Annotated in this window: 78 protein-coding genes and 2 pseudogenes (2 of these 80 only partly in view); 36 read left to right on the top strand and 44 right to left on the bottom strand. The window is 42.4% G+C overall.

The annotated features are described in order from the left end of the window. The 20 genes from VYM24_RS12385 to VYM24_RS12290 all read right to left on the bottom strand — a co-directional run. Positions 1 to 28, bottom strand: partial view of an acyl carrier protein gene (locus tag VYM24_RS12385; protein ID WP_022208038.1) — the beginning only. Its footprint begins 191 nt before the window's first position; 28 of the gene's 219 nt are visible here — the first part of the coding sequence; it begins with the start codon at positions 26 to 28; its stop codon lies off the left edge, out of view. A 21-nt stretch (positions 29 to 49) separates the two neighbouring features. Beyond that, positions 50 to 811 carry an SDR family NAD(P)-dependent oxidoreductase gene (locus tag VYM24_RS12380; RefSeq protein WP_330940157.1) on the bottom strand — a complete coding sequence of 254 codons (762 nt, stop codon included), beginning with the start codon at positions 809 to 811 and terminating at the stop codon, positions 50 to 52. Beyond that, entirely contained in the window at positions 808 to 1476 is a 669-nt protein-coding gene (locus VYM24_RS12375; RefSeq protein WP_330940156.1) for an SDR family oxidoreductase, read from the bottom strand. The genes VYM24_RS12380 and VYM24_RS12375 overlap by 4 nt, the downstream gene beginning before the upstream one ends. Before the next feature lie 8 nt (positions 1477 to 1484). Then, positions 1485 to 1727 (bottom strand): acyl carrier protein, encoded by a 243-nt coding sequence (locus tag VYM24_RS12370; RefSeq protein WP_330940155.1) that lies wholly within the window; start codon positions 1725 to 1727, stop codon positions 1485 to 1487. Positions 1728 to 1738: 11 nt separating this feature from the next. Further along, the gene (locus VYM24_RS12365; RefSeq protein ID WP_330940154.1) at positions 1739 to 2548 is read right to left on the bottom strand and encodes a GNAT family N-acetyltransferase; all 810 of its coding nucleotides are present in this window, start codon (positions 2546 to 2548) and stop codon (positions 1739 to 1741) included. Continuing rightward, positions 2535 to 4058, bottom strand: coding sequence for an amino acid adenylation domain-containing protein (locus VYM24_RS12360; RefSeq protein WP_224318859.1), 1524 nt, complete (start codon positions 4056 to 4058; stop codon positions 2535 to 2537). Before VYM24_RS12360 ends, VYM24_RS12365 begins: the two co-directional genes overlap by 14 nt. Continuing rightward, positions 4055 to 5167 (bottom strand): 3-oxoacyl-ACP synthase III family protein, encoded by a 1113-nt coding sequence (locus VYM24_RS12355; protein ID WP_330940153.1) that lies wholly within the window; start codon positions 5165 to 5167, stop codon positions 4055 to 4057. The genes VYM24_RS12360 and VYM24_RS12355 overlap by 4 nt, the downstream gene beginning before the upstream one ends. A 9-nt stretch (positions 5168 to 5176) precedes the next feature. Further along, positions 5177 to 5824 carry a hypothetical protein gene (locus VYM24_RS12350; RefSeq protein WP_330940152.1) on the bottom strand — a complete coding sequence of 216 codons (648 nt, stop codon included), beginning with the start codon at positions 5822 to 5824 and terminating at the stop codon, positions 5177 to 5179. Between the two features lie 2 nt (positions 5825 to 5826). Continuing rightward, entirely contained in the window at positions 5827 to 7083 is a 1257-nt protein-coding gene (locus VYM24_RS12345; RefSeq protein ID WP_330940151.1) for a glycosyltransferase family 4 protein, read from the bottom strand. Positions 7084 to 7239: 156 nt separating this feature from the next. Further along, positions 7240 to 8349: a DegT/DnrJ/EryC1/StrS family aminotransferase gene (locus VYM24_RS12340; protein ID WP_224318849.1), complete on the bottom strand. Its 1110-nt coding sequence runs from the start codon at positions 8347 to 8349 to the stop codon at positions 7240 to 7242. An 11-nt stretch (positions 8350 to 8360) separates the two neighbouring features. Beyond that, a complete protein-coding gene (locus VYM24_RS12335; protein WP_330940150.1) occupies positions 8361 to 8822 on the bottom strand; it encodes an acyltransferase in 462 nt (153 codons plus the stop codon). Next, positions 8797 to 9243 (bottom strand): sugar 3,4-ketoisomerase, encoded by a 447-nt coding sequence (locus tag VYM24_RS12330; protein WP_022208050.1) that lies wholly within the window; start codon positions 9241 to 9243, stop codon positions 8797 to 8799. The genes VYM24_RS12335 and VYM24_RS12330 overlap by 26 nt, the downstream gene beginning before the upstream one ends. Continuing rightward, positions 9230 to 9646 carry a sugar 3,4-ketoisomerase gene (locus tag VYM24_RS12325; RefSeq protein ID WP_224318843.1) on the bottom strand — a complete coding sequence of 139 codons (417 nt, stop codon included), beginning with the start codon at positions 9644 to 9646 and terminating at the stop codon, positions 9230 to 9232. The genes VYM24_RS12330 and VYM24_RS12325 overlap by 14 nt, the downstream gene beginning before the upstream one ends. Positions 9647 to 9767: 121 nt before the next feature. Further along, on the bottom strand, positions 9768 to 10973 hold the full coding sequence (locus VYM24_RS12320) for a glycosyltransferase (RefSeq protein ID WP_330940149.1): 1206 nt from the start codon (positions 10971 to 10973) through the stop codon (positions 9768 to 9770). Positions 10974 to 11137: 164 nt separating this feature from the next. Beyond that, positions 11138 to 12478, bottom strand: a complete 1341-nt coding sequence (locus tag VYM24_RS12315; protein WP_224318836.1) for a nucleotide sugar dehydrogenase — start codon at positions 12476 to 12478, stop codon at positions 11138 to 11140. Positions 12479 to 12530: 52 nt separating this feature from the next. Next, positions 12531 to 13823 carry a hypothetical protein gene (locus tag VYM24_RS12310; protein WP_224318833.1) on the bottom strand — a complete coding sequence of 431 codons (1293 nt, stop codon included), beginning with the start codon at positions 13821 to 13823 and terminating at the stop codon, positions 12531 to 12533. Between the two features lie 4 nt (positions 13824 to 13827). Then, complete coding sequence (locus VYM24_RS12305) at positions 13828 to 15108, bottom strand: lipopolysaccharide biosynthesis protein (RefSeq protein ID WP_224318831.1); 1281 nt, start codon at positions 15106 to 15108, stop codon at positions 13828 to 13830. A gap of 110 nt (positions 15109 to 15218) precedes the next feature. After that, complete coding sequence (locus VYM24_RS12300; RefSeq protein ID WP_224318829.1) at positions 15219 to 15659, bottom strand: UpxZ family transcription anti-terminator antagonist; 441 nt, start codon at positions 15657 to 15659, stop codon at positions 15219 to 15221. A 32-nt stretch (positions 15660 to 15691) separates the two neighbouring features. Further along, positions 15692 to 16249: a UpxY family transcription antiterminator gene (locus VYM24_RS12295; RefSeq protein ID WP_224318826.1), complete on the bottom strand. Its 558-nt coding sequence runs from the start codon at positions 16247 to 16249 to the stop codon at positions 15692 to 15694. A 1090-nt stretch (positions 16250 to 17339) separates the two neighbouring features. Continuing rightward, positions 17340 to 19496 carry a glycoside hydrolase family 97 protein gene (locus VYM24_RS12290; RefSeq protein WP_291554612.1) on the bottom strand — a complete coding sequence of 719 codons (2157 nt, stop codon included), beginning with the start codon at positions 19494 to 19496 and terminating at the stop codon, positions 17340 to 17342. A 224-nt stretch (positions 19497 to 19720) separates the two neighbouring features. Between VYM24_RS12290 and crcB the strand changes: the two genes are divergently transcribed. Continuing rightward, a complete protein-coding gene (gene crcB / locus VYM24_RS12285) occupies positions 19721 to 20092 on the top strand; it encodes a fluoride efflux transporter CrcB (protein WP_299087885.1) in 372 nt (123 codons plus the stop codon). 92 nt (positions 20093 to 20184) lie between these two features. Then, a complete protein-coding gene (gene eno / locus VYM24_RS12280; protein WP_007212838.1) occupies positions 20185 to 21465 on the top strand; it encodes a phosphopyruvate hydratase in 1281 nt (426 codons plus the stop codon). Between the two features lie 90 nt (positions 21466 to 21555). Here eno and bglX read toward each other — a convergent pair whose 3' ends face one another. From bglX to VYM24_RS12250, 6 genes are all read right to left on the bottom strand, one after another. Then, positions 21556 to 23808, bottom strand: a complete 2253-nt coding sequence (gene bglX, locus VYM24_RS12275) for a beta-glucosidase BglX (protein WP_330940148.1) — start codon at positions 23806 to 23808, stop codon at positions 21556 to 21558. 13 nt (positions 23809 to 23821) lie between these two features. After that, positions 23822 to 24943 (bottom strand): family 16 glycosylhydrolase, encoded by a 1122-nt coding sequence (locus VYM24_RS12270; RefSeq protein ID WP_291534765.1) that lies wholly within the window; start codon positions 24941 to 24943, stop codon positions 23822 to 23824. 67 nt (positions 24944 to 25010) lie between these two features. Next, positions 25011 to 27359 carry a hypothetical protein gene (locus VYM24_RS12265; RefSeq protein WP_291554604.1) on the bottom strand — a complete coding sequence of 783 codons (2349 nt, stop codon included), beginning with the start codon at positions 27357 to 27359 and terminating at the stop codon, positions 25011 to 25013. 20 nt (positions 27360 to 27379) lie between these two features. Further along, positions 27380 to 28897 (bottom strand): RagB/SusD family nutrient uptake outer membrane protein, encoded by a 1518-nt coding sequence (locus VYM24_RS12260; protein WP_330940147.1) that lies wholly within the window; start codon positions 28895 to 28897, stop codon positions 27380 to 27382. A gap of 26 nt (positions 28898 to 28923) precedes the next feature. After that, positions 28924 to 32067: a SusC/RagA family TonB-linked outer membrane protein gene (locus VYM24_RS12255; protein WP_291554600.1), complete on the bottom strand. Its 3144-nt coding sequence runs from the start codon at positions 32065 to 32067 to the stop codon at positions 28924 to 28926. Between the two features lie 310 nt (positions 32068 to 32377). Beyond that, positions 32378 to 34480, bottom strand: coding sequence for a DUF5686 family protein (locus VYM24_RS12250; RefSeq protein ID WP_330942246.1), 2103 nt, complete (start codon positions 34478 to 34480; stop codon positions 32378 to 32380). A 554-nt stretch (positions 34481 to 35034) separates the two neighbouring features. On the opposite strand from VYM24_RS12250, the gene VYM24_RS12245 reads away from it, so the two are divergent. The 3 genes from VYM24_RS12245 to VYM24_RS12235 all read left to right on the top strand — a co-directional run bounded on the left by VYM24_RS12245 (position 35035) and on the right by VYM24_RS12235 (position 40670). Next, entirely contained in the window at positions 35035 to 37224 is a 2190-nt protein-coding gene (locus tag VYM24_RS12245) for a glutamine synthetase III family protein (RefSeq protein WP_217716374.1), read from the top strand. 211 nt (positions 37225 to 37435) lie between these two features. Beyond that, on the top strand, positions 37436 to 38137 hold the full coding sequence (locus tag VYM24_RS12240) for a Crp/Fnr family transcriptional regulator (RefSeq protein WP_007212829.1): 702 nt from the start codon (positions 37436 to 37438) through the stop codon (positions 38135 to 38137). An 88-nt stretch (positions 38138 to 38225) separates the two neighbouring features. Continuing rightward, positions 38226 to 40670 (top strand): glycoside hydrolase family 20 protein, encoded by a 2445-nt coding sequence (locus tag VYM24_RS12235; RefSeq protein WP_330940146.1) that lies wholly within the window; start codon positions 38226 to 38228, stop codon positions 40668 to 40670. Positions 40671 to 40974: 304 nt separating this feature from the next. Here the strand turns inward: VYM24_RS12235 and trxB are convergent, their stop codons facing one another. From trxB to VYM24_RS12210, 5 genes and pseudogenes are all read right to left on the bottom strand, one after another. Continuing rightward, positions 40975 to 41922: a thioredoxin-disulfide reductase gene (gene trxB / locus VYM24_RS12230; protein ID WP_007212825.1), complete on the bottom strand. Its 948-nt coding sequence runs from the start codon at positions 41920 to 41922 to the stop codon at positions 40975 to 40977. Between the two features lie 103 nt (positions 41923 to 42025). Further along, on the bottom strand, positions 42026 to 42670 hold the full coding sequence (gene lolA1 / locus VYM24_RS12225; RefSeq protein WP_291555403.1) for an outer membrane lipoprotein periplasmic chaperone LolA1: 645 nt from the start codon (positions 42668 to 42670) through the stop codon (positions 42026 to 42028). 14 nt (positions 42671 to 42684) lie between these two features. Continuing rightward, the gene (locus VYM24_RS12220) at positions 42685 to 45177 is read right to left on the bottom strand and encodes a DNA translocase FtsK (RefSeq protein ID WP_299087905.1); all 2493 of its coding nucleotides are present in this window, start codon (positions 45175 to 45177) and stop codon (positions 42685 to 42687) included. A 134-nt stretch (positions 45178 to 45311) separates the two neighbouring features. Then, a pseudogene (locus VYM24_RS12215) lies at positions 45312 to 47059 on the bottom strand (DUF4091 domain-containing protein). Positions 47060 to 47249: 190 nt separating this feature from the next. After that, positions 47250 to 47864 (bottom strand): HU family DNA-binding protein, encoded by a 615-nt coding sequence (locus VYM24_RS12210; RefSeq protein WP_330940145.1) that lies wholly within the window; start codon positions 47862 to 47864, stop codon positions 47250 to 47252. A 701-nt stretch (positions 47865 to 48565) separates the two neighbouring features. Between VYM24_RS12210 and VYM24_RS12205 the strand changes: the two genes are divergently transcribed. From VYM24_RS12205 to VYM24_RS25395, 3 genes and pseudogenes are all read left to right on the top strand, one after another. After that, entirely contained in the window at positions 48566 to 48754 is a 189-nt protein-coding gene (locus VYM24_RS12205; RefSeq protein WP_330942245.1) for a hypothetical protein, read from the top strand. Positions 48755 to 48905: 151 nt separating this feature from the next. Next, complete coding sequence (locus VYM24_RS12200) at positions 48906 to 50177, top strand: ATP-binding protein (protein ID WP_330940144.1); 1272 nt, start codon at positions 48906 to 48908, stop codon at positions 50175 to 50177. An 18-nt stretch (positions 50178 to 50195) separates the two neighbouring features. Further along, positions 50196 to 50360: pseudogene (locus VYM24_RS25395) on the top strand (hypothetical protein); the annotation flags it as partial. Between the two features lie 5 nt (positions 50361 to 50365). Here the strand turns inward: VYM24_RS25395 and VYM24_RS12195 are convergent. Continuing rightward, positions 50366 to 50530, bottom strand: a complete 165-nt coding sequence (locus VYM24_RS12195) for a hypothetical protein (RefSeq protein ID WP_299087914.1) — start codon at positions 50528 to 50530, stop codon at positions 50366 to 50368. 144 nt (positions 50531 to 50674) lie between these two features. Here VYM24_RS12195 and VYM24_RS12190 point away from each other — a divergent pair, with 144 nt between their 5' ends. The 6 genes from VYM24_RS12190 (at position 50675) to VYM24_RS12165 (ending at position 56961) form a co-directional block, all read left to right on the top strand. Further along, complete coding sequence (locus VYM24_RS12190; protein ID WP_291554345.1) at positions 50675 to 51718, top strand: PDDEXK nuclease domain-containing protein; 1044 nt, start codon at positions 50675 to 50677, stop codon at positions 51716 to 51718. A gap of 69 nt (positions 51719 to 51787) precedes the next feature. Next, complete coding sequence (locus tag VYM24_RS12185) at positions 51788 to 52273, top strand: hypothetical protein (protein WP_291554347.1); 486 nt, start codon at positions 51788 to 51790, stop codon at positions 52271 to 52273. A 72-nt stretch (positions 52274 to 52345) separates the two neighbouring features. Next, a complete protein-coding gene (locus VYM24_RS12180; RefSeq protein WP_330940143.1) occupies positions 52346 to 54448 on the top strand; it encodes a BT4734/BF3469 family protein in 2103 nt (700 codons plus the stop codon). A 63-nt stretch (positions 54449 to 54511) separates the two neighbouring features. Continuing rightward, positions 54512 to 55102 carry a DUF5063 domain-containing protein gene (locus tag VYM24_RS12175; RefSeq protein ID WP_299087925.1) on the top strand — a complete coding sequence of 197 codons (591 nt, stop codon included), beginning with the start codon at positions 54512 to 54514 and terminating at the stop codon, positions 55100 to 55102. 11 nt (positions 55103 to 55113) lie between these two features. Beyond that, positions 55114 to 55761 (top strand): 3'-5' exonuclease, encoded by a 648-nt coding sequence (locus tag VYM24_RS12170; protein ID WP_330940142.1) that lies wholly within the window; start codon positions 55114 to 55116, stop codon positions 55759 to 55761. A gap of 18 nt (positions 55762 to 55779) precedes the next feature. Next, positions 55780 to 56961 carry a class I SAM-dependent rRNA methyltransferase gene (locus VYM24_RS12165; RefSeq protein ID WP_330940141.1) on the top strand — a complete coding sequence of 394 codons (1182 nt, stop codon included), beginning with the start codon at positions 55780 to 55782 and terminating at the stop codon, positions 56959 to 56961. A 33-nt stretch (positions 56962 to 56994) separates the two neighbouring features. On the opposite strand, the gene VYM24_RS12160 is transcribed toward VYM24_RS12165, so the two are convergent. The 3 genes from VYM24_RS12160 to VYM24_RS12150 form a co-directional block, all read right to left on the bottom strand. Continuing rightward, positions 56995 to 57318, bottom strand: coding sequence for a HigA family addiction module antitoxin (locus tag VYM24_RS12160; RefSeq protein ID WP_007215523.1), 324 nt, complete (start codon positions 57316 to 57318; stop codon positions 56995 to 56997). A gap of 7 nt (positions 57319 to 57325) precedes the next feature. Next, on the bottom strand, positions 57326 to 57646 hold the full coding sequence (locus tag VYM24_RS12155; RefSeq protein WP_029428706.1) for a type II toxin-antitoxin system RelE/ParE family toxin: 321 nt from the start codon (positions 57644 to 57646) through the stop codon (positions 57326 to 57328). 87 nt (positions 57647 to 57733) lie between these two features. Then, positions 57734 to 60553, bottom strand: a complete 2820-nt coding sequence (locus tag VYM24_RS12150) for a glycoside hydrolase family 2 protein (protein WP_330942244.1) — start codon at positions 60551 to 60553, stop codon at positions 57734 to 57736. Positions 60554 to 60902: 349 nt separating this feature from the next. Between VYM24_RS12150 and VYM24_RS12145 the strand changes: the two genes are divergently transcribed. Genes VYM24_RS12145 through VYM24_RS12115 form a run of 7 tightly spaced genes read left to right on the top strand, consistent with a single transcriptional unit; the run spans position 60903 to position 68876 of the window. Further along, on the top strand, positions 60903 to 62159 hold the full coding sequence (locus tag VYM24_RS12145) for a nucleoside permease (protein WP_291554357.1): 1257 nt from the start codon (positions 60903 to 60905) through the stop codon (positions 62157 to 62159). Between the two features lie 42 nt (positions 62160 to 62201). Continuing rightward, positions 62202 to 62792, top strand: a complete 591-nt coding sequence (locus VYM24_RS12140; protein ID WP_291554359.1) for a bifunctional nuclease family protein — start codon at positions 62202 to 62204, stop codon at positions 62790 to 62792. A 4-nt stretch (positions 62793 to 62796) separates the two neighbouring features. Then, on the top strand, positions 62797 to 63495 hold the full coding sequence (locus VYM24_RS12135) for a 16S rRNA (uracil(1498)-N(3))-methyltransferase (RefSeq protein ID WP_291554361.1): 699 nt from the start codon (positions 62797 to 62799) through the stop codon (positions 63493 to 63495). A gap of 24 nt (positions 63496 to 63519) precedes the next feature. After that, the gene (locus VYM24_RS12130; RefSeq protein WP_217715671.1) at positions 63520 to 65070 is read left to right on the top strand and encodes a DUF4836 family protein; all 1551 of its coding nucleotides are present in this window, start codon (positions 63520 to 63522) and stop codon (positions 65068 to 65070) included. 12 nt (positions 65071 to 65082) lie between these two features. Further along, complete coding sequence (locus VYM24_RS12125; protein ID WP_007215518.1) at positions 65083 to 65727, top strand: ATP-binding cassette domain-containing protein; 645 nt, start codon at positions 65083 to 65085, stop codon at positions 65725 to 65727. Positions 65728 to 65739: 12 nt separating this feature from the next. Then, positions 65740 to 66951, top strand: a complete 1212-nt coding sequence (locus tag VYM24_RS12120; protein ID WP_330940140.1) for an ABC transporter permease — start codon at positions 65740 to 65742, stop codon at positions 66949 to 66951. Positions 66952 to 66956: 5 nt separating this feature from the next. Next, positions 66957 to 68876 (top strand): biosynthetic peptidoglycan transglycosylase, encoded by a 1920-nt coding sequence (locus VYM24_RS12115; protein ID WP_425286602.1) that lies wholly within the window; start codon positions 66957 to 66959, stop codon positions 68874 to 68876. A 206-nt stretch (positions 68877 to 69082) separates the two neighbouring features. Here VYM24_RS12115 and VYM24_RS12110 read toward each other — a convergent pair whose 3' ends face one another. Next, positions 69083 to 73186, bottom strand: a complete 4104-nt coding sequence (locus VYM24_RS12110; protein ID WP_330940139.1) for a hybrid sensor histidine kinase/response regulator transcription factor — start codon at positions 73184 to 73186, stop codon at positions 69083 to 69085. A gap of 584 nt (positions 73187 to 73770) precedes the next feature. Between VYM24_RS12110 and VYM24_RS12105 the strand changes: the two genes are divergently transcribed. The 12 genes from VYM24_RS12105 (at position 73771) to VYM24_RS12050 (ending at position 99119) form a co-directional block, all read left to right on the top strand. Then, positions 73771 to 76923 (top strand): SusC/RagA family TonB-linked outer membrane protein, encoded by a 3153-nt coding sequence (locus tag VYM24_RS12105; protein WP_330940138.1) that lies wholly within the window; start codon positions 73771 to 73773, stop codon positions 76921 to 76923. Between the two features lie 21 nt (positions 76924 to 76944). Beyond that, positions 76945 to 78633, top strand: coding sequence for a RagB/SusD family nutrient uptake outer membrane protein (locus VYM24_RS12100; protein WP_291554371.1), 1689 nt, complete (start codon positions 76945 to 76947; stop codon positions 78631 to 78633). Positions 78634 to 78648: 15 nt separating this feature from the next. After that, complete coding sequence (locus tag VYM24_RS12095) at positions 78649 to 80052, top strand: glycan-binding surface protein (RefSeq protein WP_291554373.1); 1404 nt, start codon at positions 78649 to 78651, stop codon at positions 80050 to 80052. A 32-nt stretch (positions 80053 to 80084) separates the two neighbouring features. Further along, a complete protein-coding gene (locus VYM24_RS12090; protein ID WP_299087958.1) occupies positions 80085 to 82403 on the top strand; it encodes an endo-1,4-beta-xylanase in 2319 nt (772 codons plus the stop codon). A gap of 269 nt (positions 82404 to 82672) precedes the next feature. After that, positions 82673 to 84400 (top strand): GH35 family beta-galactosidase, encoded by a 1728-nt coding sequence (locus tag VYM24_RS12085; RefSeq protein WP_330940137.1) that lies wholly within the window; start codon positions 82673 to 82675, stop codon positions 84398 to 84400. A gap of 38 nt (positions 84401 to 84438) precedes the next feature. Continuing rightward, the gene (locus VYM24_RS12080; RefSeq protein ID WP_299087965.1) at positions 84439 to 86109 is read left to right on the top strand and encodes a sialate O-acetylesterase; all 1671 of its coding nucleotides are present in this window, start codon (positions 84439 to 84441) and stop codon (positions 86107 to 86109) included. A gap of 73 nt (positions 86110 to 86182) precedes the next feature. Further along, the gene (locus tag VYM24_RS12075) at positions 86183 to 87679 is read left to right on the top strand and encodes an MFS transporter (RefSeq protein WP_330940136.1); all 1497 of its coding nucleotides are present in this window, start codon (positions 86183 to 86185) and stop codon (positions 87677 to 87679) included. A gap of 274 nt (positions 87680 to 87953) precedes the next feature. After that, entirely contained in the window at positions 87954 to 90665 is a 2712-nt protein-coding gene (locus VYM24_RS12070; RefSeq protein WP_330940135.1) for an endo-1,4-beta-xylanase, read from the top strand. Between the two features lie 19 nt (positions 90666 to 90684). Next, positions 90685 to 91662, top strand: coding sequence for a glycoside hydrolase family 43 protein (locus VYM24_RS12065; RefSeq protein ID WP_299087971.1), 978 nt, complete (start codon positions 90685 to 90687; stop codon positions 91660 to 91662). 17 nt (positions 91663 to 91679) lie between these two features. After that, positions 91680 to 92660, top strand: coding sequence for a Gfo/Idh/MocA family protein (locus VYM24_RS12060; RefSeq protein ID WP_330940134.1), 981 nt, complete (start codon positions 91680 to 91682; stop codon positions 92658 to 92660). 21 nt (positions 92661 to 92681) lie between these two features. Beyond that, positions 92682 to 94757 (top strand): alpha-glucuronidase, encoded by a 2076-nt coding sequence (locus VYM24_RS12055; protein WP_330940133.1) that lies wholly within the window; start codon positions 92682 to 92684, stop codon positions 94755 to 94757. 261 nt (positions 94758 to 95018) lie between these two features. Next, positions 95019 to 99119: a hybrid sensor histidine kinase/response regulator transcription factor gene (locus tag VYM24_RS12050; RefSeq protein ID WP_330940132.1), complete on the top strand. Its 4101-nt coding sequence runs from the start codon at positions 95019 to 95021 to the stop codon at positions 99117 to 99119. A gap of 64 nt (positions 99120 to 99183) precedes the next feature. On the opposite strand, the gene VYM24_RS12045 is transcribed toward VYM24_RS12050, so the two are convergent. The 3 genes from VYM24_RS12045 to VYM24_RS12035 all read right to left on the bottom strand — a co-directional run bounded on the left by VYM24_RS12045 (position 99184) and on the right by VYM24_RS12035 (position 105436). Beyond that, positions 99184 to 102408: a glycosyl hydrolase family 95 catalytic domain-containing protein gene (locus VYM24_RS12045; RefSeq protein ID WP_330940131.1), complete on the bottom strand. Its 3225-nt coding sequence runs from the start codon at positions 102406 to 102408 to the stop codon at positions 99184 to 99186. Positions 102409 to 102443: 35 nt separating this feature from the next. Next, the gene (locus VYM24_RS12040) at positions 102444 to 103325 is read right to left on the bottom strand and encodes an alpha/beta hydrolase (protein ID WP_330942242.1); all 882 of its coding nucleotides are present in this window, start codon (positions 103323 to 103325) and stop codon (positions 102444 to 102446) included. 221 nt (positions 103326 to 103546) lie between these two features. Next, positions 103547 to 105436 (bottom strand): cellulase family glycosylhydrolase, encoded by a 1890-nt coding sequence (locus tag VYM24_RS12035; protein WP_330942241.1) that lies wholly within the window; start codon positions 105434 to 105436, stop codon positions 103547 to 103549. Between the two features lie 765 nt (positions 105437 to 106201). Here VYM24_RS12035 and VYM24_RS12030 point away from each other — a divergent pair. From VYM24_RS12030 to VYM24_RS12020, 3 genes are all read left to right on the top strand, one after another. Then, positions 106202 to 107086 (top strand): Rpn family recombination-promoting nuclease/putative transposase, encoded by an 885-nt coding sequence (locus VYM24_RS12030; RefSeq protein WP_291555181.1) that lies wholly within the window; start codon positions 106202 to 106204, stop codon positions 107084 to 107086. Between the two features lie 1118 nt (positions 107087 to 108204). Continuing rightward, positions 108205 to 108360: a hypothetical protein gene (locus VYM24_RS12025; RefSeq protein ID WP_291554214.1), complete on the top strand. Its 156-nt coding sequence runs from the start codon at positions 108205 to 108207 to the stop codon at positions 108358 to 108360. Beyond that, on the top strand, positions 108350 to 108691 hold the full coding sequence (locus VYM24_RS12020) for an addiction module toxin RelE (protein WP_330940130.1): 342 nt from the start codon (positions 108350 to 108352) through the stop codon (positions 108689 to 108691). The genes VYM24_RS12025 and VYM24_RS12020 overlap by 11 nt, the downstream gene beginning before the upstream one ends. 211 nt (positions 108692 to 108902) lie before the next feature. On the opposite strand, the gene VYM24_RS12015 is transcribed toward VYM24_RS12020, so the two are convergent. The 5 genes from VYM24_RS12015 to VYM24_RS11995 form a co-directional block, all read right to left on the bottom strand. Beyond that, entirely contained in the window at positions 108903 to 109316 is a 414-nt protein-coding gene (locus VYM24_RS12015; protein ID WP_291554217.1) for a hypothetical protein, read from the bottom strand. A gap of 79 nt (positions 109317 to 109395) precedes the next feature. Further along, on the bottom strand, positions 109396 to 111585 hold the full coding sequence (locus tag VYM24_RS12010; protein WP_330940129.1) for an endo-1,4-beta-xylanase: 2190 nt from the start codon (positions 111583 to 111585) through the stop codon (positions 109396 to 109398). A gap of 32 nt (positions 111586 to 111617) precedes the next feature. Further along, on the bottom strand, positions 111618 to 112640 hold the full coding sequence (locus VYM24_RS12005; protein WP_330940128.1) for a DUF5627 domain-containing protein: 1023 nt from the start codon (positions 112638 to 112640) through the stop codon (positions 111618 to 111620). 45 nt (positions 112641 to 112685) lie between these two features. Continuing rightward, a complete protein-coding gene (locus VYM24_RS12000; RefSeq protein ID WP_299096629.1) occupies positions 112686 to 114491 on the bottom strand; it encodes a RagB/SusD family nutrient uptake outer membrane protein in 1806 nt (601 codons plus the stop codon). Positions 114492 to 114535: 44 nt separating this feature from the next. Beyond that, positions 114536 to 115343, bottom strand: partial view of a SusC/RagA family TonB-linked outer membrane protein gene (locus tag VYM24_RS11995; RefSeq protein ID WP_330940127.1) — the 3' end only. It continues 2021 nt past the right edge of the window; only the last 808 of its 2829 coding nucleotides appear in the window; its start codon lies off the right edge, out of view; it ends in the stop codon at positions 114536 to 114538.

Raw genomic sequence — 115343 nt, 5'->3', positions numbered from 1 at the left:
GAACTGCAATTTTTTCTTCAATAGTCATTGTAAAAAAAAGATTTAATTATTATGATGATAATTTACCGCCATCAACACTAATGCAACTACCTGTAACCATTTTAGACAAGTCACTCATTAAATAAACCACTGTATTTGCAATGTCTTCGGGCTGACAAATGCCTAAATACTGTCGGTGTAGTATCTGTTTGTATTCCTCAGAATCCCCCCCATAATTTTCAGACATTCTTGCCATAGGAGTATCAGTAACACCAGGTGCAACTGTATTTATACGAATATTTTTAGGAGCTAATTCTTTTGCAATACAGCGAACAGCAGAATTCATAGCAGCCTTAGATGCACAATATGCAGTTTTCGTTGAATTTCCAAGAAAAGCACCAATTGCTGAAACGCCAACAACATTCATACCTTGTAAATTATATGCGTTACGAGTAGAAAAACATCTTATCATCTCTATGAATGAAAAAAAATTAACATTCATCACTTTCAGCATAAATTCGTATTTTGACAACTTTAAGGGACGCACTACACCAACTCCAACACAAAATACCAATCCGTCCACAGGACCATTCTCTTCAATAATGGAGTTTACACAAGGTTCAATAGTATGGATTGCCGAGAAGTCACATATATATGTTTTATTTCCTTCACCTTTGAGTTCTAGTAAAGTTCTATTGAGATTATTTTCATTGAGATCTAATAAAAGAATTCGAGCACCATAAGCATTAAGTGTTTTAGCTGTTGCAGCACCAATGCCACCAGCACCAGCCACAACAAAAGTCTTATTTGTAAAATCTATAGCACTATTCATAATATATATCCTCCATCTATTACTATTGATGTACCCGTAATCGTTTTAGTAGCATCACTAAGTAAAAAGGCGATTACATTTGCTACCTCTTCCGCTTTTGTCAACCCCAAAATCTGCTGCTGTACTAAACCGCCATTAATAGCACTAATACTCTGAATATGATTTTTTTCAAAATCAGCGTCAACTCCACCTTTTTGGACAGAATTCACTCGAATACCATCATTGGCAAATTCAACAGCCAAACACCTAACAGCTGCATCCAAAGCAGCTTTTGAAGAACAGAAAGCCATCTTTGCTTTCATAGCTTTGATGCTACTAATAGAGGACATTGCTACAATACTTGCTCCGTTTTCCATCCCTTTTGCTTTCTTGAGCGAACGTACGACCTCAATAAAAACATTGAAATTGTCATTCAAAATTTCATTCAAATTTCCAGGTTTAACAAATTGAAGTGGTTTAAAATCACTGTGTACAATAGCAAATACAACACCATCAAAGGCACCATTGGATTTTACGAGTTGTTTGATATATGACTCAATGTGTGCTGTATTTCTCTCTTCATACACTTCGACTTTCGCACCAAGTTCTTTGATCTGACGAAAAATTGCTTCGTCTAAAACATTTGAACCTCCAATAAGCAATATACGCTTATCAGTCAAATCCATTGGATTTATCATTTAGTATTTTTTTTAGGATTTTTCAAGTTCTGAATCAAATTCCAAATCGCTTCAACTGAATTGAAATTATCGGGAATTAGTTCATTAATACGAACTTGTACGCCAAATTCATCATCTAACTCAGATATAATAGACACGACATCCATTGAATCCAAAATTCCATCATCAATTAATAATGTTTCATTGTTGAAATCGACATCTGGTCGAACACGTTGCAATATTTCCAATAGTTTCTCCATAGTTCTATTATTTATTTTATTAATGATATTGTCGATTTAAAAGTATACTTAAATCCTTTCTTCTGATACATACTAACAGCTACAGTATTCTGATGTTGCACCCAAAGCATATAACGATGTTTCTCATTTTCCATATTATTTTCTATAAACGTATCAAGCAGAACTTGTCCTACGTGTCTACCTCTTCCTTCAGGAATAACTGCCACATGTGAAATACAAGCTGTTTTACCTGTAAAAGTCTGATGCAATGCCCCTAGAAATTCATCATTATCAATGCCATGCGCAATCCAAATAGCATTATTTATCAATAATTTTTCATACATATCAGAAGTTATATAATCGCCACTCAAAATATCAAATGAATCATTAAATAACTTACAAGCTTTTTCTATCTCCCATAAGTTTTTTGCAAATTCGACTTTCACCCCTTCTATTTTAATTGGTCTTTCCAAATCCTTATATACTCCTAAATACTGGTCTCTAATAAGATTAACCCTAAACCCTACCTTTTCAAGAAATTCTATTTCTTTCTGTGGAAAATAACTTTTTCCACGATATAAAATTTCAACCACTACATCTTTAAGTTCATTAAAATCTGGTTTTGCACTAAAATCATTGATATAATAATACATTCTAAATCCAGTATTTTTTTTCACAAAAAGAAAAGCATTATGCCTATCACAAACTTCAAAAAGTTCACCGTTATTTATCAAAGTCTCCGCTTCTCTTTGCAAATAATCGTTGGAAGCCCCTTCTTTACTTCGATATTGTTCAACTATCTCCACATATCGTTCAATAGTATTTATTTTATTGAGCATCATAATTCTTCTTCAACTCTATACGATCTATTTTACCATTCATATTATAAGGCAACACTCTCAAGTGAAAGACTTCATTAGGAAACATATATTTAGGGAGTTTATCTTTTATCAAATTAATAATGTCCAGTTCTTCACCTGAAACAGTTGTATAATAGAGAATAATGGAATCCTTTTCTTGATCAAAGATACAAGCAGCATTAGAAATATCTGCAATTGAATTAACAACGACTTCTATTTCTTCTAATTCAATGCGATGCCCCATATGTTTTATTTGAAAATCCTTACGTGACACAAATTCAATCTCTCCATGTTTGTTATATTTTACGATATCACCCGTACGGTAGATTTTATCATCATAAAAATTATGAAGCGGATTTTGGACAAATACCTCATGAGTTTTAATTTCGTTGTTATAATAACCAAGAGCTACACCGGTACCACGCACACATAACTCACCTATCTCATTCACTCCTACAAGCTTATCTTGATCATTGAACACCAGTACTTCCATATTATGACAAGCTTTACCAATAGGTATGTATTCATCGTCATCAAAATCACGATTCACTACATAATAGGTACAGTCAACAGTAATTTCGGTTGGTCCATACAAATTTACGTATTGAGCATTTGGTAATTTATGTATCCAAACTTTCAGTTGCTTTGCCGGCATTGCTTCACCTGCAAAAAATACACGTTTTATATATTTTGGAACACTATCATTTAGTATTTGGCTATTACCAACTAGCACTACAGCAGATGTAGCCCATAAGATAGTTGTAATCTTTCGTTCATTAAGGAACTTCACCAACAATTTTGTAAAAGTGAAATACTTCTTGGCTATAATGTTGAGCGTAGCACCCGACTTCAAACAAATATAAATATCCTTCACCGAACCGTCAAAATAGAATGGAGTTTGATTTCCAAGTGCATCAGTTTCATCAAATCCAAATGTTTCGACAAGCCACTCTGCAAGATCAATAGCACCACGGTGACTAATTACTACTCCTTTGGGAACTCCAGTCGAACCACTAGTAAAGATAGAATAGAGAGGATCAGTGTCTATCACTTTAGATCGAACATCTGCAATATACGCCTTGTCCACCTCATTATCTATCACCTCTGCATAATTGAAACGCACCCCTTTAAACTCAATCAAGTCAAGTATCTTATCATCAGCAACCGTAGTAGTGATAGCAGCTATCGGATTAAGCACATCATTGATGAGCTTTACACGCTGATCAGGCATCTTACAGTCGATAGGTACATAAAAATTGCCACTCTCCACTACGCCCATAAATCCCACAAGTCCTTCTATCCGACGATCGACAAATACTAGTACAGGTCTACGCATCTGCTTATCTGTAGCAATACCTAACGCTGTTCCAATGACTTCAGCTTGATATTTCCATTCGGCAAAAGTCAAAAAAGTCTTTTCATCAGCAATAGCTGTTTTATCAGGAAAGCGTTGTGCCATTGCATCGAGATAGGAAAGAATATTTGTTATCATTTCTTTTCGTATAATTGGTTAGGATTAGTAATAAGCCCTTCTTCAAAGATTTCATCATCCTCAAAAATTGGCAAAATATCGTCTGTATTTATTTCAAACGAAGTGGCACCCAAAGAAATGCCGATACCAAAACCACAAGTCATCACTTTGATAACTTTATGTTCATTGTTATTTCCATAGCGATCACAAAGCGACACGATAGCAGAAGCACCAGAGGTATTTCCATAACGATCAAGTGAGATAGGAATTTTATCAAAATCGATCCCGGATTTCTTTGCTATCTGCTTCAATATATAAAGATTAGCTTGATGAAAAGCAAAGCAATCATAACTATCAGATGTCGTTCCCGTTTGAGTAAAAAAATCCTTAATAAGACGAGGCACATCAAAAATCGTAAATGTAAACACTGAAGTGCCTTGAATGAAGCTATTCATCAATGTACGTTCATTTCCATCTTCGCACATTACAACTTTTTCATTCGCATGAAGGTTACGATAACCACCACCTGGAACAATCATATATCGATATCCCGAACCATCACTACGAAGCAATGCTGTTATTTCATCATATTCATTATCAGTCTTTTCCAGCAACATCACCGCACCAGCCTCGCCAAACAGCATAGCCGAACTTTTATCAGTTGGATAAACAGACTTCCCAGCTGTGTCACCAACAACAACCAGTGCTCTTTTTATGTCACTAGTGGTCATAATCGAAGCAATTGTCTGCATACCTACGACCAATGATGAACATCCTAAACTGATATCATAACAAACAGCTTCTTTAGGAATTCCTAAACGATATTGCAATACAAAAGCGGTAGAAGGGCGACGATAATCTGGACTATGTGATACAAACAACAATGCCCCAATCTCTTCAGAACTAATACCATTCTTTTTCAAAAGTTCTTTAGCCGCTCTATAACCAAGATCTGAACAAGTTTGATATTCAGAAGTACGGCGTGAGGCTCTTACACCCGTCATCGCCATAAACTTATCCACCTCTACATCACCAAACAAAGGCTTGTAGCTTTCTGCCTTAACTTCATTACTAGGAACGGCACATGCCACTCCTGCAACTTTAATATTCTTGAAATTAAAAAATGCCATATTAGACAATTATAAAACTAAACCATTATCTGATTTTAGCTGTTTTTTAAATAAAACCCTTTCTCTTCCATCTGGTAACACAATCTCTTCCACCACCTCTGACTTATCTATTTTTGTATAAAATTTATACACCTTCTTATTGAATTTATCCACTTCAAAAAACAATTCTCTATAACCTAAATTATAAATAATATTCTCCTTAACATGCCCCATTTCTATCGATTTTACCCCATCATCTTCATTCTTCAACCAACACCAATACTCTCCTCTAACGCCTTCATTATGTATAAATTTTATTTTATTTTTTTTATCCAATGACTTGTATCGATCAATAACTTCAATTATCAATCTAGGATGAAATATTAGACTTCCTAATGCCGAAAACCCAAGTCTAACAATATTTTTCTTTATTGTTAAAGCCTGATATTTCGCATCCAAAGTTGCACTGCTGAAACCAATAATATTTCTCTGACTATTTTCTGCACAAACGATAACTTCGTATGGATCATTAAGTATCACTTTATAATAAGATCGCAGAAAAGATTTTCCTAGTGATAAAAAAATTCCTTTTTGATATCTTTCTCTTACATTCCAATGCACATTCGCTATTTGTTTTGCATCAGAAGGTTTAGCTAGTCTGAATTTAATATTGCTCATTCTTATATACTATTAATGACATCAACCATTTTCTTCGCAAGAAATTTATAGTCAAACTCTTTAGCTGCCAACCTAGCTCTATCACACATTAACGCATATTCTCCTTCAGGCAAATCTAAAATTTTTAATATCTCTTCTGCATAATCAGCTGAAGAAGTATATTCCCTCGCAACACCAATACGATTTTTAGAAATAGGGCAATCATAAATATTAATATTACAAACGATTGGCTTACCTGCAGCCATATATTGGAACATTTTACTTGAGCTTATACCATTTTTCGCAAAATCAGATGACAGGTAATTTAATATATTTAGATAACTTTTGGATAGTACATATGGAACATATTTTGGATCTATCCACTTATCTTTAACAATAATATTAGATAGCTGATGTTCTTTACAATATGATATTATTTTCTCTCGTTCTGTACCATCCCCATAAATTAGAAATTTCACATCTTTTTTCTTATTTTCTAAGATTTCTGCAGCATAGACCAATTGCATTACATTATTCACGTGCCTTAATGAACCTAAATAAACAACTTTTTTATGGCAAGAACGTAAATCCGGATCATCAATGATAAATTGTTGCTTAAAATTTTCAAAATCTTCAAGATCAACCCCATTATTTATATAAAATACCTTTTTCAAATCAATAGGACCACCGTTGTCAACATCCCATCTTTTATTTTTAAGGTAGTCATAACAACCAGACCAAGAAAAAACAAGCGCATCTGATTTGGCACAATTATATTTTGATTGAGCAAATAACAACTTCACTATTGGGTTCCATTTAGAAATTAACCCAAAATCCACAAAATTATCAGGCCAAACATCTAGACTTTCCTTTATATATGAAACACCTCTTTTTTGGGCATATTTCAATAATGGGTTTGTCAAGAGAGGTCCTCCTGTCGCAATAATACAATCTGGACATTCAAAGTTATCCGCTAAATTCACCAATCTCTTAAAGAAAAGATAATCGCTCAATACTCTCCTTACTTTAGATGCCTTACTATACATTAACGTATTAATATGCACAAAATCAATCTTGCCATACTTTCGCCTCATATATTTTGAGTTATCTTCAATGATATTTAAATCCATGTTATGCATGACACTTGATCCAAATAATATCACCTTGTAATCAAATTCGGTCAAATAATAGGCAAACTTTATAGCACGCAGTCTGGATTCATATTGAGGCGGCATCGCATATTTATTTACAATCCAAATTGTTCTTATTTTGCTACTCATATAGAAATACTTATTAACAATCACTAGATGTACTTATATTCACAACGATAAGGAGTAGAAAATGAGGGTAAATCCCCCAATAAACAATATTTACATACAAATTTACTTACCAATATACCAGAATGATCCATATTGTATGCAATCATTTATACAAAGTTACTTTACTGAAAAATTATTAATCAACTTCACAACGTCCTTCACCTCCTCCATTGAAATCGTAGGTCCAATTGGTATACTCAGCTCATGTTCAGATATGTATTCCGTAATAGGAAGATTTAGGTTGGCCCACTCTTTGTAACATTCTTGTTTATGTGGAGGTATAGGGTAATGAATCACAGTCCCGACACCATTCCGCTCCAAATAGTCATGTAGTTCATCACGCTTTTCACACAATACAGGAAACAAGTGGAAGACATTACTTCCATAAGATAATGTATCCGGCAAAGAAACCAAGGGATGTTTAATGTTTTGAATATAATATTTAGCCACTTCTTTACGATATGTATTATCTTCAACAAGATATTTCAATTTCACATTCAGCACAGCTGCTTGAACCTCGTCAAGTCTACTATTACGTCCCCTATATTTGAATATATATTTTTTCTGTGAACCATAGTTAGCCAAAGTACGTACAGTGATGGCCAGTTCCAAATCATTAGTTGTCACAGCACCACCATCACCTAATGCACCTAAATTCTTTCCCGGATAAAAGCTATGTCCAGCAGCATCACCTAACGAACCTGTCATGCAACCATCAGCTGTCAAACAGCCATGCGCTTGAGCATTATCCTCTACTAACTTCAGATTATATTTTTTGCAAATATTGGCAATTTTCTCACTCCAAGCCAAACGACCATAGAGATGCACAAGAGCTATAGCTTTTGTACGAGAAGTTATAACTTCCTCTATCTTATCCTCATCAATCTCAAGCGTATTCAGTCTTGGCTCTACAAGAACAGGCTTCAAACCATTTTCTGTGATAGCAAGAATAGTTGCAATATAGGTATTTGCCGGTACAATAACCTCATCACCTGGTTGCATTACACCCATCTCAATGTATGCACGGAAAATCCAAATCAGTGCATCCAAGCCATTGGCACAACCAACTGTATATTGTACTCCAACAAATTGTGAGTAATTCTCCTCAAAGCGTTCGTTCTCCTTGCCTTGAAGGTACCAACCTCCGTTAACCACACGGCTTACAGCCTCATTTATCTCAGCTCCGTGAAGAGCGGTTACATCTTTTAATGAAAGAAAAGGTATCATTTTGTTTTTCTTTATTTATCAGCTATTTTTCTAAGAAATTTCGCTGGATTACCTACCCAAATTTCTCCGGCAGGCACATTCTTTGTCACCACACTGCCAGCACCAATCATGGCATCCTCACCAATGGTTATCCCTGGAAGTATCGTAGAACCAGCACCGATAGATGCACCCTTGCACACCTTTGTCTTAAGAAGAACCCAATCCGCATTCTTCGACTTTGGATACATATCATTGGTAAAAGTCGTATTAGCACCTACCATTACATTATCTTCCAACTCAATACCATCCCAAACTTGGACACCACACTTAATAGTAACATTATTACCAATCACCACATTATTCTCAATCAGACAATGAGAACAAATATTGCATTTTTCGCCAATCCTGGCCTCAGGAAATACTACGCAGTACTGCCAGATATTAGTAGAGGCCGGAACATTTTGATTCTTACAATCGCTTAACGGATGTATCATTACTAATCTCCCTAAATTCAAGAAATTCATCATAATTACGAATATAGTCTTCCTTTTTATATACATCAGAAGCCAAAACCATGCAAACAGCACCAGAAGAAAAATCATCCAAGTCACGCCATATACCGGGTTTTACATATAGGCCTTGATAAGGACGATTCAAGAAAAAAGAACGTTTAACTTTGCCATCATCCAAGGTTACACGAAAGGAACCGGATGCGGCAACCATAAACTGGCTCAAATCTCTGTGCGCGTGTGCTCCACGAGACTCACCTCCCGGGACATCATACAGATAGTATACACGCTTCACATCAAAAGGAAGAGTATCGCCATTCTGCACTACAGTCAGGTTACCCTTACGATCACTGTGATGTTTGTCCAGCTCAATCATTGAGCAATCAAATACACTATATTTCTCCATTGCTCTTTAACTGTAAATAGTCGTCATAATTTCTAATATAGTCATCTGGAATATAACTAGTTGAAGCAAATTCCAATGCGAGAGAATTGGTTGAGAAATTATCTATTCTTCTCCACAACCCTTTCGGAATATAAAGACCATAATAAGAACGATTAAGCGTAAACTTATTCTGCCTATCACCATCATCCACTATCACATCAAAACCTCCTGAAAGTGCAACTATAAATTCTTCCGTATTCCTGAATGCGTGACTTCCACGGCATTCTCCTCCCGGAACATCATAAATCCAATATGTTCTCTTGATTTCAAATGGAATATGATTGTTCTGTTCTGCAAACGAAAGATTCCCCCTCGTATCTAAGAATTTGGGGAGCTCGATGATTTTACAATCTTTGATTGACATTTTATAATTTAGAATACAATATGGATATTTTATTTCAGTTGTTATGGACAAGCCATTAAATGTGGATGCTGATAATTCAATGATGAATAAGACAGGGAATCGTTATATGTTCAAGTGATTTTTATTTAACAATCAAATTATTCAAATATAAATCAGCGGCATTCTTATCTGTCAAACGACGAGCAGTTTCAATTGCTCTCTCTGAAACAGCTAACCTTTCATCCGGAGTGAGTTTATTAATTTTACGAATTATATTTGCAAGCTCTTGAATGTTACCCGCTTCACATAAGAAACCGTTCACACCATCTTCTATCACACCATCAAACCCTTCTTTCTTAGAAGCTATAGTAATGCACCCACGAGCCATAGCCTCCAAATAGACTAATCCATAAACTTCCCTACGACTAATCATTATCATACAGTCAGCATTGTCATACTTAGCCTTTATTTCATCTCTCGGAATCCTACCACAAATAGTCACTTGACTCTCCAAATGATATTTCTTCATCTTCAATTTTATGGTTTCCAATTCATGACCATTGCCCACATAGTCAATGTGAAATTTTTTATCCTCATAAACATTAACCAAAGCCTCGATAATTTCAGCCGGATATTTACGTTGAATCATCTCACCAACATAGATAAATTTACTTAATGGCTTCTCAAATGAATGAGTATTGCTTTCTGTAATATAACTTGCGGGAACACCTGAATAACAGATAAAAGAATGCTTAAGCTTACCATATCTCTCTTCGAAATCTTCTCTATATTTCTTTGAACGGAACCCCCACAAATCAATTTTATTATAAAAACATTTAAATCGTTCACCGTAAACACCCTCCAGATCAAAATTCTCATGCATTATAATAGCAGTTGTTGCTGAAGAATAAATACTTTTCAACTTCGCAACCACCTCTATCTGAGGATTAGGAAAATGCCCTACTATAATATCAGGTATAAAATCAGCTTCAGTATTACTATTAACTATTTTTTGAATAGATTTTCTGATAGAAATAGATAAAAATCTCCCATGAGGAATTGGTTTGAATAATGGTATTCTCAATACTTGCACACCATCCCATTCATATTGCGCCCCCTTATCACGTTTTGTATAAACTACCGCACCTGTTTTCGCAGTGATCAAATCTCTCGCTACCCGAGCTGCCCAATAGTAAAAGAAAGGATATACAGCCTGATAATGTACCACACGCACATTGTGACCTTCTTTTACCCACTCCTTTGTAAAGTAATGACATACCGAAGTTCCCTTATTTTCCCTTGAAGGAAGCGGGTAAATGGTTGATAATAGAAGAATATTCATAATCATATGCAAATTCGCATTCCCTGTATATACAGCTTTGCGTTAGCTATAAAACATAGAAAATACTACGATTTACTTCAAATTAATATTTTTAGAACCGATTTCAGTAAATTAATTCAACTGATTTATAATAAGTAAAAGTCTATTGGGGCCAATAATTATAATTATTTTTACGAGTCTCGTTTAAATACATCTCTAGTATAAACCTTCTCCTTCACATCATCCAGACAATCGTCATAACGATTAGCAATGATGGAATGACTCATTAACTTGAATTTCTCCAAATCATTATTTACCTTACTCCCAAAGAAAAGACTACCATCCTCCAGTACAGGTTCATAGATAATCACTGTAGCGCCCTTAGCCTTGATGCGTTTCATGATACCTTGAATAGCACTTTGACGAAAATTATCAGAGTTACTTTTCATTGTGAGACGATAAATACCAATCACACACTCCTTTTCCTGTGTTTTATCATATCCATTTTGTTCACTGTAACTATAATAGCCCGCTTTTTTCAAAACTTGGTCAGCTATGAAGTCCTTACGGGTACGATTACTCTCAACAATAGCAGTCATCATATTCTGTGGTACATCGTTATAATTAGCCAGTAACTGTTTCGTGTCTTTGGGCAGGCAGTAACCGCCATAACCAAAGCTGGGATTATTGTAATGGGTACCAATACGGGGGTCAAGCCCTACTCCTTGAATAATAGCTTGTGTATCTAATCCCTTGATTTCAGCATAGGTATCTAATTCATTGAAGTAACTGACACGAAGAGCCAGATAAGTATTGGCAAAAAGCTTCACAGCTTCCGCCTCCTTCAAACCCATAAAAAGAGTGTCAATATCCTTCTTTATAGCCCCTTCCTGCAATAGAGAAGCAAAAACATGCGCCGCCTCCTCAAGATCATTGCCTCCAATGGTATGGATAGCCTTATTCTCCTCATCAAACTGACCAATCATTTTGGGATAACCCACGATTATGCGACTAGGATATAAGTTGTCATATAATGCCTTACTTTCGCGCAGGAACTCAGGCGAAAAGAGCAAACGAAATTTGTGTGTGGTGTCCCACCCTTTCTCCTTAAATTTTTCAGTATACTTCACGTACAAGGAACGGCAATAACCAACCGGAATAGTACTTTTGATTACCATTGTTGCATCGGGATTAACCTCTAGTACCAAATCAATCACATCCTCAATATGATGCGTATCAAAGAAATTCTTCTGAGGGTCGTAGTTTGTAGGAGCTGCAATCACTACAAAATCGGCATCACTATAAGCCGTTGCACCGTCCAACGTAGCTGTCAGGTTCAGTTTCTTTTCCGAAAAATACTTTTCAATATATTCATCCTGAATAGGACTGATTCGCCTATTGATTTTTTCGACCTTTTCAGATACCACATCAACAGCTATCACTTGATGATGTTGTGCAAGCAAAGTAGCCAACGACAAGCCCACATAGCCTGTTCCAGCTACAGCAATTTTAAGATCTTTAAAGTTTCTCATTTTTTCACTTCTTACTAATACCAACGAATAGAATCATACAAATCATTTATATTCATAAAGTTTTTTGGGGATTAGTTCTATATGATATAAGAATAATCAATAAAGCCCAAACTCCACTAGATAAAAAGGTTGCGGGAATGAAAGTTGAAATAATCGCATATGAAAATATCACAGCTATAAAAAATATATATGACTCATTTACTCCTTTCGCACATGAACTTATAATTTTAAAGTAAACAACTAATATAAAGGGTAATATAAAACAACCTTCATTTCCAAAATTAGCATACGCTTCACTAATTAATCCATTATTAGCTCTTATGCCTTCCACTTCTGGTGAAAAGTATTCCCCCACAGCAATATCTACACTAGTTGATGAATAGGGAGAATTCATGCCAAATCTGCTAAAAATGCTATTCCTATAATAATCCGGTTCAAACAGATTGAAAAAAGTATAATATTCATAATCCATTCCAGATGGAACATAAAACACTCTCCAAAAAACAAAAGAAACACCTAACTGTATTGTTGCATTTTTTACAAATGAGATTAAAAGAATAAATATCGATGCTAATAACGGAATATACCTAAGATAGTATTGCTTATAATACAATCTTATTATAATTCCTATCACAGTTGCAAAAACTATAGATTTTAATCCCACAATAGAAAAATCTATATAGATAATTATTGCAAATACAAATGCCAAAAAATATTTTTTTTTATCCAACAAATAGCATATAACTAGCGGGCATAATAGTGTTGAAGCCGCTAAAATATACCTAAATACCGTAGGATAGCTATTTTCTCTTTGTTCAAATCTAATATCATATACATCAAATAACGAGGTATGAAGATGAAAACCAGTATATCTTATAGAAATGTATAAAACTGATATAACAAATAGACCAATAACAATATAAAACAAGTTCTTTAAACATCTATTGTGCTTTTCAATACAATCATTGCTCACTATTTTTATTGATGGCATATTATTACATAACACTACAAACATAAACCAAAAGATAAAATTTGTGACGATGTATGCTTTCTCATAACTAATATAGCCAAGTAGAATAGTCAAAGGAGTGAATTTCAATAATAGAAGCACAAATGAAACATTGCTCCAAAAACGATCTTTTCCAAACATTGCCTTTATAAACAATAAGGCCATGCCTATGAAAAAAGCCCACGATATAATATATCTGGATAATGATGCATCATTAATATAACCGGCATAGCTATATATAGGCACAATGAATTTTGCATAATACATTTCCTGTGCTATACGGTATAATACAAGAAATAAAAAAAGTGATATCCGTTGATGCTTAAATATTTTCATAATGTCATTTTACCGAATATCTATAGCACCAATAAAACTGCAACAAAAAAAGTAATGACTTTATTCCACTAAAAAAAAGCAAGAAAACATAAATGTCTCTATATAAATTAGATATAACAATAAGAAGTAACATTGAAAACAAAAACAAAAGTTGCCATATAAAATCATATGACTGTTTACTTGCAATTATTAAAGTAGGACGAATAACTTCTGTAACAAATGATATGGCAACCATAGGTATTAAATATCTAGTATATATGCCAGCATTTATCCACTGTGAACCTAAAATAATTTCAAAAAGAAATGGAGAGATTATGAAAAGAATAGAAAATCCCACTAAAGAAATGATAGAGATAGGAACTATTGTTTTAACGAGTATATTTCTGCATGAACCATAATTGTTATAATCTTCATTCGCCCTCTGCCGATATGCATCACTAACAGCTATTGTAATAATGGAAATAGGAACTGCTATTATCGTATTCGACATTGAAAAAAAACCAAGTTCCTCTTTAGTAAAAACCGCACCTAAATAAAATAGAGGTATAGCGCACGATACACTATTAATCAATTTTCCAGTCATTACATATTTTGGAAATCTAATATATTTAGTCAAACATTCCTTAACAACAGATAATGACACGATTTTATACAGATTTCTATCTTTCACAAACATAGAAAATAAACAAGAGAATGCAGAGATACCTCTGCCTATTAATTCGCCATAGACCTTCCCGTTACCTAAGACCAATGAATTCATACACCCAAACAGTGTTTCTGCAATAGATAATGATGAACTATTTACTAGTTTATTCACGGACAACTGTTTGAAATATTTATTTTTAACACACCATTCATTATAACATTGATAAATAACAATGAACAATGCTATCAATATTGGGATAAAAAACAATTTCACAAAAAGAGGTTCATTTAATAATAAATGAATTTCATCCCTTAGGAAATAAAAAGTTAAGCATATAACACTTAACACAAATATCGACAATGACAATACTAATACAATAATATTAAAGGCCTCTTCCTTACTTTTAGAAATAAAAATTGAATAAGTATATCCACCAGTAACTAAGATAGCTAATATTGCCGCTATTTGAGAAAAAATTGCAGCTGTTCCTATTTGATCTGGTGTAAATAGCCGTCCTATTATTGGATAAAATATAATTGGGATTAATTGTGCTATAAAGGTTCCTCCAGTTAATACTAATAAGGACTTAGTATAATCTGACGTACGAATTCTATTTATAAATCCTTTGACTAATTTCATTATAAATTCTTAATTTCTTCCATACCACTATAGAGCAAATATGTAAGTGCTTTTAGCAACATATATGGTAAGAAGACTTAATTTCAAAAGCAATACACCAATTGGGACACTTACTCAATTTTATCTAATTCATTGATGACCTCTTGTTGCTCACTAGTGAACAAGCCATCCCAACTATTTATAATTATATGTGCTTCTTTTGCTAATTCTTCCTCTAACGTCTCTCTATAACAGGCCACCAATAATCGACATTTCAACAGCGAATCAGATATTTTATTCAATATTTTCCAACTGCGATCAAGTAGCATCTGAACTTTATCTTCCTTATCCCCATGATTGTAAATTGTAGCACTATAAGCTTTCAAGAGAGTAGTACAAAGAATCACCTCTTCTTCGTCATTCCGGGCTTTCTTCCGATACAAGGTTTCTGCCTGATTATAAACATCCGAATTCAATTGGCGAAAACGATCTGCATAAATGGGTTCACCATCCATACCAAGATAAAGAAGCTCATGCGTAAGTTGACGCAAAGCATCGATTTGAGACTTCATATAACTATGAATTAAAAATTATAAATTATGAATTATTCTTCTGTTACCGGAACAATAAGAGAGGGATGAATAAAAGTGGTAGCTACTGCCATAACCCCCTGAATAGAAACAACTACCCGACGATCACCTTTTACACGAACAAATATACCTTCGACACCTTCGAAAACCCCACCAGTGATGCGGACACGATCTCCTTTCTGCATGGAATATTCCGTAGGTGGCAAGTAAATTACTTGTTGGTCGTAAGAGCCGGCGATGGCTATAAAGTGGCGCATTTGGATTTCAGGAACGATAATCGGCTGCTTCGTCTCACGATCCATTATATAACGAAGAGGTAGTAGAACAGCATTTTCCTCCTTAATTTCGTCAATCTTCTTACGAGTGGAATAAATGAAAACCAGGTTATGTATGGCAGGAACGAGTTTACGAATACGTTGCTCCTTCCGCGTTACATATTCATAACGCATAGGAATGAAGTTTTCGATATTATTCTTATCCAAAAACTCTTTCAGAACGAGTTCCCGGCTATAGGTGATACGCAAAGCATACCAATGATATTCAGAATTCAGAATGGAAGATTGAGAGCTCATGAATGATTAACTGTTCTCGTCTGGATATTTCTTGGGGACACCGGGGAATGAAAATTCCTTCCGGTTAAAACGTAAATCCGTGATGGTGAATTTGCTACGTTCAACGGCCTAAATTCAGACTCCCTATCGCAGGAAGTGCAAACAGGCACTTTTGAAGACTGGAAAAGCTGATTTTGCTGAAAAAGCACAGTTCTCGACTTCTAATATACTGTAAACAAAAGACTTAATAGAACAAAATATACTATTAATCGTTCGTTTAATGGGCACAAAGATAAGGGGGATTTTCGAAAGAACAAAGTATTTAATAAAAATAATTCTAATCATATCATTTAATCCCATCCACAAGTACCTGTAAGGGCACTACCAAAAGGGCTACACCATTTACCCCGGATGGCTACACCCTTTTGTATGTAAGGCTACACCCTTTGCGGCAAAAGGTGTAGCCCTATACAAGCTATGCTTAACACACCAAACAATAAAGAATTTTATTTAACACTATTCGTTCATTACCTCAACTACAAAGGCACTTTAAAACTACTCTGAGAATTAGTCACTTACAAGAAGTTAAGAGTTTGTCGACAAACTCTTAACTTCTTGTAAGCAGGCTCTTAATGCCTTGCAAACAGGACAAACTTTGTTACATCACAAGACTTCTAAAGCTTATTCAAATTTAGTGACAAATGATATAATTCAGTGCATTATCTGCAACCATCGAGTCAATGCAAAGCCTCCCATTTCAGAGGTAATCAAGCCATACCATCAAGTTCTTGCTCAATCATCTTATTAAGTTGTGGAAGCATCGATTCTATTTTGCAATATCCTTACTTCCTACTCCTGAAAGGTGGTAGATAAAACGATAACATACCTTCTACTTGCTCTCACATAGCTTACTTCTTTAGATTAGGATACTTACTTTTCTAGTGGCCACAACTGTAGTTTACATACTTACGAAGTCATACAAAGAAAAAAGAAAGGAGTGTGTCTAATTTATAGCCTGACACACCCCTTATTTACCTAATGCCTAATAAAAACCTCTTTTTACCCTAATTTTAGAGTACCTCTCAATCTGAGAGTTATCCGGAATCTTAGTCTATCTCCATTTCTTCATAGCCTTCTTATCTGCCGGAGTAGCCTCAATCAGACTCAGGGCGAAGCCACCACTACGTGCCAACTTCACAGACATCTTAGTCTTACTGGTCACAATACCTTTCTTTATCTGATAAGAAGTCGGATTCTCTTTGTAGTCAGCATCTTTACCATCAGCATAAAGAGTAGCTACATATTGCTTGCCAGGTTCCAGAAAATCCAGAGTAAAGTTAGCAGTACGTGCATTCTCATCTGTGATGCCACCTACAAACCAGTTATTCGTTCCTTTCGCCTTACGAGCTGCCGTAATATAATCACCCGGTTCCGCTTCCAGATATTTACTATCATCCCAATCTACCGCTACATCTTTGATGAATTGGAAAGCATCCATGTGCTTCTCATAATTCTCTACTAAATCGGCAGCCATCTGCAACGGACTGTATAATGTCACGTAAAGAGCCAACTGCTTACAGAGAGTAGTCTGTACCTGTCCATGAGGCAGATCGCCCATGAAATCAAGTTTTGTATCGAAGATACCCGGAGTATAATCCATCGGGCCACCAATCAGACGATTAAATGGAAGCAAGGTAGTGTGGAACGGTTTACTGCCACCAAAAGCCTCATATTCCGTACCACGGGCAGACTCGTTACCAATCAGGTTAGGATAAGTACGGCAAAGTCCGGTAGGACGCACAGCTTCATGGGCATTTACGCAAATTTTATACTCAGCAGCTTTAGTCACGGCGTACAGATAATGGTTGTTCATCCACTGACCGTAGTGATGCTCTCCACGAGGAATCATATTGCCTACATAACCACTCTTCACTGCATTGTAACCGTTGTCTACCATAAACTGGTAGGCTTTATCCATATGACGTTCATAATTGCGTACGGATGCCGAAGTTTCATGGTGCATCATCAATTTCACACCCTTACTTTTAGCGTAAGCGTTCAACATCTTTACATCAAAGTCAGGATATGGAGTTACAAAATCAAATACATAATCTTTAGAATGACCGAACCAGTCTTCCCATCCTTCGTTCCAACCTTCTACCAGCACTTGATCAAGGCCATTTTCAGCAGCAAAGTCTATATAACGTTTTACGTTCTCATTGGTAGCGCCATGACGTCCGTTAGGTTTAGTTTTGGCATAATCCGTTTCACCCAATTTTACAGAAGGCAGATCATCGGTATAAGCCCAAGTGCTCTTTCCGGCAATCATTTCCCACCATACGCCTACATATTTCACCGGCTTAATCCAGGAAACATCTTCATAAGCACAAGGCTCATTCAGATTCAACGTCAGTTTGGAATTCAGAATATCACGGGCGTCATCACTTACGATAACCGTACGCCACGGAGACTTACAGGGAGCTTGCAGATATCCCTTATCCCCTTTTGCATCAGGAGTAAGCCAGGATTCGAATACGAAATTCTTATCATCCAGATTAAGATGCATACAGGAGTAATCCACCAAAGCAGCCTCATGCAGGTTAATATAAAGACCGTCAGCTGTTTTCATTTGCAGAGAAGTCTGTACACCCGTCGGAGAGAACGTAGTCTGTGAAGAATTAGGAGTGATTGCACCATCCATCAAGCCACGGATTTCAGAGAGCTTAGATTCTGTATAATCATATTCCTGTGTATCATAATCACCCGGTATCCAGAAAGCTGTGTGATCGCCCGTCATGGCAAACTGAGTATGCTCTTCCTTGATAACGAAATAATTCAGGTTCTTAGACAAAGGGAATTCGTAACGGAAACCCAAACCGTCATCAAACAGACGGAAGCGGATGATCATATTGCGATCTTGCGCTTTCTGGTTCAACGTTACAGCCATCTCATTATAATGGTTGCGAATTTGTTTCACTTCACCCCATACCGGCTCCCAAGTCTCATCAAAAGTGGAAGTTTGGGTATTTGCCAGTGTAAATCCATTCATCAGCCCCGGAGCATCTTTCAGTTCCAAGCCGAGTTTAGAAGGTTTGATAACAGCTTTTCCTTTGTAGGAAAGTTCATAGATCGGTTCACCTTGTGCGTTCACTGAAAAGTTCAGTTGCAGTTGTCCGTTCGGCGAGGTGATACTCTCGGCCATTGCCCAGTTGCTTACAAACAAAAAGAGCAGGAGACAGAACAATTTGATTGCTTTCATGTTTTTCATGATTTGAATTATTTTAGAGAATTATAATCGTGATGCAAATATAAGGATGAAATGACATGTGAACGAAGGAATAAAATGAAAATATAGATGATTTACCGGCAAACGTTTGCATAACTGGTTTAGTTTCTGATTTTTAAGCATTAAGGGAAAAAGCCGGAATATAAACCCGATATAAATGAAAAATTGTACCTTTGCAAACATTATCGGAATAATAACAGAATAAAATGAAAGAATTGATATGCATTTTCCTTGGTGGCGGAACAGGCAGTGTACTCCGTTACTACGTACAGGAACTACTGCACGAACGGATCATCCCCTATTCCTTTCCTTGGGCAACATTTACAGTCAATATCTTCGGCAGTTTTCTCATCGGATTGTTTTATACCCTTTCCGCCCGTTTTAATCTCTCGCCCGAAATGCGTCTGTTATTGACTGCCGGTTTCTGCGGTGGATTCACCACTTTCTCTACTTTTTCCAATGATGGTCTGACCTTGCTGAAAGGTGGTTTCTATGGAACGTTTATAGCATATACCTTAATCAGCATCACGCTGGGAATATTGGCTGCATTGGCGGGGGGAGCAGTTGGCGGAAAATGATAATCTAATTGCAATTACAGTACTACTTTCCTGAACAAAAACCGATTGTTTCTTGTTCACTATTTAAAATAATTACAAATAATATCATAATTATGAAAATAGAAAAGATTATCGGACGTGAAATCCTCGATTCAAGAGGAAATCCCACAGTGGAAGTAGATGTAATGTTGGAATCAGGCTTTATGGGCCGTGCTTCCGTTCCTTCCGGCGCTTCTACGGGAGAACACGAAGCATTGGAACTCCGTGATGGCGACAAAGGACGTTATGGAGGCAAAGGCGTATTAAAAGCTGTAGAAAACATCAATGATATTATCGCTCCGAAACTTGTCGGAATGTCAGCCCTCGACCAGATGGGCATCGATCATACCATGCTGGCATTGGATGGAACAAAAACAAAATCAAATCTGGGCGCAAATGCTATTCTCGGCGTATCCCTCGCCGTAGCTAAAGCTGCCGCCGCTTATCTCGATATCCCCCTGTACCGCTACATCGGTGGTACCAATACATACGTAATGCCCGTACCAATGATGAATATCATCAACGGTGGTTCACACAGTGACGCTCCTATTGCCTTCCAGGAATTCATGATACGCCCTGTAGGTGCAACTTCCTTCCGTGAAGGTCTGCGCATGGGTGCCGAAGTATTCCACGCTTTAAAGAAAGTACTGAAAGATCGTGGCCTGAGTACTGCTGTAGGTGACGAAGGCGGTTTTGCACCAAATCTGGAAGGTACAGAAGATGCTCTGAACAGTATTATTGCCGCCATCAAAGCTGCCGGATACGAACCGGGCAAAGATGTAATGATTGCCATGGACTGCGCTTCTTCCGAATTCTATAAAGACGGAATCTACGACTATACCAAGTTTGAAGGCGAGAAAGGCAAGAAACGCACAGCCGACGAACAGATTGACTACCTGGAACAACTTATCAACCAATTCCCCATCGACTCTATCGAAGACGGCATGAGCGAAAATGACTGGGAAGGCTGGAAGAAACTTACCGACCGCATCGGCGACCGTTGCCAGTTGGTAGGTGACGACCTCTTTGTTACCAACGTTGACTTCCTGGCCATGGGTATTGAAAAAGGTTGTGCCAACTCTATTCTAATTAAAGTAAACCAAATCGGTTCCCTGACCGAAACATTGAATGCCATCGAAATGGCTCACCGCCACGGATACACTACCGTGACCTCCCATCGCTCCGGTGAAACGGAAGACGCTACGATTGCCGACATCGCCGTTGCCACCAATAGCGGACAAATCAAAACCGGTTCATTGAGTCGTTCCGACCGTATGGCAAAATATAATCAGTTGCTTCGTATCGAAGAAGAACTGGGCGCTAATGCTGTTTACGGTTATAAACGCATAAAATAATCATGAATTCTATTTAAGTGTCATAAAATAATCAAGAGGGGCGAACCATCACGGACCGCCCCTCTCCTACTTTAACCTTAAAATCACCAATCAGTCTACTACCTTGAAGAAAACTTCTTCTCCGGACTGACTATCCGTTGCTACCCAGAGCCCAAAGTCTCCGGGCTCCACAACTTTAGCCATATCTATGTTCCAAAATGCAAGTTCACTAATAGGGAGTTCAAACGAAACGCTTTTCTTCTCACCCGGCTTCAATGTCACACGAGTGAAACGTTTCAGTTCTTTCACCGGGCGGGTCACGGAACCAATCTTATCCTGTATATACAGCTGAGCTACTTCCGTTCCTTCATATTTCCCGGTATTTTCCAGATCGAATGTCACTGTCAGCACATCATCTTTTTTCAGTACATCAGATGCCAGTTTGATGTTGCTATACTTAAATGTGGTGTACGACAGACCATAGCCAAACGGGAACAAGGGATCAAAACCTGCATCCATATAGAATGAAGTACATCCCAGTGAAGTCTGTCCGGCCTCAACAGCAATATCATTCAGCAACACTTCATTCCGTGTAGCCGGACGTCCGGTATTGTTATGAGCGTAGTACACAGGAATTTGTCCCACCATCTTCGGGAAAGTAACCGGTGTCTTTCCGCTCGGCACAGCCTTCCCCCAAAGCAGATCAGCCAATGCAGGACCGCCCATCGTGCCCGGATGGAATGAATAGAGAACAGCAGTCGATTCTTCGACTTCCTTACCTATAGTCAACGGACGACCCGCCATCACAATAGTCACTACAGGTTTACCCGTCTTAGCCAAAGCTGTAATCAAAGCTTCCTGATCGCCTTGCAGGTCCAGATCAGCCAAGCAGTGAGCTTCACCCGAAAGAATAGATTCTTCACCCACAAAAGCAAGAATGACATCTGCACGCGCAGCGGCGGCAGCCGCTTTAGCCACACTTACCGGATTTTTCTCACGACTATATGCCAGTCCCGGTTCATAAATCACCTGTACTTTATCGCCAACCATTTCCTTAATAGCGTTCAACGGAGTCAGAGTACGAGCTTTCTCACCATCAAATATCCAAGTACCCAACTGTTCATAAGGTGCATTAGCCATAGGTCCTACCACTGCAACAGTTTTCACGGATGGCTGTAACGGCAACACTTCCCTATCATTCTTCAGCAGAATAACCGATTCGACAGCCGCTTGCTTAGCTGCTTCCAAATGAGAAGGAGCATACATGACAGATGGTTGTTTTTCGTCTACATAAGGAGCATCAAACAGTCCCAAACGATACTTGATACGTAAAATATTGCGAACGGCCTCATCAATAGTGCTTTCTTTCACCTTTCCTTCTTTCACCAATTCCGGCAATTCCTTCACAAAAGTGTAACTCACCATTTCCATATCTACTCCTGCATTCACAGATTTCATTGCCGCTTCTTTTGAACCGGCTGCAAAACCATGGCTTATCATTTCGCTGGCAGAAGCCCAGTCCGTCACAACAAAGCCATCGAATCCCCACTCATCACGGAGTACGTTTTTCAAAATGAAAGCATTCCCGGTAGATGGAACCCCATCATTATCATTGAATGAAGTCATAAACGTGGCTGCACCCGCTTTGGTGGCAGCTTCAAAAGGCGGCAAATAAACATTGCGTAGACGACGTTCGGGAATGAAAGTGGAATTATAATCACGTCCTCCTTCGGCTGCACCGTAACCTACAAAATGTTTAGGGCAAGCCGCAATTGAAGTAGGGCTATTCAGCGAATCTCCCTGAAAACCTTCTACCATAGCAGCTCCCATTACGGAAGTAAGGTACGTATCTTCACCACACCCTTCGGCAATACGTCCCCAGCGAGGATCGCGAGCAATATCAATCATTGGCGCAAAAGTCCACCGGATACCTACAGACGAAGCTTCAATAGCTGCTACCCGTGCCCCGTCTTTTGCTACCTGCGGATTGAACGAAGCCGCTTGTCCCAAGGGAATAGGGAAAATTGTTTTAAACCCGTGAATGACATCACGTGCTATCAGCAAAGGAATACCCAACCGGGATTCTTCCATTGCCACGCGCTGTAGCGCATTAATACGCACCGGATCCACCTCATTCAAGATGGAACCGATTTCACCTTTCTTAATCAAAGCACTCATATCCTCGATATTACCATAAGAGGAAATCTGGTTCATCTGACCGATTTTCTCTTCAAGGGTCATCTTGGACAAGAGAGATTCTACTTTTTTCTCGATTGCCGCATCACTGCCTTTATTTGCCACTTGCGTACAAGAGACAAAAGGAAGTAAAAGCAGGCAGGCAAAGAATATCTTAATAGTTTTCATATCTTCTATTCAATTATTTTTTCTGAAACACACGTACATAGTCAATCTCATAAGTTGCAGGTAAGGCCGATTCATCTATGCCTTGAGCACCTCCCCAATTACCTCCCCACGCAAGATTTAACTTCAAATTAAAGTTAGTAAAGAAAGGCCAGGTAGCAGTACCTGTTTTATCATTAGTATAACGAAAATGCTCTTTTCCATCTACAAGAAAACTTATATAATCCTCAGTCCATTCTGCTGCATATATATGAAAATCAGTTTGAGCTGTAGCTATATAAGAGCCATCTCCTTTTTGCTTTCCGTTACTGCCATTATAAGCACCACAATGAATAGTAGAAAGTACATTATTAGGATCATATCCCACTTCTTCCATTATATCAATCTCTCCACCATCAGGCCAGCTGGTGAATGGATCAGGTAACATCCAGAAAGCAGGCCAAGTACCTTTTCCTTTCGGCAGTTTCAAACGAGCTTCAAAGTAACCATATTTCCAATTTGTCCGGGTATTCATGCGAATGGAATAGACTTCATCACCCACCTTCTGCGCTATGATTTTTAAAGTACCATTACTTACATCTGCACATACAACTCCATCCTTAGAACCAGCAATATAGTTCTGAATTTCATTATTACCCCAACCATTGGTACCATGACCTGTTTCATATTTCCATAGACTTTCATCTGGAGTACTCAGAGAAGTATTATTAAATTCATCTTGCCAAACTAATTTGTATCCTTCAGGAATCTGTATATCTGGATCCACAGGTGCTTCTGGTTTTGCCTCCTGAGATACAGGAATCGAAATACGAGTTATTCCAGACTTCACTATAATTTCTCCTTCACGAGACTGATTGTCTGTATTAGCTTTAACTGTCACTTCCACAGTACCTTGTGTACCAATACTACCAGATGTTTTACAGCTAACCCATTCTTTACAAGCATCTCCACTAAAAGCTGTCCATTCCTGATCGGAAGTAATCGATAACTTTGTAACAACTCCTTCATAAGTAGCTGATACCTGAGTAGGTAATACATTGACAGTAGGAGCAATTATTCCAGAGGCATCATTGCTACTTCCACAACTCACAAAAATTAACAACACTAATAATAAAGAGTATAAATTCATACATTTCATAATCTAATATATTAAAACATGCACGGCTAATTTCATATGATCAACCGTGCACATTAATTATTAACTATTATTCGTTACAACTGGATTCTTTTAAAATAATATTACTAACAGTGACTTCCGTATTATCCGGATTGCTACCAAAATCAAGTACAAAATCGACATTATTCATATCAATGCCAGGCATAGCTGTCTGCTCAAATGTATAATCTTCATAAGCAGCCAAATCCACTCTCTCAACAAAATAGAAAGTATTATCATCACCATGTAACACCAGCTTTAGTGTAGCTTTCAACTTTTGTGAGGAATTCAATACACAATGAAAATCATACGATGTGGACGCATTCGTAGTCATATCCGTCAAGAACTTCACCTGTGCCTGCCACTGATCAGTTGTAGCAGTAGGCAATGTTATATTGAAGGCACTGCCATTGGCTTCAAAACCAGGATTATCAATAGGACTCCAATTAGGAGCATAATAAAAATCATTCGTATATTTAGAACTCTTCCACATATTACAAGCCGAATCATAATTCCAGTTTATCTTTACCGGACCATTATGTTCCTGCAATATAATGCCACTTACCGTAACCTCTGTGTTAGCAGGACAACCACCAAAATCAAGCACAAGATCTACAGCTGACATATCAAGACCTGTCATATTAATTTGCTGGAAAGTTACATCCTCATAGGCTTTCAATTCTACCTTTTCAACAAAATAAAATGTATTATCATCACCATGTTGTACCAACTTCACAGTTGCCCCCTTTATATTTTGTGTTGAATTCATAATAATACGGAAATCATAAGTCTTATCTACAGTAGTCTGCATATCAGTAAGGAATTTAACCTGCGCCTGCCACTGATCAGTAGTAAGTTCTGGCAGTGTTACCTTATAAATATTGCCATTTATCTCAAAATCAGGATCAGCAATCTGGTTCCAATTAGGAGCATAATAGAACTCATTCGTGATTGTAGCACCATTCCAGAAATTAGCAGGGCCATCAGGAGTCCAGGTTACCTCCGGTTCCGGTTCTTCCGGCTCTTCTGTCGGAAGTACTGTACCATCGTCACAACTATGTTCTTTTACTACAATATTCTTAATAGTCATCTCCGTATCTGTTTCATTGCCACCAAAGTCGAAGACAAGTTTTACATTATCAATATCAAGTCCAGGCATATCAGACCGGTAGAAGACATAATCTTCATAAGCCTTCAACTTCAGACTCTCTTCAAAATAATAATTTCCGTCATCTGTGCTATCGACCAATTTGATTGTAACGTTTCCATGATTCTTACTTGAAGTGAGTATTACTGAAAAATCATAAGTTGTAGCAGAATTTGTGGTCACGTCAGATACAAGAGCCATCTGAGCTTGCCATTTATCAGTAGTAGCAACAGGTAAGGTTACTTTATAAGTACTACCATTCAGCGTATATTCAGGATTAGCAATTTGTGCCCATCCCGGTGCATAATAGAATGTAGGTTCAGCTACAACTGCAGACTTCCACATATTACAGTCATGGTTATACTTGAAACCTGTAAATGTTTTCGTATTATCACATGTCAGGATATAGTGCCAAGCTATTTCTCCATTATCAGAAACTAGTTCCATCTTCTTAGTATCCATAGAAAGCACTTTGTAACGTGGAGCCTGATAAATGGCATCATTAGCAATGTATGGGAAAAGCGTTTGCGAAGGGAATGTAATATATAGATCATTACCCACTACATCAAAATCATAAGTAGCTTTCTGCTCGCTAACGGTAGCCATAAAATCTTTACCATCATTAGGATTAAATTCACTAAAAGCAGAACATCCCGTATTCACAAACACTGTACCACCCTCACCTGGATTATATGTATAGTTCTTTTCTGAATCAAAAGTAACAATATCATCATAAAGTCCCATATCAACCTTCTCATTAGCTGCAGCTGAATACCAGCCCAAACCATCAGTCCCAGTCTCACCACAGCCTAAGTGTCCTGCTTCATCTTTTGCTACCATCCACTCTTTAGATGTCCCTCCACTCAAGAAAGTGATATATTTAGTGAAATCAATAATCGTATTATTAACATGGAATGTCTTTGTAAACGTGCCATCACTGATGCCATTCGTATTAGCTATCCTTACATCTACCGTATAATCACCAGACTTAATATAGATTTTCTTTAGTCCGTTTACTGTAGAATAAGTTTTTCCATCTATAATCCAAACAGGCATACAGCCTTTACTATTCAGATTGAAAGTAACCTGATTGGTTTCTTGGTCAACAAGAATCTCAACAGCATTTTCATAAGATGAAGCTATAGGTATCCCTCCTTCAGACACAGAAGGAAAATCTTCCGGAGAGCAAGCCATAAAAGCAAGCACTGACACCAGCAGTAAGCCCCCGATATAACTATATATTTTTTTCATAATCTTTTTCTTTTTAATGATTAATAATTGTTTTGAGTTAACGAACCTTGTGCTGAATCAATAGCACTTTGTGGAATAGGTAAGTATTTTTTATTAATGCTCCAAGTATTGGTACGATAACCATATTCGTCGGGAACCAACACAGTAGAAGCCTTACCTGTACGAACCAAATCCCAGTAACGTTTACCTTCACCAACAAACTCCAAATGACGTTCTTCGATAATATTATCAACTGTAGGTTCCAATTCGGTAATTAATCCTGCACGTTTACGCACGCGATCCAAATATTCTTTAGCATCACCCGAACCAGCATTACGTGCTATAAGTTCAGCTGCATTAAGCAAAGTTTCAGAAAAGCGATAAATACGAAAATTGTTATTATAGTTCACTTGCGGGTCATTGCTGCAATCGGCATTGTCACCAGTATGAGCAGTATATTTTTCAAGAAAAAAGCCTGTATCTTGATAACGGGAATTATAAGTTCCGGCAGCTGCTGCATTCCAACATGTACCATCACGACGAGTATCCTCATCACTATACATATTATAAGTTTCTGTACGTACCGGGAAAGTCCCCCAACCGTTATTATGTCCATCAGTTCCATCAACCCAGCCATCAGGTCCCATCATCGTGGGTAACACAGTTCCTCCAGCAACAAACACATTATCAGTGTAATTACGAGTTGCTTGATCATCCTTATAGTTTATCTCAAAAATAGATTCAGTACTCCATTCTCCAGATTCCCTGAAAATGCCTGCATAATCATCAACCAAATCATATTTACCACTATTAATAATGTCTGTCATATATTTCAAAGCGGTAGTATAACGAGAATCATCATTCTGATACATTACTATTTCCGCATAAAGCATGTAAGCCATTGCTAAAGTAACGCGACCATAATTTTTAGATTCTTCTCTCATTGGTAATGCGTTCAGAGCAATAGCGCCTTCCAAATCAACAACCATAGCATTATATACCGCATCAGCCTGAAATTGTTCAGTCAAATAAGGTGAAGTCAAATTTGCCTCATAATAAGGAATATTCCCATAGAATTTCCATAACCATGTATAGTAGAACACCCGGAGTACACGGGCTTGAGCTTCATAATAGGTTGCATTTTCCTTCGTTAGATTTTCCCCAGCCCAACCAATATAAGTAAGCACATCATTACAACGTTTTACACCTTTATAAGCCGTATTCCAAATATTTTGTATACAATTAGTAGGCACCGCTTCATAATTTGCACTCAAATGTAAATGCGCTTGGTCTGTTTTACTAGCTGCTCCAACCCAAAGATCATCAGCCATAATATCACTCGTCTGCAAAACCGGAGAATACTGATTACCATCCCAGTCCGTCCAATGTAAAGGTGCATAAGCAGCTACTACCGCTTCCTGCACATGTTCATCAGTCGTAAAATATGTATCAATAGTTTCTTGAGTCTTAGATTCAACCTCCAAAAAAGAGTCAGTACATCCTGTCATCAAAAGAACAGAAGATATCAAACCTGCGGTTATATATATATTTTTTTTCATACCTTTATCGTATTTAGATTCAATAATTAGAATGTTAAATTAGCTCCTACTGTCCAAGTTCTTGATTGTGGATATACACCACGATCAATGCCGAGCGACGTACCACCAGATGAGATTTCCGGATCGTAACCATGATATTTAGTAAAGGTCAACAGATTTTCAGCTGCCACATAGACACGCAATGAAGAAACAAAAGCTTTTCTTGTCCAATTTTTAGGCAGTGTATAACCTAACTGAATATTTTTCAAACGCAAATAGCTACCATCATAAACGTAAAGATCAGAAGAAAGCCAATTTGTATTATCTCCCCATGCAAAACGAGGATACTTGTCTGAAGTTCCTTCACCTGTCCAACGATTCAACATCCACGAAGGAAGGTTAGCATTAGCAATATCAATAGGGCGGGTTGCATCATATACATCGTTACCAATGGTTCCTTGCCACATCATGTTCAAATCAAAATTCTTCCAAGAAACATTAAAATTCAGACCATAAGTCCAGTCTGGCATACCTTTACCAATATCCGTACAATCATCAGTTGTTATTTTTCCATCACCATTCATATCAACAAAACGCACGTCACCGGGAACAGCATTCGGTTGGATCATTCCACCATCTTTATTGACATAAGCTGCCACTTCATCCATATTCTGGAAAATACCCGCAGTCTTATATCCATAAAAATAAGGGTAAGGCTTACCATTTTGTGCACGGCTAACAGTACCGGCTGTGCGGAAGCTATCCAGATTATCCCATCCTGTATCATTACCATATTCAATTAATTCATTTTCTAGATAAGATAGATTACCTGCTAGGCGAAAATTCCAATTGCCTTTACTAAATTTATAGGCAAGTTCCATTTCAACACCTCTATTTTCCATTGTACCAACATTACCCCATGGTTTCTCTTCACCCACATAAGAAGGAATATTCATCTTCATCAACATACCTTTAGTCTTTTTCTTATAATAATCGACTGTAAACGTCAGTGCATTATTAAAGAAACCAAAATCAAGCCCAAAATCAAGTTGTTCCGATTCCTCCCATTTCAAATCTGGATTGGCAAGGCCAGACGCTTTCACGCCTAATGAAGTACTTTCACTTTGACCAAAAATAACATTATGGCCTGTAGAAGTTAGAGTTGTATATTTGAAATTACCAATATTTTCATTACCATTCTTACCCCAAGAAAGGCGAATTTTGGTATTCGTCCACCATTCCGGACGCTTTTCCATAAACTTTTCATTAGTGAGGTTCCATCCTAAAGAGAAAGAGGGGAAAGTTGCATAATGATTATTGGCACCAAAACGGGAAGAACCATCACGACGAACAGTAGCCTGCAACATATAACGTTCATCAAAGTTGTAGCTAATACGAGCAAACATAGAAGCTAATGTAGCCACATCATTAGGACCACCCCAAACTCTCATTTGTCCTTCATCAGACAAGCCATTGGAAGCATCAATATAAGGACGATCCAGATTGATAATATTATCACGATTACCACCCAAATATGAACCAGTAGTTTTCTTAGCAGATTGACCTAAAACAATAGAAAATGAATGTTTATCAATTGTTTTATCATACATCAACACATTTTCCAATTGCCACACAGTTGCATCCGTCTTCTCAGAATAGGCATTAGACTTTGATGAATTAAGACCAGATGCTAAATAGTATTTCTTAGTATATCCATCATTACTATAAAATTGAATATCAACTCCATAGGAAGTTCTGAACTTCAAATTATCCCAAAGTTGCAAGTCTGCAGAAAAGTTAGCTACAAACTTATGAGTTTTTGAGAGAGCACCAGGTAATGACAAAGAAGCTAAAGGATTAATCATCTCATTAAAATCACCGCCAGGAATCGTATAAAGTCGCCCATCTGGACTATAAACCGGGGTATAATTTGAATCACCTTCATATTTTTTAAGCTGAGCATCAGCAGCATCACCCTCCGCATAAGGAGTAAGAATTGGAGATAAAGCCAAAGCTGATCCTAACGGTGAATAATAAGAAGAATTCGCTTCTATTGATCTAGCCTTCACACGTGCATAAGATAAATTCGAAGTAATTTTCAGACTATTCAACCAATTACGGTTCTTACTTTCGTCAAAAATAGTATATTGAGTATTACTGCGCAGAGTGAGACGATTATAATTAGAACGGTTATAATTACCTCCTACAATACCTTCTTGCCCATAGTATCCTAAAGAAAACATATAATTAACTTTCTCTGATGCACCACTTACACTCACTTGGTGATTCATGACAGGAGCACCATTGTTAAATGTTTCTTTTTGCCAATTAGTACCTACACCATAAGAATAAGGATCATTATATTTAGGAGCTTGTCCAGAATTTATTGCGCCTTCATTCATCATGATTGCATATTCTGTGGCATTCAGTACGTCACGTTCTCTCCAAGGATTCTGCCAACCATAAGAAAAATCATAAGTTACTTTTGTCTTACCTTCCTTACCTGTTTTAGTTGTAACCAAGACTACACCATTAGCGGCGCGTGCACCATAAACAGCACCTGAAGCAGCATCTTTTAGCACTTCAATAGAAGCAATATCATTGGGGTTCAAATAATCAAGCCCACCTTCAAGTGGCATACCGTCCACAATATAAAGCGGATCTGAGTTATTCACTGTACCAATACCACGTACACGAATCTGTGCAGCAGCACCCGGCTGACCGGAGGATGAAGTTACCGTTACACCGGCAGCCAATCCTTTCAAAGCATTATCCACGCGAACAGGTGCCGTGAAAGCTAAATCATCTGATGATACTTTAGCAATAGAAGCAGTCACTACGCTCTTCTTTTGAACACCATAGCCAACAACCACCACTTCGTCCAACGCCTCCGAATCTTCCTGCAGAACAATTTTCAGTTCACGCTTGCCACTAACCGAAACTTCCTGTGATTTGAATCCTATATAAGAAATAGAAAGGATTGCGTCGGAGGGAACCGACAAAGCAAATTCACCGTCTATACCGGTGATTGTTCCCGTAGTGGCATTACCTTTCACCACCACATTTACTCCAGGTAAGGGTTCATTGTCCGCACCACTTACCACCGTACCTTTTATCTGTATATCTTGTGCATATACAGCAGAAGCTAAGGTAAAGCTCAGTAAAAATAAAACTGATAATAACTTTTTCATAAGTTCTACTAAATTAAGATTAACAATTCTCGGTTTCGTTCTCAATTGGACACTGCAAACATAGAGTAAAATGCAATAAAAGAAGCCCTAAGTACCCATTCTTAAATACGTCAATTCAAAATTCAGAATACGTTATCAATACGTCAAAAACAAATAAACAATTGATAATCAGAGAAAACACTATACTTTCATCGAATACGTCATTGCATGTTATAGAACATAGAACACTATTTTTCTAAACTACAATAACACGAAAGCCGGGTAATTTATAAAGGAAGTTAATATCAGAAATACAGGAAAAACTTAAAGATTATCGGTTGAACAACTCAAAAGTGAATTTGCAACCTATCTCCTTAAATTTCCAGTTGGCAAAGCTGCCAAAGACTCCGAAATCAAAAATATTGGTACCGATGCCATAACCAACCTCAACATAAGGGTTCAGATGCGGAACAACCAAAGCATTCAGATAAAGACGCTCATTGAGCACATGCTGTGTATACTTCACCAAATGACGCAACATCAGAAAGGGAGATTCATACGTCAAATGCCCACGGAGATATTTACGGGAGGAGTTATACCACCGCCCGTCAAGCAGCTGGAATACACCTCCAATTTCATCATTCCATCCCACGGGAAGATTAGAGCGGGTAAAGTTGGCAAAATCCACAAAGTATATATCTTTTTGATTGGTGAAAGCACCCCATCCTAAGCGGAGATAAAAATCACGCATCAATCCCAAAGGAATGGAGTGCTGAATATCCACTTCGACACGCTCATAGGTACCGGTACTCTTAAAAACACCATTGATACCCCGCTCCCAGTCCACTGAAATACTGGGATATTTGGAATGTAAATTCACTTTACGATCCCCATTCATATAGTAATACTGACCGGGCGTCCACGTCAGACGGACACGCGGAGCAAAACTATTATAAGAATGACGCATTTTCTCTGTCCAATCAGGATAAACTTCTGAAGAAGAGCCTACACTTCGCGAAGCCGCTCTCGTGGATACATACATCGAACGATTGGCCTCCGTACGCTTATGCATGGAGAAACCGACATCCAGCGACAGACCGTTCACAATTTCCCAACTATGGCGCACCTGCAAGTATAAGTCATTGAAGTAGTCCAGTTGTATCTGATCAAAATCGAAAACACTATTCGGAATATTTTTCAATTCATCCAGCATCCTACTACTATAAATGCGGTGGCCGTTACCTACATTGATGTGAAGAGCCGCACGCTTACGTGGCCAGTAATCAAAGTCAGACTTTACCGACCAGTAAAACTCATTATACTTGAAGTTATAACCCAATCTGGGAACGATACGTAACAGGCGGTCGCCCGTAAAAATACGGTTGTACTTAAATTCCTGTCGGTAAGAAAAACCATTCTTCCCGCTATAACTCAGCAAGAACGGATTGATAAGCGGCGAACAACGCACACTTCCCAGTTTCGAAAGATCTACCGTATAGCGGCTGATAAGCGCATCACCTATCTGTCCCCAAAATTCCAGATTCTTATTTTTGGGTTTCTTATATCGATATGAAGTATCACGACTCAAAAAGAAATCCTTATATAAGTCCTGTTCATGTACAGTTAACGGAATAGGACGTATACTCTCGAAATAAGAACTATCCTTCCTGTAGGCATTCGTATCACTGCGCAATGTGTAGGAATCCGACAGATCATACTTGCTCTTCAACCTTTTCCGATCCATCCGTGAAGGGTCTTTCTGAAGAATGGTTTTATAATTGAGAGCAGCAATATAATTGGCATCGACCACATTACCCAGAAAGCGGAAAGTAGCATCCACATCATAATGCACAGGCAAAAACTCATCCGGCTCACCCACATCTCCCATACGTATCATATTGTTGAAACGCAACATTTCAGAACGTCCGCTAAAATGCATTTCACGCACACTCCAGACATTCTCACTGACCACCATGTGACCGCTAACCAACTGAAAGCTTTTGCTTTTCGGTTTGAAACTAATTTTATATTGCAAATCATGCACTTTACCCATTACTGAATCTACATGATAAGAATAATACTTCATCGCATTTGGAGCCAGAGGCGAAAGGAGCTTATCATATAACAAGGTGGAAGCGTAGATATTAACATGGAAATACTCCGGCAACCTGCCGTCCAGTTCCCAAAACTCGGAAGAAGTACCGACACTGGCTTTTACTTTCTGATCATAAATGTCGGGAGCAGTAAAATGTAAGTCACTATAAGTTTCCATCATATACTCCCTCACTCCTTTCCGGATACGGAACATGGTAGGAATAAAGCGTAAGATATGATTTTTCTTGCGAAGGTTCACTTTTCCCTTAATATAAAGATCGGCTCTATAGTCGTCGATAATACTTTCATAAAAAGGGGCGAAGAAGATGACTTTCTTCATAATAGAGTCCGCGGAAAGCAATCTCGCATCGTAAGGATCAGGGATAGAAGCTGCCTGCACTTTCGGACAAGCTGAAAGCAAAAGACATAGCAAGGTTCCTATACAAAAGACGTGTTTCAACGATAATACCTCCAAATATATAGGGACAAATATAGAAAAAAAGGTTGTAAAACGACGAAATACCTCTCTTTTTAAGAAACCTGACGAAAGATTCTTCATGAAAGTTAATTCAAGATTAAGTCCATACGATCTCCGTAACAACTCCGTACGATCTCCGTAACAGCTCCGTATCATCTCCGTAGTAGCTCCGTAGCAAGTCTAAGCATATAGATACGGAGATAACACGGAGCAGATACAGCCCAGACATAGCTTTAATATAGAAAAGAGCGGAGATAAAATTCCCTAAAAGAATTTTTTCTGTAACATCTCCGAATATTTTAGGGGGTATCCGCAGAAAAAACACATTATTTTCAATAATACCCCCTAAAAAACAGGGGTACTTCCAGAAAAAACATATAATTTTGCGCCCAACAACCAACAAAAGAAGGATTAATATGTCAAAAATGAGATTTTACGCCTTGCAAGAGCTTGCCAACCGGCGCCCTCTTGAAGTTACTACCCCTTCGAACAAATTATCCGATTACTACGGAAGCCACGTGTTCGACCGTAAGAAAATGCAGGAATATCTACCCAGAGAAGCTTACAAAGCTGTAACAGATGCTATCGAAAAAGGAACTCCCATCAGTAGAGAGATAGCTGACCTGATAGCAAACGGCATGAAAAGTTGGGCTAAATCCCTGAACGTTACTCATTACACTCACTGGTTTCAGCCGCTGACGGATGGTACAGCCGAAAAGCATGATGGCTTCATCGAATTCGGAGAAAATTCAAATGTAATTGAACGCTTCTCCGGCAAGTTACTCATTCAGCAGGAACCGGACGCGTCTTCTTTCCCCAACGGAGGTATCCGTAATACATTTGAAGCACGCGGATATACAGCATGGGATGTTTCCTCTCCCGCCTTCGTGGTAGATACGACTCTGTGTATCCCTACAATCTTCATCTCATATACCGGCGAAGCCCTGGACTACAAGACTCCATTACTGAAAGCACTCGGTGCCGTAGACAAAGCCGCCACGGAAGTATGCCAGTTATTCGATAAAAATGTAACCCGCGTGTTTACTAATTTAGGCTGGGAACAGGAATACTTCCTGGTAGACTCTGCCCTATACAACGCCCGCCCCGACCTTTGCCTGACCGGACGCACGCTAATGGGACATTCTTCCGCCAAAGACCAACAGCTGGAAGACCACTATTTCGGTTCTATTCCACCACGGGTAACAGCCTTTATGAAAGAACTGGAAATAGAATGTCACAAACTGGGTATTCCGGCAAAAACACGCCATAACGAGGTTGCCCCCAACCAGTTTGAACTGGCTCCCATCTTTGAGAATGCCAACCTTGCCAACGATCATAACCAGTTAGTAATGGACCTGATGAAACGCATCGCCCGTAAGCATAACTTTGCCGTATTGCTGCATGAAAAACCATACAGCGGTGTAAACGGCTCGGGAAAACACAACAACTGGTCACTCTGCACTGATACCGGCATCAATCTTTTTGCACCCGGCAAGAATCCTAAAGGCAACATGCTTTTCCTGACGTTCCTGGTGAATGTACTGATGATGGTTTATAAAAATCAGAATTTGCTGCGTGCCTCTATCATGAGTGCCGGCAACAGCCACCGTCTAGGTGCCAATGAAGCACCGCCCGCTATTCTGTCTATATTCCTGGGCAGACAATTATCGGCTACTCTGGATGATATCGTGCGTCAGGTAGGCGATGACAAGATGACGGCTGAAGAGAAGACAACCCTTAAATTAGGAATCGGACGTATTCCCGAAATCCTTCTCGACACGACAGACCGCAACCGTACTTCTCCGTTTGCTTTCACCGGAAATCGTTTTGAATTCCGTGCCGCCGGCTCTTCTTCCAACTGTGCCGCTGCCATGATTGCCATAAATGCAGCTATGGCAAACCAGTTAAATGAATTCAAAGCCTCTATCGACAAGTTGATGGAAGAAGGAATCGGTAAAGATGAAGCCATCTTCCGTGTTTTGAAAGAAACCATTATTGCTTCCGAAGCTATCCGATTCGAAGGTGACGGCTATTCAGACCAATGGAAAGAGGAAGCTGCCCGTCGCGGATTGACGAACATCTGCCACGTACCCGAAGCTCTGATGCATTATATGGATAACCAGTCTCGTTCCGTGCTGATAGGTGAACGCATCTTCAATGAAACAGAGCTTGCCTGCCGTCTGGAAGTGGAACTGGAAAAGTACACGATGAAAGTACAAATAGAAAGCCGTGTACTGGGTGATCTGGCCATCAATCACATTGTCCCCATTGCAGTCAGTTACCAAAACCGTCTGTTAGAGAATTTACGTGGACTCAAGGAAATCTTCTCTCCCGAAGAATACGAAGTACTGAGCGCTGACCGCAAGGAACTGATACGTGAAATATCCAAACGAGTAACGTCCATCAAGGTTCTGGTGCGCGAAATGACCGAAGCCCGTAAAGTTGCCAATCACATGGATAGCTACAAGGACAAGGCTTTCGCCTACGAAGAAACCGTCCGTCCTTATCTGGAAAAGATACGTGACCACATCGATCACCTCGAAATGGAGGTTGACGACGAGATCTGGCCGTTGCCGAAATATAGGGAATTGCTGTTCACGAAATAATAATTTAATGAAGAACTAAGAATGAAAAATGAAGAATTACCTTGCGGCATGCTTACATAGCGCAGCCAAATTCTTCATTCTTCATTCTTAGTTCTTCATTTCGCTAAATTATCATTTTCCTGCCCCCAGACTGCATCTTTTCGTGTCTTTTGTGCAATATTTAATTTTTTCTTTTTACATTTGTGCTGTATAACACAGTTTTGCAGCAGTTATGGTAAAAATGAATTTGTCAGACGTGAATGTTCCGGAGCTGATAGCCGATATGTGGGAGCCTCTGAATGAAGAACAGCGGGAATTTCTCGCTAACCATTTTACGCTCCAGAATTATAAGAAAAATGAAGTCATTCATTGCGAAGGTGAAACCCCTAAATACCTTATGTGCCTTCTGAATGGAAAAGTCAAGATTTATAAGGATGGTGTCGGTGGCAGAAGCCAGATTATCCGCATGATTAAACCTGTCGAGTATTTCGGTTACCGTGCTTATTTCGCCAAAGAAGACTACGTTACTGCTGCTGCCGCTTTCGAACCTTCTCTGATCTGCCTGATACCGATGAGTGCTATCACTACATTGGTGACACAGAACAATGATCTTGCCATGTTCTTTATCAAACAACTATCCTTCGATCTGGGAGTTGCTGACGAGCGCACTGTTAATCTGACGCAGAAACATATTCGTGGCAGATTGGCAGAATCACTGCTCTTCCTCAAAGAAAGTTATGGATTGGAAGAAGATGGCTCAACTCTCAGTATATACCTTTCGCGGGAAGATCTGGCAAATTTGTCGAATATGACAACCTCCAATGCCATTCGTACGCTATCACAATTCTCTACTGAACGTTTAATCACTATCGACGGACGAAAAATAAAGATCATCGACGAAGAAAAGCTGAAAAAGATAAGTAAAATAGGATAAAGAATAGTAGCGTCTCCCCCCTTAACGACAGCTACACCCCCTTTTTCCCTGTTTTGCCCGATTTATAAACTTAACACACATTTATATCATGAAAAAAGGATTAAGTGCTTTGCTATTAGCAAGCCTGCTGTGTACCTCTTCCGGCTGTCAGCAAAATCAAAAAGAAGTGGTGAACGAGTACAACATCGTCCCGATGCCTAATCAGATGACTCCCCAAGAGGGACATTTCTTACTGAACAATAAAGTATCTGTCGTCACAGCCGGTTGCACTCCCGAAGTACAAGCCATTGCGGACAGCTTGATTGCGCAAATTCAGTTGACCTCCGGTATTTCTCTGAAAGCCAGTTCACAGGAGAATCCGGAACAGCCAGACATACGCTTCGTTACGGAAGAAGGTATGCCCAAGGAAGGATACAAGCTTTCCATCGCACCGAATGAGATCACCCTTTCGGCATCACATCCCAACGGTTTCTTTTATGGAGTACAGACCATGTACCAACTGCTACCACCCGCCATTTACGGAAAGGCAACTGTGAAACGTGCCAACTGGTCTCTGCCTGCTGTTGAAATAGAAGACGCTCCCCGTTTTCCTTACCGAGGCCTGATGCTGGATGTCTGCCGTCATTTCTCAACGACCGATTACATTTATAAATTCATCGATATGCTTGCCATGCATAAGATGAACACCTTCCACTTTCACCTGACAGATGACCAGGGATGGAGGATAGAAATCAAGAAATACCCGAAATTGCAGGAAGTCGGTTCGAAGCGGAAAGAAACGTTGATAGATTACTATTATGTCAACTGGCCGCAAATCTTTGACGGCAAAAAACATGGAGGATACTATACGCAGGAAGAAATCAAAGATATAGTGGCTTATGCAGCAAGCAAGTACATTACCGTAATCCCGGAAATAGAGATGCCGGGACATGCTATTGCCGCCCTTGCCTCCTATCCGGAACTATCTTGCAGACCGGATACGACGTATGAAGTAACCGGTACATGGGGAGTATTCGAAGAAGTCTTCTGCCCCAAAGAAGAAACGTTCCAATTCCTGGAAGGTGTACTGGATGAAGTGATGGAATTATTCCCCAGTTCATACATTCACATCGGTGGTGACGAATGTCCCAAAGATGCATGGATGAAGTGTGCGCATTGCCAAGGACTGATCAAGAAATTAGGTCTGAAAGATGATACCACTCCGAATGCCATTGACGGTAAGAAACATACAAAGGAAGAAAAGCTACAAAGCTACTTCATCACCCGCATGGAGAAATATCTCAACAGCAAAGGACGGAATATCATCGGTTGGGATGAAATCCTGGAAGGCGGACTCGCGCCCAATGCAACAGTGATGTCCTGGCGTGGTGTGGAAGGCGGTATCACTGCCGCCAAAGCGGGACACGACGCAATTATGACTCCCAGCCCGTATGCTTACCTGGACCAATATCAGGAAGAACCCGAAACCGCACCGACTACCATCGGCGGATATCAGACACTGAAAAAGACCTATAGCTATAATCCTGTTCCCGATGACGCCGACGAACTGATGAAAAAACATATCATCGGTGTGCAAGGTAATATATGGAACGAATACATGCAAAGTGATGAACGTCGTGACTATCAGGCATTCCCCCGTGCCGTGGCTTTGGCAGAGACGGGCTGGACACAGAACAACCGGAAGAACTGGAACGGCTTCCGGAGCCGCATGGTAGAAAACTTTGAGCGTATGGACGCCATGAACGTAAAGGCATGCCGCAATTTCTTCGATGTCAATATCAATACGCACGTGTACGACGGCACATTGAAAGCCGTGTTGGAAACATTCTATCCGGATGCTGAAATCAGATATACCACGGATGGAAGTGCACCGACTGCAAAGTCTGAACTTTACACTCAGCCATTCATTTGGGAAGGTTACATCGATTTACAGGCAGCAGCTTTCAAGAACGGTAAAATGCTGGGGAAAGTGAACGGCAAGAAACTGTATGCAAACCAGATAAGTGGAAAGCAATACACCACCACTCCTCATTGGGGTTGGATGAGCGGTGACATCTTCGGAGAGAATGATATATTAGGCGCAGATACCACTACATTGGGATTGACCAATGGAAAACGCGGTAATATTGCTTCCTTCACACCATGGGTAGCCTTCAACCTGAATGAAAAGAATAACAATGAACTCGTATTCTCCGTCGATATGGAAAAACCGACCACTATCAGTAAAGTGATATTCGGTACACTCTATAATCCCGCTTTCCGTGTACTACCCGCAAGCGCAGCTTGTGTAGAGGTGTCCACTGATGGCAAAGAATTCAAGGAAGTAGCTCAGGCCTCCTACACCCGCGAATATCCTGAACATGGCAGGAAGATGTTCACTGATGTACTGGAATTTACGCCAACCAAAGCACGCTATATCAAAGTGACTTTAAAAAGTGGTGGTACATTGCGCAATGGCATTGACTGCCGGAAAGATTCACCAGGAGATATTATTCCTTCGGACTTATACGTAGATGAAATAGAAGTATATTAATAATGCGAATCAGGGGTTGAAAGAAGTTCCTTTCTAATTGGTTTTGAATGAAGTGATGATTTATTTTTTAGACACGGATGACGCAGATTTTTTATTTATTGATGTGACAGCGCAGCCTTTAAATCCGTGTCATCCGTGTCATCTGCGTCTAAGAGATTGAATACATAGACTAAAATCATTTACCTCATTTCTTTTCCGAATATGAGGCAAATTCAACTCCGAATTCACATTAATAATAAAAAGAAAACTCCGGATTATGATTCACAATCCGGAGTTTTCTTTTTATACTCTTTTACTTACAATTTTAGATCAAGCATTTTGATGAAAGATATCTTTCCGCTTCAAGCGCTGCCTTACAACCGCTTCCAGCTGCCGTAATAGCCTGACGATAATGCGGATCGGCAATGTCACCGGCGGCAAACACACCCGGCACTTTCGTACGAGGACTGTCGCCTTCTGTAATGATATAACCTGTCTCGTCTGTATCCAGATAGGGTTTGAAGATATCTGAGTTCGGTTGATGACCGATAGCCAGGAAGAAACCATCAATAGCCAGGTCGTAGCGTTCTTCATCCGATTCACCCATACGTTTCACCAGATGAACACCTTCCACACCATTCTCTCCGAACAAGCCCACGGCATTGTGCTCAAACAGCACATCTATATTCTCATGCTTCATCACACGCTCCTGCATGATTTTGGAAGCACGCAGGAAAGGCTTCCGCACAATCAGATAAACCTTCTTAGCCAGTCCGGCCAGGTAAACAGCCTCTTCACAAGCCGTATCACCACCACCGACCACTGCCACCACCTTCTTGCGATAGAAGAAACCATCACAAGTAGCGCAAGCACTGACGCCCATACCGGCATATTTCTTTTCATCATCCAATCCCAAATATTTGGCAGTAGCACCCGTAGCAATTATCAACGTATCAGTTTCAATCACCTTCTCTTCGTCAATCGTTACTTTGTATGGAGCCGCACTCAGGTCGGAAGCGGTTGCAATGCCAAAACGCAGGTCTGCACCAAAACGCTCTGCTTGTTTGCGCAAATCATCCATCAATTGCTGGCCACTGACACCTTCCGGATAACCGGGAAAGTTCTCCACATCTGTAGTTGTCGTCAACTGACCACCCGGCTGTAATCCTTCATAAAGCACCGGAGAAAGGTTGGCACGACCTGCATAAATAGCAGCAGTATAACCGGCAGGACCAGAACCTATAATCAGACATTTTACTTTTTCTGTTTCCATAATTCTATTTACAATTTAACAATTTACAATTTACGATTGAAAAAAACTTTTGTTTACCATCCGTAGCACAATCTTCAGATTGTAAATGGCAAGGTATATACCTTTATCTTAAATCAATCACTTCGGCAGTCGGATACGCCTTCTTGTCAAAAGTGAAAAGATGATCGTTGTATGATTCTCCCGCTTTATAAGATGTAATACGGATAACCACGCTATTTCCACCCTTTTGCGTCATGCTGATACATAAAGGCTGAAAGGTGTCTTTCGTTACATAAATAATAACACACTGCAAATCCTTCTTTCTGTCAGAAGCGGTTAATATCACCTCATAAGCAGGTTTACCTCCATAAAGATCAGTCTTGCCCAATTTCATGTGATACCCTTGCTTGTAAATAGACAGCAGGGCATAAGGATTGATACTTTGCAACTCTTCAGGAGTAGGTTCGGAAACGTTCACTTCGTCACTGTTAGTGAGATAGCTCCATTGTGTACGACCATCAAACCAGGTTTTCACCCCATCAGTATCCAACAGGAACTTTTCTCCTTTCAGACGGATAGTCCCTACAGAACTCCCCTGCAAAGCACCTTTCGCATACGTCTGAACCGTAAAATCCGCTTGAATACCTCCCGCCTGACGGAAGGCAGTGGCTGTACGGTCCAATATATCTTGGGCATCCGGTTTCTGTGCCGAAAGCGGTAATGCCAAACCGAACAGGCAGATATAGACAAAAAGAAAATTCTTCATCATTAGTTTAACACGATTTACAGTAAATTGTTCAGGCGCATTTGCAGGTCATTTTCATCGACACAAAGCACCTCGCGCGCTTTACTGCCTTGTGCAGGTCCCACAATACCGGCTTTTTCCAATTGGTCCATCAATCGCCCGGCACGGTTATAACCGATAGCGAACTTCCGTTGGATCAACGATGTAGAACCTTGCTGATGGATGACAATCAGGCGGGCAGCATCTTCGAACAATGGATCCAGACGTCCCATATCCACATCTCCCAAATCGTTTCCGCCACCATCTTCACCTACATACTCCGGCAAATAGAATGCAGTAGGATACCCTTGTTGCTTGGCAATAAACTTAGTAATCTCCGCTACCTCCGGCGTATCGATAAAGGCACATTGCACACGTACAGGATCCGCCCCTTGCAGGAACAACATATCACCACGTCCGATCAGCTGATTAGCTCCGGGACGGTCGAGAATAGTACGCGAGTCTATCATGGCAGATACACGGAAAGCGACACGAGCCGGGAAGTTCGCCTTGATTGTACCGGTAATGATATTCGTTGTCGGACGTTGCGTAGCGATAATCATGTGGATACCCACCGCACGCGCCAACTGGGCGATACGGGCAATAGGCAACTCTACCTCTTTGCCCGCCGTCATAATCAAGTCACCGAACTCGTCAATCACCACCACAATGTAAGGCATAAACTTATGTCCCTTTTCAGGATTCAACTGGCGATTGATAAACTTCTCATTATATTCCTTGACATTACGCACGTGTGCGGCTTTCAATAAGTCGTAACGGGTATCCATTTCCACACAGATAGAATTCAGCGTCTGCACCACTTTGGTTACATCCGTAATGATAGCATCTTCCCCATCGGGCAACTTGGCAAGAAAGTGATGTTCAATCACCGAATAGATACTGAATTCTACTTTCTTAGGGTCTACCAGCACAAACTTCAGTTCAGCCGGATGCTTTTTATAAAGCAAAGAAGTGATAATGGCGTTCAGTCCGACAGATTTACCCTGACCGGTGGCACCGGCCACCAGCATGTGAGGCATCTTGCACAAATCGACCATGAAGACCTCATTGGTAATCGTCTTACCCAAAGCAACCGGCAAGTCATAAGTAGACTCCTGGAACTTCTTGCTACCGATGATACTCTGTCCGGAAACAATCTTCGGATTGGAGTTCGGCACTTCAATACCGATTGTTCCTTTTCCCGGAATCGGCGCAATGATACGAATACCCAATGCCGAAAGGCTGAGAGCGATATCATCTTCCAAACCACGAATCTTGGAGATACGAACACCTTGCTCGGGGGTGATTTCATACAGCGTCACCGTAGGCCCCACCGTCGCCTTTATCGTACTGATTTCAATACCGAAACTGCGCAGTGTATTTATAATCTTATCTTTATTGGCATTCTGCTCCGCCATGTCGATAGTAGGCTCGGCATTCTCATAATGCTTCATCAGGTCGATAGTAGGATAGCGATAGTTTTCCAGATCGAGACGGGGATTATAGGGTTCCTTTTCCGGACCTTTATATTCGTCGTCATTTTCAGTAGTTTCTATTTCGAATACAGGTTCCGCCGCTTTTTCGTGGAAAGGAGGTACAGGGTCAGGAACAGGCGTCTCAATAGTCATAGACACTTCTTCACCCGATACCTTGGCAGGCTGTGTTTCCGTAACGCCACCCAAATCCAATGTAATTTCATTTTCCGGTTCTTTTATAGGTTCGGGAATTTCAACGGGAACCTCTTCTTCTTTTATATCTGCCACATCAGGAACAGGAACCGGCTTTTTCTTTCCCTTTGCCGTCCACGAGTCCGTAAACTCTTCCGGTGTTTCTCCTTTCTCTTCTTCCTCTTTCTGTTTGCGTTTCAGGAAACTAAGACTGAACAATCTGCGCAACCAGATAACCGTACGTGCGCTGAGATAGATAAGGAAGCAGATAGCAGTCACCAACAGAATCATCCAAACGCCCGGAACACCTACCTGCGATACCAACCAATTGCTGACATTATATCCGTGCATACCGCCCAGATACAGGAAAGAGTCTTTATACTGCTCCACAAAGGCAAAGCCGAAGAAGACAGAGAACCAAACCAACAACAACGAACAACCGATAAACCACTTCCAGAGACGAACCACCCGTACACGCATCAACTTCAACCCCGCCACTGCAAGGAATACAAGAATGAAGAAAGAGGAAATACCGAAGCAGTCATTAATCAGATAACTTGCCAATTGAGCGCCGCGCGAACCGGCATAGTTCTTCACCCCATTATTGGTAGAAGCCAATTCCTGTGCATTACCCGAATCAATGATACTTTGATCCGCCGCTCCCGTAAAGAAGAACGAAGAAAAGGCCAGCAGCAAGTACACAGAGAAAATAACCAGTACCAAGCCAATAACAAAATGAATCGTTTCGTTTTTGAAGATTGCCCTTATTTTACCAAACAGGGAAAGGGATTGTTCCGTATCTTTTGTAGAATTTTTCTTAGCCATGAATAGAATTCCTTAGTAAATGAATGATAGATTGGTGCAAAAGTAATAAAAATATTGCTCTCTTTATAACCTTATCTTCTAAAGATTATTCAAATAAAAAGGGAACATCAACCCCTCTTTTCGTTAAATGCTTCTCAGTATCTGTTGATTACCTCTCTGGCCTTGTTCACAGCAGTAGCGGCGGGCACTTCCTGCAGGCTCTGCTCGTCGAACATTTGCAATGCTTTATCAATGCTCTTAATAGCGCCCTTATTGCCTTTCTTCCTAAATTCTTCTTTCAGAATACGCACTTTTTCAAAAGCCTGCACCCCCTCAATCAGACGCTCCATGCGGATGGACGAACGGGCATCGGGATAAATCAGGTAAGTGTCACCTGCCGCCCACGCAGTGAAACGGCTATCTTGCAATGGATTCTTCACCCAGCTATTCAATGCCCAACGGAGATAACCGTCCAGATTTTCCTTAGCACTATGCCACGCCAACCATTCGGCTTCGGCCGGCTGGCTGAAAGTAAACGTGTTAGGACGAGGTTCTGTGCAGCAAGTGTAATAGGTAGTCACTTTTCCGGCTTCACGGCGTGAATGGATTGTCTGAGCCGGAAATCTTTCGGCAATCGTGATACAATAATCATCCAGCTCATCCGCCAGTTCAGCATGATAAGTTCCCGCCAATGAAACCTTGAAGTCTTTATCAGCTTTGCGAATCACCGCCAATGTTTCCTGCATATCCTTCATGGGACGTTCGTCCATAGCGATATGGGTGATATCGAACCATCCTTTTCACGCAGATGGCGGGCAAACGATTTCAGCATGGTCATCCAGAATTCCTCGTAAGCAGCTTCGCCCGGCTTGGCATTCAGATATTTGAATGAGTTGCTCGCCTGGTCGAAGTATTGGAAAGAAAGACGCCAGGGCACCATAGAGAAACAACTGATTTGTTTCCGGACGCCTACGCTCATCATAAATTCCACCCACCTGTCGAACACCGTGTAATCAAAATACCAGGTACCGTCAGCTTTCTTCAGCCAAGTCACCATACTCTCGAATGCGTCATAAGTCTGCCCGTTCCAGGGTTTATGCATAATGGAGGCGGTAATCACTTTTCCGCCCGCATCGGCATATAGTTTCATCAAGGGACACATCAGGTCGAAATGCTTTTCGCTGAACGGCTCTACATCATAATAGCGTGCTACGGCGTATGGATTTTGCCATAAATCAAGATGGAAAGCCCACTCGGCAGGGGCAGGAAGGATGCGATTTTTCACAGTGACAGTCAAATTCAATTCGGACAGGATTGCATCACCATTTTTCACTGTGACCATTCCCGTATATTTTCCGGCTTTGGCTTGTTGCGGCACCCGGATGCTGATCCAGCCTCCCTGGGCAGAATTGGCAGGAATCATCAAGGAGGGGGTAAGATGATCGAGCACATCTGCCACCAGCGTGGAATCAAAATCTACACTGTTGCGATAACCGCATGCGCCTAAACCATCTTTATTCAATTCATCGGTCATGACGTACCGCACAAAACTGGTTTGGATATCGTCTTTACTGATGGTTTCACCTCCGGAAGTCAGGTCACTGACCTTAAAAGTCAGACTGTTCAACGTCTCGGGAGTCCATACTACCAACTGGGCAGATACTTTCTCACCTTTCCAGGCCGTTAGACTGATTGTTTTCTTTATTTCACGAATGGCGGCAGGTTCTTCTTTCTTGTACCGCATATCCGTACTTCCCCAACTGACTTGCGGGGTTTTCACTTCTGACCATAAAGCCGGATTAACAGCTACCGGATTGGGGGCTTCCTGATAATATCCGGAAGTTTGAGCGTTCAGGGATACTGCGGAGAGCAGAAGAATTCCCAAAAGAAAATGTTTTGTCATAGGTTTCAATAAATTAGTTTAAGAAACAAAGAATGTACATAGAGTTTATCCTCACTTTTACCTACACGCTTACACTCTTTCCCTGTATCCCTTTATTCATCGGCAATACAGCGCGGTGTAAGCAAGCGTGTATGGAGTGTAGGCTATTTTACCTACACTCCATACATTTAAGACATATCTCACTCAGAATCTACTGATTACACTTCTTCAGCACATAAATCGGCTGTTTCTGCAATCCCCTATTTTCCAGCTTTCCTTCGTCACAAAGACGTCGAATATGCCGGGTAGCAGTGGTTCTTGTCATTCCGCTGAGAGAATAGAAGTCTCCTTTCGTCATGAAATCGTGCGTAGTGAAGAAATTTTCCACCCGTTTATCAATCTCTTCCGAGGTCAGTTTCTTTTGCAACACATTCCGTTGTTTTAACGGCTGGACTTTTATGTTGCCTATCTCGCTCCGCAGTTCGATATCGGGGCGGAAGGTGATACTTTTCAGTTTCATCTTGGTACTTTTCCGTTTGGTATCCACCTTCACCGGTTCGGTGCAGGTCAGTGTGGGACGAAAGTAGCCGATACCGTCCAGGTGCACCTGGCGTCCTTCACCCAATTCCCGTCCCATAAAGTGCGACAAGGCATCGAGCACGGCCGAAACATCGGTTTCGGTCAGCGAACAATATTCTTGTATGAACCTCCGTAGTTGGGCGGTACCCGTGGAACCGTTCAGCCGGATGCGCGGGTGCAGGGTCAGTTCTTCGTCCTGCTTGTCCTTGGTTTTGGGATTCTCGTACCAATCAAATAATATTGCCATTGTTCTTTTGTTTTTTCGCACTCCTACCCTTTTCTGTAATGTCCAGGATAGGGAGTGCTTATGTTAATCTCCTATGTTTCTTTCGTTGATAAGTAATGTTTTTGCATTGCCCACAACTGTGAAATACGTGCTTCACAATTATGGATCTGCTGCTTTACAATTATGAAGCACGTATTTCACAGCTGTGGATAAGCCGAAATAATGAATACAAAGATAAAGGAAAAGGGATGTAAAAGCAAGGAAAAGACGATGTTTCTCTTAAGAAAGAGTAAGAGGGCATTTCATTTCCCTATACCTTTTCAACCGTTTAGAGTGTATAGTTCTAAAGACAAAGAGTCACGAACTTTATTCTCATTTGACACCTGCAAAACAACAGCTGGCATTGACGGCAGTGGAAACATATAGACTTTACTCGTTCCGTGAAAAAAAGAAAAGATACTTTGCAGTGATGATATTTATAACTATATGAAAAAAGAACTAAGTCAAAAGGTTTTAAATGAACTATCCTTTCTGAAAGATTGGAATCAGATGATAGTAGATTTTCTTGTTAAAAACGAAAATACAGAATAGTTCAAAGAGACCATCTGGAAAATGATGGAATTACTACGCCAGTTTAAGCATACTGCCGGTGAAAAATACGGTATTAACAGCTCGCTCTTTTCGGTTCCGCCGCACGGGACGAACAGCGGGAGGATAGCGATATTGATATCTGTGTGAAGACACATCATTCTATCGACCTCTTCACATTACAAGACATCCGCGAAGAACTTGAACACCTCTTCCACATCAAAGTAGATTTGTTAACCCGGCACGAGAACATGCGTCAGATGTTCCGGCAAAATATTGACAATGTCCTGCAAGAAAACCCTAAAGAAGGAGAGAAGAAGTAACATTCGGTAGCCAATCAGGCGGATTACAAATCCTAATACTCAATCAGACAGACATATTTATCAGGTACACTTGATTTTCCCCTCAAAAAAGACACTTTTTTCAAGTGTACCTGAAAATTTTCTATTATATTTGCCGGAAACGTATGCACTTATGGACGAAAGATTACAATTACTTGAGAAGTATAATTTCTGGAATGGACAGTTTCCAGATTTAGGATTGATTCGTAAGGAATATATAACCCCGATAGCCAATGCTATGGGAAATCGACTGGTGAAAGTATTAGTGGGACAACGCAGGAGCGGCAAAAGTTTCATTATGAGACAGTTGATGAATTATCTAATCACAGAGAAACAAGTAGAACCTCGGCAATTATTATATGTGAATTTTGAATTTGCCCCTTTCAGTTTCGTCAGGAATGCAGAGGATTTACTCAGTCTTTACCAGTTATATAGAAAGGAGAAACAGCCTGCCGGGAAAATTTATTTATTTCTGGATGAAATACAGAACATCGCGGAGTGGGAGAAAGCCGTGAATTCTTTATCTCAAGACTATACGGAAGATTGCGAAATTGTGATAACAGGTTCCAATTCGAAGATGCTTTCGAGTCAATTGTCAACATTACTATCGGGAAGATATATCGAGTTTAAGGTTTTTCCTTTTAATATAGAGGAATATGCACTCATTTCTGAAAGAAATGTGAACAAAGATACATACATGGAATTCTTAAAGTCAGGAGGTTTCCCCGAATTGTTTCATCTCAACAATTTTGAAACAAAACGGAATTATATTTCTTCTATCAAAGATACCGTCTTGTTAAGGGACATTGTACAAAGAAACAACATCAAAGATGCCAGATTACTGGAAGATATATTCGGATATCTGGTAAACAATGCATCCAATTTGATTTCAGTGAACAATGTTGTGAATTTCTTTAAGTCCAAAGGGAGAAAAACAAATTATGAAACCGTATCAAATTATATCCTCTATCTGGAAGAAGCAAACCTGTTGCATCGGGCAGAAAGATATAACATTAAAGGTAAAGACATTATTTCGGGAACATGTAAATATTATGCAAACGACTTGGCTTTTCATAACTATTTATATAATGGATATGGCTATGGAATAGGCTATTTGCTGGAAAATCGTATTTATCTGGATTTAAAAATAGCAGGATATGACGTATATGTAGGAGTGATAAAGGATAGAGAAGTAGATTTTGTTGCTACAAAAGCCGATAGGATTATCTATTTGCAGGTCAGCTATCTGTTGATTGACGATAGTACCACGGAACGCGAATATGCTCCTTTTGATTCGCTTACCGACCACTATGAGAAGTTTGTAATAACATTGGACGAAATAACATTACCTTCCAAAAATGGGGTTAGACATATCCAGGCATGGGATATCTATAATTATATTTAGCCTGACTGCGATATATATTTGCAAAATATTGGCCAAAGGAGTACTGAGAATAAGCACGGCAAAATTACCGGATACTACCCAGATGGAACGGTAAAGTCCGTTGACACCTACGAAAAAGGTGTACCGCTAGGTCCTTGCGAATCATACTACCCTGACGGCAAACTGATTAGCTCTAAAAACTTTACTCTTTACTTTAATTCAACAAAACAGGTTTGCATGATTGCCACAGGCAAATCATTTACGGGGAAACTTAATAAGACTGGAATTGTCGGTAAATATCTTTTTCCCAATTTAGATACTAAAACCTTTTTATTGATGAAGGAGTTTTTTCCTCTGAAAGGATGATTTTCCATGTTTATGTTCATTTACTCCTCTATGCATTATTTTAATAATAAGACTGAGTATAAAGACAGAAGAAAGATAAATGCAGGAAAGTAGTTTGCAGATAAAAAGAGAAACCTTACTTTTGTAAGAAACATAAAAAATAAAGAAAAAACATGGGCAAATCCATCAACATATTAGATAAAGCCTACCTGCAATGGGTGAAGGAACTGACTACCCGCTACCGCCAGAGCCAAATTAAAGCGGCAGTGAAAGTGAACAGCGTCCTCATCGAATTCTATTGGGGGTTGGGAAGCGATATCGTTTCATTGGAAGTTGACAACAAATATGGAGGAAAATTTTACGCTACACTTAGCGCGGATTTACGTAAGGAAATGCCTGGAATAGAAGGACTTTCCGAATCGAACATACGATATGCAAAGCGGTTTTATCAGCTCTACGCCGAATGTTCCCGAAATCTTCAACAAGTTGTTGAAGAATTATGCCGCATTCCGTGGGGGCATCATATACGTATCATAGACAAGTGCTCAAACAATCCCAATAAAGCCTTATTCTATGTGCGCCAAACCTTAGAATATGGATGGAGCCGCGCTATGCTACTCAATTTCCTCGATACTGATTTGTATGAACGACAAGGGAAAGCATTGACCAATTTTCAGCACACAATGCCTGCCGTTACAAGTGATTTGGCACAGGAGCTCACCAAAGACCCTTATAGTTTCGATTTTCTTTCCATGCGCAAAGGTTATAACGAGCGACAACTAAAAGATGCCCTGTTGATGAATATTACAAATTTCTTAGTGGAACTCGGAACGGGATTTGCCTACGTGGGCAAGGAATATCGGTTGCAAATAGGTAGGAAGGAAAAGTTCATCGACTTATTATTCTACAATCTTACTATCCGTTGCTATGTGGCGGTAGAAGTTAAAATTGACGAATTTGATTCCGCTGACATAGGTCAGTTGGGGACTTATGTGACTGCCGTCAACCACCTTTTGCGCAAAGAAGGAATAGACAATCCTACGATAGGACTGCTCATTTGCAAAAATAAGGATAATTTACTAGCACAATATGCACTGGAATCAAGCAGCCAACCAATTGGCATATCAGAATATGAGCTATCCAGACTTTATCCCACCGAAGTGGAAGGTACCATACCATCCATCAAGGAAATTGAAACGAAATTAAGCTATAGATGACAAAATGGAAACAAAAATACCTTTCGAACTGACTAATAAACACAAAATGAATCCCTGCTTGATAAAAAAATGAGAAAAGAGTTAAGTCAAAAAGCTTTAGATGAACTATCCTTTCTGAAAGATTGGAATCAAACAATAGTAGATTTTCTTATTAAAAAAGAAAATACAGAATTCTTTAAGGAGTTGTATCAAGTAATCACAGACGCATTCGACAAGAAAAATTTAAATGGAATGAGAATGATATATAATGATACTAACGAAATGGCAAGAGGTTTATCGCTCAATAAATTAATTGAATTAAATCAGATATTGAGAGACAAATTTGGTTTTGATTTGGATGAAGACCATGATAAAGTATCAGCTAAAATAAATCTAATAGTCCAAAAAGGTCATCTGGAAAATGATGATGAATTTCGTTTGCTTTCCAGCAGAGTGGATGAAATATATGCAGATGATAGTAAAGAAAAAGAAGTTGAAACCTTAGAAAATTTGATGGACGATTATGAGAAAACGCCCTATACCCGTTTCGGCACAGAATTATTTTTTTATTCTTGAAAAACTTTGCCCCCCAGTTTTTTTGCTGTAACTTGCGCCGTCTTTTGAAGACAGTAACTAAAAATAACCACGATGAAACTAACCCTTATACGCACCGACCGTGAAACCGGCAAAGAATCTTTCAGTACCCTTGATACTGAAACCTTAATAGAAAAAATAAAGAAAGAGAACAAAGCAGCGCATATATCATCCTTGCGCCATCTCATACCTATGCTGCAAGGAACAGATAACCACTATCTGAACATAGATAAATTACCCCGCATCTACCCCGCCGTGGAATACGCCCGCACCAAAGACGGAGAACATCGGGTAAAGATTTACAACGGACTGGTACAGATTGAAGTCAACCACCTGGCAGGTATCACCGAAGTGGAACTGATAAAGCAACAGGCTTCCCTGCTGCCTCAAACCTTTGCCGCCTTCTGTGGAAGCAGCGGACGCAGTGTAAAGATATGGGTACTCTTCGCCCTGCCCGACGGCTCATTCCCTAAACACGAAAGTGAAATGACCTTGTTTCATGCCCACGCTTACCGTATTGCGGTAAATTGTTATCAACCCCTGCTGCCCTACTCCATCACCCTAAAAGAACCGTCGCTCAACCAGAGTTGCCGCATGACGCTGGATGAGCGACCTTATTATAATCTGGCTGCCATTCCCTTCTGCCTGGAACAACCCTTCACCATGCCCGGCGAAACCACTTTCAAGGAACAGAAGCAGGCGGAAACCAATCCGCTATTACGCATGCAGCCCGGTTATAGTTCATCGGACACCTTTTCCATGCTCTTCGAAGCAGCGCTCAACCGCGCGTTCGACGAACTGACAAACTGGAAACGAGGTGACGACCTGCGCCCATTATTGGCACGGCTTGCCGAGCACTGTTACAAAGCAGGTATTCCCGAGGAAGAGGTAGTCCGGCAAACCCTGATGCATTATTATCGCGAAGCGGACGAGCCCGTGATACGTGCCGCCATACATAATCTTTACCGTGAATGTAAAGGTTTCGGCACCCGCAACAGCATGACCGCCGAACAGGACACAGCCTTCCGCCTGGAAGAGTTCATGAACCGCCGCTACGAATTCCGCTACAACACCGTGTTGGGCGAGCTGGAATACCGCCAGCGCGACTCCATACACTTCCAATTCCGCCCCGCCGACCAGCGGATACGAAGCAGCATAGCGCTCAATGCCCTAAAAGAAGGTATCCGGGTATGGGACCGCGACATAGCACGCTACCTTACTTCCGACTATATCCCCCTCCATAATCCTGTGGAAGAATACCTCAACGACACCGGACGCTGGGACGGAAAAGACCGTATCCGTGCCCTGGCCGATCTCGTTCCCTGCGAAAACCCGCATTGGCGGGAATTGTTCTACCGTTGGTTTCTCAGTATGACGGCCCATTGGCGGGGACTTGACCGACAGCATGGCAACAGTACATCGCCCCTACTGGTAGGCGCCCAAGGGTATCGGAAATCTACGTTTTGCCGCATTCTTTTACCACCGGAACTGCGTTTCGGCTACACAGACAGCATCGACTTCAAAAGCAAACAGGATGCCGAACGAAGCCTGGGGTGTTTCTTTCTGATCAACATCGACGAGTTCGACCAGATCAGCGTCAGCCAGCAAGGTTTCCTGAAACATCTGTTGCAAAAACCCGTAGCCAACCTGCGGAAACCTTATGGAACCGCCATTCAGGAGATACGCCGCTACGCCTCCTTTATAGGCACCAGCAATCAAAAAGACTTGCTGACCGATCCCAGCGGCAGTCGCCGCTTCATCTGTATCGAAGTAACCGGTCCCATCAACACCAACGTCACCATCAACTACCGCCAACTCTATGCCCAGGCCATGACTGCCATCTCGCAAGGTGAACGCTACTGGCTGGACGACACCGACGAGGCCATTCTGAAGCAGAGCAATCAAGAGTTTGAACAACCTACTCCATTGGAACAACTCTTTCTGTGCCACTTTCAGGCGGCACAAGCAGAAGACGAAGGAACGTGGATGACACCGATGGAAATACTTTCTTTTCTCCAGAAAAAGACCAAAGACCGATTAGCCATCAACAAAGTCGCGTACTTCGGACGTGCACTCCGCAAACTTGGAATCAGCAGCCGGAGAAGAAACCGGGGAACGGAATATCACGTAATAATAAATGAAACGGCATTTCAGTAAAATGCAAATAAATTTGCTACTGCACTCGGTTTACACTATCTTTGCGTTTCAAACCGAGTATATATGAAAAAAGAAAGCCAAGTGATATTCGACCGTAATGTAGTGGAATTCGTCACCGTAGCTGCTGAATTCTGCAAATTCCTGGAGCAGGCGGAAACGATGAAACGTGACACATTTGTCGATACCTCATTAAAGATACTTCCGTTGCTCTACCTCAAGGCGGCCATGTTGCCCGAAACAGAAATAATAGGCGACGACGCTCCTGAAAGCTACGTAACGGAAGAAACGTATGAAGTGCTCCGCATCAACCTTGCCGGGATTCTTGCTGAAAAAGATGATTATCTGGACGTGTTCATACAAGATATGGTTTATAGCGACCAGCCTATCAAGAAGAATATTTCCGAAGACCTGGCAGATATTTACCAGGCCATCAAAGATTTCATTTTCGTCTTCCAGTTGGGATTGAACGAAACAATGAACGACTCCCTGGCTATCTGTCAGGAACAATTCAAAGAATACTGGGGGCAAACCCTGGTAAACACACTTCGCGCATTGCACGACGTAAAATACCGCCAGTCTGACGAAGACGGACCGGAAGAAGATGATTGCGACGATGATGATTGCCACTGTCATGGACATCACCATCACGACTAAAGACTTAAATTATGGTTATTAAAAAAACGATTAAAAAGGAAGATATCAAAGAGATGCCCAAAGTACTCTTTCCGGGACGAATACATCTTGTACAAACCCCCTGGGAAGCGGAAAAAGCAGTGACTTATCTTAAGAAGTATCCTCTGTTGGGAATTGACAGCGAAACCCGCCCGTCATTCACCAAAGGGCAATCACATAAGGTAGCCTTACTGCAAGTATCCTCCGAAGAAGACTGTTTCCTTTTCCGCCTGAACCTTACCGGCCTGACGCTTCCGATTATTTCATTGCTGGAAAGTCCGTCAGTCACCAAAGTCGGCCTTTCGCTGCGTGACGACTTTATGATGCTGCATAAGCGCGCTCCTTTTGAACAACGTTCCTGCATCGAGTTGCAAGAATATGTCCGTATGTTCGGCATACAGGACAAGAGCCTGCAAAAAATCTATGGTATCCTGTTCGGTAAGAAAATATCCAAATCACAACGCCTCTCCAACTGGGAAGCTGAGCATCTGACCGAACCTCAAAAGCAGTATGCAGCTACCGATGCATGGGCATGCCTCAACATATACAACCGATTGCAGGAATTAAAAGTTACCGGTGACTATGAATTGGAACCGGATGAACCGCTTACCAACCAGGAATCATTAATCACTAACCCATAATCGCTAATCACTAATCGCATGTACAAAGTATATCTCAAATCCGGCAAAGAAGAGTCATTAAAACGTTTCCATCCCTGGGTGTTTTCAGGTGCCATCGCTCATTTCGACGGTGAACCCGAAGAAGGTGAAGTAGTTGAAATCTACACTTCCAAGAAGGAATTCATAGCCAAGGGGCATTTCCAAATAGGCAGCATCGCCGTGCGCGTGCTTTCTTTTCATCAGGATGAAGCTATTGATTCTGATTTTTGGAAACGCAAACTTAGTATTGCCTATGAGATGCGTCGCAGCATTGGTATTGCTGAAAATCCGACTAATAACACTTACAGACTGGTACATGGCGAGGGAGATAACCTTCCCGGGTTGATCATTGATATTTATGCCCGCACGGCCGTAATGCAAGCACACTCTGCCGGTATGCACCTCGACCGCATGGAAATAGCCAATGCCCTAAGTGAAATGATGGGTGATAAAATAGAGAATATCTATTATAAATCAGAAACGACTCTCCCCTTCAAAGCCGACCTCTACCCTGAGAATGGCTTCCTGAAAGGTGGCAGCACGGATAATGTGGCAATGGAATATGGCTTAAAATTCCATATCGACTGGCTGAAAGGACAAAAGACGGGCTTCTTCGTGGATCAACGCGAGAACCGCGCACTGCTGGAACGCTATGCTAACGGACGTTCTGTGCTGAATATGTTCTGTTATACCGGTGGCTTCTCTGTTTATGGTATGCGTGGCAATGCCGAACTGGTACATTCTGTAGACAGTTCCGCCAAGGCTATTGACCTCACGAACAAGAATGTTGAACTGAATTTCCCCGGTGATACCCGCCATGCTGCCTTTGCCGAAGATGCTTTCAAATATCTGGATCGTATGGGCGACCAGTACGACCTGATAGTTCTGGATCCGCCTGCATTTGCCAAGCATCGCGATGCCCTGCGCAATGCGCTGCAAGGTTACCGCAAGCTGAATGTGAAAGCTTTCGAAAAGATCAAACCGGGCGGCATTCTATTCACCTTCTCCTGCTCACAAGCTGTCAGCAAGGAGAACTTCCGTACGGCGGTCTTTACGGCTGCTGCAATGTCAGGTCGCAGTGTGCGTATCCTGCACCAACTGACGCAGCCGGCTGACCATCCGGTAAGTATTTACCACCCCGAAGGAGAATACCTGAAAGGGTTGGTGCTGTATGTGGAATAAATCTTCTGATAACAGATAATACAGTTGTGTGCATCAAAGGAACGATGCACACAACTTACGTACTTCATTCCAGCGATCTTGCGTGCGCTGGTCGGCACGCGCCACCTGCATATTATATCGCGTCTGCATATTGAGCAACATTTCAGGATCAAGCCCCAAAGCTGCTTCAAAAAGCAAAGCAAGTTCCGTATTAACCGGGCGCTTACCGTTCAGCACCTCATTCAATTGTGAATACGAAATTCCCATCTGGCGTGCCAAGGCGCGTTGAGAAATCTTCCGGTATTCAACTTCGTCTTTTAATATTTCACCGGGATGCGTAGGGCAAAACGGAGTGAGTTCATTTGCAAGCATAGTCATACTCTACTTATTTATAATGGTTAGACAATTCTATAACATTACATATACTTATGATCGTTTCAGCATCTGCTACAACTCTCACAGTAAACTCTATGCGGTATTTTGAAGTTACCCGTATTGAAGAAAGCCCTTCCTTGTCTCCCACCAAAACCTCGTAATTCAAAGAGTTGTGCTTATATAAGGATTCAGCATTCTTCGATGCAATCAGTGTATCAATACACCTTTTATATCGTTTTATCACATCCGGCTGAAAACGATGTTTCTTATCACTACATTTACCGGAAACATAGAGTTCCTTGAGATATTCTTTATCAAATGTAACTAACATAAGCAGTAGTTTGTTCGTTGCAAAGATAGAGATTTAAAACAAAACGTTCACTAAATTGCGAACATTTTATTTTCAGAACTCTTCGTCCTAGTCCCCTCCTACTGTATAATCCGACTCATTCTTCACCCCAATAATCTGTCTTTGATTGATATCGGTGTGGAAGAGTGCGTCCAGTTCTTTCCAGGCCAACTGTTCGGTAGGGTGAAAAGCATCAGACTCCATATACCGAAGTAAGGATGTACGAAACTGATTGCCTTCAGGTGTCCCTGCAATGGCTTGCAGATCGGTCATGCAAACTAACAGTTTTCCCTTTCCTACAGCAAATTCAAAGACCAGCCCCAGCTTATGGTTGCGCTCAATGTTATCGATCACCTGAATAAGCGGACGATACTCACCACGGGTTGCATTCAGTATCATGGGACGGGAATTACGGGTAATACTCCACCATTGCCAATCACTGTGATATTCAGTCGGAAAGTATTTCAATAACGGATGTCCGGGATCAGTCAATATGGAAAGTGTACCGGGAGAAACTTCTTTTCCGGCATTTTCCGAAATAGTCTTAAACATGGAGTAATTCCAGTAATCAGGGGTAAACATTCCTCCAACACTCTGTGCTACAATACTGTCATGATCGGGAATCAACAGAACGGACGCTCCGCTTTCCAACCTTTTTCGCAGATCATCGTTCAGGAAAGAAGCCACATGAACAGAACCTTCCGACTCGGCAGTTTCATCAGGATATACCCAAAGATGATAATAGTTGCGATACTTACCGGTGGTCAATGTCAGTGTCAGGCGTTGAGCTTCTTTCAGTTCGGAAAGTGAAAGATCAATACTGCCCGCCTTTCCTACTTTGCCCTGAGGAATGGAGGTCATGAGTACTCTATCACGTTTCCATACCCCATTATCAGATACTAAACTCCAGCGGACAGGCTCATTCCAATCGCCTTCCACATAATTAGAAAGAGCAACATCTATGTGAAGCGGCTGAGTATTCAGCCAACAATGATCCTTCATCAATGCCAAAGGAACAAGAGGTGCACAGAAACCATAAAAAGTTTCGGGAGCAACGATACCCTTACTATCCATAAAAGCATCCAGAATACCCACTAATGCGGAACCTTGTCCGGGATAATCCTGCAAATCGAGCAACTGGAAGCCACCAAAACCGGGAGTACGGAAAGCATATTCCATATCTGCCTTGTAACATTCAATGGAAAAGTGTCCGGTAGCCTGGTGAAAAGTTTTTGCCTGAGAAGAAAGATGGTTCTCTTTCAGACGATCACGAAAAATCTCAAGATTATAAGGACGAAGCACCCCGGTATATTTCTCTATCTGACCGTAATCGGGATAGATTTGAAACTGACAGTTTTCATGCCCCACTACAGGACGGGAGCAGTGCGCAATGGCACCGGAATAGTCTTTATCCGTAGCCGGACGCGTATTATTCAAAATGCCACCCTTCTCAGCATCTACGTACGCAAAAGAAGCACGTACATGAGTCGTATATCCATCTCCACCGCCTACACGGCAGGTCACAAAGAAATCTTCTCCATCCTGCGGCCCTTTCCAACCAAGGCTATTATTGGAACCGAAGCAATACAAATGACGATTATCCCGATTGCGGAAATCATCGAGCCATTCACGCACCACATCTATCTCCACATCCAATTCATTACCCAAACCCAGCATCATAAATGAAGGGTGATTCCCAAAGTGTTCCAGCAACATGTCCCCTTCCCTTTTCAGAAAATCGTTCAGGACCGTATTTTCACGCTTGATATACCCCCACAAAGGCAACTCAATCTGATAATAGATACCTTCGATATCGGCAGCCTCCAGCGCAGCACGCGGCGGAGTGAAAGAATGACAGCGATAATGATTAATACCGTATTGTTTAGCTATGCGGAATACACGCTGCCAGGACGCTACATCCATCGGACCATAACCGGTCAGGGGAAAAACACAGGCATCATGTTTCCCACGCAAAAAAGTTTTATAACCATTTATCACAAATTGCGTACCCTCCACTTCAAACTTGCGCATACCGAAATCTACCATCCGGCTATCCCGGTTTTTCCCGGCATGGAGCGTAATGTTCAGTTTGTAAAGTGCGGGATGAAATTCACTCCACAGTAATGGTTTATCACCCATATTCACAGGAAGCTCAATCCGGTTTCGTCCTTTCTTCAATTGCACGGCAAGTTGCCGGGGAGACAAGGTGTGTGTGTCAGAAGTATTCCAGGCATATCCATTGACATCCAGTATCGCTTTTCCGTCTTTGTCCGCATCGACTTCCACTATAACTAATGCTTGTTTCTTATCCACTTCCGGATATACCTGTACCGACTGAATATAAGAAACAGGAACTGCCTCGATATAAAATTCTCCCAGAATGCCGTTCCAATTCGTTTGCGTAGCATCTGTCCAGGCATGAGAGCCCTGTATTTCTTTAGGGACAGAAGTCGGTGAGTTATCAATCCTGATTTTCAGCTGATGCTTTCCTACTGCCAGGGCAGGTAGCTCATACCGGTGAGGCGCATACAGATGACCATAGCTACCGATGCTGTCACCATCTACCCACAAAGTGCTCGGTTTGGTACGCTCCATCATCAAAAACAGTTTCTTACCCCGGAAACTCTCAGGGATATTTATTTCACGGGTATAAATCACCTTACCACTATAAGGATAGAGACGTGTTAACTGATACGTCACCAATGTATCCCGGTTTCTTTCACCCAGTCGGTTTTCATCTGTCGTACCAGGCAGGCGACAGGTACCTAAAGAACTCTCCCACTCTCCCGCTAACTGGATTTGCTCCCGCAAAGAAGTGTAACCTTGTGCAGTAATCTGTGCCATCATGCTCATACATAACGCAGCAGTCAATAAGATTCTGTTTTTCATCATTTCTCGATTTATGAAGCAAAGGTAAGCAAGGGATAGAAGATTAACTAATACTATCTTTACCGAAAATGCACTTTACGCTCTCATAAATGGGAGAAAAGCCGCCTTATAGTCTAAAAGATGTTAAACCAAAGAAGAAAATCAGCAAAACATTATGTTGTATAACATAAAGCCTCTACATTTGCACTGTGTTTTTCATGGTATTAGATTTAAGGTTAATAAAGATTGGCTGTCTGGGATAGATAGCCTTCTTTTTTTTTATACATAAACGTGCTCACCCAATCAACGAAAATATTATATTTGCATTTATTATTTAATGTGAAAAGAAAACACACAAATTAGAAAAGTCATGAGTATAAAAGTTCGTTTGATTATCATGAACTTCCTGCAATTCTTCGTATGGGGGTCATGGTTAATTTCATTAGGAGGTTACATGGGTAGAGAACTACACTTCGAAGGAGGTCAAATCGGCGCAATCTTCGCAACCATGGGCATTGCCTCTCTAATTATGCCCGGCATCATTGGTATCATCGCTGATAAATGGTTCAATGCTGAACGTTTATACGGACTTTGCCACATTATAGGAGCCGCATGCCTTTTCTATGCCTCTACCGCTACGGGATATGACCAGATGTATTGGGCGATGTTACTCAATTTATTGGTATATATGCCTACTTTATCACTGGCCAATACAGTTTCGTACAATTCACTTGAACAATATAAGTGTGATCTGATCAAGGATTTCCCACCTATTCGCGTATGGGGAACCATTGGGTTTATCTGTGCGATGTGGGCAGTAGACCTTACCGGATTCAAGAATTCAAGCGCCCAACTTTATGTAGGTGGTGCATCTGCATTAATGCTGGGTCTGTATGCTTTCACTCTGCCGGCATGTAAACCTGCCAAGACCGGAAACAAATCACTGCTTTCTTCTTTAGGGCTGGATGCATTTGTATTATTCAAAAGAAAGAAAATGGCTATTTTCTTCTTGTTTTCCATGCTTCTGGGAGCAGCGTTACAGATTACCAATACCTATGGTGATCTTTTTCTGGGTAGTTTTGCCAGTATTCCGGAATACGCAGATTCCTTTGGCGTGAAACATTCGGTTATCCTGCTATCCATCTCACAAATGTCCGAAACATTGTTTATTCTTGCCATACCTTTCTTCCTGAGACATTTCGGAATCAAGCAGGTAATGCTGATTAGTATGTTTGCATGGGTATTCCGGTTCGGATTGTTCGGCTTTGGAGATCCGGGATCCGGTTTGTGGATGTTAATCCTATCCATGATCGTTTATGGCATGGCATTCGATTTCTTCAACATTTCGGGTTCGTTGTTTGTTGAACAAGAAACCAGTTCCAATATCCGCGCCAGTGCCCAGGGGTTATTCTTTATGATGACCAACGGTTTGGGCGCCATTATTGGAGGATACGCCAGCGGTGCCGTGGTAGATGCTTTCTCTGTATATGCCGACGGCAAACTGGTAAGTCGTGAGTGGCCTGAAATTTGGCTTATTTTTGCTGCTTACGCCCTGGTCATCGGTATATTGTTTGCCTTGGTGTTCAAGTACAAGCACCAGCCGGAAGAAGCAGTAAATAAAAAGTAAGTAAGCAAGTGGTTGGCAGTTGTCACCACTCAGAAAAAGATTATGGATAAAAAGAAAAAAATAGAACTGGAAGTACTAAACATCTCCAACAGTCAGGAACAGGCAGGAGCTTATGCCCTCGTATTGGGAGAAGTGGACGGTGCCCGTCAATTACCGGTTATCATCGGTGCGGCAGAAGCACAAGCGATGTTAATCAGCCTGAAGGGAATTGTTCCACCACGCCCGTTGACCCACAACCTTTTCGCTTCATGTCTGGAAGTATTAGGGGTAAACATGATGCGTGCCCTTATCTACAGGGTAGACAACGGTGTATTCTATTCTTATATCTATCTGAAAGCAGACGATGCTATCATTCGTATGGACGCCCGTACATCGGATGCAGTCGCAATGGCTTTACGGATGAAAGCTCCGATCTTTATCTACGAAGAAATTCTGGAGTCGGAACAGCTTAAAACCGGAAAGGAAAACGTAGCTCCTATGGGAGAGAATCCTTCTCCACACGAAGATGAATTCTTCCATGGAGATACAATGGAAATGCTGCAAAAAGCTTTGCAGGAAGCTATAGCCAATGAGAATTACGAACGCGCCGCCCACATCAGGGATGAAATTTCCAAACGAAAAGAACAGCAATAAACTTATGCACGTATTCTATACACCCGACATACAAACCCGTGCCGAACTTCCCGAAGAAGAAGCCCAGCACTGTGTCCGCGTACTGCGCCTTAATATCGGTGATCAGATTACGCTGACGGACGGTAAAGGTAATTTCTATCGCGCAGAGATCAGTGCCGCCACCAATAAACGCTGCATGGTAAACATCCTGGAAACCATTTATCAGGAACCTTTATGGAACGGACATCTGCACATTGCAATAGCCCCTACCAAAAATATGGACCGTACAGAATGGTTTGCAGAAAAAGCGACTGAGATAGGCTTCGATGAACTGACTTTCCTGAACTGTCGTTTCTCAGAACGGAAAGTCATCAAAACAGAACGTATCAGCAAGATATTGGTATCTGCCATCAAACAATCCCTCAAAGCACGTTTGCCACAACTGAACGAGATGACGGATTTCAATAAGTTCATCACACAGCCATTCAAAGGGCAAAAGTTCATTGCGCACTGTTACGAAGGAGAAAAGCCGCTGCTGAAAGATGTGTTCCGCAAAGGAGAAGATGCACTGGTATTGATAGGTCCGGAAGGGGATTTCAGTGAAGAAGAAGTACGAAAGGCTATAGAAAACGGCTTTACTCCCATCAGTCTGGGTAAGTCGAGGCTACGCACAGAGACGGCTGCTTTGGTGGCTTGCCATACACTGAACTTGCAAAATCAATGATAATCACATTTTAATAAGAATTGTATGAAGAAAAGTTTGTTTCCCCGTTTGGCGTTGATGGCTGTAGTGGTAGCTCTTGTCAGCGCATGTTCCGAGAAGAAGTTCGAATATACGAATGTTATTCCTGCCAATGCCTCTACGGTAGTCAGTATCAACATGAAATCATTGGTTGATAAAGCAGGGCTCAATGACAAGGAGAACAAAGAAGCGCAGCAAAAGCTGACGGATGCTATGAAGAGTGGCATGAATGCCGCAACATTCCAGCAAGTGGAAATGATAATGAAAGATCCGAAGAAATCGGGAATCGATGTATCGGCACCTTTATACGTTTTCAATACTGAGACATTTCCCACTACTGTAATTGCAAAAGTCAGCAACGAGGACGACCTGCACGCACTGCTGGAAACATTAGAGAAAGAGAAAGTTTGTCAGCCCCTGGCAAGTGGAGATGGCTTTCAGTTCACGCAAATGGGTAATCAGGTATTCATGGCATACACTCCTTCAGTACTTATGCTAACTAATTACAAAGGTACTACCCAACTTGAAAAAATCAAGCAAGATATTCCTGCACTGTTGAAACAGACCAATGAAAACAGTATTGTTTCAACTGCCGTTTTCAAGAAAATGCAGAAAATGGGTGGAGATATCGATGCTATGCTCTCTCCGGCAAGCCTGATGGGTCCTTACGCCAATATGATCAAAGAAAGTGATATGCCTTTTAACATGAAGGATCTAAAGATGCTGGGAAGTCTTTCTTTCGAAAAAGGTAAGATCAGCATGAAATATGAGAATTTCACTGAAAGTCCTGAACTGCAAGCCTTGTTCGATAAGCAAAAGAAAGCAACCTGCCCCATAGAGAATACTTTCCTGAAATATTTTCCGAAATCGACTCTGATGTATATCAGCGCAGGTATCAACGGAGAGGAATTCTATAACCTGCTACTGGAGAACGAGCAATTCCAAAAGAACTTCTCCATTGCCAAGGCCAATGAAGTAAAAGAGTTGTTCGGCACATTCCAGAAAGATATGGCAATGGGGCTGATAAACTTCACAATGGACAACGCTCCCACTTTCCTGATGTACGCCAGCGTAAAGAGTGCGACACCCGTACAATTACTGTATGAAAAGAAGAATGAACTGGGCTTGAAACGTGGAGAAGACATCCTGAAACTGGGTGAGAACGAATATGTATATAAGTCTAGAATGCTCAATATATTCTTTGGTGTCCGCAATAATAGCTTGTATGCTACGAATGACGAAATGTTGTATAAGAGCATAGATAAAACTGTTAATCCTTCAATCAAAGATACCGAATTTGCATCTAATATCAAAGGTAAGAATGGTGCTTTCGTTATTAATACAGAAGCGGTTCTCGCTTTGCCGATTGTGAAAATGCTGTCGGAATATGGTGGTTCACAATATGCAACGGCTTTTGCTCTGGTTGATAAGATAGCTTATGTAGAAGCAACCGGCAATTCCAATAATGATGCAGACATGGTCATTCAGCTGAAAGACAAGAATGTAAATGCATTGAAACAGATCGTAAACTTCATCAAAGGGTTTGCAGGCATCTAATCCCGATAAATAATGGAAATCATTCATCTGAGGCAAACACTTCCCCAAGTGTTTGCCGACCGGGATGCCATCACATCCGACGTGTGGCATCAAGACCTTGTACTACGAAAAGGAGAGCGGTATCTGATAGAAGCTGCTTCCGGCACAGGCAAATCTTCTCTATGCAGCTATATCTACGGATATCGCCGCGATTACCAGGGTATCATCAACTTTGATGAACGCAATATCCGTTCGCTCTCCATTCATGAGTGGGTGGAACTGCGGAAACATTCGCTGAGCATGCTGTTCCAGGAGCTACGCATCTTCCCGGAACTGACGGCTTTGGAAAACGTCCAGTTGAAGAACCGACTCACCAATTATAAGAAAAAAAAAGAAATCCTTGCCCTTTTTGAAACACTCGGTATCGCTGAGAAAGTAAACGAGAAAGCCGGAAAGTTATCTTTCGGACAACAGCAACGTGTAGCCTTCATCCGTGCCCTCTGCCAACCGTTCGATTTCATCTTTCTGGATGAACCTATCAGCCACCTGGATGATGATAACGGCACACTTATGGGACGCATGCTGACCGAAGAAGCCGAACGGCAAGGCGCAGGAATAATTGTTACTTCCATTGGAAAACATATAGAATTAGAATATAATAAAGTGATGAAACTATAAATGATAATTTCAATGAACAAGCTTGTTTGGAAACTTCTTCGCCAGCACATCAGCATCGGTCAATTAAGTGGCTTTTTTCTCGCCAACATCTTCGGTATGCTGATTGTACTGTTGAGCGTGCAATTTTATAAAGACGTTCTTCCCGTCTTCACGCAGGGAGACAGTTTCATGAAGAAGGATTATATCATCGCTACCAAAAAGATCAGCACTCTTGGCAGCATTACCGGACAAAGCAATACTTTTTCCAAAGATGAAATCAAGGAGCTGAAAGCACAACCTTTTACACGCAGCGTAGGCGCCTTCACACCTACCCTTTTCAAAGTATCGGCAGGGTTGGGAATGCAACAAGCCGGCATCCGTATTTCTACGGATATGTTTTTTGAATCTGTTCCCGATGCTTTTGTCGATGTCAACCTGGACAAGTGGCACTTTGATGAAGGCACACAAACCATACCTATTATCATTCCCCGCAATTATCTGAACCTTTACAACTTTGGTTTTGCGCAAAGCCGCAACTTGCCGAAATTATCGGAAGGTGTGATGGGACTGATACAAATGGATATCAACATGCGTGGCAACGGACGTGTAGAACAATACAAAGGAAATATCGTCGGTTTCTCCAACCGGTTGAATACCATCCTTGTTCCTCAATCCTTTATGGAGTGGGCAAATCAGAATTTCTCCCCCGAACGGGAAGCGCAACCCTCCCGCCTCATCGTGGAAGTAAAGAATCCCACAGATACAGCCATCACCGACTACTTCCAACAAAAGAACTATGAAACCGAAGGAGACAATCTGGATGCCGGAAAAACAACCTATTTCCTCCGCCTCATCACAGGTATTGTTTCGGGGGTAGGACTATTTATCAGTATCTTGTCTTTTTATATCCTGATATTAAGTGTATTCTTGCTGCTTCAGAAGAATACGGCAAAGTTAAAAAACCTGCTATTAATAGGTTACAGCCCTTCTAAAGTCGCATTGCCCTATCATGTATTGACCGTAGGCTTGAATTTACTGGTACTGCTCCTCGCCGTCATTGGTGTAGTCTGGTTAAGATCTTACTACACCGGAGTCCTGCAAACTCTTATTCCACAACTGGAAACAGGCTCTCTTCTGCCCTGCATCCTTGCCGGAAGTATCTTATTTATAGTGGTATCCGCTTTAAACACCCTCCTGATACGAAAGAAAGTTCTCTCCATCTGGAAAGGAAACAGAGAAAAGTAAAGAGTATGATAAAACGAAAAATAACCAAAGTAACAGTAGCATGTCTCATGCTGCTATTTCTTTTATCAACAGGTATTTTCATCTTCCGAGGAAGCCTACTGCGCCATATCGCAGATAAACGCATTGTCAGACTGGAACAGCGTTACGGATTGGACATCAGTTACAATAAACTCCACATGAAGGGGTTGAATACAATCTCTATCGACGGACTGAATGTGGTTCCACAGAAAAGAGATACATTGCTTTCCCTTCAATCTCTCAATATCCGTATCGGTCTTTGGAAACTGCTGTGGGGAGATATCAAGATCAAAGAAGTCCGCCTGGACGGACTCTCACTTAATTTCATAAAAAAAAACTCTACAGCCAACTATGATTTCCTTTTCCTGCCCTCTTCCAAAGTAACTGCCTCCAATGAAAACAATACCAGTACCGATTACACCCGTCGCATCAATACAACATTAAATCTCCTTTTCGGCCTATTACCCGGAAACGGTGAACTCACCCATCTTACAATCACTGAGCGGAAAGAGCGTAATTTCGTCAGCTTCCGTATTCCCCGCTTTGTGATTGATGACTATCATTTCCAATCAGAAATAACAGTTCTGGAAGACAGCCTGAACCAACAATGGAATACCGAAGGAGAATTTAATCCTTCGGAAAGGCGATTGCATGCAACTTTACATGCTCCACAACTGACTGTTCCTTATATCCACCGCCGATTCGGTGCAGAAGTACAGTTCGACAGTCTGACGTGTAACTTCTCACAAGAAAAAGCAAGCAACGGGCTCACATGTCTGGTTGGCCAGTCGGAAGTACGGGGATTGCAGATATATCATAAGCGGTTGTCGCCCGAGACGATCAACCTGGATCGCGGACAACTGGATTTCCACGTAAATGTCAGTCCGCAAGCCGTAGAACTGGATAGTACCAGCCTTGTACGTTTCAATGCACTGACCTTCCATCCTTATTTAAAGGCAGAACGTGTCGGAAAAAGTACAGACAAGAAAGAGTGGCATTTTATAGCTTCTGTCCGGAAACCCTGGTTCCCTTCGGAAGAGTTGTTCGGTTCATTGCCCAAAGGACTTTTCGAAAACCTGGAAGGTCTCGGCACTACCGGACAATTAGCTTATCACTTTCTATTGGATGTGGATTTCTCGCAACTGGATAGCTTGAAGTTTGAGTCGGAACTGAAAGAAAAAGATTTCCGTATTCTCCATTATGGAAAAACGGATTTAAGTAAGATGTCCAATGAGTTTATCTATACAGCGTACGAGAACGGACACCCCGTATACACCTTCCCAGTCGGTCCGTCATGGGAGAATTTCACACCCTTGGACAGCATTTCTCCTTTGCTGCAAATGTCTGTCATGCAGAGCGAGGACGGAGCTTTCTTCTATCACCGGGGATTCCTGCCGGATGCCATGCGCGAAGCTCTGATTCATGACCTGGAAGTTCGCAAGTTTGCCCGCGGAGGTAGCACGATCTCCATGCAATTGGTGAAGAATGTTTTCCTAAACCGTAACAAAAACATTGCCCGCAAACTGGAAGAAGCGCTTATCGTCTGGCTCATCGAAACCGAACACCTCACTCCGAAGGCACGCATGTACGAAGTTTACCTGAACATAGCAGAATGGGGGCCTATGGTTTACGGCATCCACGAAGCGGCATCTTTCTACTTTAACAAACGCCCCTCACAGTTAAGTTTAGAAGAAAGTATTTTCCTGGCTTCTATCGTTCCTAAACCGAAACACTTCAAAAACTCATTTACGGCAGATGGGCGGTTGCAAGAAAGCCAGGAAGGCTACTTCTGCCTGATTGCGGAAAGATTAGCCAAGAAAGAAGTGATAACTGATGCACAAGCGGCACAGGTAAATATTAATAATGTGGTACTAAAAGGAGTGGCTAAATCAAGTTTTTGTAAGTGAAGGTTGGCAATAAAGCAAAACGGATAAGAAATGAGGTAAATGATTTTAGACTATGTATTCAATCTCTTAGACGCAGATGACACGGATTTAAAGGCTGCACTGTCACATCAATAAATAAAAAATCTGCGTCATCCGTGTCATCCGCGTCTAAAAAATAAATCAGCACTTCATTCAAAACCGTATAATAATAAATAAATTCCTAAAATTTACCCCTGATGCGCCAACATATACTCCTTAGGCGAAATTCCATGCACCTCCTTAAAAGAACTGGAGAAATGTGACAGATTCGTATACCCCGTAGCATACGCCACTTCGGAAACCGTCAGTTTCTTCTCTTTTAGCAGTGCGGCAGCCTGTTGCAAACGGATATTCTTGATAAAATCACGTGCCGAAAGGTTTGTCAGTTCTTTCAGTTTCCGATGTACATGGACGCGACTTAGACCGACATTTGCCGCCAACATCTCTACATTCAGATCCGGATTGGAAAGGTTCTCATTAATAACCTTCATTATCTTGCTCATCAATATCTCATCCGCCGATTTCATGCTCAACTTCTGCACCTTGTCCTCTTGCTGTTGCGCACCACTGAATTTACTCTTCAGCAGTTTACGGTTAGCAAGCAAGTTGGCAATCGTACTCTTCAGCAATTCCGTATTGAAAGGCTTCACCATATAAGCATCCGCACCGGTTGCCATTCCCTCCATGGTATCTTCGGGTTTCGACTTGGCAGTCAATAAGATTACAGGCACATGATTAACATTCGTATTCTGCTTAATCTTCCGGCAAAGTGACAGACCATCCATTTCCGGCATCATAATATCGCTGATTACCAGATCAGGAGTATCTGCAAGGATAGTATCATAAGCCTCCCTACCATTTTTCCGGGTCATGATCCGATAGTCCCCTTCCAATTCTTCTTTCAGATAAGAAAGGATTTCCTCCTCATCTTCCACTATCAATATACGCATACGGTTCTTTGCCTTACCGGTCTTCTTGCTTTCCTCATCCTCTTCACCCTCTCCTTCTTCAAAGACTTCCTCCAAGTCCATCTTTTCCGGCTTAACCAGCACGGCATGAGGGGTGATGAGTGCTTCCACATCTTCCAGTTCGTCCGTACGCAGATGTGCTGAACCCAAAGGAATACGAATCACGAAACGACTGCCCGGAGCATCCTCCCTGTTCTCTGCCAAGATAATGCCATGATGCAGTTCCACCAATGAACGGGACAAATGCAAACCGATACCCGTACCGAAATTCGACTTCGTCACATCATTATCTATCTGATAGAAACGCTCGAATATACGCTCTATCTTCTCCCGGTCGAGTCCGATACCACTATCCGTGACCGTTATTTCAAAATATTCCTTCAGAGGATCGCGACGGGTGGCATCGCGCCCGGTAGAAAGCGAAACCGTAATCTCACCCTGCTCCGGTGTATACTTGAAGGCATTGGAGAAGATATTCATCAATATCTTGTCGAAGTTATTCATATCCACCCATACCTTCAACTGCGGCATAGCGTGTTCGAAACTGAAATGTATCTTCTTCTTCCGCGCCATATAATCGAAGGTAAGCATCACATCATCAATGAAACCAACCATATCCGTTTCACGGAACTTCATGAACATCTGTCCCTTATCCAGTTTACGGATATCCATCAACTGATTTATCAGACGAAGAATACGTTGTGCATTCCGGTAAATCATCAGATAAGTCTTTTGTACTTCCCCTCCCTTCTTTTCGGCCAACAACTTCTCCAGGGGATTAATGATCAGCGTCATCGGAGTACGTATTTCATGCGAGATGTTGATAAAGAACTGTAGCTTTGCTTCATTCAGTTGTTCGGCATGTTCGCGCTTCATGATTTCACGGCGATGGCGCATACGCGACAGGATGTAATTCACAATGCCCAATACAAGCAAGCCGAGCAGAAAAACATAAATGCAATACGCCCACCACATCTCATACCAAGGCGGAGTTATCAGAATCTTAACCGTACGTATCTCCGAAAGATTGCCGTGACTCAATGCCCGCACATGGAAAGTATATTTGCCCGGAGGAAGATTATTGTAAGTCACCCTGTTCACACCCGGCTCGGTGCTGAGCCACTGGTTGCTCAATTCCTCAATCTTATACTGATAGGATATCTGCTCCGGATTGTTATACTGCAACGTGGAGAAGATGATACTGAACGTATTATCGTAATGAGCCAGTTGAAACATATTCGCATCCGGCACAGACGTATAGATAACGGTATGTCTTCCCGAACGCGTATTTTTCCGCACAGGCTGGTTGAAGATAAAGAAGTCCGTAATCCAGACCTTGGTGTCTTTCAGCACACTCCCTATGGATAAAGGCTGGAAATAGGTAATACCATTTATACCGCCGAAATAGACTTTTCCCGCCTGATCTTTATAGAATGCGCCGTGCGTGAACTCGTTTCCCTGCAATCCGTCGCCCGCATAATAATTGATGTAACGGTTGTTTTCGACATTATACTTACAGATACCCATATAGGTACTGATCCACATATTATGTTCCTCATCTTCGCAAATTCCACAGATTACATTATTAGGCAAACCATCCGCCACCGTAAAACAGGTCAGTTCTTCGGTCTTCTTGTTGAAGCGATAGAGTCCGTCCGTCGTACCTGCCCAAATATTTCCGGCATGGTCTTCCTGCAAAACATACCCTACCCGGTCTTCAATCAGAGTATTCACATTGCGGTAGTTAATGAAACTCTCATTCACCGGATTGAAGCAACTGATACCTTTATAGTGTCCCAGCCAGATCATTCCCTCACTATCACAGAAGATGTAGTTCACCCAGTCATTTGCCAGTTCATTCCGGGTCAGGTCGCCCGACTCATCTTTAGACGACTCATAATGTTTCAACTCCCTTGTCACCAGATTATAGCGGTAGAAACCCGAACCGAAAGTAGCGATATAAAGATTCTTATGCCGGTCTTCCGTAATCGAGAAAATCTTCTCATTGTCCACCGGCAGCGGATATTCGCACTCACCGGTTCTCCGGTTTAGTTTTGCCAGTCCCCGGGTGTACGTGCCGAGCCAGAAATCTCCGTTCGTATCCTCGTACATACACATAATCGTATTAGCCATCGAACGCGGGTTATTGCCAGGCTGATAATGCCGCAGCCTCTTTCCTTCCGCATCCAGTTCAAAGATTCCCTCATTGTCCGCCCCTACCCACAGGTGACGGTTACTATCCTGATAGATGGACATTACACATCCTTGTCCGATGGGATTATAATAAATGGACTTGTTGCCATAATACTCAAACGGATTCTCCTGCTTGGGCATCAGTACAATGCCTTTCTGAAACAATCCTACCCACAGGTTCTTGTCCCGGTCTTCCATGATAGCGTGTATCTTTCCTTCCGAAAAATCCAGCGGCGCGGAATTGATACTATAATCCTCTATCTTCCCGGTCATCCGGTTGTAAGTCTTCAGTCCCTGGCCGTCGGTGCCTATCAACAGACGGTCGTCCACCAGCGTCAGACAATAGATGGACAGCTCCTCGCTACCCGTATAGGGAACAGGAATAAAGCGGTTCTGCTCACGATCATAACGGGACAAGCCATGCTTTTGAGTGCCGATGAACAGATTCCCGTACTTATCTTCACCAATAGCCGACACATAGTTATCATTAATCACCGGATATCTGAACACACGGACTTCTTGCGTAGCGGGCAGATAGCAAATCAATCCATGCCCTTCCGTACCAATCCAAATATTATAATCAGAATCTTCGTATAAATTCGACTGGAAGTTATAATTCACTTGCCTCATGATGGCGTCAATGGACTCCGCCTGCTGCTTCTCTTCGTCCAAGCGGAAAATACCTTGTCCGGTAGTTACTACCCAGATCTCACCATTATGCAATTTCTGCATCTGCGTGATGTGTGGAAAAACCCGCTTGCCCGCGCGTATCATTGGAATCTCCCGGAAAGTATCCGTTTCCGAATCATACTTCATCAACCCGTCGATGCAACCTACCAGCAGATTCTGCCGGCTGTCTTCAAAAAGCGTGCGCACATAATTGTTTTTAATGGAAGTGGAGTCGCCGGATATATGCTTATAGTTAGAGAAACGAAGTCCGTCGAAGCGGTTCAGCCCGTACTCGGTAGCTATCCAGATAAATCCACGCTTATCCTGAAAAATCTGGTTGATAAGACTGCTGGACAATTCGTTGTTAGTAGAATAGAATTTACCCGTTTGCGCCGCCAAAGGCAGGACGGTCAAACATAGCAATAAGACTATAAGGAGGATTTTACTAAGAGCTGTTTTCATTGCATTTTATACTTAAAGGCAAGCAAAGATACAAAAAACTTTCGAAATGGGCAGGGAAGCCATTGCATATATGCTCCTTATCTCTTCCGCATTATACCAAAAGGAACGGAACATTAAACCCTTTCACCAGGAAGCCTTATACATCCATTGCAAAAGATGGCATCTTTTGCATCGAAAGGTGGCATCTAATGATACAAAAGATGGCATCTTTTACAGCAAAAGATGCCACCTTTTGCATCAGCCCTCTTATTGATGCAGATAAAAGGAATAAATGATATAAGTGAAAAGAATATGGGATTTATCACTTAATTATTTATCTTTCGGGCATCAACAACCGCAGGACGTAACACCAACGAATGATTTTGTAACACAGAGAAAAGTCATGTTACATTTTAATGTAACACAGGCTACAATTAAATGCCTGTTTCTTCTTTTTATAAAATACCTTTGTCACAAGCGAAAAGCAATGTTTAACCCTTTAATATGATAAATGTAAATATGGAAACTTGAGAATGAGAAACATGTCTTCACATCTTTAATAAAGAAAGAGAATATTATTGTTATCCAACTAAATTAATTTCAGTATGAAATGCACAAATTATTGTTTTAAGCCTTTGGGGCTTCTATTCTTATTATGCCTGATACCTCTATGGGCATTTTCACAGAATATCACTGTGAAAGGTGTGGTGAAGGACGCCACAGGAGAATCGGTTATCGGTGCGAGCGTAGTGCAGAAAGGCACCAGCAACGGTATTATTACCGACATCGACGGTAACTTTACACTGAATGTTCCATCCAACAGTACCATCGTAATTTCATTTGTGGGCTACAAGACACAAGAAATTCCTGTAGCCGGGAAGACACAAATCAATGTCACGATGAAGGAAGACACTGAGATGCTGGACGAAGTCGTTGTAGTAGGTTACGGACAGATGAAACGTTCAGACCTGACGGGTTCGGTGGTATCGGTAAATGACCAGGCCATCAAGAAGTCAGTTCCGACTTCTATCGATCAGGTATTACAAGGCCGCGCTGCCGGTGTGCAGATTCAGGCAAACTCCGGTACACCAGGTGCGTCCACCTCTATCCGCATTCGTGGTATCAACTCACTGAACGCCACCAACCAGCCGATCTTCGTGATAGACGGCGTAGTGGTGGACTCTGCTACTGACGATGAAAACAGCAACCCTTTATCAAGCATCAATCCGTCGGACATCGTATCCATGGACGTACTGAAAGATGCTTCGGCAACTGCCATCTATGGTTCGCGCGCATCCAATGGTGTCATCATGATTACTACTAAACGCGGACAGGCAGGCGAAGCAACCGTAACCTACGACGGCTATGCGGGCTGGCAGGAAATGCCTAAACAACTGGATATGCTGAACCTACGACAGTATGCACAGCATCACAATGACCGTTCGGCTCTTGGTCTGGTAGAACAAAGCAGCTCTTTCGTACGCCCTGACTTACTTGGCGAAGGTACCAACTGGCAAGACGAATTGTTCAGCAAAGCCTTCATGACGAGCCATAATATCTCTGTCAGTGGCGGTAACAACAAAACCACTTATGCTTTCAGCGGCGGATTCCTCGATCAAGACGGTATTGCATTAGGGTCCAGCTTCCGGCGTCTTTCCCTGCGCGCCAATATCGATACTGAAATCAAATCGTGGTTACGCGGAGGTGTAAACTTCTCGTTTGCTGAATCCAAGCAAAATGTCGGTACCGACAATAATACGATTATGAGCGCACTAATACAGCAACCTACGGTCGCCGTTACATCTCCCGATGGTTCTTTCGACGGTCCGGACGATGTGTGGATGCCTGAAAATCCCGTAGGACTTGCTTCCATACGCACCAACAATAACCGTAAAACCAACTTCCGTTTCAATACTTATCTGGAAGCAAACCTACTGAAAGGATTGACTTTCAAGACGGAATTATCAGCTGACTGGAACTTCAACAACTATTATTATTATCAGCCAGACTACCAGTTCGGTATCAAAACAAGCGATACACGTACCTCACGTTGGACCAAGACCAATACCAAATACTGGTCATGGCGCAATATCCTTACTTATAATAATACGTTTGCAGAAAAACATAACATCAACGTAATGGTAGGTCAGGAAATGTCACACTCCAACTGGGAGACACAAGTAGGTACAGCCACAGGATTCCTGAGCAATACAACTCCCGACCTGAGTGCAGGTGATGTCACCACTTCCACTACCACCGGTTCACGCGTGGTGAATTCCATCGCTTCCTTCTTCGGCCGTGCCTTCTACTCTTTTGACGAACGCTATCTGCTGACCGCTACCATTCGTCGGGACGGTTCCTCCAAATTCGCCAAAGGCAATAAGTGGGGTTGGTTTCCGGCAGTGGCTCTTGCATGGCGTGCGTCACAGGAATCATTCCTGCGCAACAACGCAATTATCAACAATATGAAACTCCGCGCAGGTTGGGGTGCCACGGGTAACCAGAACGTAAGTGACTATGCTTATATGGCACTGCTCTCTTACAAAACCACTCCCTGGGGAACCGGTGTACTGACAGGCAATACCGCCAACCCTGACCTGACATGGGAAACCACTCATTCTTATAACGTAGGTATCGACCTCGGTTTATTCCAAAATCGTATCGAAGTAATTGCCGATGTATATTATAAGAAGACTAAAAATCTGTTGCTGCAACTCCCCTTACCCGCCTATCTCGGTTCAAGTGGACAAGGTGCCGCTTCCAATCCTTGGGGTAATGTAGGTTCTCTTGAGAACAAAGGTATCGAGCTTACCGTGAATACGACTAATATCACAAACAAGGATTTCCAATGGACATCCAACCTCGTATTCTCACTCAACCGTAACAAAGTGCTGGAGCTCGATACGGACAATTCTTCCATTGAAAAGAGTTATCAGCCCAGTTCCGCAAGCTACATCGTAACCAAAACGACCGTAGGACAGCCTATCGGACAATTCTGGGGTTACAAAGTAATCGGACGTTTCGATGAACCGACGGATTTCTACTATAAAGATGCCGATGGCAACGTGAAGCAAGTAGCCATACCCGAAGGCAATACAATTGCCAAGAACAGTACGTGGATAGGCGACTATATCTATGAGGACCGCAACGGTGACGGTGTCATCAATAACGAAGACTGTACCTACATCGGAAACCCGGAACCAAAGTTCACTTACGGTATCGGTAATACATTCTCCTACAAAGGATTCGATCTGACAATATTCTTCTCGGGTTCTTACGGTAACAAGGCTTTGAATCTGACCCGCTACCGTATTGAAGATCCCCGCTCCAACGGTAACATACTCAAATCTTCGCTGAACTATGCACAGATAGGTTTGATAGACCCCAACGGTCCGGATGATGACTATCGTAACCTCCATGTAGTAAACGGCTCTGCCACTACATTGCCGGCTTTGCAGGAATCGGATGCTAATAATAACTTCACCCGTATCAGTGATATGCTTGTAGAAGACGCTTCTTACATCCGCCTCCAGAATATTTCCATCGGCTATACATTCCCCAAGAAGTGGATAAACAAGATTTTCCTCAACAATGCGAGAATCTACGCCAACATACAGAATGTATACACCTGGAGCAAATACAAAGGCCTCGACCCTGAAGTCGGTGCCATCTATGGAGATGCATTAATGACAGGTGTGGACTACGGACGTTATCCTTCGCCACGCATCTACACATTCGGATTAAACATATCCTTCTAATCCTTTAAAAGAATTATACGTATGAAAAATAAGATATTAATCATAGCAACATTGGCCGGTTCATTGGTATTGAGTTCCTGCGAGGACTTCCTGACACACGATAATACCACCAGTGCCAACCAAGAGACCTTCTTCGACACTGACGAGGCTCTGGAAGCAGCTACCGCACCGCTTTATAACTATGTATGGAACAGTTTTAATGATAAGGCCTACTATAGCATGGGAGACGGACGTGCAAACAACATCACCGCCCGTTGGTCAGACTATATCTATCCTTATACTAACTTTACAGAAACAGCATTGAGTCCGGGACTTGAGGATGCCTGGGGATCTTTCTACTCCGTAGTGGCACAATCCAACTACGCCATCAACAATATTAAGGATTATTCCGGTCCGCAAGTCAGTGAAAAAGCCAAAGTACAAGCTTATGCCGAAGCACGCTTCATGCGCGGACTGGCATACTGGTACATCGGCTCTTTATGGAACAAAGGTATCATCTATGAAAATACGGCAGAACAAGTAAGCAACTCTGTGGTTCCTGCCAACCGTGGTGTGGATGTGATAGAATTCGCTATCCGCGACCTCGAATATGCAGCGGTCAACCTCAACAAGACAGCATCTGATGTAGGTCGCGTCACTTGTTACAGTGCTTACGCTATTCTGTCGCGTATGTATCTCTCTATGGCAGGTTTGACTACCGAAGGCGAATACAACGGCAGTAATATAGCTACTGATTTCAACCGCGGTTCGCGCAACACGTACTATCTGGATATGGCGCGCAAAGCTGCCACGAAGGTGATCGAAGAAGGCCCGTATTCACTTCTCGACAATTATGGAGACCTTTTCGCACCAAGCACATGCAACAACAACAGTGAAGCCATCTTCCAGTTGCAGTGGTTGCAGGGTAGCACGGATGCCATCGGTTGGGGATGCAATAATTCCATATCAACCTATTTTGGCTGGTCTACTATGGTAAGCGAACAGAACTGGGGTAATGCCACCTATGCCTCTTATGACCTTGTACGTGCTTACGATCCTCAAGACCGTACCCGCCGCCATTACACTATCGCCACCGTAGGTGAATATTATCCGGATCTCAACACCAAGAACGGAGGGTACACGTATAACGTCACCGAGACTGGTTATGACAACAAATGTAACTTCAAGAAATACGTGATAGGTAAGATTGACGACAATGGCCAAAGCTATGCACAAAGCAGTGGAATGAATACCTACATGATGCGTCTGGCAGAAGTATATCTGAATCTTGCCGAAGCAATTCTTGGAAATAATGCTTCGACCAGCGAACAAGCAGCTTGCGACGCCTTCAATGCGGTGCGCAAACGTTCCGGTATGCCTGAACTGACAACCATCACATATTCAGATATCCATTACGAACGCCGCATCGAGCTTGCTCTGGAAGGACAGTACTGGTACGATTTGCTGCGCCGTTCCTATTACCAGCAACAGGAAGTGGTGAACTACCTCAACAGCCAGGAGCGTAATGCCGGTTACGAATGGGATGAAACAGAAGCCTGCCAGTATGCAAAGACTTCTGACGGAACCGGAGTTTCAACCGCTACATCGGCCAATCTGACACTGCCTATCTCGGATGTAGACCGCGGACGTAATCCGCTTCTGAATAACGACCCGGTAGCTTACGAATTCGGTGCAAAAGAAGTCACAGAAAATGATTTGTTCAATGATTAACAAACTATAGAAGATATGAAAAGCTTAAAATATATATGGATATTATGCTTGTCATGCCTGACCGCAGGCCTCACCTCATGCAATGAGGAGGATAAATACTTTGACAGCAAATACCAAAGCACAAAGATTATGGTTGACCAGATCTATCTGGAAGATTATGAATCATCCGTACCCGACCGACCGGTTACTTTCGCACGCCTCGGACAGTTGATCCGTATAGAAGGTAGCGGACTCTATGGCATGAAGAAAGTCTACATCAACGGATATGAGACTTACTTTAACCGCGCCTACGTAACCGACCACTCCATGTTGATTCAAATCAACAGCAATACCCCCGTTGAAGATGCTGAAGAGGCAGACCGCAATAAGATCCGCTTTGTAAAAGATGACGCCACGCTGGAGCACCCCTTCATCATCCGTGCAGCATCTCCTACCATAACAGGCATCAGCAATACTCTACCTAAGGGCAAGGAGAAAGTAACCGTATACGGTACCGGTCTACAGGAAACCACCAAAGTAACCCTGCCCGGCGGAATAGAAATCACAGCCGACATTGAAAGCGATGAAGACGGTGAATGGTATTCATTCATCATGCCGGAAAACTATTCAGGAAGCGGTTCCATCTATTCGGAAGGTGCCAACGGACAGGCAGCCACTCCGGCTTACTTCAACTTTGCAGACTGTATGATACTTGACTTCGATGGCAATGGCAGCCAAGGCTTCTGGAGCTGGAGCGAAACCGGTTCGATGATAAACGCCGATGACCTTGTAGAAGATCCTTACGATAGCGGACGTGGCAAATGCGTTCAGATTGTTCCCGAACGTTTATTAGAAGCAGGAGTTATATCCGGCAAACCGCGTGTATCCGAATGCTGGACAGCCGGCAATGACGATGCAGCAGATGATTGGAGCCGTATGTATTCTTATATACCGGCAACTACCCCACTGACCGAAGTAGCATTGCAATTCGACGTTTATGTGCCCGAAGCATGGAGCGGCACAGGACATCTGCAAATAAGCTTATTCAACAACTTCAATTTCGGAGGTATAGGTTCCGACGATGATGGTGCTTCCAATCAAGTGGCATTCTATGTTCCCTGGATTCAGGAAGGTACTATCGTTCCATTCTCAACTACAGGTTGGCAGACTGTAACTATTCCGTTTAGCCAGTTCAACAAATACGCCACCATGATAGAAGATAAAGAAAGCCCGGTATTCCAAAATGTGGTAGAAGACCGCAATGCCGCCACTTACAGAAACTTCGGTATGGGATTTGTCAATACAGACTTTACTTACCAAGATGTAAGCATCACATCTACAGCTTTCTCAAGCCGTATCTATCTGGATAACTGGCGTGTAGTACCTTACAAGACTGTCACGATCTCCGATTATCCTGAAGATGAAGAAACTACGGAATAAACTCAGTAGAAACCCATTAAACATTAAGAATTATGAAACTAAATAGAATTATTCTTCCACTGATGGCCTGTGCACTGACATGGAGTAGTTGCGACGACCAGATAATGGAATGGAAAGACTCCGACGGAAGTATCACAGCCTCCGACATTCCCCTTGCATTAAAGGAAAAGATAGCAAATTATGACTACATAAAATCGTATGTGGCACAATATGCTCCTAACATGAATGTAGGACTTGGCTTAGGAGCCGATCTATACATCAACGATGCGGCATACAGAACCATAGCCGATGCTAACTTCCAGATGTTTACAACCGGAAACGCCATGAAACATTCGGCTGTAGTGAAAGCGAACGGTGAATTGGATTTCACAACAATCGACGCATTCCTGAACCTGGTTCCGGCCGACATCCAGATATATGGACATAACTTCCTCTGGCATACTCAGCAAAAACAAACATACCTGAAATCACTGATCGCACCGGAAGTTATCGTTGAGGTAGGTGATGATGATGTATGTGAGAATGTCATCAGTAACTACGGATTTGAAGGAGGCAATGCAAATGGATGGACAGGCCTATGGGGGAAATATACTTACGCCGTGGAACAACCGGGTCGCGACAGCGATTACGCCCTTCACTTCACCATGACCAATGAAACAAACGTGAACTATGACAGTCAGCTATTCTGGCCGACGGGATTGCTTGAAATAGGCGTAACTTACGCTTACTCGTTCTGGGTAAAATCGGATGTCGGCTTAGAGGTTCAGTTCATAGGGCAGAATGCTTCTTATGCAGGTATCTATAAAGACAAATTTACCGCACCAAGCGACTGGATTCTCTGTACGGGCGAATTCACCTATACAGAAGGTGACACTGAAAACATCGAACGCATAGGTATTCAATTCGGCGGAACGCCGGGAAGCAATTTATGGGTAGATGACTTCAAGTTCGGAAAGAAGATAGAGGAAAAGATGATCAATATCATAGACGACGGAAAGTTTGAAGACGGAACTCTCGGCTCATGGTTCGGTTGGGGTAATGGCTCTACCCGTACTATCTCAGAAAAGGGACAAGGCTACAACAGTGATTACTGCATGGTGATGGTCAATCCTTCCGATGGAGATTCCTGGAGTGCTCAGACCGCTCACTCATTCCCTGAGACATTAACCGTTGGAAAGACCTACATGTACTCTGTTATGGTAAAGGCAACCGTCATCAATCCGGACTTCACACTTCAGGTACAAGACGCCAATGGCGGTAACGGTGAAGGATACGTAAGTGCTGCAACAGCCGTTGATCAGTGGATACCTATTGAAGGCGAATTTGTTTGTAGTCATGAAGGTATAGCTCGCCTCTGCATCAACTACGGAAAAGTTGCCGGAACTTACTACATTGACAATTTCAAATTCGGTGAAAAGAAAGAAACTGCAACAGCCCAGACTTTACGCGCATCTACCCGCGCCGGTGGCATAAGTTACAAACTGAAGACTCCTGAAGAGAAAAAAGCTGCTTTACTGGGTGCAATGGAAACATGGATTAAAGGCATGCTGCAACATCAGGGAATGGAACGCGTAAAAGAATGGGATGTCATCAACGAACCTATTGCGGACAATAATCAATGGCGTGGCATAGACGGTAACTTCATGAGTAATGGTGATGACGCGCCGGACACTGCACCGGTAGAAGACGAAGAAAACGGTCTGAACCTGAACTGGGCAAACGATCACTTCTATTGGGGATACTACATCGGTAAGGAATATGCCGTGAAAGCATTTGAATATGCACGCAAGTATGCAGCTGCCGACGTTAAGCTCTATGTTAATGATTACAATCTGGAGACAAACCCAAGTAAGCTTGCAGCTTTAATAGACTTCGTAAATTACATCGAAGACAATGGACAAACCGTTGACGGTATAGGAACCCAGATGCACGTGACTGCTTCCAGTATCACAAGAGAACAAATAGATGCCATGTTCAAGACAATGGCTGCCACCGGAAAACTGGTTCGCGTAACAGAATTGGATGTAGCATTAGGAACATCCAGCCCTTCTGCCGAACAACTGGCAACTCAGGCCAACGTTTATCAGATGATCTTTGAATCATACAAAGCAAACGTTCCTGAATCTCAGCAGTCAGGTATTACCATCTGGACGCTGAGCGATAATGCCGCAGAACATGAATATTGGCTGTCAGGCGATGCACCGAACCTTTTCGACGCAAACTATGAACGCAAACATGCCTATAAAGGCGTATGCGATGGTATTGCCGGAAAAGATATCAGTGAAGATTTCAGCGGTGACGACTGGAAGAATGCGTATGAAACAGAAGGAGAAGAAACTCCAGCTGAATAAAGTGTGAAGACAGGAAATCCGGTAAGGCTCCGGCCTTACCGGATTCCATTCATCAAACCATTTACCAAACTATTCCCGAATACGGTAAAAACACCCATTTTACCCCCTGAAACAGGGAAATGTACGATAAACAAAAAATTATGTAACATCATTGAGGAATGATGTAACCGAAATGAAGTTTTCTGCAACACAGCGAAAAGCTTTCTAAATTATAGCTCACTATCTTTGTTGCAATGGAAAACATCTCAAATCAATACCAGAGACAAACGATGAAGAATTGGATTTTAATTTTGGTTTTGAGTGTAATGACAGTTGGGTATGTAAATGCTCAAAAGAGTACATTACAGAAACAAGGCACCGCTACTCAATTAGTAGTAGACGGCAAACCATTTCTTATTTTAGGCGGTGAATTAGGAAATTCATCAGCAGCATGCACAGAAGATATTGAACGTATCTTCCCGAAGCTGCAACGGATGGGACTGAATACAGTACTCGTTCCCGCATACTGGGATTTGATAGAACCGCAGGAAGGACAATTCGACTTCACCCTCACAGATAAAGTCATCCGCCAAGCCCGGCAGAACGATCTGAAAGTAATCTTTCTTTGGTTCGGTGCCTGGAAGAACTCCATGAGTTGCTACGCTCCCCTCTGGTTCAAAGAAAACTATAAGAAATACCCGCGTGCTTATACGCAAAAAGGGAAACCACTCGAAATAGCCAGCGCATTCTCTGAAAATGTATTCCAAGCCGACAACCGCGCTTTTTCTCAATGGATGGAACACATCGCAGCCATTGATAAAGAGGAAGGTACCGTCATCATGATACAGATAGAAAATGAGATAGGTATGCTGGAAGATGCAAGAGACTATTCTAAAGAGGCCAACACATTGTTCAATGCACCGGTGCCCGTGGAATTAATGAGTTACTTGCAGAAAAATAAGAAAACGCTCCACCCCCAAATGCTTGAGAAATGGGAAAGCCAAGGTAGCAAGAAGCAAGGCACCTGGCAGGAAGTATTCGGAGCCGATATCTACACCGATGAATTATTTATGGCCTGGCACTACGCCCGCTATGTGGAAAGAATGGCACAAAGCGTCCGGTCCATCTACAATATTCCACTATACGTGAACGCTGCCATGAACAGCCGCAACCGAAAGCCGGGAGAATATCCTTCTGCCGGTCCGCTGGCACACCTTATTGATATATGGCATTGCGGAGCGCCCAACATCGACCTTCTTGCTCCCGACCTGTACGACAATGGCTTTACAGATTGGGTAGCTAAATATAAGTTACACAACAACCCGTTGTTTATTCCCGAAATCAAACTGACAGATAATAATGGCGTAAGAGCTTTCTATATCTTTGGTGAGCATGATGCCATCGGTATCAGCCCGTTCTCCATCGAAGGAGGTTCCGACTCTCCCAACTCTCCGTTAGTGAAAAGCTATCGTACGCTGAAAGAGTTCATGCCTTTGCTCGCTAAGTATCAGGGTAAAGGCGCAATGAAAGGATTACTCTTCGATCAGGAAAATAAAGAACGTATCATTTATCAGGATGATCTGAAGATAACCTGCCGCCATTTCTTTACTCTTCCCTGGGATGCGCGCGCCACTGATGGCAGTGTATGGCCCGAAGGTGGAGGCGTATTATTAAGACTGGCACCCAATGAGTATATAGTAGCTGGTAGTGGTATCGTTATCGAGTTTGAAAAAGCTACCGAAAATCAGGTCAAAGTCCGGGCATTGGGCGAAGACGGATTTGCCCAGACAGGAGGAAAGGGTGATAAAGTGATAAGTGATGGAGTAATAAGTGATAAGGTGATGTGGAAAGGGGCACGTTGCGGCATCGGTTCCGTAGATGAAGTGAAGGTAAACGAGGACGGTACGCTCTCTTATATCCACCGTCTGAATGGTGATCAGGACCATCAGGGACGTCATGTGCGCATCTCAGTGGGAGATTTCCAGATACTTCATGTGAAATTGTATGAGTATAAGTAGGTAGTAGCTAGGTAGTGAGTAAAAAGATAAATTTAGATATGAATAAGGTTAGTTTTAATAAAGTTAGGTTGAGTCTGGCAGTGTTACTTTGCCTTTGCGCTACTTCCATGGTAGATGCAAAGGTAAAGTTGCCTGCCTTGATTTCTGACGGAATGGTACTGCAACGCGAACAACCCATTAAAGTATGGGGTACGGCAGATGCCGGAGAAAGCGTACAAGTAAAATTCCTGAAGAATGCCACCCCCACAGGTGTAAAAGGTGGAAAACTAAAAGCCACTTACACAGCCACAGCAGATGAAAGCGGCCAATGGTCCCTCACCCTGCCTGCCATGAAACCGGGCGGACCTTACATCCTTCAAGTGAATGACGTTGAACTAAAAGATATTCTGGTGGGAGATGTATGGCTATGCTCCGGTCAATCCAATATGGAACTGCCCGTCAACCGGGTTACGGATATGTTCCGTGATGAAATCTCCGCTTATGAGAATACAAATATAAGGCAGTTGAAAGTACCCAATATCTTCAACTTCCATGCACCGCAAACGGACTTGCCGGATTACGTTGCCTGGAAACCACTGACGCAGGAAAACGTAATGAACTTCTCCGCTCTGGGTTATTTCTTTGCCAAAGCCATGTATGAAATGAACAGCATACCCGTCGGACTGATAAACTCCAGTTGGGGCGGAACTCCCGTTGAGGCGTGGATAAGCGAAGAAGGACTGAAAGAATTTCCGAAGTATATTAATGATAAACGGCAATATGAAGATGACGCTTATCTGAAAAGCATTAAACAGACAGAAGGTTTGAGTTTCTATCGCTGGAACACTTCCCTATACCGGGGAGATGCAGGACTGCACGAAGCAACACCTTGGTATGCTGCCAACTACAATGATAAAGACTGGAAGACCGTTGATTTATTCTCTACCGACTGGGGAACCAACGGTTTGAATCCGATAAACGGTTCGCACTGGTTCCGCAAGGAAGTGGAAGTACCGCAGGATTGGAACGGAAAAGAAGCGACCTTGCGCTTAGGTTGCATCGTAGATGCGGACTCCGTCTATGTGAACGGTACATTCGTAGGTACTATTTCTTACCAGTATCCTCCACGCATCTATACCATTCCGGCAGGTGTACTGAAAGCAGGAAAGAATACAGTAACCATACGCCTCATCAGCAATAACGGTTATCCTCACTTTGTGAAGGAGAAACCTTATAAGATCATTTGCGGAAATGAAGAAGTAAGCCTGCAAGGAGAATGGAAATACAGATTGGGCGCTCCCATGCCTCCGGCTCCGGGAATGATGTTCTTCTGTTACAAGCCGGTATGCCTGTACAATGCCATGATTGCCCCGCTGCAAAACTATGGCATCCGTGGTGTACTCTGGTATCAGGGAGAGTCCAATGTGGACCGCCGCAATGAATACGCCGCACTACTGACAGCTCTGATTGCTGATTGGCGCAACACATTCGGCAACCCGGAATTACCTTTCTACATTGTAGAGCTGGCAGACTTCCTGTCCCGAGATGACGTCAGCGGTCGGCAGGCCTGGGCTGAAATGCGCAAGGAACAGGCCAAAGTAGCTGAAACCAACCGGAACACCCGCCTCATCCGCAACAGTGACCTGGGCGAATGGAACGATATACATCCATTGGATAAGAAAACCCTGGGACAACGTGCGGCAGAAAGTGCGTTGGAGAATAATAAATGACGGACAACCGGAAACGGATAACAGCAAGCGAACAACTGATTACTGACAATTAATAACTGAATAATACAGCACTATGAACGCACTAAGTCAAAAAGTGTCTATGGCCGAGAAGATTGGCTATAGTTTAGGAGATTGCTCTGCGAACCTCGTGTTCCAGATGATGATGATTTACCAAACCAAGTTTTATACCGATGTCTTCGGTCTGGAAGGCGCCATTGCAGGATCAGTGATGCTGATTGCCCGCATTGTGGACGCTTTTGTAGACCCTACCGTAGGTATATTGTCCGACCGGACACAAACCAAATGGGGCAAATACCGCCCATGGGTACTCTGGACCGCATTGCCGTTCATGGTGTTCTATGTGTTGGCATTCTACAATCCCGGCATCGAGGATAAAGGTTTGGTAGCGGTGTACGCTACAATCTCCTATACCTTGTTGATGACGCTTTACTCGTTCAACAATACACCGTACGCATCGTTGGGTGGTGTAATGTCAAGTGACATCAAGGAACGTACAAGCATTACGTCTATCCGTTTCGTTGCCGCTACCATTGCGCAGTTTGTGGTACAGGGCTTGACGCTCCCGTTGGTGAGCAAGTTCGCAGGTGAAAGCGGTGATAAGGGGCACGGTTGGCTGTGCACTATTTCCTTATTTGCAGTCATCGGTTTCGTGTTCCTGGTTATTACTTTCTTCTCCAGCCGTGAACGTATCACACCGCCGGCAAATCAGAAAACTGATACCCGGAAAGACATCAAGGATGTATTCAAGAATATTCCCTGGCGGGCGATGTTCATCCTGACGCTCTTCCTTTTCACGACCCTTGCCATGTGGGGAAGCGCTATGAACTACTACTTTGAGAATTATGTGGATTCGGGCGCATTATTTGCCTTCCTCGATAAACTGGGGTTGGTGGCTACACAGGCCAGTGATTCGGTGGGTTATACGATACTGAATGCTTTCGGCCTTATTGTCAGCAGTCCTGAAAAGGCTTATGAAGTGGGCTTCGGTGTGTTCAACATGCTGGGAGCAGTGGTACAGTTCTTCGGCGTTATCTTCCTGTCCGGCTTCCTGGCCAACCGTTTCGGAAAGAAATCGGTATTTATCGTTTGTTTGGCTCTGACAGCAGTGTTCACCGCCTTCTTCTATTTCCCGAATGAGAGGGATGTAGAGACGATGTTCGTTCTGAACTTCCTCAAGAGTTTGGCATACGCTCCTACCGTTCCGTTGCTTTGGGCTATGATTGCTGACGTGGCGGATCATTCGGAATATATCAATCACCGCCGTGCAACGGGTTTCGTGTTTGCAGGTGTAGTGTTTGCCCTGAAGGCCGGATTGGGTATTGGCGGTGCTATTTTGGGTTTCCTGCTCTCCGGTTTCGGTTATGTATCGGGTGCAGGGATCGCACAAAGCGAATCGGCTATTCATGGTATCGTGCTTTCATCCAGTATTATTCCGGCTGTTACGTTCTTTATCGGCGTCATAGCGCTGTACTTCTATCCTATTACAAAGAAGTATAATGAAGAGATGCAGGCTGAACTGACGGAACGCAGAAGTAAAGAAGATTATTAACCATCCCGGGTACGGGATATTTTCCTAATCCCGGTCTGAAATGAATTAAATAACAGCCTGTACTCTCTAAATTCTCCTCCTTCAAGAAGGAGGAGTCCCCGTAAGGGGGAGGTGGTAGGTAAAGCAATAAGTACCCATTAATCATAGCACTAAGGTATTCTTTCTCACCTACCACCCCGCCCTTTGGACATCCCTCCTCCCGAGAGGAGGGGAAACTGAGATAGTCCGTATATCACATTTCTTAACTGATTCGTATTAATCATACTAAAATAGCATGAAATTAAAGTATTTAGCATTATCAGTCTGCGCCGCCGCATTTATATCTTGCAATAGCGACAAACCTGTTGCGGCAGACCCGACTCTAAAAAACATTCTCGGCGATAAATTCCTCGTTGGTGTCGCCATTAATTCCGAACAGGCTGCGGGTCGCGACACCAGCGCAGTCGATGTAGTGCGCCGCCACTTCAACTCTATTGTGGCCGAAAACTGCATGAAGAGTGAAGTGATACACCCGGAAGAAGATAGATATGACTTTAGCCTGGCAGACGAATTCGTTAAGTTCGGCGAGGATAACGGAATGTTCATCATCGGGCATTGCCTGGTGTGGCATTCCCAGCTCTCACCTTGGTTCTGCGTAGATACCGAAGGAAAGAATGTTTCACCCGAAATCCTGAAAGAGCGGCTGAAAAGCCATATCCATACCATCGTGGGCCGATATAAAGGTCGCATTAAAGGCTGGGATGTAGTAAACGAAGCTATTGAAGGAGACGGAAGTTACCGCCGGAGCAAGTTCTACGAGATACTGGGAGAAGAATATATCCCGCTGGCTTTCCAATATGCACATGAGGCAGATCCGGAAGCGGAACTCTACTACAACGACTACGGTATGCACGAACCGGGACGCCGAGACGCAGTGGTGCATATGGTCAATTCACTCAAAGAAAAAGGATTGCGCATAGATGCTGTAGGTATGCAGGGACACATGGGATTGGATTACCCAAGCATAGGCGAATATGAAACCAGCCTTCTCGCCTTTGCCTCCACAGGTGCAAAAGTGATGATAACGGAATGGGACATGAGTGCTTTGCCAACCGTAAACCGCGGAGCAAATATTGCCGACAAAGTAGCCTTTGAGAAAGCCTTGAACCCCTATCCCGAAGCTCTGCTGGATAGTGTTTCCAATCTATGGAATGCACGTATGAAATCGTTCATGGAACTTTTCATAAAGCACTCAGACGTCATTACACGCGTAACCGCCTGGGGAGTATCGGACGGCGACTCCTGGAAGAATGACTGGCCCGTACCGGGAAGACGGGAATATCCCCTACTCTTCGACCGTAACTATCAGCCCAAGCCCTTCCTGAAAGAAATTCTGGAACCAAGAGTAGCTAAATTCTACGAATTCAGCTACTCAATTGACAATTCTATGCAGCGTGACAGCGCAGCCAATTGTCAACTGTCAATTGTCAATTGTCAATTGCAAAACCCCGTTTTACCGGGTTGTTACCCTGACCCGAGCATCTGCCGCGTGGGAAACGACTATTATATGGTCAACTCCTCTTTCGCCTTCTACCCCGGCGTACCCATCTGGCACAGCACAGACCTGACGAACTGGGAACAACTGGGCTACGTTCTCAACCGCCCCTCACAGTTGCCTATGTACGACGGACTGCGCATCAGCGGCGGTATCTATGCTCCGGACATCAAATACAATCCTCACAACGGACTGTTCTATCTGATCACCACAGCCGTAGATGGTGGCGGCAACTTCTTCGTCACCACCGATGATCCGAAGAAAGGAAACTGGAGTGATCCCACTTTCCTGCCCGAAGTGGGCGGCATCGACCCCGGATTTCTCTTCGACGAAGACGGGAAAGCATACATTGTGAACAATGACGGTCCGGCAGGAAAGCCCGAATATGACGGTCACCGCGCTATCTGGATACGCGAATTCGACTGGAAAAACGGTTGTACCGTAGGAAAACAGAAGATGATTATTGACGGGGGTGTAGACAAAACCCAGCATCCCAGCTGGATAGAAGGTCCACACCTCTACCACATCAACGGTACATACTACCTGATGGCTGCCGAAGGTGGAACAGGCCCCAACCACTCGGAAGTGATCTTCACCTCCGCGTCTCCGTTCGGTCCTTTCAAACCTTGTGCCATCAACCCGATATTGACGCAACGCGGCTTGCCGGGCGACCGCCCCAATCCGGTTACCTGCGTCGGTCATGCCGATCTGGTGGAAACTCCCGATGGCGACTGGTATGCTGTCTTCCTCGGTGTCCGCCCCTATCGCAACGGTCACGACGTGATGGGACGCGAGACTTTCATGCTCCCGGTGACCTGGAAAGAGAATCAACCCATTATCCTTCCCGAGGGTGACGTCATCACTTATACCGCCGACCGCTCCTGCGATCCCGCCCCACTATGGACAGCAAACGGACTGGCTAAAGAAGCATTCTTTATCCGCACTCCACTGGTGCCCCGCTACAATATAAACAGCAAAGGGCAGTTGGAAATGACCGCCAGCAGTACTGATCTTAACCAAAAGCGTCAGCCCGCCGCCATCGGTCGCTGGATTAACAATTGGACATTCACAGCTCAGACCGGCTTGGACTTCGTGCCACAACAACCGAAGGATTTCGCAGGCATCATCTGTTTCCATGATGATAATTGCTATATTCGCTTCGGAAAGACACTGGACAAAGACGGCAAACCCGTCATGCTTCTGGAAACATACAGCCATGGCAGACTGTGCAGCCAGGCCGGCAGCCCGCTAACCCGGACAGATGGGAAAGTATATCTGAAAGTAGAAGGAGATAATGCAGTAAACTATACCTTCTGCTACTCTACCAGTCCTAAAGGTAACTGGACGCAAGTGGGCGAACCCGTCTCCGCCGACCTGATAAGCACGCAGACAGCCGGAGGTTTCACCGGAACTATGGTCGGCATTTACGCCACAGGAAACTATACGAATTAACCTTTAAAATTATAGAGTCATGAAGAAAGAAAAAAGATACCTAGTACCCGGAGATTATATGGCAGACCCTGCCGTGCATGTGTTCAACGACCGCCTTTACATCTACCCTTCCCACGACTGGGAAAGCGGTATCCCCGAAAATGATAACGGCGACCATTTCAATATGAAAGACTACCACATCTTCTCTACCGATGACCCCATGAAAGGAGAAATCACAGACCATGGCCTGGTACTCACCACCGAAGATATCCCCTGGGCAGGACGCCAGCTTTGGGATTGCGACGTAGCTGAGAAAGACGGCAAGTATTATATGTATTTCCCCCTGAAAGACCAGAACGATATCTTCCGTATCGGCGTTGCCATCAGCGACCGTCCCGAAGGTCCGTTCATTCCTCAACCCGACCCGATGCGCGGAAGTTACAGTATAGACCCTGCCGTTCTGAATGATGGAGACGGTAACTATTATATGTACTTCGGTGGTCTGTGGGGTGGACAATTGCAACGCTATCGCGACAACAAAGCCCTGGAAAGCGGAGCTACTTTCCCCGCAGACAATGAACCGTCCATCCCCGCACGTGTTGCCCGCCTTAGCGCGGACATGCTACAATTCGCCGAGGAACCTAAAGCCGTAGTGATTCTGGACGAAAACGGGCAACCGCTGACAGCCGGAGACAACGAACGCCGTTTCTTCGAAGCAAGCTGGATGCACAAGTATAACGGAAAGTATTACTTCTCCTACTCTACCGGTGATACTCACCGCCTGTGCTACGCCATCGGTGACAATCCTTACGGTCCATTCACCTATCAGGGAGTAATCCTGACTCCGGTGGTAGGCTGGACTACCCACCACTCCATCGTGGAATACCGGGACAAATGGTATCTGTTCCATCACGACAGTGTGCCTTCCGGCGGACGCACCTGGTTGCGCAGCCTGAAAGTATGCGAACTGGAATACGACGCCAACGGAAAGATCGTCACCATTGAAGGAGTTGATTAACCGTTGCCCGATAGAGTATGGATACTATCAAAATAGGTATTATAGGTACCGGGTGGATTGCCGAAAAGATGGCAATCACCCTCGAAGGAATGGAGGGAGTAGAAGCTTATGCAGTCTCTTCCCGCCAATTGCAGACTGCCCGTGACTTTGCCAACCGGTGGGGATTTACCCGTGCCTATGGTTCTTATGAAGAAATGCTGGATGATGAAGAGGTGGAGTTGGTATATATTGCCACTCCCCATTCCCACCATTTCGAACATGCACGTATGAGTCTGCTGAAAGGCAAAGCGGTTTTATGCGAAAAGGCATTCACCGCCAATGCCCGCCAAGCGGAGGAACTGCTGAATCTTGCCAAAGAAAAGGAACTCTTCATCACCGAAGCCATCTGGACACGTTACATGCCTCTATCGCAAACCATCAATGACCTTGTAAACGGTGGAATCATCGGACACCCCATGACGCTGTCCGCCAATCTGGGTTACCCAATCGGCAACCGTGAGCGCCTCCGCCAACCGGCACTGGCAGGCGGGGCTCTGCTCGACCTGGGAGTGTATGCACTGAACTTTGCTTCCATGGTTTTCGGGACGGACGTAGAGCGTGTCACCTCTACCTGCGTAAAGACCGATACCGGAGTAGATGCACAGAATAGTATCACTCTTACATTCAAGGATGGGAAAATCGCTGTACTGCACAGCAGTATGCTGAGTATGACCGACCGCCAAGGCATCATTTCCGGTGACAAAGGCCACTTGATCATTGAAAATATCAACAATCCGCAACGAATCAGGGTGGTAACGGAAGATTATAAGACGGCAGTTGTCTACAACTGTCCGCCACAAATCACCGGATATGAATATCAGGTATATGCATCCATGGAAGCTCTGAGGAATGGATGGCTCGAATCTCCCTATATGCCTCACGCCGAAACCCTGCGCATCATGCGCATGATGGATGACTTACGCCGCGAATGGGGAGTACGCTACCCCGCCGATGAATAAACCAACCAATACTTTTTGTTTATGAAAGAACTGTTCTCTTTATTCTTATTATTATTTTGTTTACTCGGACCCGTATCCGCTGAAGACGGCAGCCGCTTGTGGCTCCGGCAATCGACAGATGCCCACGCACAAATTACAGCGCCTCGCCAGTCTCCGACACTAAACATAGCCGTCCGTGAACTGAAACAGGCATGGAAAGGGCTCCCCGTTACGCTTGTACTGAAGAAAGACAAACAACTATCTTCTGAAGGCTTTCGTATACGACAAGTAAATGGAAAACTCACCGTCACTTCTCCCAGCGAAACGGGTTTGCTTTATGCTGCCTATCACCTGATCCGCCTGCAAGAAATGCGGAACTTTGGAAAGCCTTCGGAAACAGACTTGGAAATAACGGAGAACCCTGCCTATGACCTGCGTATTCTCAATCATTGGGATAACCTCGACCGCAGCATCGAGCGCGGTTATGCCGGCAAATCTCTTTGGAACTGGGAAGAACTGCCCGGCACACTCTCCGACAGATACGAAGCTTATGCGCGTGCCAATGCCTCCATCGGAATCAATGCAACGGTGCTGAACAATGTAAATGCTTCTTCTAAAATCCTTTCCGCCGAATATCTGGAAAAGGTAAAGGCTCTGGCAGACATATTCCGTCCTTACGGCATCAAGGTATATCTCTCTATCAACTTTGCCTCCCCCATGCAACTGGGCGGGCTTTCCACAGCCGATCCTTTGGACAAAGATGTCATCGCCTGGTGGAAGCAGAAAGCCAAAGAGATCTATCGCACCATTCCCGACTTCGGTGGCTTCCTGGTGAAAGCCAATTCCGAAGGACAGCCCGGCCCGTGCGACTTCAACCGTACACATGCCGAAGGCGCCAATATGCTGGCAGATGCATTGAAGCCCTATAAAGGCATCGTCATGTGGCGCGCTTTCGTCTACAGCCCAACGGATGCAGACCGCGCAAAGCAAGCCTATCTGGAATTCCAGCCTTTGGATGGACAATTCCGCAACAATGTCATCGTACAGATAAAGAACGGTCCGGTCGACTTCCAGCCTCGCGAACCGTATAGTCCTTTATTCGGCGCTATGCCCCGGACTCCGCAGATGGTCGAGTTCCAGATCACACAAGAATATCTGGGCTTCTCCAATCACCTTGCCTATCTTGCCCCGATGTGGGAAGAGTTCTTCGACTTTGTGAAGCCGTCTTCACTGAAAGCCATAGCAGGTGTCGCCAATATAGGTACGGATACAAACTGGTGCGGTCATCCTTTTGCCCAAGCCAACTGGTACGCTTTCGGGCGCATGGCCTGGAATCCTTCCTTGACATCGGAAACAATCGCAGAAGAATGGCTGAAACAGACCTTCTACAATGAAGAACTACAAATGAAGAATGAAGAAGGTTTGCAGACCGATAGCGCAGCCAATTCTTCATTCTTAAATCTTCATTCTTCATTAAAGCAAATGATGATGGAAAGCCGCGAGGCCGTGGTAGACTATATGATGCCACTCGGGCTGCATCACCTCTTTGCATGGGGACACCATTACGGCCCGGAACCTTGGTGCGACGTGCCCGGTGCACGCCCCGACTGGATGCCGTCTTACTATCATAAAGCAGACAAACAGGGGATAGGTTTCGATCGCAGTCATACGGGTAGCAATGCTACAGCCCAATATCCCGATTCGCTCTGCCGCCTTTACGATGACATCCGTACTTGTCCGGATGAGTATCTCTTGTGGTTCCATCATGCCCCCTGGGGGCACACCATGCAAAGCGGACATACTTTATGGGACGAACTTTGCTATCGCTACGATCATGGTGTACAGCAGGTAAGAAACTTTCAGAAGATATGGGACCTGGCCGAGAACTATATCGATGCGAAACGTTTCAAGGACGTACAGTCACGCCTGAAGATACAGGCACGTGATGCCGTATGGTGGAAAGATGCCTGTCTGCTATACTTCCAGGAATTTTCGGGTATGCGTACCCCTTACGAAGTGGAAAGACCAATACATGAATTGGATGATTTGAAACAAGTGAAGCTTCCTATCGACAATCATGAATGCCCGACACCGAAAATGCTGAATGAAAGAAGGTAATCACATACTTCACAAACCTGTCTTTAAGAGGAGAAGCCAGCGCTTCCCCTCTTTTTTTATATGCCGGCTGATTCTGTGAAAACATTATACCAAGAGAAAGACTGTTGAGTTTGACGGAAACAACAATTACGATCTACCCGCCCCCTTACAGTGAAACAAAAAAGAATCCAGATCTGAATAAGAAATTCGACATATAAGTTCATATTTTAAAAGGAAATATAGTGGATATTAAGTATATTTGCAAGCATAAAATTAATAACTATGAAAACCAAATTTATTTTATGCCTATTATTTTTATGCTTATCTACCACATTTCATGGACAGGAAGGGAAGATGTTCACGGTCGACAAAGACCTATCAAGCAGTATGCTCAATAAAATATATCAAGATCGTGACGGAATAATATGGATTGCAACAGAAGACGGCTTGAATAGATATGATGGTGCTAAATTCACCGTTTATAGAAATGAAAAAGATAACCCCCACTCTCTACTTAACGACTACGTACGTACACTTTATGAAGACAGTCAAGGACGCTTTTTCATAGGTTCCCTGAACGGATTACAAATATATGACCGGGCAACAGATAGCTTTACCACCATTCCGATGTACCTTTCCAGCGGAGCTCCGATAGCCCCCAATATAGCGACAATACTTGAACGCAATAATGGAGAAATACTAATAGGTACCTCGGGACATAGCATGTTTCTACTGGAGACAAAAGGAGACAGCATAAATGCCAGGCAAATAAGCCAATTTATTCCTAGCAATTTAATCACATCTGCATATGAAGATAAAAAAGGGAATTTATGGATATCAACAGGTGATAATGGTATCTTTCGTTTTGATGAAAATAACCAATCCAAACATTATTCAGGCGAAAAAGACATAGCGAAGAATACAGTTTCGAGTATGTGTGAAGACCACCAAGGCAATCTTTATATGAGTAGTTTAAAGAAAGGGCTATTTATATATAATGACAAAGCAGATACATTTATTCCTATTATATATACTCCTAATCCCAATTTGCCTATCAAAATTCTATATCCCGGAAATCAGAATGAGATATTTATCGGTACAGACGGTTCGGGAATAAAAATATATGATACTCAGGAACAAAAGATAAAGGAAGCCAATTTTAACATCACCACATTTAACCTGAAAAAAGCCAAAGTACACTCTATTCTGAAAGATAAAATAGGAAATACCTGGTTAGGCTTTTTCCAGAAAGGGGTTATGATTATACCTGCCACTATCAACAAATTCAAATACATGGGGTATAAATCTTCCGTACATAATGTAATCGGTTCGAACTGCGTCATGTCAGTATGCAAGGACCATACTGGAACTCTCTGGGTAGGTACCGACAATGATGGGATCTATGCAATTGCCCCGGACAACACGTTGAAAGCGCACTTTGCTCCTACAGATGACCCACATTCAGTTCCCGCAACCATCATGAGTATCTTTGAAGACTCCAACTACAATCTGTGGATAGGCTCTTACCTTCACGGCATGGCTCGACTGGACTCCAAGACCGGTCGCTGCGAATACCTGAAGCTATCGGAACAGCCGTCCAACTTGACAGAAAACATATATTGCTTTGCAGAAGATGATAACAAGACATTGTGGATAGGAACTATGGGAGGCGGCCTGTTTTACATGGATATAAATACCGGGAAAATAGGCCAATGCTCAATGCTCGCCAATAACAACAGCAACTGGAATAGAATAAACATGCTACATAATTCATGGATAAACAGTCTCTTATACACTGATGAAGGCAAACTGTACATAGGAACTTATGACGGCCTAGGGTGTTTGGACATAAAAAACATGGATTTCATTTCCCCTCTGAAAAACAGAAGAATATTATATGAAGATGTAATTTATGCCCTTCACGAGGGTAGTGATGGAATCATCTGGATAGGAACGTCTAAAGGATTAAAACGACTCAATCCCCAAAGTCTTGATATCCAAGAATACACAATAGTGGACGGTTTGCCAAGCAATTATATATGCGCAATCAAAGAAGATATGGATGGCTATCTTTGGATCAGTACAAATTATGGAATCAGTCGGTTCAATCCTAAAAATCAGGGCTTCATTAATTTCTATGCAAGTGACGGATTACAAGGTAATGAATTCAGCAAAGGAGCCGGCTTTGCATGTCAGCAAGGTGAACTGATTTTTGGAGGTACCAACGGTATCACTTATTTTAATCCGGCAGAAATAACCAATTCGAATAAAAAGCCCGAGATTCGGATTACGGATTTCTATATCCATGATAAAATGGTAAAGAAAGGGATGAAATCAGGAAGTAAAGACATTGTCACTACTGCAGTGATGGATGCCAATCACTTCCAGCTTTCCCACAAGGACAACTCTTTCAGTATTGAATTTTCAGCCATGGAGTTTTTCAGCCCAGAGCGAATCACCTATATATACCGCATCAACAACAGCAACTGGATTAGTTTACAACAAGGCATCAACCGAGTTTCATTCAGTAATCTAAACCCTGGCGACTACACATTCCAAGTGAAAGCAAAAGATAATGGCTCCTATTCTGATATTAAAGAAATACTTATCACTATTTATCCCGCATGGTATGCATCCGGATGGGCAAAGCTAATGTATGGAATATTACTGATAGTCATCATCTATATCATCATCATCCAGGTGCGTCATCGTTACCGTGCCCGTCAGGAAATATTGGAACATATTCACGCAGAACAAATCAATGAAGCCAAATTGCAGTTTTTCATCAATATATCCCATGAGATACGTACTCCGATGTCTCTTATCATAAGCCCATTACAGAAGCTTATCGCTACTGATAAAGATGGAGAACGACAGAAAAACTATCACACTATTTATCGGAATGCTGAACGTATTCTGCGCCTGGTCAACCAGCTGATGGATATTCGCAAAATAGACAAAGGACAAATGTCACTGAAATTTCAGGAGGTAGACATCGTAGGCTTCATCCGAGATCTATACTATACCTTCGAATATCAAGCAAATGCCAAACATATCACTCTTAGTTTTCAAACAGAGATGGAAAGCTTACAGGCATGGATAGATCCTAAGAATTTTGATAAAGTTATCCTGAACATAATCTCTAATGCGTTCAAATTTACACCGGAAAACGGAAAAATCAATATTTATCTCCGCACAGGTAACGACATAAATGCTCCATGCTCTTTACAACATTATTTTGAAATAATAGTGGAAGATAGCGGCATCGGAATTGATCCTGCAGAGATAGGAAGAATTTTTGAGCGTTTCTATCAAATCCGTAACAGCCACAATAACTCTAATGTAGGTACGGGTATCGGATTGCATCTAAGCCGTTCATTAATAGAGTTACACCATGGTACAATAGAAGCAGAAAATAATGAAGGGAAACCGGGTTCCCGCTTCATTATACGATTGCCCTTAGGTAAGGAACATCTGAGCGCTGAAGAAATAGATAATAACCCGGCTGATAACCATTCTCCCGTACATATCACAACTGCTCTCCCAACTTCTCCTGTTGATGAAGAAGACGAAAAAGTACGCTCCAGAACAAAGAGTCGTGTTCTGGTAGTAGAAGATGATGAAGAAATACGAAAGTACATCTGTCGCGAATTGGCAAGTGATTTCCATATGAGCGAGTGTACTAATGGAAAAGAAGCTCTTGCAATTATTCTAAAAAAGGAACCGGATCTGATTATCAGTGATATCATGATGCCTGAAATGGACGGGCTGACACTTTGCAAAAAAATCAAGCAGAACGTAACCATCAACCATATACCAATTATCCTCTTGACGGCCAAATCAAGGGAAGAAGATAACCTGGAAGGTTTAAACATGGGAGCAGATGCATATATAGTGAAACCATTCAGTATCGAAATACTGAGAAAAACGGCTATCAACCTTATCAAGAGCAGAGAAGTATTGCGCAATAATTTCAGCGGTAGTCAGATGCAAGAACAGAAGTTGAAGAAACTAAAAGTCCAATCACCTGACGACAGGCTGCTTGATAAAGTGATGAAAGTTATCAATGACAACCTCGGTAATCCTGATTTGAATGTTGAAATGATAGCAACTGAAGTAGGTATCAGTCGCGTACATTTGCACCGTAAGCTAAAAGAGTTGACCAACCAGTCAACCCGCGACTTAATACGCAATGTTCGCCTGAAACAAGCAGCATCACTATTGGCAAACCAGTATCATAACATCACTGAAGTCGCTACCCTTACAGGTTTTACTAATATAGCATATTTTTCTACTGCTTTTAAAGAATTATACGGAGTACCACCCACCACCTATATGGAAGAACAACAAAAGTCTCCATTATCTGACAATGCTAAATCATAAAGCAAAAAAGCCAACTGAATCATAAATTGACCAGTTGGCTTTCTTAACTAAATTGCTAATATCATTACATGCTACGCTCCAGCGAATAGTCTTCTCCCGGCTGAGTAACAATGTCATATTCGTAAGTACGATAAAGGACCGGCACCTGAGGATTTATCAGCTTTGAAACTATTGGTTCTTTTATAACTGCCGGTGCATAAAGAGGATTCGGGCAAGCACCGTCTGCCACTTTCACTCCTTTTCCCTTTAAAGGAACATAAGAACGGATGCGCAGTACCCCGCCCAAACGAGAAAGTATTTTCGCCTTTTTCAGTTGAACGCCATCCCATTCCATATCCACAACAAAACCACCACGGGCAACAAGGCCTTTCACACTTCCTTTTTTCCATGCTTCGGGCAATGCGGGCAACAAGTGTACCGCACCATCATGGCTTTGTAGCAACATCTCTGCCACTCCCGCCGTATAACCGAAGTTACCATCAATCTGAAAAGGTGGATGGGCATCAAATAAATTAGGATATGTACGTCCCTCCGGATATTCTTTCTGGACCTTATCATTAGGCAAAAGATGAAGCATATTCTGTATAATCTTATAAGCGTGATTGCCATCCAGCATACGTGCCCAGAAATTAATCTTCCACCCGATACTCCAACCGGTAGCCATGTCTCCGCGCTGTATCAAAGTATTGCGGGCAGCCTGGAACAACTCAGGATTTGTAGTCGGAGAAATCTGATTACTGGGATATAAACCATATAAGTGCGAAATATGCCGATGGTCATCCAACGGATTATCAGCATCAATCAGCCACTCTTGCAATTGATTATGTTTGCCAATCTGCATGGGGGGCAACTTGCCCAACATGGCCTGCAAAGAATCTTCATACTTTTTATCACCACCCAGAATACGGCTTGCCAGAAGTGTACTGTAAAGGGCATCAAAAGCAATCTGATTATCCATTGTACAACCTGCCGTAATCGTTGATTGTGAACCCCGATAACCATGTTCCGGAGACATGGAAGGTACCGTAACCATCCACTTATACTTCGGATGTTCCACCAAATGACTTAAATAAAAATCAGCAGTTCCTTTTAATATCGGATAATACTTCTTTAAAAACTCTTTATCACCGGTAAACAAATAGTGTTGCCACAGATGTTGTGCCACCCAGGCACCTCCATTAGGCCACATGCCGAAGCTTGCAGCATCCACCGGTCCGCAGGCACGCCATATATCTGTATTATGATGTGCCACCCAACCTTTGGCGCCATAAAGAACCTTAGCTGTCTCACTACCCGTAACAGCCAGGTCGGTCACCATGTCAAAGAAAGGTTCATGCGTTTCACTCAGATTGGTTACTTCAGCAGGCCAGTAATTCATCTCCGCATTGATATTAATCGTATATTTACTATCCCAGGGAGCATAGGGACTATGATTCCAGATACCCTGAAGATTGGCAGGCTGACCACCGGGTTGTGAAGAAGAAATCAACAAATAACGACCATATTGGAACATCAAAGCCGCCATCGCCATATCATTTCCTTCTATAAAACGTTGCACACGGACAGGTGTCTCCAAAGCAGAAATTTTAGTGCTTTCCAAAGTCAGAGCCACACGATCATATTGTTTACGGTAAGAGGCTATATGACTCTTCAAAGCCTGTTCATAAGGAACACGAGTGGCTTTCTGCAAATAAGTAGCTGCACGCTTTGATTCGTTTGCACTGACATCATGGTAATTCACAAAATTGGTAGCCGCCGATATGTACAAAGTAGCCTCGGTAGCCCCATTCACGGCAAGTGCGCTTTCTTCCTTACTCACTTTACCATCTGTTTTCACCTGCACCTGGCATTCGGCACGCATAGCGGCAGGGATTCCTTCATGTTCAACTCCCTGACAGGAGATAATCAGTTTACCACCTTTTACTTGTACATTTGATTTCAGCGGACTGTTATATGATATGGCGAAATTCAAAGCCTTTGCCTTATTCGCCTGAATACGGACGATAATCACATCATCACTCAAAGAAGCAAAAGCTGTACGGACAAACTTCACTCCGTCCACTTCATAACGGGTGGTAGCAGTAGCATTCTCCAGATTCAGATCCCGATAATATTCAGAAGGATTCTCATGCCCTGGGAAATTCAGGAAAAGACTCCCCATCGTCAAGTAACGCATGCCATGCTGAGGCGTCATATAATTCTCATCAATGAGTTTCTGTGCCTCCAGAGTTTTGCCTTCAAAAATAAGACGGCGTATTTCAGATAACACCTGCAATCCTTTGGGATTATTATTATTGTAAGGTCCGCCGGCCCAGAAAGTCTCTTCATTGAGTTGCAGTTCTTCACGGGCAGTTCCGCCAAAAACCATAGCCCCCAAACGGGAATTACCCAGTGGCAGAGCTTCCAGCCAGTCTTGTGCCGGACGGGCATACCACAATTTCATATTCTGGGCAGATGTCCAATCTCCGTATCCCAAAATGGAAAGCATCTTAGCAGCATAGCGTGCTCCCAACATCCGGTATCCCTCGGCTGTAAAATGAAGATTATCGAATGCAGCCGGACAACCGGCAGAGGATATGACGTGTGCAGTAGGAATTACCTGTGGCAAACTATCAATGATTGTATTCATGCTGGCACAGACTCCATTCTGATCCGCATGTACCACCTCACCCGCCAGTAAAGGCACATTAGCAGCAGATAATCCCAAATCTTTCAAAAGATTATCATACACTCCCTTTACTTTTGAAGGCCAGTCTTTATCATTTGTATTCGACTCTCCCTGATGCAGCAGAATACCTTTAATCACTCCATCCTTTTGAGCAATCTTTGCCATCTCAACCAAACGTGCATAAGGATTGCCACCATATTCTTTTACCATATTCTTCAGCCAGTCCGGAGAAGTTTCTACGTACGACTGATAGTTATCCTTGTCAAACAGTTCTATCCTGCAACCACCTACGGCAACATTGATAATCCCTACCCGCACATTGGATGGCAGGTTAGCCACCATAGCCCGTCCAAAATAATCACCCGGAGTCAGGCCCGTATAGCAACGTGCCAAAGGAGGAACCGCCTTATACCAATTCCCTTTGGTTCTCCCCAAATTAGGACAATCGACAGCCGCTAATACCTGAAAACGGCTGTCAACTGCCACTGTGTCCTGTGCTTCTACCTTTGCATTTCCCTCCATGTTCGATTGTCCCAAACACAGATAGACATGAAAATTCGCATCTTGTGCAAATGTCGTCATGCCTAAAAGAAGTAAGCATGTAAATACAAATGTTCTCATAATCTGTCTATTATTTATTATTTCTATATACATATTCATTCTTTACCAAATATCCGGGTTACGAAAGGTAAACACTGATAAAGAGCCGAGTGCCAATATTCCCAATCATGCCCTCCATCACGCACCCTGAACTGGCAGGGTATGCCGGTGTTACGCATAGCTTGATAAAACTCTATATTACGATCAAGCAGGAAATCATCATCCCCACAATCTACAAACCAGGCAACACTACGCAAATCAGCCTTGCGGTCCTCGTCAGCCTCCATCACATATTTCACACAGCTATTTTCTATAACACTACGGGTAAGTATCGCAATTTTCGAATTCGGATCATCAGCAGGTACCGCTCCCTGTTCAGGAATAGACATCAGAGCGCTCATCGCATAGACTGCACAGAACATATCACTATGGCGCTGACCATAATTAGTAGCTCCGCCACCGCCCATCGACAATCCCGCAATAGCACGATGCTGTCTATCGCCTATCACCCTGTATTCTTTCTCTATATAAGGCAAGAATTCCGTATAAAAGAAAGTCTCATATTTCCAACCCGGCATATCAAAATATCCGTTCCACTCCATATGAATATTTCCACCGGCATTCGGAGTAACAATAATCATTTCGCACGCTTCCCCACTGGCTACAAGACGATCCATCACATCTTTTACATGCCCCCGTTCGGCCCAGACAGGATTGGTTTCCCACATACCATGCAAAAGATACAGGACCGGATATTTTTTCTCTTTATCCTGTTCAAAACTCTTTGGCAAAAAAACAGTATAGGCACGCTCTGAATTCAGCACTTTACTAAAAAGAGTGTCCGTAACTACTTTACTCTGAAAATTCCAAGGTGCATTTTGTGCATAACCGGACAGTGTATACATCATTGCAGCCAACCATACAATTATCTTCTTCATCATATCTTTTATTTAAAGTTTATCAGACCATTCATATATATCTGCAAAAATAAGGCATGAATCCGATCACTGATTTGCAATTTTAGACATTTGAATATCAATATTAGATAAATATAACAGATTTGTATTCCTGCACACTCTTCACAGAGGATGCAGGAAAGATATTATAAAATGCACAAATTATATCGAACTCTCGGAAAGATGAGAGTTGATATGTCTTTTTAATTTGCTAAGGAGATATTAGCTATCACAACAGGTTTTCCACCCGTTGACCAAAAACCTGCAATGTAAAGATGTGAAGGATCGATCTTTCCTCCGTTCTCATCTTTCATATTGTCCAACTCCACTACAATCTTACGCGAAGATCCGAAATCATACGTAGCAGGCTTACTCCAATAATTGTTTTTATCAAACAGACGGAACGAAACCCCACTCTCATTATCGTTACCCAGCTCTACGGTCACAGTCTTATATCCTGACAAATCAAGTCCACTGTCATATTGCCATCCTCCGAAACCATACTGCCCCGTCACCAGTGTGCGGGTGTTCTCGTCGAACGTGCCTTTCTCCCATATAGAAGGATTGAAGACATCTGCTGTCAGTGAGAAAGGAGAAATTACCGTAACCTGCAATGTCAGTTTCTTACTGACTCCGGCAGCCGATTGATACGTAACGGTTACCGTAGCTTCACCGGGTGCTACAGCTACTAATTTGGCTGCCTGTTCTACTTTCAGCACGTTTGTATCTGAGCTGTTGACAGTCGCCTCCGCAGTCACCATCCGTACCGTTCCATCAGAATAAACAGCTTTCACTTTGAGATAATTCGTACCACCCATTTGCAGACGAAGTTCCCCCTCTTGTCCCATCAACTCCAGTTTTTCCAGTTCCCCATTCACTACTATCCCTTCAGCATATTCCTTGAACCAATGGTACATCGCCCACGGGCAGGCCTCGGGATCATTGAGAAAAGTGTAATTACCCGGTTCACCCGGCACATCTTTAAACGCTGCCAACTCATGTGACCTCGTTGTAAAGAATAACCAGGAAACATTACCTGAATTATCAGCTATATATTTGAAGTTGGCACCAAAACCTTCACCACCAGCTGTTCCTGTAATACTTTTACCCCAAGTGGCATCATATTTCTTCGGAGCCCAGTCTATTTCAGTCACCATGATAGGAGCGAAAGCCGCCACAGGGCCTACTTGCGCATCCCACCCCCGCTGAAAAGCTTCATAACCTCCTCCTGTGGAAGAGCCGATTCCTTCACCGCTGTCTTCCTCAGCATCGCTACCATACCAACCGGGATAGCAGTGAACGGCAAAGCCTATGTTCTCCCCTTTGATACGGTGAGTGGCATATCCGGCGTAAGATGACTGATAAGACAATCCCGGCACCCAAACAATGTTGCGACAATTGGCACGTATTTTGTCTACTATAGCCTGAAAGTAGAGTTGGAGGTTCTTGAAATGACCATCACCGCTACTGCCGTATGTTCCGTCAGTACCTTTTATTCTGACAGGTTCATTGGCAAGCTCGAACATGACATCCATATTATTTTTCAGCTTAGGATGTTGCGAAACAATATTCCACACTTTGAGCAAAAACTGCTGATAAGTGTCTCCTATTTCTATACCTTGATAGGGAGCATCAGCCGGACAGACTCCGGGCGGACGCATCACCACATACATTCCTTTGGAAATAAAGTATTCTGCCATCGGCACAAACAACTCTTCAAGATACTTCCGAAAGCGAGTTTCGGAGAACCGTTCATGTCCTTCATATCTCACAGACTGCATGGAGGGGTCATCACTCCAATACGGGTCGAGGTGCATCCGCACGAAATTGAACTTCCATCCGGCAGCAACGATTTCATCCACCATCCTCTTATTATAGTTGAGGCATGCCTGCACATCATAGTTACCCCAGGCATTGTTATTGAAGAAAGGGCTGTAAGTCTGCGTAAAACCATGCAGATTGACTATCTCCCCTTCCACATTCTTCAGATAACGTCCCACTACACTTAGAAGAGGCAATGTATTCTTATTTCCCGGTTCCGGATCAGGCTCAACGGGTTCCACCGGTTCTTCCGGCGGCACTACCTCTTGCATTGCATTATCGGAACAAGATGACAATAATATAAAGTCCAAGCTTGCACAGAAATTCAGAGCACATCCTATTAACAATGCATGCAAAAAACTCTTGTTTCTCATACTGTTTTTCATTTGATCTTCGATTATATCTTCAGAAATCTTTCCGGTTTCAAATGTAACAGATAGAAATGAAACAAACAGTATCTTCATGATACATAGTTATTCGCTGATGTTACATCTTTAATGTCCGTGTTACATTTTCTTTCAGAAACATTCCATCACAGTTATACTATGCCTCTCACCACGTTTATAATAATTAGCGGAAAATATTACTGATTATCAACTCCATGCATCTTCCTTGCAGAAGCTTAATCCTGCCTTGATTGCAGACATTACCGGCCTAACTTGTGAAGAGATAAAGAAGCTGTGACTACTTGCCTAAAATTACATTTTAAGTGTTATTCAATTTTTTAAATAAAGGCAACGGCTTCACTTTGATTTGAACCCTGAAATTATCTAATCTTCCAAATTGGATAATTTCAGACCTATATACTCCTCAAAAACAGAATCAGACAAAATATAGCAACATTCTTTTTCGTCTTGCAGTCTTCCATCAGAAAAAAACAAATGACAAGCAGGATGACAGTTACTCAGTAAATCATTTCATTCATAACCGCTCAGATAAAGAATAAAACGGCAAAAGCCGTTATTTTCTGCAATAATGCTCCGTCTTCTCAAATAAAACCTTACCTTTGTAATAACCAAAACAAAGCGAACAAAGCAATGAGCAAATTCATTAATCCTTTTACAGACGTAGGGTTTAAGAAAATTTTCGGACAGTCGGTAACAAAAGGCCTGCTGATTGACTTCCTGAACGACCTGCTGAAAGGAGAAAAACAGATAAAGGACATCACGTTTCTGGACAAGGAACAGATGCCCATTTACGATGGCGATCGCGGATTGATATACGATATCTACTGCACCACAGAGACCGGTGAAAAAATCATAGTGGAGATGCAGAACAAATACCAAGACCGCTTCAAGGAACGCTCCCTGTATTACCTGTCCCAAGCGGTAGTGCGCCAGGGCGAGCGCGGAACCAAATGGCAGTATGAGATAAAAGCCGTATATGGCGTCTTCTTCATGAATTTCTATCTGGGAACAGAGAAGGGACGCTTCCGCAAGGACGTCATACTGGCGGACAAGGAAACGCACGAACTTTTTATAGACAAGATGCGTTTCATCTTTCTGGAACTCCCTTCCTTCCTGAAGGAAGAGGACGAATGCGAGACTGATTTTGAACGATGGATTTATGTACTTAAGAATATGGAAACGCTAAAACGAATGCCTTTCAAGGCACAGAAGTCAGTGTTCGACGAGCTTGAAAAAATCGTCGATATCTCCGCATTGAGCAAGGAGGAGCGCATGAAGTATGATGAAAGCATCAAGATTTATCGCGACAACCTTGCCATTGCCAGCGGGCAACGGAAGTTGGGACATAAGGAAGGGTATGAAGAAGGAATAGAGAAAGGGATAGAGATAGGAATAGAAAAAGGAATAGAAGAAAGAAACCGTGAGATAGCCCTGAACCTGAAATCTATCGGATTGAATCCTGAGCAAATCATGCAAGCTACCGGGTTGTCCTTGGCGGAAATCAATGATTTATAAAAAATAAGGTTCTCTTTTCCTGCCTGCATGACGGCTTGTTTTTCTCCTTAATTCCGGCAAAAAGCAGTTGCCTACATTATCATTTAATTCATAACCCGGAAAGAAAGGATTTAAATGATAAGCAGTACTATCCCGTCATCCTTGCCGAAGGCTTGCGAAACTTATGAAGTGATACGGAGCTTATTTGTTCTCCATATTTACTTCCATTAGCTGAATTTATTTGTCAGTTATCGTTTTGTGCGGAGATATAAGATAATGATGTCTGGATTGAGTATTTCCCCATCGTACAGCGCTTGATAAAAAAGAATGCAAGGAATCCTTATTGGGAAAATACAAATAGAAAGCGTATATGAAAAATAAAAAGGATATTGCATGGTAATACTCTAATAAAAGGCTCAAAACATCTGTTTTAGGTGTATTTTTAATCAAATAGACATTGCGAAAACGAACGGGATATACCGGAAAGTAGCGGATAAAACCGTTTTCAGAGAAAGCTTACGCTCATATTTCGGACAAAATAACCTTTTATCCGGTAAGGCTACACCCTTTTAAACACATGGCTACACCCTTTGGAGCACATGGCTACACCCTTTCGGGCAAATGGTGTAGCCCTTTTTCAGCTACAACCTTCTATATTTAGATTCGTTTCCGCTGCGAGGAACGGCAGTTTCCCCACCAGAAACGATGGTTCCCTACCATAGGGAAACTTAAATCAACTAGTTCTAAGACTATTAAAGACACCTCTTAGGAAGCATTAAGAATAATACAAAAAACGCATGGCAAAGCAGAGAATTAACTGAGGGGAATAACTGCCGGATATGAAACGATATAGAGAAAAGTCGTAACAATGCAGAAAAAACTTTTCTTTATGCTTATATTCTTTCCTTAAACGTCATCCCGAATAAAAAAATGCCCGCAGGGGAAGCCTTTCCTACCTTTCCACAACCGTATTTCCGATAAAAACGTTTCTTTGTCATTAGAAATCAAATAAGAAAGGAGGCCGTAATATGACAACACTGGAATTGGAAGGTCAGAAAGCATTGCTAGTTCGTGATATCTTGACGGAAATCAACGACAAGAATGCACTGGAAAAACTGCGTAGAGCCTTGTAGCGGATAATGAAAAGCAAGAATACCGATGAGGTGGAAGCGGAAGAAACCATCAGCAAGAAAGAACTGCTTGCAGGAACAGATGCCAGGTGGGGTGAAGCGAAACAGACTATGACCGGACAACTAAAAGCCAAAACTGCAAGGGAGTTTGCCGATGAATTATGATATAATCGTTCAGCCTACATTTCAGCATGAAGTTAAACGTTTGGCAAAACACTATGCTTCATTCAAAGAAGATTATGTTGCCCTCATTGATGCATTGGAACAGAATCCGCTATTGGGAACAGATCTTGACAACAGACCTCGTAAAATTCGTGTAAAAACTACTTCAAAAGGAAAAGGCAAGAGTGGTGGCACAAGAGTAATTACTTTTATAGCTGTGACTTCCGAACGGAATTCAACTATGAATCTGCTCTTTGTTTATGATAAGGCAGAGCGTTCTTCCATCAGCAAGAAAGAGTTGGCAGAATTGTTGAAGAAGAATGGTTTGATGTGATAGGGTTAAATACTTCATAATGCTAAGACAAACGGATTGCAAATCCGCCGGAACAGGGAAAAAAAGTGCCCATACATGAGTTTCCTGTATGGGCATTTTATACCTTATGACAGCTTCATCCTATCAAAAACCTAACCCTATATAAGACTAATTACCAATAACGGACAAAACTATAGGTATAAATATCATCTCCGGTTATACCCTAACATATCTATAACCGATTCGGAAAGAAAAGGAAGGTAAAAACTCTTTCTGCAACTATTCCTTGGAAACCACTTGCTGTACGTGTAGTTACGGAAAACCTTAGAACATCCGTATTTCCATTCAATCCTATATAGCAGACCTTATCATTGCTTGGCTGCGGCTGAAAAGTCTCATCCCCACCATTCGCCTCTAATAATTTCCACTCATAATACATTCCATCCGGAAGTTCATCTAATTGGATACCAATGACAAATGCCATTTTAGTAAACTCGTCACGTCCTGTTAAGACATGAACTCCACCAAAAGCACTAGTAGTATAAGTCCCTGTTGCCACATAAGCATTCGTTTGAACGCTCTCACTTTTCCCGGCCCATACTAAAGTCGGTAATAAAGCCAATAAAATAAATAAAATATTTTTCATTGTTGTACAATTTTTATTAAGATAATAAAGGCAGCGGTTTCACGTTATGACACCCGCTGCCTTTTCTCATAAAACTCTATTATTTTCCAGCCAATCCATCAGCAAAACCTGCATAGGTATGCTTACGACTGTAGTTGGAATCCCAAAGGCCTACGGGTTCACCACCACGCCAGCCCGAATCACTGGGAGCATCGGTAGCACACCATTGCGTGATACCATACTGCTGGGCAGCAGGAATAATCTCAAAGTACTTCTTCACGATGAACTTATAGTATTCTGCCATCGCTTTATGCTGAGCTTCGGTCATATTCTCTGTCTTAACACTAGTATTATTCTCATCTATATAACCCATATCAAGTTCTGATATCTTTACCAGTTTACCACTTTCTGCCAATATCTCAAACATCTTCACCACATGGTCTTCCTTGCTCTTCTGCGTGACAGCATTGGCATAGCAAGATACGTGCATCTGCGTACCGATACCGTCAATCTTTGTTACACCGTCAGCTTCCCACTTCTCAATCCAGTGTACCAAACTCTTGACTTTTTTGTTATCATCCCAGTCTGACTCCAGATTGTAGTCATTGACAAAGAGCTTCAAAGGAGCAGTACCACCATTTTCTGCATAATACTTGCGGGCGGCAGCTACAACAATGCGTACGTAATCCACATTACCCAAATAGTCTTGCCAATAGAAATTGTTCTTGGCATCTTCAGGAGAAACGTTGCTGGCTGATTGTAAGGTATAGAAACCTTCATCGTTACCACCACCGGAAATAGCTTCGTTCACTACATCCCAAGCTGTTACATAACCATCGGTAGCTTTCATCATACCTTCCACCCAGTTGTTCATAGCCCAAGTTAGAGTATCTTTTTTCTCTTCAGGAGTAAGTTCAATACTTGTCTGATTAGAAGAATATCCCTCACCTTCAGCAGACAATCCCTGATAGCCACTCCAACTGGTCCACCCCTCAATCGACTGGTTTTCAAAGCTGGAAGTATAAATATCCGACGTCCCATCTGAGAACACAACATCATCTACATAAATGGTTCCTACAAAATCACCAAAATTAAAGGTAAACTTATCCACTTGTCCATGCCCTGGTGTAAATGTCAAACTGACATCTGCCCATTCGGTACCAATATTTAAACCACCAGGATATCCTTGAGCACCACCACTGGAAGACTGCATAAATATGGTACAATTATATGTATCAGTTGCCTTGACCTTGGCTCTAAAAGTGTACGCTTTTCCTTCGGTCAACGGTGAAGCAAATTGATACCACACTTGTGAATCCCAATTATTGTTTTTCTTCTCACTATTAGTCATAGTCAAACAGAAGCCTGCATTATCATTGCCTTCCTTGCCTATTTCATAGGAATATGAAGTCATCCAGCCCGGTCTTGTCCAACGGGATAAATCTTCAGTATCAAACGTACCGCCTTCAATAAGATTTTCATCATCAGCAGAAGACAATGTCACATCGTCAAAACAAAGTTCTCCTTGAAACGTACCGAAACAGAAACGCAAACGATTGATAGGAATATTCGCTGTAAACGTTATAGAGGTTTCCTCCCATTTATTATCAGCTGAAAAAGAAGGCAAATATTGCGTATCACCATCAATAATACCAGGCCAGAAATTATAGGATACCGCTGAAGTAGCCTTAGCCTTCATCGAAATCACATATTCCTTACCTACTACAAGTGGTTCGGCAAGGTCATAATAAATCTCACGATCCCAAGGATTTCCTCCTGCTTCCGGCACTGTAATATGCAAAAACTTGTTGGATGCATTAGGATCAACAGGCAAAGGTATCGGAGCAATCAATCCGTTTAGATACTTGTTATTCTGTTGTGCATGCCAAGCCAAGGTATGTCCATAGATGGTAAGACCATCGGCTTTAGCCGCAGATACAAAATTTTGCACAGCATCAAAATTCATCGTTCCATCATTACCCACACATGATGCATATTTCATGGCATTGCCTGCCGTCATTTCATGGAAATTAGTATTGGCAAGACGTGTCACAATTTCTGATTTCAAATAGTCGTTCACAGCCAGTGCAATTCCCAACTTAAAGTCGGGATTGGCACTGCTATTCACATAAGTTTTCAAGACATCATAGTCATTGAGGTACTCCATACCTGCAATGGAAGCAGGTTTCTCTACCGAGAAAGCCAACGGCTTGTCATCCACGCAAGAAGCGACGCCAATAGCCGCAGCCATCAAAAGCATTGTACCTAATATATTTTTTGTATGTTTCATATTAATACTTTTTAAAATAAGAAACCCTAACGTTATTTCTTCACGGGAGTAAACCATTCGGCCTTCACACCACGATAATGTACTACCAGCGTATCTTTGGTGGCACAATGAATGCCGTCGTAGTCCATGGTGTAATCCAAATAGAGCACATCACGGTCTTTGCCTCCCCAACTGTTCTTGTCACCTTTGGAAACAAACTTACCATTACCACCGGCCACTACACCATCAGATACAGAAGTAACCGTACAATTGCCACTCTCATCGAAAGAAAGTACCAAATTGGCTTCGATATTCTCTCCGGCAGCATCTTTGGTAGGACGAGCCCACTGTACCTTGTTCAAGCCCAACGTACTGAAGCCTCCGATAGTTTCGTCTTTCTCCACATATGCAGCATGACGCACCTCCGTACCGGTTTTGGCACCGCTATAGGTATCGACACCGCGACGCAGATAGTGCGAATCGTACTTACTTACATACCTCACCGCATAAAGCGTATAATCCTTAGGCTGTACCTCCCAATCCGCTTTATTCAGACGATGCGGATCGGTTACCTGCGCTTTACCCTGCAAAACGGTGTCGGCATTCTGCACACCGGTCATCACCACGGGAATTACATAGTTCAACTCCGCAGATTTCGGGTCACTAAAATAAGCATCAGTCAGATTCACCGTAACGCCACCCAATATCTGGCCTTTCTTTATGACAATCTTATCATCGCTCAGCGTATAGTGAGAAGCCGGTAACGGTAGAATGTCGTCTTTGGTACCTTCATACATAAAACCATCACACAAAGTATTGTCTACCCGGATACCTATTTCCACATCTTTCTTATTCTCGTACACACCCGACACTGTAGCCATAATCTGGCATTTGTGTTCATTGTCTAATGAATTATCCACAGATTCATCCTCACCTATGGTAATGGTACGGATGGGACTTTGATAAGCAAAGTAAACCGCGGAATATTTATAGTCGGGAAATTCCCAGTCGCCGTTTTCGCACGCAGTGAACAAGGCTCCCGCCATAGCGGCCAATATCAAAAATGATTTTCTCATTGCTATTTTCATTTATTCAGTTTATATAAGTTCGTTTACTACCGCTTACCATCCTTTGTTTTGGATGAGAGCATTAAACTTCAATATTTCACCATAAGGAACAGGACCGTAGTACATATAATCCTTATAGTCACGTTTCTCCACTTCTACCACTTCGTATTTCGTTCCGGTAATTTTCATACCTTTCACGGTTTCATTCAACTTGTTGAGATCCACTTTCCAACGGCGTAAATCCCAAAAACGGAAGCCTTCGAAACAGAGTTCCAAACGACGTTCGTTACGAATAAGCTCACGCATCGCATCTTTGTCATTCTTCACTGATTCCAGATAAGGATCACCACCATTTTCACCAATACCGGCACGTTGGCGGATAGCTTTAATCACATCATAAGCAGAATAACCATGAGTGCCTTTTCCTTGCGGTCCCCAAGCTTCATTAGCCGCTTCAGCATACCCTAAGAATATTTCTGTGTAGCGAATCCAAGGTTTAATATGGAAACCATTTGTTGTGTTATTTGGATCGGCATTCACGTTCATATCCAAAAATTTACGCAAATAGTAACCGGTACGCGTGGAAGCACCGTCAAACTTATTCATGGCATCGTTATTATTTCCATCAACTGCAGTAGTAATGACACTGTTTGACACCCCCGCCTTACAACCATTATAAATAATGTATAAAGCCAGACGAGGGTCGCGGTTGGCATACGGGTTCTGAGGATCGTAGCTGGCTTTCGGATCGCTGATGGGATAACCGTTCGCTGCCGGAAAAGCGTCTACTAGGTTTTGAGAAGGATTGACCCTGCCCTGGCCGAAGAGCGAAGGCGGATACTGCGCCTTCTCAAGGTCGGCACTCTCGTTCTTGTTGCTACGCCACAAAATCTCGGGACGGTTGTAACCGGCTTTTAGATTCTGAATACCGCTATGGTCTTCATACCACTTATTACCTGTAGGATCGATACCTGCAATCGGATTACTACCTAAATCAGCAAGCACTTCGGCCATATCATTGGCAGCCTCTTCCCAAGTTACTTCCGAACCTTCGCTATAGGCAGGACTGGCTGCAAGAAGAGCTGCCTGAGCACGAATGGCACGAGCCACACGAGCACTCATACGATTTTTAGCATGATCACCAAATACACGGTTGAACAAAGCAATATCTATGTCCATTTGTGCATATTTACCAGGTACTACCCCTGTCTTCTCGTCCAAATCACCATATTCTTCGGGAAGCATTTCCACAGCTCTCTCCACATCTTTATTCAACAGTTCGATACACTCCTTGAAAGTGTTACGGGGTTTGTTGAAATCCGAATCAACAGTTTCCGATTCTGTCAGAATAGGAATTCCCAATAACTGTCCATTATCCGCCCAGCCCGAACAACTCAGCAACAAATGATACATATAGAGAGCACGCATTCCGTATGCATCTCCTTGGAAACGCATCTTAAACAGTTCGGAAGCTTTAGGATCTCTGGCCCATTCCACGTTTTCAGATATTTCAAGAAATTGGTTGAGATATTGCCAGGAAGCACGCAAATTCTGCCATCTATTCAAATCTCCGGGAGTGTTGTCCGAACGCCAGGCACCGGCAGCCATCTTCCGGTAGCCGTTATTCACATCATTGGATACAGCATCATCAGTAGCCACTTCCGTGAAAGACCAGTTGTTGGCATTCTCACCCAACGGATTGCCAATGTAGGCATGCCCTAACAAACCAACAGCCCACGAAGGCATGTTTTCCAAATCAGACGGTTGCTTGAAGTTTTCCACCGCCGGCTCAAACAAGTCGTCGCAAGCGGAGAATGCTATCAGAAATGCCGTTGATAAGATGATATTTTTTAGTTTCATAACTTCTTAGTTTTTCAATCTTCATTATTAAATTTATCATTTTCTTAGAATGTACCTTTGAGACCAAGCTGGTAGAAACGTGTCTGAGGTGCGCTACCCACATTCAATTCCAAAGCCTTACGTTCCTTGGCAATGGTAAGCAAATTGTTGGCGTTGACAAAGAAACTCAAACCTTTGACAAAAGATCCTCTCAACACCTCTTTGGGCATATTATAGGTAAGCTGAACCTGAGTCAGATTGAATCGGTCGTTCTTGTACATCCAGAAGTCCGAGGTACGGAAGTTGTTGTCACCACCGGTAGTGGTCAGACGAGGATAAGTAGCTGTAGCTGCCGTCTCAGGAGTCCATCGATTACGTACCACTTCAGAATATTTACCGTCACCCTTCACCCAATAATATGAATTGTCCTTCATGCCATAGCCACCTATGTAAAGATTGCCCATCACATACAGAGTAAAGTCACGCCATTTGGCAGTCAAGTTAATACCACTCATAAAGGGAGAGTCCCAACGTCCCAGGAATACACGGTCGTTGTCATCAATCTTACCATCGTTGTTCTGATCTTTATAACGGATATCACCGGGCTTCACGTCACCGAAAGTTTGTTTGGGAGCAGCCTCAATCTCAGCCTGGTCATTGAAGAATCCTTCGCTCTGTAATCCCCAGTGTCCGTTCAATGGACGACCTACAGCTGACAAATATTCAAACTCAACGTTCTCATCACGCTTTTCAGCCGTGCTCTTATACCACATTCCGCTCACGCCAAGCGTCAAGTCCATTTCACCCACTTTCTTGTTGGCATAAACACTGAAATCGAAACCTGTCCGCTTATCCTCATTGAAGTTTACATAA

The organism is Bacteroides sp. MSB163, assembly GCF_036416795.1.
Taxonomy (GTDB): domain Bacteria; phylum Bacteroidota; class Bacteroidia; order Bacteroidales; family Bacteroidaceae; genus Bacteroides; species Bacteroides maternus.
This window is presented reverse-complemented; position numbering and strand designations above follow the sequence as displayed.

Excerpts from the sequence above, each read along its gene's own strand:
- VYM24_RS12070 (WP_330940135.1), top strand. The coding sequence starts at position 87,954 with ATGAAATTAAAGTATTTAGCATTATCAGTCTGCGCCGCCGCATTTATA.
- VYM24_RS12255 (WP_291554600.1), bottom strand. The coding sequence starts at position 32,067 with ATGAAAAAGTTATTATCAGTTTTATTTTTACTGAGCTTTACCTTAGCT.
- VYM24_RS12150 (WP_330942244.1), bottom strand. The coding sequence starts at position 60,553 with ATGAAAAACAGAATCTTATTGACTGCTGCGTTATGTATGAGCATGATG.
- VYM24_RS12365 (WP_330940154.1), bottom strand. The coding sequence starts at position 2,548 with ATGATGCTCAATAAAATAAATACTATTGAACGATATGTGGAGATAGTT.
- VYM24_RS12245 (WP_217716374.1), top strand. The coding sequence starts at position 35,035 with ATGTCAAAAATGAGATTTTACGCCTTGCAAGAGCTTGCCAACCGGCGC.
- VYM24_RS12090 (WP_299087958.1), top strand. The coding sequence starts at position 80,085 with ATGAAACTAAATAGAATTATTCTTCCACTGATGGCCTGTGCACTGACA.
- bglX (WP_330940148.1), bottom strand. The coding sequence starts at position 23,808 with ATGAAAACTATTAAGATATTCTTTGCCTGCCTGCTTTTACTTCCTTTT.
- lolA1 (WP_291555403.1), bottom strand. The coding sequence starts at position 42,670 with ATGATGAAGAATTTTCTTTTTGTCTATATCTGCCTGTTCGGTTTGGCA.
- trxB (WP_007212825.1), bottom strand. The coding sequence starts at position 41,922 with ATGGAAACAGAAAAAGTAAAATGTCTGATTATAGGTTCTGGTCCTGCC.
- VYM24_RS12310 (WP_224318833.1), bottom strand. The coding sequence starts at position 13,823 with ATGAAAATATTTAAGCATCAACGGATATCACTTTTTTTATTTCTTGTA.
- VYM24_RS12000 (WP_299096629.1), bottom strand. The coding sequence starts at position 114,491 with ATGAAACTAAAAAATATCATCTTATCAACGGCATTTCTGATAGCATTC.
- VYM24_RS12100 (WP_291554371.1), top strand. The coding sequence starts at position 76,945 with ATGAAAAATAAGATATTAATCATAGCAACATTGGCCGGTTCATTGGTA.
- VYM24_RS12165 (WP_330940141.1), top strand. The coding sequence starts at position 55,780 with ATGTACAAAGTATATCTCAAATCCGGCAAAGAAGAGTCATTAAAACGT.
- VYM24_RS12055 (WP_330940133.1), top strand. The coding sequence starts at position 92,682 with ATGAAAGAACTGTTCTCTTTATTCTTATTATTATTTTGTTTACTCGGA.
- VYM24_RS12200 (WP_330940144.1), top strand. The coding sequence starts at position 48,906 with ATGGACGAAAGATTACAATTACTTGAGAAGTATAATTTCTGGAATGGA.
- VYM24_RS12300 (WP_224318829.1), bottom strand. The coding sequence starts at position 15,659 with ATGAAGTCTCAAATCGATGCTTTGCGTCAACTTACGCATGAGCTTCTT.
- VYM24_RS12045 (WP_330940131.1), bottom strand. The coding sequence starts at position 102,408 with ATGAGAACATTTGTATTTACATGCTTACTTCTTTTAGGCATGACGACA.
- VYM24_RS12370 (WP_330940155.1), bottom strand. The coding sequence starts at position 1,727 with ATGGAGAAACTATTGGAAATATTGCAACGTGTTCGACCAGATGTCGAT.
- VYM24_RS12130 (WP_217715671.1), top strand. The coding sequence starts at position 63,520 with ATGAAGAAAAGTTTGTTTCCCCGTTTGGCGTTGATGGCTGTAGTGGTA.
- VYM24_RS12025 (WP_291554214.1), top strand. The coding sequence starts at position 108,205 with ATGAAAAGCAAGAATACCGATGAGGTGGAAGCGGAAGAAACCATCAGC.
- VYM24_RS12110 (WP_330940139.1), bottom strand. The coding sequence starts at position 73,186 with ATGAAAACAGCTCTTAGTAAAATCCTCCTTATAGTCTTATTGCTATGT.
- VYM24_RS12355 (WP_330940153.1), bottom strand. The coding sequence starts at position 5,167 with ATGGCATTTTTTAATTTCAAGAATATTAAAGTTGCAGGAGTGGCATGT.
- VYM24_RS12080 (WP_299087965.1), top strand. The coding sequence starts at position 84,439 with ATGAATAAGGTTAGTTTTAATAAAGTTAGGTTGAGTCTGGCAGTGTTA.
- VYM24_RS12155 (WP_029428706.1), bottom strand. The coding sequence starts at position 57,646 with ATGTTAGTTACATTTGATAAAGAATATCTCAAGGAACTCTATGTTTCC.
- VYM24_RS12340 (WP_224318849.1), bottom strand. The coding sequence starts at position 8,349 with ATGATACCTTTTCTTTCATTAAAAGATGTAACCGCTCTTCACGGAGCT.
- VYM24_RS12210 (WP_330940145.1), bottom strand. The coding sequence starts at position 47,864 with ATGGCAATATTATTTGATTGGTACGAGAATCCCAAAACCAAGGACAAG.
- VYM24_RS12135 (WP_291554361.1), top strand. The coding sequence starts at position 62,797 with ATGCACGTATTCTATACACCCGACATACAAACCCGTGCCGAACTTCCC.
- crcB (WP_299087885.1), top strand. The coding sequence starts at position 19,721 with ATGAAAGAATTGATATGCATTTTCCTTGGTGGCGGAACAGGCAGTGTA.
- VYM24_RS12060 (WP_330940134.1), top strand. The coding sequence starts at position 91,680 with ATGGATACTATCAAAATAGGTATTATAGGTACCGGGTGGATTGCCGAA.
- VYM24_RS12180 (WP_330940143.1), top strand. The coding sequence starts at position 52,346 with ATGAAACTAACCCTTATACGCACCGACCGTGAAACCGGCAAAGAATCT.
- VYM24_RS12250 (WP_330942246.1), bottom strand. The coding sequence starts at position 34,480 with ATGAAGAAAGTCATCTTCTTCGCCCCTTTTTATGAAAGTATTATCGAC.
- VYM24_RS12040 (WP_330942242.1), bottom strand. The coding sequence starts at position 103,325 with ATGAAGAAGATAATTGTATGGTTGGCTGCAATGATGTATACACTGTCC.
- VYM24_RS12375 (WP_330940156.1), bottom strand. The coding sequence starts at position 1,476 with ATGGATTTGACTGATAAGCGTATATTGCTTATTGGAGGTTCAAATGTT.
- VYM24_RS12185 (WP_291554347.1), top strand. The coding sequence starts at position 51,788 with ATGAGAAAAGAGTTAAGTCAAAAAGCTTTAGATGAACTATCCTTTCTG.
- VYM24_RS12160 (WP_007215523.1), bottom strand. The coding sequence starts at position 57,318 with ATGACTATGCTTGCAAATGAACTCACTCCGTTTTGCCCTACGCATCCC.
- VYM24_RS12095 (WP_291554373.1), top strand. The coding sequence starts at position 78,649 with ATGAAAAGCTTAAAATATATATGGATATTATGCTTGTCATGCCTGACC.
- VYM24_RS12360 (WP_224318859.1), bottom strand. The coding sequence starts at position 4,058 with ATGATAACAAATATTCTTTCCTATCTCGATGCAATGGCACAACGCTTT.
- VYM24_RS12290 (WP_291554612.1), bottom strand. The coding sequence starts at position 19,496 with ATGAAAAACATGAAAGCAATCAAATTGTTCTGTCTCCTGCTCTTTTTG.
- VYM24_RS12030 (WP_291555181.1), top strand. The coding sequence starts at position 106,202 with ATGAGCAAATTCATTAATCCTTTTACAGACGTAGGGTTTAAGAAAATT.
- VYM24_RS12350 (WP_330940152.1), bottom strand. The coding sequence starts at position 5,824 with ATGAGCAATATTAAATTCAGACTAGCTAAACCTTCTGATGCAAAACAA.
- VYM24_RS12175 (WP_299087925.1), top strand. The coding sequence starts at position 54,512 with ATGAAAAAAGAAAGCCAAGTGATATTCGACCGTAATGTAGTGGAATTC.
- VYM24_RS12125 (WP_007215518.1), top strand. The coding sequence starts at position 65,083 with ATGGAAATCATTCATCTGAGGCAAACACTTCCCCAAGTGTTTGCCGAC.
- VYM24_RS12345 (WP_330940151.1), bottom strand. The coding sequence starts at position 7,083 with ATGAGTAGCAAAATAAGAACAATTTGGATTGTAAATAAATATGCGATG.
- VYM24_RS12120 (WP_330940140.1), top strand. The coding sequence starts at position 65,740 with ATGAACAAGCTTGTTTGGAAACTTCTTCGCCAGCACATCAGCATCGGT.
- VYM24_RS12085 (WP_330940137.1), top strand. The coding sequence starts at position 82,673 with ATGAAGAATTGGATTTTAATTTTGGTTTTGAGTGTAATGACAGTTGGG.
- VYM24_RS12335 (WP_330940150.1), bottom strand. The coding sequence starts at position 8,822 with ATGATACATCCGTTAAGCGATTGTAAGAATCAAAATGTTCCGGCCTCT.
- VYM24_RS12105 (WP_330940138.1), top strand. The coding sequence starts at position 73,771 with ATGAAATGCACAAATTATTGTTTTAAGCCTTTGGGGCTTCTATTCTTA.
- VYM24_RS12020 (WP_330940130.1), top strand. The coding sequence starts at position 108,350 with ATGAATTATGATATAATCGTTCAGCCTACATTTCAGCATGAAGTTAAA.
- VYM24_RS12195 (WP_299087914.1), bottom strand. The coding sequence starts at position 50,530 with ATGGAAAATCATCCTTTCAGAGGAAAAAACTCCTTCATCAATAAAAAG.
- VYM24_RS12235 (WP_330940146.1), top strand. The coding sequence starts at position 38,226 with ATGAAAAAAGGATTAAGTGCTTTGCTATTAGCAAGCCTGCTGTGTACC.
- VYM24_RS12075 (WP_330940136.1), top strand. The coding sequence starts at position 86,183 with ATGAACGCACTAAGTCAAAAAGTGTCTATGGCCGAGAAGATTGGCTAT.
- VYM24_RS12065 (WP_299087971.1), top strand. The coding sequence starts at position 90,685 with ATGAAGAAAGAAAAAAGATACCTAGTACCCGGAGATTATATGGCAGAC.
- VYM24_RS12260 (WP_330940147.1), bottom strand. The coding sequence starts at position 28,897 with ATGAAAAAAAATATATATATAACCGCAGGTTTGATATCTTCTGTTCTT.
- VYM24_RS12330 (WP_022208050.1), bottom strand. The coding sequence starts at position 9,243 with ATGGAGAAATATAGTGTATTTGATTGCTCAATGATTGAGCTGGACAAA.
- eno (WP_007212838.1), top strand. The coding sequence starts at position 20,185 with ATGAAAATAGAAAAGATTATCGGACGTGAAATCCTCGATTCAAGAGGA.
- VYM24_RS12190 (WP_291554345.1), top strand. The coding sequence starts at position 50,675 with ATGGGCAAATCCATCAACATATTAGATAAAGCCTACCTGCAATGGGTG.
- VYM24_RS12005 (WP_330940128.1), bottom strand. The coding sequence starts at position 112,640 with ATGAGAAAATCATTTTTGATATTGGCCGCTATGGCGGGAGCCTTGTTC.
- VYM24_RS12305 (WP_224318831.1), bottom strand. The coding sequence starts at position 15,108 with ATGAAATTAGTCAAAGGATTTATAAATAGAATTCGTACGTCAGATTAT.
- VYM24_RS12140 (WP_291554359.1), top strand. The coding sequence starts at position 62,202 with ATGGATAAAAAGAAAAAAATAGAACTGGAAGTACTAAACATCTCCAAC.
- VYM24_RS12295 (WP_224318826.1), bottom strand. The coding sequence starts at position 16,249 with ATGAGCTCTCAATCTTCCATTCTGAATTCTGAATATCATTGGTATGCT.
- VYM24_RS12010 (WP_330940129.1), bottom strand. The coding sequence starts at position 111,585 with ATGAAACATACAAAAAATATATTAGGTACAATGCTTTTGATGGCTGCG.
- VYM24_RS12270 (WP_291534765.1), bottom strand. The coding sequence starts at position 24,943 with ATGAAATGTATGAATTTATACTCTTTATTATTAGTGTTGTTAATTTTT.
- VYM24_RS12170 (WP_330940142.1), top strand. The coding sequence starts at position 55,114 with ATGGTTATTAAAAAAACGATTAAAAAGGAAGATATCAAAGAGATGCCC.
- VYM24_RS12050 (WP_330940132.1), top strand. The coding sequence starts at position 95,019 with ATGAAAACCAAATTTATTTTATGCCTATTATTTTTATGCTTATCTACC.
- VYM24_RS12015 (WP_291554217.1), bottom strand. The coding sequence starts at position 109,316 with ATGAAAAATATTTTATTTATTTTATTGGCTTTATTACCGACTTTAGTA.
- VYM24_RS12265 (WP_291554604.1), bottom strand. The coding sequence starts at position 27,359 with ATGAAAAAAATATATAGTTATATCGGGGGCTTACTGCTGGTGTCAGTG.
- VYM24_RS12325 (WP_224318843.1), bottom strand. The coding sequence starts at position 9,646 with ATGTCAATCAAAGATTGTAAAATCATCGAGCTCCCCAAATTCTTAGAT.
- VYM24_RS12320 (WP_330940149.1), bottom strand. The coding sequence starts at position 10,973 with ATGATTATGAATATTCTTCTATTATCAACCATTTACCCGCTTCCTTCA.
- VYM24_RS12315 (WP_224318836.1), bottom strand. The coding sequence starts at position 12,478 with ATGAGAAACTTTAAAGATCTTAAAATTGCTGTAGCTGGAACAGGCTAT.
- VYM24_RS12220 (WP_299087905.1), bottom strand. The coding sequence starts at position 45,177 with ATGGCTAAGAAAAATTCTACAAAAGATACGGAACAATCCCTTTCCCTG.
- VYM24_RS12115 (WP_425286602.1), top strand. The coding sequence starts at position 66,957 with ATGATAAAACGAAAAATAACCAAAGTAACAGTAGCATGTCTCATGCTG.
- VYM24_RS12035 (WP_330942241.1), bottom strand. The coding sequence starts at position 105,436 with ATGCAAGAGGTAGTGCCGCCGGAAGAACCGGTGGAACCCGTTGAGCCT.
- VYM24_RS12380 (WP_330940157.1), bottom strand. The coding sequence starts at position 811 with ATGAATAGTGCTATAGATTTTACAAATAAGACTTTTGTTGTGGCTGGT.
- VYM24_RS12145 (WP_291554357.1), top strand. The coding sequence starts at position 60,903 with ATGAGTATAAAAGTTCGTTTGATTATCATGAACTTCCTGCAATTCTTC.
- VYM24_RS12240 (WP_007212829.1), top strand. The coding sequence starts at position 37,436 with ATGGTAAAAATGAATTTGTCAGACGTGAATGTTCCGGAGCTGATAGCC.